The 115343-nt window shown below is 61.4% G+C and carries 107 protein-coding genes and 1 riboswitch (1 of these 108 running past the window's edge); of the genes, 48 read left to right on the forward strand and 59 right to left on the reverse strand.

All coding sequences use genetic code 11. The annotated features are described in order from the left end of the window. The 5 genes from FQ746_RS02775 to FQ746_RS02795 all read left to right on the forward strand — a co-directional run. Positions 1–198, forward strand: a 198-nt coding sequence (locus FQ746_RS02775) for an acyl-CoA dehydrogenase family protein (RefSeq protein WP_260853859.1), incomplete at its 5' end; no start/stop codon positions are given. Continuing rightward, positions 195–977 carry an SDR family NAD(P)-dependent oxidoreductase gene (locus FQ746_RS02780; protein WP_144107332.1) on the forward strand — a complete coding sequence of 261 codons (783 nt, stop codon included), beginning with the start codon at positions 195–197 and terminating at the stop codon, positions 975–977. The genes FQ746_RS02775 and FQ746_RS02780, both read left to right, overlap by 4 nt. Further along, positions 974–2029 (forward strand): phosphotransferase family protein, encoded by a 1056-nt coding sequence (locus FQ746_RS02785; protein ID WP_144107334.1) that lies wholly within the window; start codon positions 974–976, stop codon positions 2027–2029. Before FQ746_RS02780 ends, FQ746_RS02785 begins: the two co-directional genes overlap by 4 nt. Positions 2030–2063: 34 nt before the next feature. Next, a complete protein-coding gene (locus FQ746_RS02790) occupies positions 2064–2771 on the forward strand; it encodes a CoA transferase subunit A (protein WP_144107336.1) in 708 nt (235 codons plus the stop codon). Positions 2772–2773: 2 nt separating this feature from the next. Beyond that, positions 2774–3415: a 3-oxoacid CoA-transferase subunit B gene (locus FQ746_RS02795; protein ID WP_144107338.1), complete on the forward strand. Its 642-nt coding sequence runs from the start codon at positions 2774–2776 to the stop codon at positions 3413–3415. A gap of 275 nt (positions 3416–3690) precedes the next feature. On the opposite strand, the gene FQ746_RS02800 is transcribed toward FQ746_RS02795, so the two are convergent. Then, positions 3691–4458, reverse strand: a complete 768-nt coding sequence (locus FQ746_RS02800) for a sulfite exporter TauE/SafE family protein (protein WP_144107340.1) — start codon at positions 4456–4458, stop codon at positions 3691–3693. A 90-nt stretch (positions 4459–4548) separates the two neighbouring features. Here FQ746_RS02800 and FQ746_RS02805 point away from each other — a divergent pair, with 90 nt between their 5' ends. After that, a complete protein-coding gene (locus tag FQ746_RS02805) occupies positions 4549–5430 on the forward strand; it encodes a LysR family transcriptional regulator (RefSeq protein WP_144107342.1) in 882 nt (293 codons plus the stop codon). A 19-nt stretch (positions 5431–5449) separates the two neighbouring features. Here FQ746_RS02805 and FQ746_RS02810 read toward each other — a convergent pair whose 3' ends face one another. Continuing rightward, positions 5450–6082, reverse strand: a complete 633-nt coding sequence (locus tag FQ746_RS02810) for a LysE family translocator (RefSeq protein ID WP_144107344.1) — start codon at positions 6080–6082, stop codon at positions 5450–5452. A gap of 20 nt (positions 6083–6102) precedes the next feature. After that, positions 6103–6186, reverse strand: a riboswitch (ZMP/ZTP riboswitch). 70 nt (positions 6187–6256) lie between these two features. On the opposite strand from FQ746_RS02810, the gene FQ746_RS02815 reads away from it, so the two are divergent. Beyond that, the gene (locus FQ746_RS02815) at positions 6257–6700 is read left to right on the forward strand and encodes a hypothetical protein (protein WP_144107346.1); all 444 of its coding nucleotides are present in this window, start codon (positions 6257–6259) and stop codon (positions 6698–6700) included. 72 nt (positions 6701–6772) lie between these two features. Here the strand turns inward: FQ746_RS02815 and FQ746_RS02820 are convergent, their stop codons facing one another. The 9 genes from FQ746_RS02820 to FQ746_RS02860 all read right to left on the reverse strand — a co-directional run bounded on the left by FQ746_RS02820 (position 6773) and on the right by FQ746_RS02860 (position 15903). After that, entirely contained in the window at positions 6773–7867 is a 1095-nt protein-coding gene (locus FQ746_RS02820; RefSeq protein WP_144107348.1) for a GntR family transcriptional regulator, read from the reverse strand. 19 nt (positions 7868–7886) lie between these two features. Then, the gene (locus FQ746_RS02825; protein WP_144107593.1) at positions 7887–9038 is read right to left on the reverse strand and encodes a PotD/PotF family extracellular solute-binding protein; all 1152 of its coding nucleotides are present in this window, start codon (positions 9036–9038) and stop codon (positions 7887–7889) included. A gap of 125 nt (positions 9039–9163) precedes the next feature. Further along, a complete protein-coding gene (locus FQ746_RS02830; RefSeq protein ID WP_144107350.1) occupies positions 9164–10222 on the reverse strand; it encodes a CobW family GTP-binding protein in 1059 nt (352 codons plus the stop codon). Continuing rightward, entirely contained in the window at positions 10219–10596 is a 378-nt protein-coding gene (locus tag FQ746_RS02835) for a hypothetical protein (protein ID WP_260853860.1), read from the reverse strand. Before FQ746_RS02835 ends, FQ746_RS02830 begins: the two co-directional genes overlap by 4 nt. A 33-nt stretch (positions 10597–10629) precedes the next feature. After that, on the reverse strand, positions 10630–11388 hold the full coding sequence (locus FQ746_RS02840; RefSeq protein ID WP_144107352.1) for an SDR family NAD(P)-dependent oxidoreductase: 759 nt from the start codon (positions 11386–11388) through the stop codon (positions 10630–10632). A 50-nt stretch (positions 11389–11438) separates the two neighbouring features. Beyond that, a complete protein-coding gene (locus tag FQ746_RS02845; protein ID WP_144107354.1) occupies positions 11439–12212 on the reverse strand; it encodes an SDR family NAD(P)-dependent oxidoreductase in 774 nt (257 codons plus the stop codon). Between the two features lie 28 nt (positions 12213–12240). After that, positions 12241–13578 (reverse strand): MFS transporter, encoded by a 1338-nt coding sequence (locus FQ746_RS02850; RefSeq protein WP_144107356.1) that lies wholly within the window; start codon positions 13576–13578, stop codon positions 12241–12243. A gap of 51 nt (positions 13579–13629) precedes the next feature. Further along, entirely contained in the window at positions 13630–14517 is an 888-nt protein-coding gene (locus tag FQ746_RS02855) for a polysaccharide deacetylase family protein (protein WP_144107358.1), read from the reverse strand. Between the two features lie 18 nt (positions 14518–14535). Next, positions 14536–15903 carry an amidase gene (locus tag FQ746_RS02860; protein WP_144107359.1) on the reverse strand — a complete coding sequence of 456 codons (1368 nt, stop codon included), beginning with the start codon at positions 15901–15903 and terminating at the stop codon, positions 14536–14538. A 239-nt stretch (positions 15904–16142) separates the two neighbouring features. Between FQ746_RS02860 and FQ746_RS02865 the strand changes: the two genes are divergently transcribed. Next, entirely contained in the window at positions 16143–17657 is a 1515-nt protein-coding gene (locus FQ746_RS02865; protein WP_144107361.1) for an acetyl-CoA hydrolase/transferase family protein, read from the forward strand. A 9-nt stretch (positions 17658–17666) separates the two neighbouring features. Here the strand turns inward: FQ746_RS02865 and FQ746_RS02870 are convergent, their stop codons facing one another. Continuing rightward, on the reverse strand, positions 17667–19085 hold the full coding sequence (locus FQ746_RS02870; protein WP_144107363.1) for an MBL fold metallo-hydrolase: 1419 nt from the start codon (positions 19083–19085) through the stop codon (positions 17667–17669). 13 nt (positions 19086–19098) lie between these two features. Beyond that, complete coding sequence (locus FQ746_RS02875; RefSeq protein ID WP_186310617.1) at positions 19099–22215, reverse strand: TIR domain-containing protein; 3117 nt, start codon at positions 22213–22215, stop codon at positions 19099–19101. Positions 22216–22601: 386 nt separating this feature from the next. Here FQ746_RS02875 and FQ746_RS34670 point away from each other — a divergent pair, with 386 nt between their 5' ends. Beyond that, positions 22602–22769, forward strand: a complete 168-nt coding sequence (locus FQ746_RS34670; RefSeq protein WP_186310618.1) for a hypothetical protein — start codon at positions 22602–22604, stop codon at positions 22767–22769. A 113-nt stretch (positions 22770–22882) separates the two neighbouring features. Then, the gene (locus FQ746_RS02880; RefSeq protein WP_186310619.1) at positions 22883–24121 is read left to right on the forward strand and encodes a radical SAM protein; all 1239 of its coding nucleotides are present in this window, start codon (positions 22883–22885) and stop codon (positions 24119–24121) included. Positions 24122–24141: 20 nt separating this feature from the next. Here FQ746_RS02880 and FQ746_RS02885 read toward each other — a convergent pair whose 3' ends face one another. The 6 genes from FQ746_RS02885 to FQ746_RS02910 form a co-directional block, all read right to left on the reverse strand. Then, a complete protein-coding gene (locus FQ746_RS02885) occupies positions 24142–24750 on the reverse strand; it encodes a 2OG-Fe(II) oxygenase (RefSeq protein ID WP_144107369.1) in 609 nt (202 codons plus the stop codon). A gap of 20 nt (positions 24751–24770) precedes the next feature. Then, positions 24771–25256, reverse strand: a complete 486-nt coding sequence (locus tag FQ746_RS02890) for a VOC family protein (RefSeq protein WP_144107371.1) — start codon at positions 25254–25256, stop codon at positions 24771–24773. A 38-nt stretch (positions 25257–25294) separates the two neighbouring features. Next, a complete protein-coding gene (locus tag FQ746_RS02895) occupies positions 25295–26731 on the reverse strand; it encodes a GMC oxidoreductase (RefSeq protein ID WP_144107373.1) in 1437 nt (478 codons plus the stop codon). Positions 26732–26907: 176 nt separating this feature from the next. After that, positions 26908–28491, reverse strand: a complete 1584-nt coding sequence (locus FQ746_RS02900) for an efflux transporter outer membrane subunit (protein WP_260853861.1) — start codon at positions 28489–28491, stop codon at positions 26908–26910. Then, the gene (locus FQ746_RS02905) at positions 28481–30010 is read right to left on the reverse strand and encodes a DHA2 family efflux MFS transporter permease subunit (RefSeq protein WP_144107375.1); all 1530 of its coding nucleotides are present in this window, start codon (positions 30008–30010) and stop codon (positions 28481–28483) included. Before FQ746_RS02905 ends, FQ746_RS02900 begins: the two co-directional genes overlap by 11 nt. A gap of 1 nt (position 30011) precedes the next feature. Further along, complete coding sequence (locus FQ746_RS02910; RefSeq protein ID WP_144107377.1) at positions 30012–31112, reverse strand: HlyD family secretion protein; 1101 nt, start codon at positions 31110–31112, stop codon at positions 30012–30014. Positions 31113–31225: 113 nt separating this feature from the next. On the opposite strand from FQ746_RS02910, the gene FQ746_RS02915 reads away from it, so the two are divergent. Continuing rightward, positions 31226–31942: a TetR/AcrR family transcriptional regulator gene (locus FQ746_RS02915; protein WP_144107379.1), complete on the forward strand. Its 717-nt coding sequence runs from the start codon at positions 31226–31228 to the stop codon at positions 31940–31942. A gap of 324 nt (positions 31943–32266) precedes the next feature. On the opposite strand, the gene FQ746_RS35090 is transcribed toward FQ746_RS02915, so the two are convergent. Next, positions 32267–32611, reverse strand: coding sequence for a hypothetical protein (locus tag FQ746_RS35090; protein ID WP_260853862.1), 345 nt, complete (start codon positions 32609–32611; stop codon positions 32267–32269). A 9-nt stretch (positions 32612–32620) separates the two neighbouring features. Between FQ746_RS35090 and FQ746_RS02920 the strand changes: the two genes are divergently transcribed. The 3 genes from FQ746_RS02920 to FQ746_RS02930 all read left to right on the forward strand — a co-directional run bounded on the left by FQ746_RS02920 (position 32621) and on the right by FQ746_RS02930 (position 34847). After that, positions 32621–33343 carry an ATP-grasp fold amidoligase family protein gene (locus tag FQ746_RS02920; RefSeq protein ID WP_260853863.1) on the forward strand — a complete coding sequence of 241 codons (723 nt, stop codon included), beginning with the start codon at positions 32621–32623 and terminating at the stop codon, positions 33341–33343. A 176-nt stretch (positions 33344–33519) separates the two neighbouring features. Further along, positions 33520–34125, forward strand: coding sequence for a DUF6875 domain-containing protein (locus FQ746_RS02925; RefSeq protein ID WP_144107383.1), 606 nt, complete (start codon positions 33520–33522; stop codon positions 34123–34125). Continuing rightward, entirely contained in the window at positions 34122–34847 is a 726-nt protein-coding gene (locus FQ746_RS02930; RefSeq protein WP_144107385.1) for an MBL fold metallo-hydrolase, read from the forward strand. Before FQ746_RS02925 ends, FQ746_RS02930 begins: the two co-directional genes overlap by 4 nt. Before the next feature lie 49 nt (positions 34848–34896). Here FQ746_RS02930 and FQ746_RS02935 read toward each other — a convergent pair whose 3' ends face one another. From FQ746_RS02935 to FQ746_RS02950, 4 genes are all read right to left on the reverse strand, one after another. Next, positions 34897–35691 (reverse strand): ABC transporter substrate-binding protein, encoded by a 795-nt coding sequence (locus tag FQ746_RS02935; RefSeq protein WP_144107387.1) that lies wholly within the window; start codon positions 35689–35691, stop codon positions 34897–34899. A 90-nt stretch (positions 35692–35781) separates the two neighbouring features. Then, the gene (locus FQ746_RS02940; RefSeq protein WP_144107389.1) at positions 35782–37230 is read right to left on the reverse strand and encodes an NAD(P)/FAD-dependent oxidoreductase; all 1449 of its coding nucleotides are present in this window, start codon (positions 37228–37230) and stop codon (positions 35782–35784) included. Then, positions 37227–37520, reverse strand: a complete 294-nt coding sequence (locus FQ746_RS02945) for a (2Fe-2S)-binding protein (protein WP_144107391.1) — start codon at positions 37518–37520, stop codon at positions 37227–37229. Before FQ746_RS02945 ends, FQ746_RS02940 begins: the two co-directional genes overlap by 4 nt. Continuing rightward, positions 37513–38637 carry an NAD(P)/FAD-dependent oxidoreductase gene (locus FQ746_RS02950; RefSeq protein WP_144107393.1) on the reverse strand — a complete coding sequence of 375 codons (1125 nt, stop codon included), beginning with the start codon at positions 38635–38637 and terminating at the stop codon, positions 37513–37515. The genes FQ746_RS02945 and FQ746_RS02950 overlap by 8 nt, the downstream gene beginning before the upstream one ends. 150 nt (positions 38638–38787) lie before the next feature. Between FQ746_RS02950 and FQ746_RS02955 the strand changes: the two genes are divergently transcribed. Then, positions 38788–39693 (forward strand): LysR substrate-binding domain-containing protein, encoded by a 906-nt coding sequence (locus FQ746_RS02955; protein WP_144107395.1) that lies wholly within the window; start codon positions 38788–38790, stop codon positions 39691–39693. 150 nt (positions 39694–39843) lie between these two features. Beyond that, positions 39844–40644, forward strand: a complete 801-nt coding sequence (locus tag FQ746_RS02960; RefSeq protein WP_144107397.1) for a PhzF family phenazine biosynthesis protein — start codon at positions 39844–39846, stop codon at positions 40642–40644. Between the two features lie 22 nt (positions 40645–40666). Here the strand turns inward: FQ746_RS02960 and FQ746_RS02965 are convergent, their stop codons facing one another. The 3 genes from FQ746_RS02965 to FQ746_RS02975 form a co-directional block, all read right to left on the reverse strand. Next, complete coding sequence (locus FQ746_RS02965; RefSeq protein WP_144107399.1) at positions 40667–41923, reverse strand: MFS transporter; 1257 nt, start codon at positions 41921–41923, stop codon at positions 40667–40669. A gap of 96 nt (positions 41924–42019) precedes the next feature. Continuing rightward, entirely contained in the window at positions 42020–42454 is a 435-nt protein-coding gene (locus FQ746_RS02970) for a zinc-finger-containing protein (protein WP_144107401.1), read from the reverse strand. A gap of 65 nt (positions 42455–42519) precedes the next feature. Next, positions 42520–43449, reverse strand: a complete 930-nt coding sequence (locus tag FQ746_RS02975) for a LysR family transcriptional regulator (protein WP_144107403.1) — start codon at positions 43447–43449, stop codon at positions 42520–42522. Between the two features lie 287 nt (positions 43450–43736). On the opposite strand from FQ746_RS02975, the gene FQ746_RS02980 reads away from it, so the two are divergent. From FQ746_RS02980 to FQ746_RS03000, 5 genes are all read left to right on the forward strand, one after another. After that, positions 43737–44477: an SDR family NAD(P)-dependent oxidoreductase gene (locus FQ746_RS02980; protein ID WP_144107405.1), complete on the forward strand. Its 741-nt coding sequence runs from the start codon at positions 43737–43739 to the stop codon at positions 44475–44477. 46 nt (positions 44478–44523) lie between these two features. Then, on the forward strand, positions 44524–45408 hold the full coding sequence (locus FQ746_RS02985; protein ID WP_144107407.1) for an amidohydrolase family protein: 885 nt from the start codon (positions 44524–44526) through the stop codon (positions 45406–45408). A 24-nt stretch (positions 45409–45432) separates the two neighbouring features. Beyond that, positions 45433–46443 (forward strand): Gfo/Idh/MocA family protein, encoded by a 1011-nt coding sequence (locus tag FQ746_RS02990; RefSeq protein WP_144107409.1) that lies wholly within the window; start codon positions 45433–45435, stop codon positions 46441–46443. A gap of 108 nt (positions 46444–46551) precedes the next feature. Then, positions 46552–47898, forward strand: coding sequence for an MFS transporter (locus FQ746_RS02995; RefSeq protein WP_144107411.1), 1347 nt, complete (start codon positions 46552–46554; stop codon positions 47896–47898). Between the two features lie 57 nt (positions 47899–47955). Further along, a complete protein-coding gene (locus FQ746_RS03000; protein ID WP_144107413.1) occupies positions 47956–48834 on the forward strand; it encodes a glyoxalase/bleomycin resistance/dioxygenase family protein in 879 nt (292 codons plus the stop codon). A gap of 13 nt (positions 48835–48847) precedes the next feature. On the opposite strand, the gene FQ746_RS03005 is transcribed toward FQ746_RS03000, so the two are convergent. Continuing rightward, positions 48848–49576, reverse strand: coding sequence for an alpha/beta hydrolase (locus FQ746_RS03005; RefSeq protein WP_260853864.1), 729 nt, complete (start codon positions 49574–49576; stop codon positions 48848–48850). A 467-nt stretch (positions 49577–50043) separates the two neighbouring features. Between FQ746_RS03005 and FQ746_RS03010 the strand changes: the two genes are divergently transcribed. From FQ746_RS03010 to FQ746_RS03035, 6 genes are all read left to right on the forward strand, one after another. Next, positions 50044–50445 carry a thioesterase family protein gene (locus FQ746_RS03010; RefSeq protein ID WP_144107417.1) on the forward strand — a complete coding sequence of 134 codons (402 nt, stop codon included), beginning with the start codon at positions 50044–50046 and terminating at the stop codon, positions 50443–50445. A 38-nt stretch (positions 50446–50483) separates the two neighbouring features. Further along, complete coding sequence (locus tag FQ746_RS03015) at positions 50484–51830, forward strand: phenylacetate--CoA ligase family protein (RefSeq protein ID WP_144107419.1); 1347 nt, start codon at positions 50484–50486, stop codon at positions 51828–51830. After that, positions 51827–52591 carry an enoyl-CoA hydratase/isomerase family protein gene (locus tag FQ746_RS03020; RefSeq protein WP_144107421.1) on the forward strand — a complete coding sequence of 255 codons (765 nt, stop codon included), beginning with the start codon at positions 51827–51829 and terminating at the stop codon, positions 52589–52591. The genes FQ746_RS03015 and FQ746_RS03020 overlap by 4 nt, the downstream gene beginning before the upstream one ends. Next, complete coding sequence (locus tag FQ746_RS03025; protein ID WP_144107423.1) at positions 52588–53304, forward strand: HAD family hydrolase; 717 nt, start codon at positions 52588–52590, stop codon at positions 53302–53304. Before FQ746_RS03020 ends, FQ746_RS03025 begins: the two co-directional genes overlap by 4 nt. Continuing rightward, positions 53301–54440: a branched-chain amino acid ABC transporter substrate-binding protein gene (locus tag FQ746_RS03030; protein ID WP_144107425.1), complete on the forward strand. Its 1140-nt coding sequence runs from the start codon at positions 53301–53303 to the stop codon at positions 54438–54440. The genes FQ746_RS03025 and FQ746_RS03030 overlap by 4 nt, the downstream gene beginning before the upstream one ends. 82 nt (positions 54441–54522) lie before the next feature. Next, positions 54523–56256: a sigma-54 interaction domain-containing protein gene (locus tag FQ746_RS03035; protein WP_260853865.1), complete on the forward strand. Its 1734-nt coding sequence runs from the start codon at positions 54523–54525 to the stop codon at positions 56254–56256. A 43-nt stretch (positions 56257–56299) separates the two neighbouring features. Here FQ746_RS03035 and FQ746_RS03040 read toward each other — a convergent pair whose 3' ends face one another. Together FQ746_RS03040 and FQ746_RS34675 are read right to left on the reverse strand one after the other, a co-directional pair. Beyond that, complete coding sequence (locus FQ746_RS03040) at positions 56300–57079, reverse strand: helix-turn-helix domain-containing protein (RefSeq protein ID WP_144107429.1); 780 nt, start codon at positions 57077–57079, stop codon at positions 56300–56302. 36 nt (positions 57080–57115) lie between these two features. Beyond that, positions 57116–57466, reverse strand: coding sequence for a hypothetical protein (locus tag FQ746_RS34675; RefSeq protein ID WP_186310628.1), 351 nt, complete (start codon positions 57464–57466; stop codon positions 57116–57118). Here FQ746_RS34675 and FQ746_RS03045 point away from each other — a divergent pair. Continuing rightward, entirely contained in the window at positions 57441–60788 is a 3348-nt protein-coding gene (locus FQ746_RS03045; protein ID WP_260853866.1) for a molybdopterin-dependent oxidoreductase, read from the forward strand. The genes FQ746_RS34675 and FQ746_RS03045 overlap by 26 nt on opposite strands. A 58-nt stretch (positions 60789–60846) precedes the next feature. Here FQ746_RS03045 and FQ746_RS03050 read toward each other — a convergent pair whose 3' ends face one another. Next, positions 60847–62220 carry a solute carrier family 23 protein gene (locus FQ746_RS03050; protein WP_144107595.1) on the reverse strand — a complete coding sequence of 458 codons (1374 nt, stop codon included), beginning with the start codon at positions 62218–62220 and terminating at the stop codon, positions 60847–60849. Between the two features lie 258 nt (positions 62221–62478). On the opposite strand from FQ746_RS03050, the gene mdeB reads away from it, so the two are divergent. Further along, positions 62479–65202, forward strand: a complete 2724-nt coding sequence (gene mdeB / locus FQ746_RS03055) for an alpha-ketoglutarate dehydrogenase (RefSeq protein ID WP_144107433.1) — start codon at positions 62479–62481, stop codon at positions 65200–65202. Between the two features lie 113 nt (positions 65203–65315). On the opposite strand, the gene FQ746_RS03060 is transcribed toward mdeB, so the two are convergent. Next, entirely contained in the window at positions 65316–65999 is a 684-nt protein-coding gene (locus FQ746_RS03060) for a nitroreductase (RefSeq protein ID WP_144107435.1), read from the reverse strand. Between the two features lie 27 nt (positions 66000–66026). Beyond that, positions 66027–67715: an AMP-binding protein gene (locus tag FQ746_RS03065; protein WP_144107437.1), complete on the reverse strand. Its 1689-nt coding sequence runs from the start codon at positions 67713–67715 to the stop codon at positions 66027–66029. A 315-nt stretch (positions 67716–68030) separates the two neighbouring features. On the opposite strand from FQ746_RS03065, the gene FQ746_RS03070 reads away from it, so the two are divergent. Next, entirely contained in the window at positions 68031–68714 is a 684-nt protein-coding gene (locus FQ746_RS03070; protein ID WP_144107439.1) for a TetR/AcrR family transcriptional regulator, read from the forward strand. A gap of 76 nt (positions 68715–68790) precedes the next feature. Here FQ746_RS03070 and FQ746_RS03075 read toward each other — a convergent pair whose 3' ends face one another. Continuing rightward, positions 68791–69798, reverse strand: coding sequence for a LacI family DNA-binding transcriptional regulator (locus FQ746_RS03075; protein WP_144107441.1), 1008 nt, complete (start codon positions 69796–69798; stop codon positions 68791–68793). A 371-nt stretch (positions 69799–70169) separates the two neighbouring features. On the opposite strand from FQ746_RS03075, the gene FQ746_RS03080 reads away from it, so the two are divergent. The 4 genes from FQ746_RS03080 to FQ746_RS03095 are packed head-to-tail and all read left to right on the forward strand — an operon-like array spanning position 70170 to position 75356. After that, entirely contained in the window at positions 70170–70895 is a 726-nt protein-coding gene (locus FQ746_RS03080; protein WP_144107443.1) for a gluconate 2-dehydrogenase subunit 3 family protein, read from the forward strand. Between the two features lie 43 nt (positions 70896–70938). Further along, the gene (locus tag FQ746_RS03085; protein ID WP_144107445.1) at positions 70939–72711 is read left to right on the forward strand and encodes a GMC family oxidoreductase; all 1773 of its coding nucleotides are present in this window, start codon (positions 70939–70941) and stop codon (positions 72709–72711) included. Between the two features lie 6 nt (positions 72712–72717). Beyond that, positions 72718–74019: a c-type cytochrome gene (locus tag FQ746_RS03090; RefSeq protein WP_144107447.1), complete on the forward strand. Its 1302-nt coding sequence runs from the start codon at positions 72718–72720 to the stop codon at positions 74017–74019. 17 nt (positions 74020–74036) lie between these two features. Then, positions 74037–75356 carry a carbohydrate porin gene (locus tag FQ746_RS03095; protein WP_144107449.1) on the forward strand — a complete coding sequence of 440 codons (1320 nt, stop codon included), beginning with the start codon at positions 74037–74039 and terminating at the stop codon, positions 75354–75356. Between the two features lie 14 nt (positions 75357–75370). Here the strand turns inward: FQ746_RS03095 and FQ746_RS03100 are convergent, their stop codons facing one another. Continuing rightward, positions 75371–75820 carry a winged helix-turn-helix transcriptional regulator gene (locus FQ746_RS03100; RefSeq protein WP_144107451.1) on the reverse strand — a complete coding sequence of 150 codons (450 nt, stop codon included), beginning with the start codon at positions 75818–75820 and terminating at the stop codon, positions 75371–75373. Between the two features lie 60 nt (positions 75821–75880). On the opposite strand from FQ746_RS03100, the gene FQ746_RS03105 reads away from it, so the two are divergent. Together FQ746_RS03105 and FQ746_RS03110 are read left to right on the forward strand one after the other, a co-directional pair. After that, a complete protein-coding gene (locus FQ746_RS03105) occupies positions 75881–76699 on the forward strand; it encodes an SDR family oxidoreductase (RefSeq protein WP_260853867.1) in 819 nt (272 codons plus the stop codon). A 59-nt stretch (positions 76700–76758) separates the two neighbouring features. Next, positions 76759–77280, forward strand: a complete 522-nt coding sequence (locus FQ746_RS03110) for a DUF4232 domain-containing protein (protein ID WP_260853879.1) — start codon at positions 76759–76761, stop codon at positions 77278–77280. Positions 77281–77323: 43 nt separating this feature from the next. Here the strand turns inward: FQ746_RS03110 and FQ746_RS03115 are convergent, their stop codons facing one another. After that, on the reverse strand, positions 77324–77797 hold the full coding sequence (locus tag FQ746_RS03115; protein WP_144107455.1) for a hypothetical protein: 474 nt from the start codon (positions 77795–77797) through the stop codon (positions 77324–77326). 913 nt (positions 77798–78710) lie between these two features. On the opposite strand from FQ746_RS03115, the gene FQ746_RS03120 reads away from it, so the two are divergent. Further along, positions 78711–79880 carry a porin gene (locus FQ746_RS03120; protein WP_144107457.1) on the forward strand — a complete coding sequence of 390 codons (1170 nt, stop codon included), beginning with the start codon at positions 78711–78713 and terminating at the stop codon, positions 79878–79880. Between the two features lie 77 nt (positions 79881–79957). Here FQ746_RS03120 and FQ746_RS03125 read toward each other — a convergent pair whose 3' ends face one another. Beyond that, the gene (locus FQ746_RS03125) at positions 79958–80887 is read right to left on the reverse strand and encodes a LysR family transcriptional regulator (RefSeq protein ID WP_144107459.1); all 930 of its coding nucleotides are present in this window, start codon (positions 80885–80887) and stop codon (positions 79958–79960) included. A 132-nt stretch (positions 80888–81019) separates the two neighbouring features. On the opposite strand from FQ746_RS03125, the gene FQ746_RS03130 reads away from it, so the two are divergent. The 3 genes from FQ746_RS03130 (at position 81020) to FQ746_RS03140 (ending at position 84566) form a co-directional block, all read left to right on the forward strand. Then, positions 81020–82435, forward strand: coding sequence for an MmgE/PrpD family protein (locus tag FQ746_RS03130; RefSeq protein WP_144107460.1), 1416 nt, complete (start codon positions 81020–81022; stop codon positions 82433–82435). Between the two features lie 9 nt (positions 82436–82444). After that, positions 82445–83809, forward strand: a complete 1365-nt coding sequence (locus tag FQ746_RS03135; protein WP_144107461.1) for an MFS transporter — start codon at positions 82445–82447, stop codon at positions 83807–83809. A 190-nt stretch (positions 83810–83999) separates the two neighbouring features. Next, complete coding sequence (locus FQ746_RS03140; RefSeq protein ID WP_144107462.1) at positions 84000–84566, forward strand: FUSC family protein; 567 nt, start codon at positions 84000–84002, stop codon at positions 84564–84566. Here FQ746_RS03140 and FQ746_RS03145 read toward each other — a convergent pair. The 8 genes from FQ746_RS03145 to FQ746_RS03180 form a co-directional block, all read right to left on the reverse strand. Continuing rightward, positions 84548–85300 carry an ABC transporter ATP-binding protein gene (locus tag FQ746_RS03145; protein WP_144107463.1) on the reverse strand — a complete coding sequence of 251 codons (753 nt, stop codon included), beginning with the start codon at positions 85298–85300 and terminating at the stop codon, positions 84548–84550. The genes FQ746_RS03140 and FQ746_RS03145 overlap by 19 nt on opposite strands. Then, positions 85297–86175, reverse strand: a complete 879-nt coding sequence (locus FQ746_RS03150) for an ABC transporter ATP-binding protein (protein ID WP_144107464.1) — start codon at positions 86173–86175, stop codon at positions 85297–85299. Before FQ746_RS03150 ends, FQ746_RS03145 begins: the two co-directional genes overlap by 4 nt. A gap of 1 nt (position 86176) precedes the next feature. Continuing rightward, positions 86177–87091, reverse strand: a complete 915-nt coding sequence (nikC, locus tag FQ746_RS03155; protein ID WP_144107465.1) for a nickel transporter permease — start codon at positions 87089–87091, stop codon at positions 86177–86179. A 64-nt stretch (positions 87092–87155) separates the two neighbouring features. Continuing rightward, positions 87156–88196: an ABC transporter permease gene (locus FQ746_RS03160; protein WP_409932360.1), complete on the reverse strand. Its 1041-nt coding sequence runs from the start codon at positions 88194–88196 to the stop codon at positions 87156–87158. 81 nt (positions 88197–88277) lie between these two features. Continuing rightward, positions 88278–89885 carry an ABC transporter substrate-binding protein gene (locus tag FQ746_RS03165; protein WP_144107467.1) on the reverse strand — a complete coding sequence of 536 codons (1608 nt, stop codon included), beginning with the start codon at positions 89883–89885 and terminating at the stop codon, positions 88278–88280. A gap of 63 nt (positions 89886–89948) precedes the next feature. Next, a complete protein-coding gene (gene ddpX, locus FQ746_RS03170; protein ID WP_144107468.1) occupies positions 89949–90512 on the reverse strand; it encodes a D-alanyl-D-alanine dipeptidase in 564 nt (187 codons plus the stop codon). Positions 90513–90809: 297 nt separating this feature from the next. Further along, the gene (locus FQ746_RS03175) at positions 90810–92987 is read right to left on the reverse strand and encodes a TonB-dependent receptor (RefSeq protein WP_260853868.1); all 2178 of its coding nucleotides are present in this window, start codon (positions 92985–92987) and stop codon (positions 90810–90812) included. Between the two features lie 598 nt (positions 92988–93585). Beyond that, positions 93586–93948: a winged helix-turn-helix transcriptional regulator gene (locus FQ746_RS03180; protein WP_144107470.1), complete on the reverse strand. Its 363-nt coding sequence runs from the start codon at positions 93946–93948 to the stop codon at positions 93586–93588. A 133-nt stretch (positions 93949–94081) separates the two neighbouring features. Between FQ746_RS03180 and FQ746_RS03185 the strand changes: the two genes are divergently transcribed. After that, positions 94082–94717 (forward strand): glutathione S-transferase N-terminal domain-containing protein, encoded by a 636-nt coding sequence (locus FQ746_RS03185; protein ID WP_144107471.1) that lies wholly within the window; start codon positions 94082–94084, stop codon positions 94715–94717. A gap of 70 nt (positions 94718–94787) precedes the next feature. Here FQ746_RS03185 and FQ746_RS03190 read toward each other — a convergent pair whose 3' ends face one another. The 3 genes from FQ746_RS03190 to FQ746_RS03200 are packed head-to-tail and all read right to left on the reverse strand — an operon-like array spanning position 94788 to position 97019. Then, complete coding sequence (locus FQ746_RS03190) at positions 94788–95342, reverse strand: TetR/AcrR family transcriptional regulator (protein WP_144107472.1); 555 nt, start codon at positions 95340–95342, stop codon at positions 94788–94790. Positions 95343–95376: 34 nt separating this feature from the next. Further along, a complete protein-coding gene (locus FQ746_RS03195; protein ID WP_144107473.1) occupies positions 95377–96093 on the reverse strand; it encodes a GNAT family N-acetyltransferase in 717 nt (238 codons plus the stop codon). 44 nt (positions 96094–96137) lie between these two features. Next, complete coding sequence (locus FQ746_RS03200) at positions 96138–97019, reverse strand: NmrA family NAD(P)-binding protein (RefSeq protein WP_144107474.1); 882 nt, start codon at positions 97017–97019, stop codon at positions 96138–96140. A gap of 241 nt (positions 97020–97260) precedes the next feature. Here FQ746_RS03200 and FQ746_RS03205 point away from each other — a divergent pair, with 241 nt between their 5' ends. Both FQ746_RS03205 and FQ746_RS03210 read left to right on the forward strand, forming a co-directional pair. Beyond that, the gene (locus tag FQ746_RS03205; protein WP_144107475.1) at positions 97261–98265 is read left to right on the forward strand and encodes an alpha/beta fold hydrolase; all 1005 of its coding nucleotides are present in this window, start codon (positions 97261–97263) and stop codon (positions 98263–98265) included. A gap of 62 nt (positions 98266–98327) precedes the next feature. Next, positions 98328–99320 carry an alpha/beta fold hydrolase gene (locus FQ746_RS03210; protein ID WP_144107476.1) on the forward strand — a complete coding sequence of 331 codons (993 nt, stop codon included), beginning with the start codon at positions 98328–98330 and terminating at the stop codon, positions 99318–99320. A 47-nt stretch (positions 99321–99367) separates the two neighbouring features. On the opposite strand, the gene FQ746_RS03215 is transcribed toward FQ746_RS03210, so the two are convergent. The 3 genes from FQ746_RS03215 to FQ746_RS03225 all read right to left on the reverse strand — a co-directional run bounded on the left by FQ746_RS03215 (position 99368) and on the right by FQ746_RS03225 (position 103002). Then, positions 99368–100531 (reverse strand): M20 aminoacylase family protein, encoded by a 1164-nt coding sequence (locus tag FQ746_RS03215; RefSeq protein ID WP_144107477.1) that lies wholly within the window; start codon positions 100529–100531, stop codon positions 99368–99370. A gap of 31 nt (positions 100532–100562) precedes the next feature. Then, positions 100563–101792 (reverse strand): diaminopropionate ammonia-lyase, encoded by a 1230-nt coding sequence (locus FQ746_RS03220; RefSeq protein ID WP_144107478.1) that lies wholly within the window; start codon positions 101790–101792, stop codon positions 100563–100565. Positions 101793–101862: 70 nt separating this feature from the next. Further along, on the reverse strand, positions 101863–103002 hold the full coding sequence (locus tag FQ746_RS03225) for a branched-chain amino acid ABC transporter substrate-binding protein (RefSeq protein WP_144107479.1): 1140 nt from the start codon (positions 103000–103002) through the stop codon (positions 101863–101865). Between the two features lie 182 nt (positions 103003–103184). Here FQ746_RS03225 and FQ746_RS03230 point away from each other — a divergent pair, with 182 nt between their 5' ends. From FQ746_RS03230 to FQ746_RS03245, 4 genes are all read left to right on the forward strand, one after another. Continuing rightward, on the forward strand, positions 103185–103682 hold the full coding sequence (locus tag FQ746_RS03230) for an Lrp/AsnC family transcriptional regulator (protein ID WP_144107480.1): 498 nt from the start codon (positions 103185–103187) through the stop codon (positions 103680–103682). Between the two features lie 535 nt (positions 103683–104217). Further along, entirely contained in the window at positions 104218–104763 is a 546-nt protein-coding gene (locus FQ746_RS03235; RefSeq protein WP_144107481.1) for a hypothetical protein, read from the forward strand. A 54-nt stretch (positions 104764–104817) separates the two neighbouring features. Beyond that, a complete protein-coding gene (locus FQ746_RS03240) occupies positions 104818–105948 on the forward strand; it encodes a porin (protein ID WP_144107482.1) in 1131 nt (376 codons plus the stop codon). A 139-nt stretch (positions 105949–106087) separates the two neighbouring features. Beyond that, on the forward strand, positions 106088–108265 hold the full coding sequence (locus FQ746_RS03245) for a TonB-dependent siderophore receptor (RefSeq protein ID WP_144107483.1): 2178 nt from the start codon (positions 106088–106090) through the stop codon (positions 108263–108265). Between the two features lie 39 nt (positions 108266–108304). On the opposite strand, the gene FQ746_RS03250 is transcribed toward FQ746_RS03245, so the two are convergent. From FQ746_RS03250 to FQ746_RS03265, 4 genes are all read right to left on the reverse strand, one after another. Beyond that, on the reverse strand, positions 108305–109030 hold the full coding sequence (locus tag FQ746_RS03250; RefSeq protein WP_144107597.1) for a MipA/OmpV family protein: 726 nt from the start codon (positions 109028–109030) through the stop codon (positions 108305–108307). A 71-nt stretch (positions 109031–109101) separates the two neighbouring features. Further along, positions 109102–109983, reverse strand: a complete 882-nt coding sequence (locus tag FQ746_RS03255) for an alpha/beta hydrolase (protein WP_144107484.1) — start codon at positions 109981–109983, stop codon at positions 109102–109104. A 1-nt stretch (position 109984) separates the two neighbouring features. Beyond that, positions 109985–110782 (reverse strand): DUF4118 domain-containing protein, encoded by a 798-nt coding sequence (locus tag FQ746_RS03260; RefSeq protein ID WP_144107485.1) that lies wholly within the window; start codon positions 110780–110782, stop codon positions 109985–109987. A gap of 430 nt (positions 110783–111212) precedes the next feature. Beyond that, a complete protein-coding gene (locus FQ746_RS03265) occupies positions 111213–111713 on the reverse strand; it encodes a response regulator receiver protein (RefSeq protein WP_144107486.1) in 501 nt (166 codons plus the stop codon). Positions 111714–112156: 443 nt separating this feature from the next. Between FQ746_RS03265 and FQ746_RS03270 the strand changes: the two genes are divergently transcribed. Further along, complete coding sequence (locus tag FQ746_RS03270; protein ID WP_144107487.1) at positions 112157–112636, forward strand: histidine kinase; 480 nt, start codon at positions 112157–112159, stop codon at positions 112634–112636. Between the two features lie 2 nt (positions 112637–112638). Here FQ746_RS03270 and FQ746_RS03275 read toward each other — a convergent pair whose 3' ends face one another. The 4 genes from FQ746_RS03275 to FQ746_RS03290 form a co-directional block, all read right to left on the reverse strand. Next, positions 112639–114159, reverse strand: a complete 1521-nt coding sequence (locus tag FQ746_RS03275; protein ID WP_144107488.1) for a sensor histidine kinase — start codon at positions 114157–114159, stop codon at positions 112639–112641. A 102-nt stretch (positions 114160–114261) separates the two neighbouring features. Beyond that, complete coding sequence (locus tag FQ746_RS03280) at positions 114262–114618, reverse strand: response regulator (protein WP_144107489.1); 357 nt, start codon at positions 114616–114618, stop codon at positions 114262–114264. Positions 114619–114717: 99 nt separating this feature from the next. Beyond that, positions 114718–115083, reverse strand: a complete 366-nt coding sequence (locus FQ746_RS03285) for a response regulator (RefSeq protein WP_144107490.1) — start codon at positions 115081–115083, stop codon at positions 114718–114720. Between the two features lie 15 nt (positions 115084–115098). Then, positions 115099–115343 carry the 3' end of an RAD55 family ATPase gene (locus tag FQ746_RS03290; RefSeq protein ID WP_144107491.1) on the reverse strand. It continues 1204 nt past the right edge of the window, so only the last 245 of its 1449 coding nucleotides appear in the window; the start codon falls outside the window, past its right edge — the gene reads right to left on this strand; it ends in the stop codon at positions 115099–115101.

Below are 115343 nucleotides of genomic sequence, written 5' to 3' on the forward strand. Positions count from 1 at the left end.
AAGGTCGTGTGTTCGGAGGCGCTGTGGCGGGTGGTCGATCGCAGCGTCCAGGTGCTCGGCGGACGCGGCGTGACCGGCGAATCGATGGCGATGCGCATTTTCATGGACATGCGCGCGTTTCGCATTTACGACGGCCCGAGCGAGGTGCACCGCTGGAGCATGGCGCGCAAGCTGCTCGATGCGAGGGGACACGCATGAACGCCGCGGACATTCTCTCGGTCTTCCGCCTCGACGGACAACTCGCGCTCGTGACCGGCGCATCGAGCGGACTGGGTCGGCGCGCTGCCACGACGCTGGCCGCAGCCGGCGCGCGCGTGATCGTCACCGCGCGCGACACGGGCCGGTTGCGCGACGTGGTCGAGGACATCGCGCAAAGCGGGGGTGAAGCGTTTCCCCATGCGCTGAACGTCGATGACGGCGCAAGCGTCAAGGCGCTGTTCGCCGAACTCGAAGCCGGCGTCGGTCTTCCCGGCATCGTGATCAACAATGCGGGCGTGAGCGTGCATAAGCCGCTTCTCGAACACGACGAAGCCGACTGGGATCAGGTCATGAACACCAATCTCAAGGGCGCCTGGCTCGTCGCGACCGAGGCCGCGCGTCGGCTGGTCGCGGCGGGCAGGCCCGGCTCGATCGTCAACGTGGCATCGATCCTCGGGCAGCGGGTTACCGGCGGCGTCGCGGCCTATGCAATCTCGAAGGCGGCGCTATTGCAGGCCACCCGGACGATGGCACTCGAACTGGCGCGCTACGACATTCGCGTCAATGCGCTGCTGCCGGGCTACGTCGTCACCGATCTGAACCGCGAATTTCTGGCGAGCGCCGCCGGCGACAAGCTGCGTCTGCGCATTCCGAGCCGGCGCTTCGGCGTCCCCGGCGATCTCGACGGTCCGCTCCTGCTGCTGGCCTCGGACGCTGGGCGCGGTATGTCGGGCTCGCTCGTCGCCGTCGATGGCGGCCACCTCGTGAGTGCGCTATGACGACCGCCCTGTCCATCACTGGCGAGTCGCCAAGCTTCGATCTGCGCGCACTCGCGGCGACGCTGCGAGCGCAAGGCGTCGGTGCGCCCGATACGGTGTCGCTGAAACCGTTGAGCGGCGGCCAGTCCAATCCAACCTTCCGGATCGAAGGCGCCGCCGTTCCCTGTGTGCTTCGCAAACGGCCAGGCGGACAGCTGCAACCGTCGGCGCACGCAATCGACCGTGAATATCGCGTGATGAAAGCGCTCGAGGGAAGTGGCGTGCCGGTGCCCGGAATGATCGGCTACTTCGATGACGAAAGCATCGTCGGGACGCCGTTCTATCTGATGGAGTATGTGGATGGCCGCGTGCTGGTCGACCAGTCGCTGCCGGGCATGACGCCGGTCGAGCGACGCGAGATCTACCTCGAGATGAACCGGGTGATGGCGGCGCTGCACGATGTCGATATCGTCGCGAGCGGTCTGGCCGACTTCGGCAAGTCGGGCAACTACTTCGCGCGCCAGATTGGCCGCTGGTCAAGGCAATGTCGTGAAGCGACGCTGCCCGTGAGCGCGGACATGCTGCGCCTGATGGACTGGTTGCCAGAGCAGGTGCCCGGCGACGACGAGACTACGCTGGTCCACGGCGATTACCGGCTCGACAATCTCGTCTTTCATCCGCACGAACCGCGCGTGATCGCGGTGCTCGACTGGGAGCTGTCCACGCTGGGGCACCCCGCCGCGGACTTCGCGTATCACTGCATGAGCTGGCGAATTCCGGCGGATTTATGGCGCGGTATTGCCGGGCTGGATCTGTCCGGATTGGGGATACCCGAGGAGGCGGAATACATCGGCCGATACGAAACGGCGACCGGCCGCTCCGTGCGGGAGCATTGGGAGTTCTACCTCGCGTACAACCTGTTCCGGATGGCCGCGATTCTGCACGGTATCGGCGAGCGGGCTCACCAGGGCAACGCCGCCGCGGCGGATGCCGTCGCGACGGCGGCGAAAGCGGCGCCGCTCGCCGCAATTGGCTGGCAGTGCGCGCAAACATTCGAAAAGACGCGCCGGTAAACCGGCAGCGTCGGCCAACCAGGAGACGAAGATCATGGGCAAGGTGTATCGGGACGCGAGTGACGCGTTCGAAGGACTGGTCCGCGACGATCAGTTGCTGGCCGTCGGGGGCTTCGGCCTTTGCGGCATCCCCGAGATGTTGATCGACGGCCTCGTTGCCAAAGGCGTTCGCGGTCTCACCGTGATTTCCAACAATGCCGGTGTCGACGGATTCGGCCTCGGCAAGCTGCTGGAAACGAGGCAGATCCGGAAAATGATTTCGAGCTACGTCGGCGAAAACAGGGAGTTCGAACGGCAATACCTGGAAGGCGAACTCGAACTGGAGTTCGCGCCTCAGGGCACGCTTGCCGAGCGGCTGCGCGCGGGCGGCGCGGGCATTCCCGCGTTCTTCACGAAGACCGGTGTCGGCACCGTGGTGTCGCAGGGAAAAGAGGTGCGCGACTTCGACGGCGAGGACTATGTGATGGAGCGCGCGCTGGTGCCGGAGGTGTCGCTCGTCAAGGCATGGAAGGCGGATCGCGCCGGCAATCTGGTGTTCCGGCGCACCGCGCGAAACTTCAACCCGGCGGTGGCGATGGCCGGAAAAACGACCGTTGCCGAGGTCGAGGAGCTGGTCGAATGCGGCGCGCTCGATCCCGACGAAATTCATCTGCCGGGCATTTACGTGCATCGGATCGTCGTCAATGCACACCCGGAGAAACGTATTGAACGGCGCACGACCCGTGCGCGCACAGGAGACTGATCATGGCATGGCTTCACCCGCAGATGGCCATGCGCGCCGCGCAGGAGTTGCAGGACGGCTACTACGTCAACCTGGGTATCGGACTGCCGACCCTGGTGGCCAATTACGCGTCGGCGCACGAGGATGTCTGGTTCCACAGTGAAAACGGCATGATCGGAATCGGCCCCTATCCCGACGAAGCCCAGGTCGATGCGGATGTGATCAATGCCGGCAAGGAAACCGTCACGACGATTGCGGGCACCAGCATCGTCGGCTCGCATGACAGCTTCGCGATGGTCCGGGGCGGCAAGATCGATCTGTCGATTCTTGGCGCGCTGCAGGTGAGCGCGATCGGCGATCTGGCGAACTGGATGATTCCGGGAAAGCGGGTGAAGGGCATGGGCGGCGCGATGGATCTCGTCGCCGGCGTGCGAAGAGTCGTCGTACTCATGGAGCACGTGGTCACGACCGGAGAGGGCGCATGGGAATGGAAGATTCTGCCGTCGTGCACGCTGCCGCTGACCGGCGTCGGCGTGGTCGACCGGATCATTACGGACCTCGGTGTGATCGATGTCACCGCGCACGGCCTGCGCGTGGTCGAACTTGCCGAAGGGGTAACGCCCGAGGAAATGAATGCGAAGACCGGCGCGCCGTTGCTGTGGTGAACGGAGGCGAGTCGGTGAGACGGATAAAGTCGGTGCGGCCTAAACGCAACTAACTGTCAGTCGGAATAGCGCCGACCCATCACCGGGCAAACGCCGGAATCACGCACGACGCCGGGAGCCGGCAGCAGGGAGGTCGTTTCCGCATCTCACCGATTGCGGTTGCTCGCCCCGCTACCGCGGCCAACGCCACCATAACCGTACCGCCAGACTCAGCAGAATCCCGAGCGCTCCTATTGTTTCCAGCAAGGCGCCAAGCATGATGTCTCCTCCATCCATCAGCGCTGCAACAACACCGGCCCATACGTCTTCACGAAGAACGCCAGCGTGATGCAGGAAGTAGCCAGAAGCGTGATTGCACGGATGACTTCCGGCGGCGCCCGTCGTCCGATTCGCGCCCCGACGTATCCGCCAATGATTGCGCCGGCCAGCATGATCAGCGTCTCGGGCCAGCGCACCGCGTTCGCCGCGCTGAACGCGATCACCGCAACGACATTCGCCGCGCTGACCAGAAGCGTACGCGGCGCATTGAGGTGCTTCAGATCGCAGCGGTCGAGCAGGCCCCACATCGCAATCATCATGATGCCGACCGCGCCACCGAAGTAGCCACCATAGACGCCGAGCGCGAATTGAACCGCCAGTACCAGGTGCGCGGGAATCTGCCAGCGTCTGCGCAACGCCTCGCCGATGCGTCGCCCGAAGCCGAGCGCGAGAGACGCGACGAGAAGCAGCCATGGCAGTACGAACGTGAACGCTGCGGACGACGTCCGTAGCAGCAACATCGCGCCGACCAGGCCGCCGGCCAGAGTCGTGAGCAGCAGTGCGCGAAGCGACACGGCGCCGACCGGGCGCAGTCCGTCGCGATAGGCCCACGCGCTTGCCAGTCCGCCCGGGAACAGCGCGACCGTGCTGGACGCATTCGCCTGAACCGGAGGCACGCCCACTGCGATCAGTGCCGGCAGGCTGACAAACGAACCGCCGCCCGCGAGCGCGTTCATCGCGCCGGCCGTGATTCCAGCGAGGAAAATCAACACGGATAAGTTCATGCAGGCGATCTTATTCGCCGCCGCACGGCCTCACAATCTGGAAATTCAAGGTGGTAGACTTCGGAAATTCCGAAACCAGGGTAACCGGCCATGCGCTTCGATCTCACAGATTTGCGGCTGTTTCTGAGCGTCGTCGAATGCGGAAGCCTGACGCAGGGGGCGCGTGCGATGCATCTCGCGCTGGCCTCGGTCAGTGAACGCATGGCGAGCATGGAAGCGGCATTGGGCGCGTCGTTGCTCGAACGGAACCGGCGTGGGGTGAAGACGACCGCCGCGGGCGACGCGCTGGTCCGTCATGCCCGCACGATTCTCGGCCAGGTCGAAATGATGCGCGGGGATCTGCGGACCTACGCAACAGGCCTGAAAGGGCGCATCCGGCTCCTGACGAACAGCGCCGCGATGGCGGCATTCCTGCCGCCCGAGCTATGCCGGTTTCTGGCGGCGCATCGCGACCTGTCGATCGATCTGGACGAGCTGCCCAGTGCCGGGATCGTCCAGACTCTGATGGACCGGCGCGCAGACCTGGGCGTCGTCGCGGATGTCACCGATCTCGGCACACTGCAGACCTACCCGATAGCCACCGATCAGCTCGTCGCGGTCACCAGCCGGACGCATCGCTTCGCGCGACAGTCGAGTGTGGCGTTCGCCGATATCCTCGACGAGCCGATAGTGGGCGTGGCAGACGCGGCGCTCGAAATCCACCTTGCGGAACGAGCTGCGCGCCTCGGACGGCAACTCGACTATCGCATCCAGGTGCGCAACACCGACCACGTGGCCATGCTGATCGAAGCCGGCGTCGGCATCTCGATTCTGTCGGATGGACTGGCCAGAACATTGCGTCGCGACCTGGCTGTCGTTCCGCTCTCGGAAGCGTGGGCGACGCGGCGCCTTTATCTCTGTGCGCGCGACTTCGCCGCGTTGACTCCGCATGCCGCCCTGCTCGCGCAGCAACTGCAGGCGTGCACGTCGTAGACGAACGGGACGCGACTCGCTATCTTCTCGATTCAAACGCCATGCGGACAGCGAGACCCGCCAGCACGGTTCCCATCAGCCAGCGTTGCACCAGCAGCCACAAAGGGCGTCCGGACAGAAACGCCGAGATCGATCCGGCCATCATCGCAATCAGCGCGTTCACTGCAAGGCTGATTGCAATCTGCACGCTGCCGAGCGCCAACGATTGCGTCAGCAAGCTGCCATGTCCCGGCGTAATGAATTGCGGTAGCAGCGACAGATACATGACCGCGATTTTCGGATTCGCCAGGTTCGTGATGAACCCCATGCTAAAGAGCTTTCGGGGCGTATCGACGGGAAGATCGCGCACGGCGAACGCGGAGCGCCCGCCAGGCTTCACCGCTTGCCACGCGAGAAAGAGCAGATACAAAGCGCCGCCAAAACGCAGCGTGTCGTAGGCGTACGGTATGGCAAACAGAAATGCCGTTATGCCGAATGCCGCGCAGAGCATGTAGAACACGAAGCCGAGCGCAACGCCGCCCAGCGAAATGAGGCCGGCGCGTCTGCCCTGGCAGATTGAACGTGAGATCAGATAGATCATGTTCGGTCCCGGCGTTAGTACCATTCCCAACGCGACGAGACCGAACATCAACAGATTCGCAAAATCAGGCATAACCGTCTCCAGAGACAAGCAGGTAATGCCCAGGCGCGCGGCGAATCGACACCTCATGCTCCCCGATAGTGGTCTATCTGTCTGCGCCAGTCACATGAGAGCAATGATTATTGCACGGACGAACAAGGATGTCGTTCGCGTATAGTGGCGCTTTCATTCGTCGGGATGAGATCGATGTTGACCTATGCAATTCAGAAAGCAGGCTACGACTATGACCAGCTCGATTCGCAGGGGAGTACGGATTTTGCTGGCTTTATCCGCGCGCTGGAAAACTTTCCATGGGCCGCGCAGCTGGCTTTATGGAACGAAACACAGGACGGTCCGCTGCCCGCGCTAGTACTGAAGAACGAAGAAGATCAGCGCGAATTGTGGATCAGCGTGCTTGGTACCGAACTGGGCGAGAGTTTCCAGTTGAACGCCGTATCGATGCAGGAGAAGAAAGGTCTGTTCGGCTTCGGTAAGCCCAAAATGGACCGCACTGTGACGACCTTCAACGTGGAGGGGCGCAGCAAGGTCGATCGACTGTGCGAGTTGTTATGCAGCCGCGAGTATGCGCTGCTCGACGAGGAAGTCACGCGTCTCGACCAACTGTCGCGCGATCTCGACGAGGATAGTTAGTCCGGTTGCGGGACGCCAGCGTGGCTCATAGCAGGTAATGGCCGAACGGGCTGCGACCTCTATATCGAACCATCAGGCAATCCGCTGCATGAAGCCAGGCAGATCCGGTTCCGGCAATACTGCCAGCACCTTCAGACGTTGCAGCGTGCGCTTCTGCCCGGCTTGCAGATGAACCCGCAAGGCGTCGGCTGCCGCATTCGCATCGCCGTCCAGCAGGTGCTTGAGCACGGTCCGGTGTTCGATCAGCGTGGCCGTATCGGGATGCAGATCGAACGCGTTATAGAACGCGTAATTGACCGTCAACGGCATATGAGCATGCCCGATGGTCTCGAGCAGTTTCCTGTTCGGCGCACGACCCAGGCAGTCGATATGCAGGCTGTTCTCTAGCCGCTGCAATGCATCCGGGTCCACCCGTTCGGGTTCCGCTATCGCGCGCTCCACTTCGCTGTAGGCCTCGCTCAGCGCATCGTGCGAGAGCAGCGGCGCACTCGCGGCCAATGCGGCCGGTTCGAGCAGCAGGCGCAGTTCGTAGTCGTGCCGGACCGCGCGCGCGGTCAGCGGGCCGCACATCCAGTGCGAATAAGCCGATTTCTCGACGAGTCCCAGATCGCGCAAGCGGCTCAGCGCTTCGCGCACCGCGCCGCGGCTCACGCCAAACGTCTCGGCCGCTTCGGATTCGTCGATACGGAAATGACCGAACGCAATGCCGATCGACACCGTCGCTTCGAGATCGTGATAGATGCGTTCGCTAATGGATGGCAGCGCGAGCGGCGCGGGCGTTTCGTCGAAGCCGAGCGTGGCTTCCGAGAGCGGTACGCGCAGCGGCTGCGGATCGGCACCGTCGGGAGCGTTGGGACCGGCCACCAGATAGCCGCGTCCTTCGAACGTGCGTAACAGGCCGCCTTCGTGCAGCAACTCGAAGGCCTTTCTGACCGGCACGCGACTCGTGCCGAAGATTCGCGCAACCGGCCCTTCGAGCAGGACCAGTCCGGCTGCGATCCGGCCGCGCAAGATCGCGTCTTTCAACTGATCGTGAATCAGCCGGTAACGCAGACGCGTCTCGCCTTCGACAGCGGTTACTTCGCTATGGGAGCCATCGGCCTCGCGGGTCGCCGCATCGGTGGCGGAAGCGCCCGGCGCTGAGGTGAGCCCTGCACGTCTTGTCATCGTTGGATCAAGTAGGTCGTCACGCGCGCATGAATTCGGCCCAGCGGCGCACCAGATAATTATGTTCGTCCATCACGGAGTCCCACACCGCGATGCGGCCCATGCGTGCCACGTAGCTGCCACCGTCGCGGCGTTGACCGGCGGCCACGAGATGCGCGCTGACGGGGCCCGGCAATTCGTCCGCCGCGGCCTTGCCATCGTACCAGTAAGCCCACTCGGCATTGCTCAGATAGTCGCGCGAGCGTTCCTGATTGGCGATATAGAAGCCTTGCCGGGCCATCGTCGCACCGGCCCAGCCGTCGAGCCACCAGTTCAGATAGTCGTACGCGGCGTCGAGTACGCGGCCGCTGGTCGCACGTGACAAGGACAGGCCGCCGAACCACGCACGATAACCTTCGCGCGGACTCGCGAGCCGGAATTTGAGGCCGGCCTTTTCCAGTTCGACGGTCGCGGGCGACCAGATGCTCTGAATCGCCACCTTGCTGGAGATCATCAGTTGCGCGGCTTCGGCGAAACTCGACCAGAAGCCCGCGAAATGGCCACGCCGTTTGTAATCGATCAGCGTGGCGATCAAGGCGTCGATTTCCTCGATGCTCAGATTGCCGATATCCGCGAACTGCATCAGGCCGCTTGCTTCGACAGCGAGCGCGGCGTCGATCGCGCCGATCGCGGCGTCGGCCTGCAAGGCGACGCGTCCGGCGAGTTCGGGCGCGAGCAGCCAGGACCAGCTTTCGCCACGCTCGATCAGCGAGGCGGGCAGCGTGTCGTCGAGATACACGAAGCTGTCCGCATTGTGAGTGAGCGGCAACATGCTGATACGCTCGCTGGGCCGGCGGCCGAGCGAGTTATCCGGCTGCACGTACAGGCGGTCGACCGGTACCGAGCCCGCACCCGTGCAGGTGCGTTTGCCGAGCCGTCCGGCACGCGGCAGCGAATTGATCTCGTCCCAGCGAGCGATGCGTGCGAGGTCGATGGGTTGCAGTGCGTGCGCCGGCCACAGGCAGTCGATGCTGTGAAACCACTGGTCGTAGAGATCGTAGCTTTGCGGATGCATCACGCCATTGCGTTGCACGGCGGAGCCATCTTCGACGATGTAACGCAGTTTGATACCGAGGTCGCGCTCCGCCTGCTCGCGAATGTGGTCCTGCAAGGTCACCGACGTGCCGAGCACGCGCAGTTCGATCTTGCCGCGATGGACGGCGGGTGCTTCGGGAGAGGTGCGCACTGGCTTGGGCGGGTCGAAGTAGTGGGGTGGGTCACGCACGAACGCGAGCGGCGAACACGAGGGGCGAACAGTCAGGCCGCCTCTTGCAGTGCCGCGCAAAAGCGCCTGTACGACGTGTCGATTGCATGAGCCTCGATACCTTCCGTAATGAAGACCAGCCGCGAGACGTGGGGTTCATGCGAGTCGTCGGGCCATGCGTCGAGGTGCAGCACGGGATGAACCAGATGCTGTACCGCGTGCAATACGGCGGGACGGTCCGAGCCTTCGAGCGAGAGCAGCCCTTTCACGCGCAAAATCTTATCACCGTGACGGTTCAGCAGCAGCGTGAACCACAGCGTGAAGACCTGCCAGTCGATGGGCGTGTCGATGGTCAGGCACGCGGAGGTGATCGAATCGGATCGGGTTGACGTTTCGCTTCGATGCGAAAGTCGTGTGCCGCCGCCTTCGCGCAGACGCAACGATCCCGCGCCGAGTCGGGTGACACTTTCAACGGCGTCGGGCACGTGACGAGCGGGTGTGAACAGCAGGTCACGCAACGCGTCCGCCGTCGCGGCTCGCGTCACGATTTCCGCCAGCGGGTTCAACGCGGTCAATACAACGCGTAAAGCGTCGACCTGCTCCGTGTCGGTCAGATCGGTTTTGCTGATCACGATACGGTCCGTCGCACTGATCTGCGCGAGCCACTCGGGATAGCGCTCGCGTTGCAGGCCGGCATTCACCGCATCGACAACGGTCACGGTCACGTTCAACGCATAGTGACTGCGTATCACCGGATCGGCGAGCAGCGTCGCGATGATCGGCGCGGGTGTCGCGAGACCGGTCGTCTCGATCACCACGCGCGAAAACGCAGGCACGTCCCCGCGTGCGCGCTTCGAGAACAGCTCGGCCAGCGCTTCCTTTAGCTCACCGCGTATCGAGCAGCATACGCAGCCGTTATCGAGCAACACGGTTTGAGCATCGACCTCGCCCATCAGCAGATGATCGAGTCCGATCTCGCCGAATTCGTTGACGAGCACGGCGGTGTCGCGCGCGGCTTCGCCGGTCAATACGTCGGCGAGCAGTGTGGATTTGCCGCTGCCCAGAAAGCCGGTTACGAGCGTGACGGGCAGGATGTCGTAGGCGAGGCTCATACGGGCTCCGGTTGTGACGTCACGGCGGCATCGACGGCGGCATCGACCACGACATCGGCATTGGCTTCGGTTTGAGCGAACATGGTCAGCGGATCGAGCGGACGGCCGAGCATGCGCTCCGCGGTTTTCCACACCTGCGCGAAATCGCCGACCATTTCGCTGGCGCCGGTCGGCGACGACAACATGAACGATTGCCCGTGAAAGTCGTCCAGACGCAAGCGCAGCGGAACGAGAATGCGATTCGCCAGCGCGGCTTGCAACAGACGCTGACGGCGCGTATTCGGCGCGCTGCCGGCGCCGGTCGTAGAAGACACGGGCGCAGTGGTATTCGACCAGTGATTGCCGCCGCCCAGCAGGCCGCACATTCCGCACATGATGCTTCTCCAGAGAGAGCCGACGAACGCCGCTCAGGGCATCACGTCGCCGGAATTCGGGCCGAGCGTCTGGCCGACGAAGAGGTTGCCGCCAGGGTCCGAAGCCAGCAGCAGCGCGGTAGGCGCCACTTCTTCCGCGCGGCCGAAGCGTCGCAACGGCAATTCGGCCGACTTCGCCGCTTTCCAGGCCGCACTGATGCCATCGACCAGCGCGGTTTCGATCGGTCCCGGTGCGATGGCGTTCACCAGTACATTGTCCGGAGCGACTTCGAGCGCAAGCGATTTGGTGAAGCCGATTACGCCGGCCTTCGCCGCGGAGTAGTGCGAAAGCTCCGCGCCGCCCTTGATGCCGAGTTGCGACGCCACGTTGATGACGCGGCCCCAGCGTTGCGCGATCATCGACGGTAACGCGCGGCGCGTACAGAGAAACACGCTGCGCAGATCGACGCGCATCATCTCGTCCCACATGTCGGTGGTGAGGTCGACGCAGCGCGCCTGCGTCAGCATGCCCGCGTTATTGACCAGAATATCGATGCCGCCGAGCGCCTCTACGCACTGATCGACGATACGGTTGGCGTCCGCTTCGACACCGACATCCGCCTGCACCGTATGGACCGTCGCGCCCAGCTTGCGGCAGACATCGGCCTGCTGGTTCAGACGCGCTACATCGCGGTCTGCCAGTACGAGTTGTGCGCCCGCCGACGCATACGCGAGTGCAATCGCGGCGCCAATGCCGCTCGCCGCGCCCGTGATGACGGCGCGGCGGCCGTCGAGTGAAAATGTGCTGCTCATGATCCGGTTCTCCTTGATGCTCTATAGCGCTCTATCCCGTTCCAGGCGGCTCAACCCGGCCAGCGCACCGTCAGGCCGCCGTCCGCGATGATCGCCTGCCCGGTGATGTACGACGCGTCTTCGCTCGTCAGGAAGCGGATGAGCGTGGCGATTTCCGATGGGCGTCCCACCCGCTGCAAGGGAATGCCGCGCGCCGCTTCGAGCAGGCCTTCCGGGCCGAGCGAATTCACGGCATCGAGCGATTGCGGCGTTTCGATCAGTCCGGGAATCACCGCGTTGCAGCGAATCCTGCGCGGCGCGAGTTCCATCGCGACCGCACGGCAAAGACCCGGCACACCCGCTTTCGCCGCCGAGTAATGCGTGTGATTTTCCCAGCCGTACACGCCACCCGCAATCGACGACACCGCGACCATCGCGCCGCCGTCGGACATATGTCGTGCGGCCGAGCGGAAGGTGCGCATCACGCCTGACAGATCGACATCGATCATCTCGAACCATTGCTCGTCGCGCATCTCGGTGAGCGGGGCCGCGCGCAGCAGACCTGCATTGGCGACCGCGAAATCGATGCGCCCGAAGCGCGCCAGCGCGGCCGCGGCGAATGCGTCGACCTGCTCGGCGGAACGTACGTCGACGGGATGCATCACGCACTGGCCGCCCGCATCGGCCACGAGTCGTTCGGTTTCGTGCGGGTCGTGCGGATCGCCGGGAAAGTAGCCGCCGACGACGGCGACGCCGGTCTGCGCGTACGCGAGCGCCAGCGCCTGGCCGATGCCGCTTGCCGCGCCGGTGATCAGCGCGACCTGGGTGGAGTGAGATTCGCTCATGGCTTGTCTGCTTGATAAGGACGAGGGATTAATGAATACGTTCCGGGTTGACGTGCTTCGCGAAAAAGATCAGCACGCCGGACAGGAAGCAGGGCAGCGCGCCGAACCACAGTGCCGCATGCAGCCAGTCCACGCCGTGATTCAGCATCGAGGTCACGCCGACACCTGCGAGGATCGCGCCGACCGGACCCATTGCGTGAACGATCGAGCTACCGGTGCCGCGAATCGCCGTGGGATAGCTCTCGCCGATGAAGAACAGCGCCGCCGAATACGGTCCGATCAGGAAGAACAGACCCAGGCTGTACAACGCGACCACCACCGCATAGCTGCTCGGTCCGAGCAACATGCCGGCGAATGCGAGGCCGCCGCACATCCAGCCGATCGCGAGCGTGTTGCGACGGCCGATCTTGTCGCCGATCCAGCCGTGGCTCAGATAGCCGCAGTAGCCGATCACATTCGAAAGCACCAGAATCAGCAGCGAGTTTTCGAACGAGACGTTGTGCACGCGGGTCAGCACCGTGGTGCCGAGCACGCTGAACACCTGGATTGCCGACCAGTTCAGCAGGATGCCGCCGCCGAGCACGAGCGTCGCGCGCAACGCGTCGCCGCGAAACGCTTCACGCAGCCCGGCGCGGGCGTGCTGTTCGTAGTCGACGCGGTGTTCGCTGGCGAGTGCGCGTGCGTCCGTGTCCTGGCCGCCTTCGCGCAGTTGCTTGATGCGTTTGTGCAGCAGGAATTGCGGGCTTTCTTTCAGACGCCGCGTCATGAAGAAGATCACGATGGCGGGAAACGTCGCGAAAATAAAGCAGCCTTGCCAGCCGATGCGCGGCAGCAGCAGCGCGGTCAGACCCGACGCGATCAGCGCGCCGATCGGCCAGCCACCTTGCACGAGACTGTAGATGAAGCCCTTGTTGCGGTTCAGGCGCGGATCGTCGGCAGCCGAGTACAACTCGTTCAGATACGTCGCGTTGACGGTTTCCTCGGCGTAACCGAGACCCGACAGCGAACGGATCAGCACCAGCGGCCACTGGCCCATCGCACCGCCGAGCACTGTAAGACCCGAGCACAGCGCCGCGCCGGCGACCGTCCACAGCAAGGCGGCCTTGCGTCCCACGCGGTCGAGCAAAGGGCCGATGCCGAAAGCGATGATTGCCGTGCCGATCGCCACGAAAGTCGCGATCTCGGCCTGGGTGGCGGCGTCCCAGTTGTAGTGCTTGCCGATTTCCGGCAGCAGCGTGCCGAACAGAATGAAGTCGTACACCGCGAACACCCACGCAAAAAACGCGACCACCGTCGCGCGCTTCACGTCGACCGGGAGGATCTTTTCGAGCTTGAAGCCGGCGCTGGTCAAGGGACTTACTTTCATCTCAATGCTCCGATAAGGACGCTACACGTAGCGCTGTGAACCGTTCTGGATTCAGGTTGGTTTGACGCGGGGCTGACGGCGCAGGAAGTCGTCGGCGATTTCATCGCAGGTGCAGAAGCGCACGCCGTCGTGCGCCTTGAAATGCGCGATAAGCCGTTCGAGCATCAGCAGCACCTGGGGACGGCCGGAGACGTCGGGGTGAATGGTGATCGGAAACACCGCGTAGTCGTGCTCGCGATACACCCAGTCGAACTGGTCGCGCCACATGGTCTCGATCTCGCGCGGATTCACGAAGCCGTGACTGTTCGGGGCTTTCTTGATGAACATCATCGGCGGCAGGTCGTCGAGGTACCAGTTCGCCGGAATTTCGACGAGGTCGGTTTCCGCGCCCCGCACGAGCGGTTTCATCCACGTGTCGGGGTGCTTGCTGTAGTCGATCTTCGTCCAGCTGTCGCCGACCCGCACGTAGTACGGGTGGAAGTCGTTGTGCATCAGACTGTGGTCGTACTTGATCCCCTTTTTGACGAGCAGTTCGTTCGACACGTTGCTGAATTCCCACCACGGCGCGACATAGCCGGTCGGACGGCGTCCCGACAGTTGCGTGACGAGTTCGATGCTGCGATCGAGCACGGCCTCTTCCTGCTCGGGCGTCATCGCAATCGGGTTTTCGTGGCTGTAACCGTGAATGCCGATTTCGTGTCCGGCATCCGCGACCGCTTTCATCTGCTCGGGAAACGTCTCGATCGAATGACCCGGAATGAACCAGGTGGTCTTGAGTTTCTCGCGTTCGAACAGCTTCAACAGACGCATCGAACCCACCTCGCCCGCGAACAGGCCGCGCGAGATGTCGTCCGGCGAGTCTTCGCCGCCGTACGAGCCGAGCCAGCCGGCCACCGCGTCGACGTCGATACCGAAGGTGATCAGGATTTCCTTGGCCATGTCTACTTCCTCCTTGTTTCAGATTTCAGAACTGCAGCTTGCGTGGTGCTGCACGGACAACGCGGTGCGCAGCAACGCGTCGTCGTCGTTTTGCGCGCGCATCAGCTGCACGCTGGTGGGCAGGCCATCGGCGTCTGTGCGCGAGGGCAACGCGACGGCCGGCGTGTCGAGAAAACTGCCGGGCATCGTCATCGACAGGGTTTGCAGATTGATGCGCGCAAACAGTTCGGGGTCCGCTTCGAGCGGCGCCCGCACGGGCGCGACGTGCGGCACGGTGGGCGCAATCAGCGTGGCGTCGGCGAGTTCGTTGCGAAACGACGCGATCATCTCGAGACGTTGTGCGCGCAGAAACGCGCGGCGTTCGGCAGGTACGGTGCGGCTCGCTTCCAGACGCGTGCGCACCCGTTGATCTATCTGGGCTGCTTCGGGCGAATCGAGCAACGCGCGGTGCAGGTCGAACGCTTCGAGCCCGCCGAACCAGCCGTGCGTCCGGATCAGTTCATGCACGCGGTCGAGCGTCGGGAAGCGGCGCGCCTCGACTTGCGCACCCGCTTCGCGCAGACGGTCGACCAGCGCGCGCAGGTGCAGCAGCACAGGCTCGCTGACGGCGTGCCGTTCGCTGAACGCAGGGTCGATGACGAAGCGCTGGCCCTTGAGCGAGGCCGGCATGATCGGCGCGGGCAGGGTGTTGCCGCGCACGGCCGAGTCGAAGGCGATGCAATCGGCGACGCTCCGGGCGAGCGGGCCGATGGTGTCGAGCGTGGGGGACAGCGGGAAGCTGCCGTCTTTCGGATAGCGCGTGGTGCTCGCGCGATAACCGACGATGCCGTTGAACGCAGCGGGTATGCGGACCGAGCCGCCGGTGTCGGTACCGATGGCGAGCGGCACGACGCCGGCCGCCACCGCGACCGCCGCGCCCGACGAGGAGCCGCCGGGCACGCGCGAGCCGCCGTCGAGCGCTCGGTTGACCGGGGTGCCGAAATGCGGATTGAGGCCGAGGCCCGAATAGGCGAATTCGGAGAGATTGGTCTTGCCGATGCAGATCATGCCGGCCCGGGCGGCACTCGCAACCAGGCGGGCGTCGGCATGCGCTACGGCATGCTTCGCGATAACCGCCGACCCAGCCGTGGTGACCGTGCCGGCGATATCGAACAGGTCTTTCCATGCGACCGGCACGCCGTCGAGCGGGCTCAGCGGCGTGCCGTTTTTCCAGCGCGCGGCCGACGCCGCAGCCTCCGCACGTGCACGCTCAGGCGTCAGAACAATGAATGCTGCGGGGGTATCGGCAGCGCGCGCGAGTGCGGTTTCCACCACGCTGACGGGATCGGTGCGGCCGCGCGCGTAGTCGTTCGAGAGACCGAGGGCGGTCGGAATGTCTGCTGGCATCTGCGGGTCATCCGGTTCACTGTTCGTTTAAATGTATGTCGTCGACAAAGTACGTTTGTATTGAACGGGGACAAAATAACTGGCGATATAAGGGATTTCCCTGGGGCGATCCTTGATGATTCTGGAAAGCTCACTTCCAGACGAGCCGCTTAATTCATGTGACGGAAGGTCATATAGTTGGCGCGACAAAACAGTCCGGTCGCACCGTCGAGCCGGAAACGACAAGGAGAGACCGGTTCATGTACGCAGATCGCATTCGTTGCGCCGCTTTGCGCGAGAAGATCACCTCGGCCGCCGAGGCGGCGCTTCTGATTAAGGACGGCATGCGCGTCGGCGCGAGCGGTTTTACGCGGGCGGGTGACGCCAAAGCGGTGCCGCTCGCACTTGCCGAGCGGGTGCGGGAGCGAGGCGAATCGCTGCAGATCACGCTGATGACCGGCGCGTCGCTCGGCCACGACGTGGATCGCAAGCTGACCGAGGCGCACGTGCTGGCACGGCGCCTGCCGTTCCAGGTCGACAAGACCTTGCGCGATGCGATCAACCGTGGCGAGGTGATGTTCGTCGACCAGCATCTGTCGGAAACGGTCGAGATGCTCCGCGCGAACCAGCTGGGCAAGCTCGACCTTGCGATCGTCGAAGCCGTCGCGATTACCGAAACGGGCGGCATCGTGCCGACGACCTCCGTCGGCAATTCAGCGAGCTTCGCGATTCTTGCCGAGCAGGTCATCGTCGAAATCAATCTGGCGCAGCCGCTCAGCCTGGAAGGCTTGCACGACATCTGGATTCCGGGGCGGCGTCCGCATCGCGAGCCGTTGCCGATCCTGGGTCCGCAAGACCGGGTCGGCACGCCGGCGATACAGATTGCGCCGGAGAAGATCGCGGCCATCGTGATCACGAACGTGCCCGACAGTTCGTCCACGGTCTTGCCTGCCGATGCCGGAACGCAATCGATTGCGGGCCACCTGATCGAATTCTTCGAGCACGAAGTGGCGCAAGGACGCATGCCGAAGCGGCTGCCGCCGCTGCAGGCGGGTATCGGCACGATTGCCAATGCGGTGCTGGCGGGTTTCGTCGATTCGCCGTTCGACGCGTTCGAAATCTACTCGGAAGTGTTGCAGGACTCGACCTTCGACCTGATGGACGCCGGCAAGGTGACGTTCGCATCGGGTGCGTCGATTACCTTGTCGGCGGCGCGGCAGGCGCAGGTGTTCGGTGAACTCGAACGCTACCGCGACCGGCTGGTGTTGCGTCCGCAGGAAGTGAGCAATCATCCGGAAGTGATTCGCCGGCTCGGTCTGATCGCGTTGAACACTGCGCTGGAGTTCGATATCTACGGCAACGTGAATTCAACGCACGTAGGCGGCACGCACATGATGAACGGCATTGGCGGTTCGGGCGACTTCGCGCGCAATGCGTCGTGCGCAATTTTCGCGACCAAGTCGACGGCGAAAGACGGTCGTATTTCGAGTGTCGTTCCAATGGTGCCGCATTGCGACCATAACGAACACGATGTCGATGTCGTCGTCACGGAGCAGGGGCTGGCCGATCTACGCGGACTCGCGCCGAGAGAGCGGGCGACAGCGATCATCGAGCATTGTGCCCACCCGTTGTATCGCGATTTGCTGCGTGATTATTACCGTGACGCGCTGAAGAGCGGTGGGCAGACACCGCATCGGCTGGATCAGGCATTCGCGTGGCATTCGCGTTTGATGGAGACGGGTTCGATGTTGCTGCCGGATGAAATGCTTTTGTGAACGTGTTCTCTAACGCGGCGATGGATCCAGCCTTGCTTTATGAGTTTCGACGCCGGACGCGACGCGCCCGCATTCACGTTCGACTTCGGCATCGATATGAGCGGCAAACAGCCGTTCGAAGTCGAAACCTAGCCAGAGCGGATCGACCACCTGTGACTCACTCGTCGGCGTCCACGCATGGATGCCCTTCGAGCCGGTCGCATAGAGCCGATGCGCGAAACGGTACAAGCCACTGCTATACGTGTAGTTCGGGCTGCTGCGCGCTTCGATCAGATCGCAAAGCGCCGATGCCGCGATGCGCGCGCGCATTCCGAACGCGAGCGGCGCGGAGCGCTTGATGACCAAGGCCCGTGAAAAGTCGATCGACCAGCTTGCCGGCCCGTCCGGAAACACCACGTCGAGCCGATAAACGACGCCTAGCTGCCGGTATTCCCACGCAATGCGCCGCTGTTCGATCGAGCGTGCAAGGGCGGGAAGCAGCGTGGCATCCATAAACATTTCGATGGTGGCGCGCATGGCGGGAATCGAACAGTCTCGCGGATTCGCATCGCGTAGCTCCGCGATGGGTCCGGTCGGGTCGAATGCCGTGTCGGCCGAATCGTCTTCGATCATCCGGACGAACGCGGAGGACTGCGCCCGGAGATGCAGAACGCCGTACTCGGACTCGATGATATCGCCCGGCTGGGGTGAGACGACGCACGTCTCTTCGAGCATCGAGCGCACATCGCGCGCGAACATCTCGCGCGTAGCCGGGAACACAAAGCGATTGAGCCACGCGCCTTCGCCTGCGTATTTGTATCCGCAGGCATGGGGAACCACGGCACGCGGTGCGACGAGCCGTACGTTGGAAAGAAGCGCGGCGTAGCGCGCGAACGGAAACGAAGTTCTGTCGTTCAAGAGAACTTCGCCTTCCAGTAGAGGTTGCCATGGTGCAAACAGGACGTCGAAAGGCCCTAGCTTCGCGGTAATTTCGCAGGCCATGGCGCCGTCGATGTTCGTGTCCACCGCGTTCCACACGGTGGCGGTCGAGTCGCGCAGCACCAGGCCGAATTCCTTGACGCAGGCTTTTGACGGTGTCGCGGTGAGCGTGAGACTGCCGAAGGTGACGCTTTCGTAGCTCGCAAGCGTCCTGCAACGATCGAATCCGAGCCGTGCGACCGTCTGTTCGACGAGCGCGTCTTCGGCCGGTATCAGCACGGTGCAGTGACGGTTAAGCTTCGCTAGCGTGCGAACATCGAAATGATCCAGATGCCGGTGCGAGATCACGAGAATGTCGAACCGCGGAAGTCTGCTCCAATCCACGTCGCGCCGCGGGCACATGACCGACGTGCGCTCGTAATGAGGATCCACGAAGACGGGATCCATCAGGACCGTTGGGCCTTGCGTTTCGAAAAGCAGGGACGCATGGCCGGCGATGTGGATTTTCATCCTGGGCCTGCGGCTACTGGAGTCGTTCGATGATGGCGTCGAGGGCTTCTTTCCCCGAGCGCGGCCTCAAGGTGTCGGCGAACCAAGCGAGGATGTCGGTCGTATACAACTGGAACTGCGTGAGTTTCTGGATGAGTGCGATTTCGGATTGCCCTGCCGGACAATCCGGATCGTTCGACAAGGCAGCGCGGGCACGTCTGAGCTCCCCAGCCCAATAGATGCCGTAAGCCCGCCGGACTTCGAAGTCGCCGATCGGAAGCGGCCCTACCACGAGCGCCATGATGCGTTGCATGAGGTTCTTTCCCTGACCCATACTCGTTTGCCACATGTACAGCAGTTCGGTCATGCAATTTATCGAGCGGAGGTATTCGTCACTGAGAACGACGATCGTATGTTCGGAGGCACCGATCTGCCGCATGAATTCGTCGATCGAATCGCCGGCATGCATCTGGTTGACGTCGCGTATTGGCCAGAAATCGGCGGGCGCCTCACGCATCAACTGATCGACTGCGGCGATACTTTCCTGCGTCCATCGATACGACACGTAGACCTTCGGTCGGGGGAAGACTGATTCCAGCAGCTTCATCGCAACGCCGCTCTTATCGACTGCGCGCAAGGCCTTGAGACGACGCTCCAGGCGCTTGCGCGTACCGGCGCCAAACGATTCCAGCGAAGCGACCGCGTAAGCCTCTTTCGCAAGCGCCAGATAGCTGGCGTCGCTGCAGCACGCGAGCCCGGCCAGCGCGAGTGCGTGGGCGCCCAGCGCTTCGACGTTCGTGCTGCAACGGCCCAGATATAGCTCGGCGCGAAGCCGGGCTCGCTCGAATGCACGTCGTGCTTTGTCAGGCCGCTTGTCGCCGAGATGACTCGTGCCGAGCAGGTTATCGACTGTCCAGTCGTTACTGTCTGCCGTATCTGCATCGGGCAGGATCGCAAGGGATTCTTTCCCTTGCGGCAACCGGGCAAGGGCAATCTCTGCGCGTACGCGGAGGTACTGGATGTCCGGAAACCGCAATTCCCTGACGAGGTTCCACGCTTCTTCAGCGGCAACCTGTGCATCCTCCAGTCTGCCAGCAGCGAGCAGTATGTCGGCGTATCCCCGCGTGCAATAGGCAACGCCTGCCAGGTCACCTATCTTCTCGTTAATGGCCCTGGCTTGACGCACGAAATCCATCGCGTCATCCAGATGATCGAGCGCTGCGGCGTGCCAGGCGCGCTCGGCTAGATGGAGCGCACGCAATCGGGCGTTCCGATTGTTTCTCGACAATTCGAGAGCGGTCTCGATCTGTATTCCAGCCCGCTTCATGTCGCCCATGGCCGAATAAATGAGCGCGAAATCGAGCGTCGCGCTTTCAATCAGGCTGGCGTCGGCAGAGTCCATTGCAAGCGCATACGCGCGCCGTTGGCTCTCGAGCGATTCGGCAAGAAAGCCTAGTTCGAACTCGCACCCCACGATGTTATGCAGGGCGAACGCTCTGCGATATTTGTCATCGGGGAGTGCGGAGGCGAGCTTCTTCTCAAAGTCGCGTGCGGCCTTTAGCGTTTCTTGGGTGACTCCGCGGTATAGGCCGAACCGGATCAGGCGCCCTGTCGATTCCAGTCGTTCTTCTTCACTCGCGCCGATGCGCGACAGCATCGCGTCGATTTCCGTCTGAATCTGGAAGGCCTCGACGACTTCGCCCATGCACCAGAGTGCATCCGCGCGGTAATGCAATGCCCGGGCTGTCACCCGGAGATCGCCGGGTTCGGCGCTCAGCCATCGCGCCAGTTCTGCAAGGCGCAGATAGAAGCCGTGGTGAGTCAGGAAGGGGGCGATTCTTTCCAGAACGGCGAGCGCCTCCGCCCGAGCGCCGCTTTGCAGATACAGCTTGAATTGGGCAAATTGCGGCTGCAAGTCGCCCTCCGTGCGGCATGCTTCGGTCGGCAATTCCTTTTGCGCGAAGTACCCGGCGGCATGGTGGCGTAATTGCACGACCCGATCGGCCTGCAGCACGCCCAGCGCATAGTCGCGGTCGATCTTGTGAAGATGGAAAAGACCCAGATCGAGCGCAATGAGGTGCGACTCCAATAATGGTCTCAACACATCGGCCGCGCGCAGGCCGGACGGCCATTTCTCGAGTAAAAAGTCGATTGCCTCCATCGGAACGGGTTCTTCGTAAGCGGAGACCGCCTGCATCACCAACTGCTGGTCGGGTGAGAGGCGGCGGAACGCTTCGCCGACCACCAGGTTCAGCAACGACTCGCACTCCGTCGGAACCTGCCCGGACTCGACAGCACGTTCCAGTTGTTCTGTCAGTCTTTCTACATCTAGGAGTGGATCGTTCCTCAGCATGCTGAAGAAGCGCTCGATGGCGAGCGGATAGCCGTGGGTGACCGAAAGCACACGCTCGAGCAACGCTTGTGGCGCCCTTTTCAAACCGAAACGGGCGTCCTGGTCCATGTTGCGTAGCAGCTTTTCGCCATGAGGCGAACCAAGGCCGTCGGCAAGCGCAAGCAGCCTGTAACCCGGCAAACTGAAGCGCTTCAACACATCGGGCAACCGCGTCGTCGTTAATATCACCTTGAACGGGTGCGGCTTGCCGGACGCGACGAAGGCGAGAAAATCGGTGGTCTGAAGGTCGGTCTGGCGGGACTTCTCCTCGACGACGTGTTCGAACTTGTCGATCACGATCAGACAAGGCATGTCGTCGAGATCTGCAGCGAGCTCGGTCAGAACGGCGCCGACAGTCGGAACGCTATCGCCCAGCGGTGCGTCGATGTCGCGCTGACGACTGCCCCCCAGTTCGGCAACCAGTCGATCCCGAATCGTCGTGAAGATGGTCGAGTTGGTGGTTTCCGCGTCCACGTAAATCAACAGCCTGCCGCGTTCGCTGCCGTCGACCGTCGCGTCGTTCATGCGGCGCAGCGCGCGCCCGACGAGCGCGCTTTTGCCTACGCCGTGGCGCCCGTGCAAGGCGAGGATGCACCCGCAGTCGTCTTCCAGAAACTGGATAACGTTCTTCGTTTCTTCGATGCGGTCGGTGAAATAGGCGGGTACCTTCAATTGGGGGTAATGCACGTGAAGCGGCTTTTTGGTGCGCTGACCGCGTTTGCTGGAAGAACGGTCGTTATGCGTCGCATCTTCGCGCATTGAAGTCTCCTCTCTTGACGCCCTGATTAACGCTGCGATTGCTGTCGTCGAACGCCGGTCGTTCCACTTCATTCACCCTCGGCTTATCGTGCAGCGCTATTGCCCTGCAATACAGGAGCAAATACGGCGCGAGTGCGTTGAGCGAGGTTTTGTCGCGTATGGACAGATCGAACAGCGGATACTCGCTTAGCGCTTGCGGGGGCGGCACGTCGGTTTCATCAACCTCATCCGGCGATGCCGCGCTCCCTGATTTGTAGCATAGCTAATAGAAGGTTCAAGCTTTCTTCAAAACCTCCGAAGTAATGTTGCTGCCGCACCAGACTCGTTCGGGGCGTGAAAAACGCCCGGACCGACCCATTATCGTGACTGCACAAAGAGGAGTCGAAATGAAAAACGTCAACGCAGCGAGACCCGACGTCATGAAAATCGTTGCAAACGCCAGGGCCGCGTTCGAGCAGGGAAAATTGAAAACGTATGGCCCACTGCGGGCAGCCGGAACGGGATATGGCTATTCCACATCGATGGTGTCGTGGGGGCCGATGATGCGCAAGTAAAGTAAAGCTGGCCCGTAGAACGCGTCACTCGCTTTTTGAAAAGGCGGGTGACGCGCGCGGGCATCGGCATGCGGCTTCCGGCCCAACCCGGTCGACCAGCACGCGGAGAGACCATGTTGATTCAACGATCGGTTTCAGAAGAGCAACCGTCTACGGGTGGCGCCCTCGCCCCTGTCGAGATGGTCGTGCTGCAAGGCACGTCGTTTTGCAATCTCAATTGCTCTTACTGTTATTTGAGCGAGGCGTCCCGCAAGAACACTGCGAAGATGGAAATCGCCACCCTCAGGACGCTTTTCGAGCGCATTCTTTATAGCGGTCATCTCGGCGAATCTCTACGTGTCAGCTGGCATTCGGGCGAACCGTTCGTGTTGAAGCCCGCTTATTATCGCGAAGCAATCGGGACGATTCTCGCCATACGAGACGCGGCACTCGGACCGAACTTCGACATCCAGTTCGACTTCCAGACCAACGGCACGCTAATCGACCAGCGTTGGTGCGACTTCCTCAAAGAGTTCGAGGACATCGTCAGCATCGGCATCAGTTGCGACGGGCCGGCCTACCTGCACGATGCGCATCGGCGAAGCTGGACCCACAAGCCGACGCACGAGCGCACGCTGGCGGGCATGGAACTGATGCGTCGCAACGGACTTCAGTTCGACGCGATTGCGGTCGTATCGCGCGACGGCTTCGAGCATCCCGAAGCGCTGGTGGAGTTTTTCGCGACGTTCGCCGGCAGCATCCGCGACTTTCATTTCAACCTGCACGATGAACTCGACCTGATCTCCTGCGAGGCGGACTCCGTCGACGAATTCGCCGAACGCTATCGTCACTTCCTGTTCAGGATGCTGGCGGCTTATGCCCGCTGCGAACAGAATGGCCAGCATCTGAACATCCGCAACTTCGCAAGCTTCTATGAGCGCGTCTTCTCGACGCGAAATGACAAACCGCTTTACGACGCACGCAATATGAGCAGGCCGTTCAGAACACTAAACGTGATGTCCAATGGCGACGTGTCCACGTTCTATGCGGGTCTCACCGGCGACGAATGCGGCGATCTTTACGGAGACGGCCGAGGCTTTGTATTGGGCAATCTGCTGCGCACGAGCCTGGACGACATTGCCGGGTCGCCGAAGCTTCAGCGCGTGGCCGCGGATTTCGAGTCGAGCCATGCCGCGTGCGAGCGGGACTGCAGCTATTACGACATGTGCGCCGGCGGCTATAACCTGGTGAAGTTCAAGCGCCACGGTGTATTCGACGTCACGCAAACGCCGGAGTGTTTCGTCCACGTGAAGACGTTCACCGACGCGTTACTGGACGACATGAATAAGGGCGGCGCGCAGCGCTTCTTCTAGCTGAGTTTTATGGACGGCCTTCAGCAACGCATGAAGCAGGAAGTCAACGCGACTACGGCTTCGCCTTGCGACAACGGTGGACGCTCGTGTAGTACGGCGGCGCCGCGGCCGAAGACCAGTGAACCCGTTTGCGTCGCAATGACGAGCGCGAGTGCCCGGGCTTGTTCCGGGCCGTCCGAATAGACGTTCAGCAGCAAACCGGTCGACGTAGTCACGTGCATCGGCCGTTGCGTATGCAGATAGAGAATGACCGTGAATTCACATACGTCGGCGCGATCGCGATGTGCGCTCAGAAAATCGCCGGTCTCATAGTAGGTAAAGCAACTCGCTGTTTCGCTGCAAGCCAGTGGGCTATCGAACACGCGCGCCAGCATGGACCCCAGTGCATCGGACGTCAGAAATGCACGCGCGCATGGACCGAGCGGCGCAATTCGGGCCTGGTAGGAAACCTCCTGATTACCGTCTGCACGTAATGCCTCGTTCTTCGAGGCCTCGGCTTCCCGCTGGAGCGAATCGAGCGCGTCTGCGCGAAGCGCATCGGGCAAGCAGGCAAAGCCGTATTGCTCGATGCTCGTACGCAAAGCCGGCAGGCTCCGCTCAGGCATGTCCGCGATGAAACCGATGTTCATGGGTGCGGGTCTCCTGCGATTCACGCACCAGGCGCGATGCTCGCATGCGATGTTCGCCCGAGGTCCGTCTCATCGAATGCACGAAGCGTCGCGGAAAATTCCAGTTGAAGACCATTGGGGTCCTGGAAAAAAAACGCTAGCGACGTGCGAAGATCGATGATATCCGAGACGTCTACGCCTTTTTCCGCAAATTGAGCACGCTTTGCTTTCAGCGCGTCCACGGAGGATTCCCGAAAAGCGTAGTGATACATGCCAGCCGGTACGCCGAGTGCCTGGTTGATTCCTGTGTCATACGCGGAGGAAATACCATCCACGCCAGTGCATTGCATGAAGACGATGTACTGTTGCGCGCCGACATCGAATGAGATCTGCCGCAGCGTGCCACCTTCATTGATATGCAGAAGTTCCTCGGCTACGCGAGGGAAACCGAGCACGCCCTCGTAGAACGCAATCGTCCTTTCCATATCGTGCGTGGAAACGCCAATGTGAGAGAACCCGTTGGTCATGGAATACCTCGGCGGTCGAAAAGAAGCGAACGACCAATTCACTGTAGCATGTCGCGCTTCGCTTCAGGAGCGATCAGTTCGCGTAAATGCGCAGCGAGCCGCAATGCGAGCGCCACGATCGTGAACGTGGGGTTAGCCCAACTCGCTGTTGGAAAGACACTGCTGCCGGCCACGAACAGGTTGTCGATATCGTGTACGCGGCAACTGGAGTCGACGACACCGCGTTCCCTGTCATTCGTCATGCGCGTCGTGCCGATGTGGTGGCTCGTATACGTGACGGCTTTCCGGTTCGCGAAGTAGGGCGGCTCGATACGCTCGTGCTGCACACCCATACGCTTTAACTGCGTGGCGAGCAGCGCGCCGGTTCTTTGTGCGCTGTACTCGTCGAGTTTTCCGAGTTTCCAGTTCAGTCGCGCCCGGAGCATGCCGAGGCGGTCACGGGCTTTGCCAAGCGTGATGCGGCTGTCGGGATCGGGCGCCTGCTCCATGAAGACCCCCAGCCGCGCCATCGGCCCGGATCCGGTGGGAGGAAGGTAGAAATGCGCACGTGCATTCAGTATGCGTTCCTCGATCTGGCGAGCCGGCGGCACACCGAACGCGAGAATGAAAGGGTGCTGTGCCACGTCTATACCTTTCCGGGTCGCGCATTCGTACCAATCGTCGTCGATGGGTGGAACGCTCGCTAACTCCGCGTGGGGATGCTCCATGAAAAAGCGCCCGACATTGTCGTGCGCATTGCCGATGCCGTAGCTGACCTGGCTCCTGCAGTTAAGCAGGATACGCGGTGTCTCGATGCCACCGCACGCGATCACCACGAAGTCGGCTGAGATTCGGCCTTCGCGGCCATCGGTTGAGCGCACGACGAGTTCGCGCACCTGCGAGTGACTCGAGTCCAGCCGGATATCCACGACGCTGGCATGACACAGTACATGGACTTGCGCAGCGGTCATTGCGCGGATGGTGCTCGACTCTCCGAACCTCGCGGTGGGGAGGCCGAAGCGCCACAGCGACAGAACTGTCTCCAGCGGATCGAGGCGCGGCGCAGCCACGCCGATACGCGACAGCGTGCCGGCCGCGTCGAACACTGCATTGTTCAGATTAAGCAGATGGGCCGCGTCCGCGTAGTACGGCGCCAGCGTCTCTGTACCGAAGGGCCAGCCGCTATGCTCTACCCACGGACGCTCGGCGAAGTCGAGTGGATCGAATGGTGTACACCATCCGGACCAGAGATGCGAAGAACCGCCGAGACGCCGCGCGCGAGTGTCGACGAGCGAATAGTCGATGCCGATGGATTCGCCTTCGTAAAGGCGGGCGGTTTCGGGGTCGTCCTCCAGGCCGCCGCTCTCGATGACGAGCACGTCGGCGTACCGCGAGAGTGCCAGCGCGAGCGTAGCGCCGGCCGGGCCGCTTCCAATGACCGCCACCTGGGCGCTGCGCGTCAGGGGTACGCTTTCGTCTCTCGCGTCGTCGAGCATGGCCACTCCTGCATCGTGAACGCCGCCGTGGTGAGCACCTGGTTCGCCGCTACAGAAGTGTCACGCGGGTCTGACCACCGATGACCTTACCAGATTCAGCCGTAAGCCGAATCTGCAGACATGACTGCGGCGCCCCTCGCCGACGGATGCCGTATCGGACGCATGATGATTTGACCTCACGGCGCGGCGCTACTCACCTGCACATTCGCGACATTGGCGACATCCGCGACATCGGCGACATCCCACCCGCCGCCGAGCGCCTTATACAGCGCCACCAGATTGGTGGTCACGGTCGCCGTGCTATCCGCAAGCTGCTCTTCGTTGCTGAGCAAGGTCTTCTGCGCCGTCAGCACGTCGAGATAATTGGAAATCCCCTGCACGTAGCGCTTGTTCGCGATCTCGAGCGCACGGCGTGACGCCTTCACACTTTCATCCAGACGATCCCGGCGACGCTGTTCCGCGGCATAGCCGGTCATCGCATCGTCGACGTCCCTGAACGCCGACAGCACCGTCTTGCGGTAGTTGATCGCGGCTTCCTGCTGCTGCGCCTCTCTCAACGCGAGCGTCGCGCGAAGCTGGCCGCCTTCGAATAGCGGGATCGACAGGCTCGGGCCGGCGCTATAACTGCGCGCGCCCCAACTGCCGAGATTGGTGAATTGGGTTGCCTGAATTGCGACGCTGCCCGACAGCGTGATCTTCGGGAAAAAGTCGGCCTTTGCCGCACCGATGTTGGCCGTGGCCGCATGCAGTTGCGCTTCCGCCTCGCGGATGTCGGGCCGCCGTTGCGCCAGCTCGGACGGCAACCCCACCGGCACACGCGGCGGCACGACGGGCGCCGCCGACTGCGCGGTGAGCCGCGCGGCGAGCACCTGCGGATACTCGCCAAGAAGCAACCCGATCGCGTTGATGTATTGCGCCTGCTGCTGCTCGCTCTGCGGAATCTGCGCCGCGGTGGAGGCCGCTTCGCTCTGCGCATTGGCCACGTCGAGGTCGGTCGCGAGGCCGTGCCGCGCACGGTCCTGCGTCAACTGCACGGTGCGTTGCGCGTACGCCAGGTTCTCTTTGGTGATTCGCAGCTTCTCCTGAGTGCCACGCAAATTCAGGTAGTCGCGCGCCACTTCTGCCGCCGTCGACAGCACGACGTCGTGCCGCGCGTCTTCCTGTGCTTGCGCCGTGGCGCCCGCGTTCTCGGCGGTGCGTCGTACACGGCCCCACAGGTCGAGCTCCCACGAGGCGTCGAAACCGTACTGATAGAGGTTGAACGGCGGCAACGCGCTCGACGAAGCGCTCTGCGTCGGGATGCCGCCTTGCCGCCCGCCGAGGCCGTTGGTACCGGTGCCCGCCGTCGAGCTTCCCGTGCCGCCTAGCAGGCCGATGACACCGTCGGCGCTCTGCAACTCGCGCGTATAGGACGCGTTGCCGTTGAGCGTCGGGAATTCTGCGGCCTTCGCTTGTCCCAGTTGCGCGCGCGATTCGGCCAGCCGCGCGGCCGCGACCTGGATGTCGAGGTTATTGCGGATCGCCTGCGTGACCAGGCCGGTCAGCAGCGGGTCGCCAAAACTGTCCCACCACCGTGGGTCGACCGCCCCCCCGACGACGACCGAGGCCGTCGGCGACGACGGCGCGCTCCCGCTCCATTGATCCGGCGCGGGCATGGCGGGACGCTTGAAATCCGGGCCCATCGTGCAGGCGGACAGACCCAGGGAGAGCCCCGCGCCGACCATGCATACCCGCGCAAGCAGTCGATAATCAGTGCGCATTGATCTGGGCTCCCTTGGTCAGCTTGGGTAAGAAGATGCAAATCGGGCAGAGCACGAGCGCAATACAGCCGAGCATGATGAACACGTCGAGATAACTCATGACGGAGGCCTGTTGTTCGACCGTTGAAGCGATCGAACCGAGCGAGGTGACGAAGCCGTTGTAGGGCGTGATATGTTCGGCGAGCCGCGCGTGATGGAACTGTTCGCGCTGCGCCAGCTCGGTGGTGACGAGCGAGACGCCGAAGCTGCCGCCGAGATTGCGCATCATGTTGATCAACGCCGACGCGTTGTTGTTCTCTTTCGGCGGGATGCCGACGAACTGCACGGCCGACAACGGGATGAACAGGAAGGGCAGCCAGATGACCTGGTAAAGCCGCGATAGCGAGACGTCCCAGAACCCGATGTTCAGGTTCAGACCGGATGCGTGAAAGAGCGCGATGCCAGTACCCGCAAGCGACATCAGAACCAGCCATTTCGGCTGGAATACCCGCCCCGTCACAATGCCCGCAATGGGCATGAAGAACAGCGTGACGAGTCCACCCAGGCCGAGCGTCAGACCGGCGTTGGTCGCGTCGTAGCCGAGCAGCGCCTGGGTGAACTGCGGCAATATCTGCGTCGTGCTGTTGATGATGAAACCGAACGCAAACATCACCGTGCAACTGATGGCGAAGGCACTCGATTTGAACAGTCGCAGGTTCACGATGGGTTGCTCGACCCACAGCTCCCAGAACACGAGAATGAGCAGCGACACCGCGGAAATGCCGGCCAGCCAGCAGATGAACGGCGACGAGAAACCATCCTCGCGCTCGAATTTGTCGAGCACGATCTGCAGGCAGCCGAAGCCCACCGCAACCAGCACGAAGCCGAAGTAGTCGATGCGCAAGCCCTTGGCGAGCAGCGTGCGCCGTTCCTCCTTCACGAGCTTGCTGTCGCTCACGAACAGGCCGGTCAGCACGAGCGAGAGCAGACCGACCGGGAAGTTGATCAGGAACACCCAGTGCCACGAATAGTTTTCGGTAATCCAGCCGCCCAGCATCGGACCGATAGCGGGCGCCGTCACCACCGTGAGACCGTATAACGCGAAGGCCATCGCGCGTTTTTCTGGCGTGAACGTATCGGCGAAGATGCTTTGTTCGACGGGCGCCAGTCCACCGCCGCCCAGACCCTGGAGGACGCGGAAGAGGATCATCATCGGCAGGGACGTTGCGAACCCGCAGGCCACCGAGCTGATGGTGAAGATGAACACGCAGATCATGTAGAAGCGTTTGCGGCCCACCACGTTGGCGAGCCAGCCGCTGATAGGCAGCACGATGGCATTGCTCACCAGATAGCTGGTCGTGATGTAGGTGCTCTGATCCTGGCTCGCTCCGAGGCCGCCGGCGATGTGTCTGAGCGCGACGTTCGCAATGGTCGTGTCGAGCACTTCCATGAAAGTCGCAATCGACACGATCACCGCAATCAGCCACGGGTTATAAGGTCCGGCCGCCGACCTGGGAAGTGACGCGTGAGTGGCGCTCATGTCATTGCACGGTGACGCGCGGGGTCACGGAGAGACCGGGCGCGAGCGGTAACCGGCGCCAGTCGTCGCCATCGAAGACGATTTTCACGGGCAGTCGCTGGACCACTTTCACGTAATTGCCGGTGGCGTTTTCGGCAGGCAGGCTGCTGAACACCGAGCCCGTGCCGCGCTGCAGACTTTCGACGTGCGCGTGCAGTGGTTTGTCGGGATACGCGTCGACGCTGATCTCGACCGGCTGACCGACCTGCATGTGGATCAACTGCGTTTCCTTGAAGTTGGCCGTCACCCACATGTCGTCGGGGACGACTGCGACGAGCGCCTGGCCCGGCGTGACGTAGTTGCCCAGGTTGACGGTTCGTCGCGTGATCTTGCCGGCTTGAGGCGCGAGCACTTCGGTGTAACTCAACTGCAGCTTCGCGTTGTCGACATCGGCGTGCATCTGACGCACGGAAGCTTCGGCTGCATCGATCTTCGTGCGTTGCGAAACGATCTGCGCCTGAGCGGCCCTGACGGCTTCCTTCGCACTGTCGAGGCGCGCGAGCGAGCTTCTGGCGGTGGCCTGACTCTGATCGAGTTGCTGACGAGTGATGGCGGCCGGGTCCGAGCCGGTGTAGCGGGCCAGGTCCTGCTTCGCCTGCACCAGGTCGGCGTCGTTCACTCGCACCTGCGCCTGTTGCTGCGCGAGGTTGGCGATCTGCACGTCGAGATCGGCGCGCGCCTGCGCCACCTGTGCGATGGCGTTCGCTTCCTGCGCCTGTGACTGTTCGAGCTTGACCTGATAGTCGCGCGGATCGATCCGCAGAATCGGCTGGCCCTGGTCGACATGCTGATTGTCGGCGACCAGCAAGGCGATGACACGCCCATTGATTTGCGATGCAATCTGGCTCTGGTTGCTGTCGATGAACGCGTCGTCCGTACTTTCGTAGTGGCGGGTGTGCAGCCAGTAGAGCACGCCCGCGACGATCACGACGATGAGTAACGCAGCGCCGATCAGCAGGTTCAGGCGCTTGCGTCCCGGGCTCACGGGCGTGGCGTCGGGTTCGTTGTGTTCGGCATCCTGCTTCTCCGACGACGTGTCCACGTCACTTTCGCTGCCTGCCATCGATTTCTCCAGAAGACTCGGTTCGCGGCATCATACAATAGAACGAAACGGTACCGTTCTATTAATTCAAAAAGACTGTGCTAATTTAGCGGTCATTTTTTACGGCAGGCTGTATGACAAAACGCATCTTCAAGGGCAGCGACAGCGACCCGGCGGTTTTCTCCCTCAAGATGCGGTTTTGTCCGCGTAAGGGTCGGCCCTCCGCTTCGATGGCGGGCGAGGTCGACGAGCGGATTCTGGATGCGGCGACTGCGGTGTTTCTCGAACACGGTTTTGCGGGCGCGTCGCTGGAGCGGATCGCCGACCAGGCGTCGGCCAGCAAGGCCACGCTATACAGCCGCTTTGCGAACAAGGAAGCACTTTTTTCAGCGGTGGTGAAACGCTCGGTGGAGCGGAGTCTGCGAATCATCGAGGAAACGGGGCGCTCGGATTCGCTGGTGGAGAACCTGACTTTCGCGAGCCGGACTCTGGTGACCCGGCTGTTGAGCGATGAGGTCGTGGGTTTGACTCGCATGGTCGTGGCGGCGGCGCCGCGTTTTCCGGCGCTGGCCGAACTCACGCATGAAGCGGGGCGCTTGCGCGCGATCGAAGCAGTCACGGCCGTGATTGCCGACCATTCGGTACAGACGCGCGATGCGCAGACGGCAGCGGCGAAGAAGCGCGGCGCCCGCGTGCTGGCCACGCAGATTCTGGATTCAATCGTTGCGCCGTTGTTAATGAAGGCGATGCTTGGACACGATCTCGATGGCGTGCGCGGCGAGATACGCCCTCACATCCATCAGACGCTGGCGATTTTCGATGCGGCGAAAGCGTTCGAGCCGTTTTTGTGAGGTTGAAGGGGTTAGCGACTGATGCACTATTGGTAATCAGCAGCAAGAACTCATAAATCATCAGAGCAAACACAATTGCTCGTCAACCCTCTCCTTACACCAGATTACGGGTGCCGCAAAGGCAATTCATACGCTGCAACGCCGGGCGACGTCGAGAATAGTGCCAACAGTTCAAGACTTTCGGACACACCAGGTTATGCACCAGATTGATCCTCTATGCTTCACTGCAACATGAAACCGAATAGATGCATGCGCGCGGGAATGACCAATACCGGATGCGGTCGGAGGGCCGACTAGTCCGCATCTGGCGAATCTTCCGGCCGATCAGCGTGATTCGAATTCATACTTTTCGAGCAGCGAGGATTTCGAATGAGTACGCCAGATGAACTCCGCAAGAGCATCCAGCCCGATTCGTGGCGGCCGCTCTACGCTTTCAGAAAGCCGAGCGTCGCGCCCGGTACACCCGCGGACCGTTCGCCTGCCGTCGCGCACGACGACGCCTTCAAGCAACGCTTCGACCGGCTTCGCACGCACTTGCTTCACGGCATCAAGCAGTTCCTTCCCGATTCGGTATTCCTCTTTTTTTCGCATCGCAGAAGAGTGGGACGTTTCCCTCGTCTGCTGAAGCCTCAGACCTTCAACGAAATCATCCTCGATCGTTGTCTGCATCCGGACCCCGTGTGGACCATCCTGGCCGACAAGCTCGCAGTGCGCGACTATGTGAAAGCCCGGGTCGGCGAGCAATACCTTGTGCCGTTGATCGCGGTCCCTGAGGTGTTCACACGACAGGTCTTCGACGCGCTGCCCACCGCGTTCGTCATGAAAGCAAATCATGGTTGCGCTTTCGTGAAGGTAGTCCGGAACAAGGCCGATGAGTCTTTCGAGGAATTGAAGAAACTCGCAGATCAGTGGCTGGCAACCGACTTCTATCTCGCATCCCGCGAGCGCCACTATCGCGCGATCAAACCCCGACTGTACTTCGAGAAGCTACTGGTCGAGCAAAGCGGAAAAATTCCCGACGACTTCAAGATGAATATTTTCGGGGACGTGAATGGTGTGCCGAACATTCTGACCGGCGTGGTCTCCGACCGCTTTGGCAGCCCACGACACGATTTCTACGACACCGGCTGGAACCGGCTAAACATCGCGCTGGGCGATTATCCGTGCAGCACGGTAGCGGCGCCGCGATTGCCCAACTGGGACGAACTCGTGCGCGTCGCCTCTCGACTGTCCGAAGGACTTGGCTACGTCCGCGTGGATCTTTACGCCTGCGATGGCCAGATCTTTTTCGGGGAGTTGACGTTCACGCCCGGGGCGGGCGTTTCACCGTTGCCCGAGCGCTATGACCGCGAATGGGGGCGGTTGATCAGGGAAATGCCTGCCGCAACGCCAGCGGGTTGATTCGCTCGCAGGCAGTCTGACTTGAAGAAATGGTCCGGAATACCGGCTCGCGGTGACAGCGGGCGGGACACCTCCGCGCCGTCGTTCTGTCTCGCATCCGTCACGCCACGCCCACGCGCTGCGTTGTTGCGCAAGCGACTTCACTCAATCAAATTCAGCGACTGTCGAGGTCGATTATGGCTACCCGCCTTTCAGATTCTGAGCGCCTGTCGTTCGAAGAGGCCTCGCTCGAGGAGTCCTTCGCCAAGGTCATCGAATGGATCGAGCGTTTTCTTTGCGCGCCCAATACCGAACTCGGCCGGCTGGGTGACGTCTGTCCATTCGCGAGAACGGCGATACTCAAGCGCGCCATCGCGTTCTACCGCAACCATTCCGACACGGTTGCAGGCCTCGCCGCCGACATGGAGTGGCATCTCGACGAGTTTCTCCAGGGCGGCGGCCTGCAGGATCTCTATCACTGCCGGATCGTCGTGCCCGGCGGTATAGCTAACGCCGCGCGCGCCGTAGAAGTCGTGCAGAAGCAACTCAAGCCCGCGTTCATAGAACGTCACGTGATGATTGGTCAGTTCTTTCCAGATTGCGAAGAACCGGGATTATGGAGCCAGACATTCCGGCCTTTGCAGGCGCCCATTCCCTTGCTGGCGATTCGCAATATGGTGCCGACCGATATCGCCTTTCTATACGGCAACGACGCCTATGTTCGCGCGTACCTGGAGAAATTCGGCAAACGCGGTAGCATTGCCCTTCAGCAATACGAGACGGCGATGGAGGCACGCTTATGAAGTCATCGAAACTGGAAACCTTTGCCGGGCAGGTTGTGCGCAACAGCATCTTTATCGACAAACTGGACTTGAGCTTTTCCCAGTTCTTTATCAAGTCACCGGCCGGCGGCGTGCTTTGCATCGAGACGGGAATGCGGGGCGACTTTCCTCTGCTGAAAGAGAACCTGCACTCAGCGAACATCGAGATCGAATCGGTGAGTCATGTCATCGTGCCTCATTTCGAGGCCGACGAAATGGGCGCATTGCCGGATTTCATCGCGCACAACAAGAACCTGACCGCGTACGCGCACCCCATCTGCTCACATGCGCTCGCCGACGTTTTTTCCGTGAAGGCCAAGCCGCTGAAAGACGAAGTGGCCGTTACGATCGGCGGCGAGTCGATCGTGCCTATCTTCACGAAGCACGTTCACCAATGGGATTCTCTGGTCGTCTACGTGCCACGCTTCAAGGCGCTTTTCTCATCTGACATTTTCATGCGTTACGGCGCCGTCGACGTAGACTCGGGCAACGCGTTGCAGGATATCATCGCGTCGATCGAGCATTCCGGTTATCTGCCGTCGCTCGATCACCTGTTCTCCGCTTTGAAAAAAATCAGGAAATACGATATCGACTGGATTTTTCCGATGCACGGGCCGGCCATTCAAGAGCAACCCGCGCAACTGATCGACGGTCTGATCGAGTATTGCGCGCGCAACCGTCTCGGAGAAACGGTTGCGCTCTGAACAGTGGTGAAGCTTCCCGATGGCGGCCGCTGGCGTGCCGCTCGTCTGCTCATTTTCCGTACATGTCGAAATCGAAGTACTTTGCTTCGATCTTGCGATACGTCCCGTCCTGCAGAATGCCCGCAATCGCGCCATTCAGTGCGTCGCGCAACTCCGGATTGGCTTTGCGTACGCCGGCCGCATCGCCATTGCCCATGATCTTCGGGTCGTACACGACGTCGCCGGCAAACGCGAAGTCTTTACCACGCGGTGTGGCGAGGAAACCGAGCTTGCCTTGCACCGCGTCCATCAGCACGCCGTCGATACGACCGCCGACGAGATCGGCATACGCCTGTTCATAGTCGGGATAGGAGACGATCTGTACGCCTGCCGGCGCCCATTTCTCGTGCGCATAGGTTTCCTGCACGGTGCCTTGCTGGACCGCGATACGCTTGCCCGTAAGCTGGGCCGCGTCGGGCTGCAAGTGGGCGCTTTGCCGTGCGATCAGACGCGTCTGATTGCGATACAGCCGATCGGTGAAGTCGATCTGTTCGCGCCGCTTCGCCGTGGCCGCCATCGACGACAGAATCACGTCGAACTTGCGCGCCTGCAGCCCGGGAATGAGACCATCGAAGCTGCTCTGTACCCACACGCATCTGGCCTTCAACCGCTCGCACAACGCATTGCCAAGGTCGATGTCGAAACCCTGCGGGCTGCCGTCTTTCGCAATCGATTCGAACGGCGGATAGGTCGGATCGACGCCAACGCGAATCGTGCTCCATTCCTTGGCCACTGCGAAGTGGCTTGTCGCCATCAACGCCAGCGCGGAGGCGCAGAGAAGGGTCCTGAGGGGTGAGGTCGTCATGGGAATTCCGTATCGGTGTAAGTAGAGTGGGTCGGGTGGTTTCAATGCCTGCCTGAATCTGGCGTCGCTCTGGCGTCGCTCAACGGTCGTTCAACTCGGAAACTCGCCGCGCGCAAAGTCTTCGTCGAGCGGGATCGACTCGGCAAGCTGTTCGACCGTGACCGGCTTGATCGGCGCGCGGATGCGGTAATAGCCGATTTCGTCGACACGCCGCGACTGTACTTCTGCGATCAGTTCGCCGACGGTCGTGCCACACCACCGGCCCTGGCATGGCCCCATACCGCAGCGCGAAAACGCCTTCATCTGATTCGGACCCTGACAGCCGAGCGCCGCAATGCGTCGGATCTCGCCCGCGTCGACTTCTTCGCAGCGGCACACCGTCACGTCGTCGGCAGGTCGGCGTAGCGCGGCGGGCGGCGTATAGAGCGCATCGAGCAGCGGGCGCACGGCCAGATGACGATTCAGCGCGCGCCGCGCGTGTTGGCTCCGCGCCTCGTGTGTGCTCGCGTCGAGCGCACCCAATGCCTTCGCGATATCGAGCGCCGCCAGCGTGCCGGCATGTGCGGCGGCTTGCGCACCACCGATGCCCGCACCGTCGCCGGCAATCCAGACCTTGTCGACGCTGCTTCTACCATTGGCATCGGTATGCGGACGCCAGCATGCCGATTGCTCATCCCATTCATGTTCGCAGCCGAGCGAGCGGGGCAGTTGAGTCGAGGGAATCACGCCCTGGTGCAGCAGCACGAGCGACGTATCGAGCGAGTGAGCGGCGCCGCGGCGATCCACGAAGCTCACACGTTGCACGCGGTCGTCGCCCTCGATCGAAAGCGCGCTCGCGCCACGATGAATGGGAATGCCGGCACGTTGCACCGCGCGCATCATGCGCAAACCCTTCAGCAGATAATCGGCGCCGCGCAGTGCGGGCAAGACATGCGGCAGTGCTGCGCGCCATGCATCGCGCGGCGTAGTGTCGACAATGGCCTGCACGCTGCGCCCCGCTTTCAGCAGTTGCGACGCAAACAGCCAGAGCAGTGGCCCGCTGCCCACGAGCACGGCGTCTCGTGAGGGCGCGAGTCCCGCTGACTTGACGAGCGTCTGCGCCGCGCCCACCCCCAGTACACCCGGCAAGGTCCAGCCGCGCACCGGCCACGGCCGTTCCTGCGCGCCGGTCGCGATCAGCACCGCGCGCGCTTCGACTTCGAGCGTGCCGGCGCCGTCCTCGGGCCGACCGCCGCGCGAGAGCATTGCGATGGCCTGCGCGCCCTCGAATGCGATCTGCCAGACGACGCAGCGCGCCAGATGCTTCGCGCCGCTCTGGTCGAAGCGCCCGATCAAACCGCGACCGGCGGCGTAGTCTTCGCCGAGTACGTTGGAGTCGGCGAGCGGCGAGTGGCTCGCATTGCGATAGATCTGGCCGCCGGGCGTTTCGCCTTCGTCCGCGACCAGCACACTCAAACCCGCCGCGCGCGCTTCGATTGCCGCGGACATGCCCGCAGGCCCCGCGCCGACGATCAACAGGTCGCATGTCAGTGCGCTCATGCGAGCCTCGCCTTGCCGGCCATCGAGCGCACGCGCATGCCTTCGTGGACGCGGGTCATGCACGCCTGCACATTGGGCACATCGTCGATCTCGACGAGGCAGTCGAAGCACACGCCCATCATGCAGAACGGCCCGCGTTGGGCACCGCTCACCGGCGTCGTGCGACAGGCCAGCGCGCCGCTTGCCAGCAGCGCTGCGGCGACTGAATAATGCATCGGCACTTCATGGGCCGCGCCGTCGATATCGATGCGGACCGTGCCGCCCGGCTTCACTGCAATGGCTTCAAACATGGTGTGCATCGGTGGGATTGGAAAAACGCGTCGCGACGAAGGGTTGCAGGATCGCAGGCCGCGTGCCGCCGGCGATCCATGGCGCGATCACATCCGTATGCGCCGCGGCGAGCGTCACGCCGCTGTGGCAGATCGCGAGGAAAGCGCCGGGATGGCTACGCGATTCCTCGTACACGGGTAAACCGTCTGGCGTCATGATGCGCAGCGCGCCCCATGCGCGCACGATGCGGGCATGCGCAAGCAGCGGAAACGCGGTGCGCGCGCGCCGTGCGATGTCGGCCATCACGCTGCGCGTCTGGCCGTCGTCGAACCCGACGTCTTCGGCGGAATCGCCGAGCAACACCGAGCCTTCCGGCGTCTGGCGCACGACGAGTGTCGGGTAGTCGAGAAACGGCGCGAGCCGTTCGGTCACCATGATCTGGCCGCGTAACGGCGAGATGGGAGCGTGCATGCCGACCATCGGCGCTAGCCGCGCGTTGTCGAGACCTGCCGCGAGCACGACCCGCTGCGCGACGAGCGTGCCGGTCGCCGTGATAACTTCGAAGCCGTCGTTATGGGTGCCGATCTCGCGGACTTCATTACGAGGGAGATAGGTGCCGCCATGCTGCTGGAACGCCTGCTGCATCGCGCGCAACGTGTGAAGCGGACTCGCGTGGCCGTCGTGCGGCGAGTAAAGGCCGCCCGCCAGCGCGGCGGATGCCGAGGGAATGCGCGCTTTCAACGCGGCCGGGTCCAGGACCTCGTACGTAAGCGACGGGTCTTGCGCCCGGATCGATTCGAGCAGTTGCTGCGCCGCATCCCGTTCCTCGCGGGTCTCGCATAGCTCGATTCCACCAGGCCGTTCGAAGCCCGGATTCACACCGGTTTCGCGCTGCAATTGAGCGGCAAAGCTGCTCCAGCGCTGCGACGATTCGCGCGACCACTGCGCATACGGCAGACATCGGCCGCCTTTGCCCTGAACCCAGACGAGTCCGAAATTGCCGCGCGCGGCGCGATGCGCCCCATCCGCACCATCGCAGACGGCCACGCGCTTGCCGGCGCGCGCGAGTCCATAGGCGATCGCCATGCCGACGAGTCCCCCGCCCGCGACCACGATGTCGAAACGAGGTGCGCTCATAAGGCGGAGTCCACCTTGCCGCCGATGTTAATTACCGAAAAATCGGTCGCGCGCGGCATTTTTGGCTTGAATTTGGGCATGGCCAGCAGCTTGACTGCCGAAAAATCCGGCGTCAAATGCCGATTCATGCGTCATCTATAATCCAATGTTATGGATATATCTGAACTCAAAATCCGTCAGGTCGAAGCGTTTCGTGCCGTCATGCTGCGTCACACGGTGACGGGCGCGGCCGAGTCGCTGCACATTTCGCAGCCGGCCGTGAGCCGTCTGATCGCCGATCTCGAAGATCGCGTCGGCTTTGCGCTCTTCAGGCGGCAGCACGGTCGACTCGCACCGACCGCCGAAGCGGTCGTGCTGTTTGAAGAAGTGGAGCGCGCGTTCGTCGGACTCGACCGGATTGCGCAGGCCGCCCAGCAGATTCGCGCGATGCGGCGCGGCTCGCTGCGCGTGGCGGGCTCGCCGGCAGTCGCACTCGATCTCCTGCCAGCGGTCATCGCGCGTTTCGTCGAGCGCCACGCGGGGGTCGAAGTCAGTCTGCTTGCCCATAGCGCGACCACCGTGGTGGAGAAGGTCGCGTCGGGTCAGTGTCACATCGGAGTCATCGCGGAACCCATCCCGCATCCGGCCGTGAAGAGCGAGCGGCTCGCGCATGCCGACATGCGCTGCATCGTGCCGCGTGGGCACAAGCTGGCGAGGAAACCGTCGCTGCGTCCTGCCGACCTCGACGGCGAGCGTTTCATTTCGTTTCCGCAAAGCTTCGACGCGCGCAGCGCGATCGACCGGGTGTTCGTGGAGGCCGGCGTGACGCGCGATCTGCTGATCGAAGCGCAGCTTTCGCAGACCATCGTGGCGCTGGTTGCGAATGGCGCGGGCGTCGCGCTGATCGACCCGGTGACGGCGTCCTATGCCCGTGAGCGCGTGGTGGTGAAGCCCTTCGTGCCCGCTGTCGCCGATCATTTTTATATCGTGACCAACGTTTCGCAGCCGCAGCCGGCCGTGTCCGAGGCTTTCTGCAAGGACATACGGAGTGCCTTTGCCAGGATCGTGACGGGGTGAAGTCAGCGGCGCCCGGCAAGCGCCGGGTCGATTTTGGTGTAGAGCCTTACCATCTGTACCTGTCCGGCAGCTTCGCGTCCTGATATCGTCGCTGCCGAAAGTCACTCCCGCTCAAGCCGATCCACTTCCCGCTTCGACCAGGTACCGATCATGAAACTGCCGATCTATCAGATCGACGCATTCACCGACAAAGTGTTCAGTGGCAACTACGCCGCCGTCGTTCCGCTCGAGCGCTGGTTGCCCGATAGTCTGATGCAGTCCATCGCCGCGGAAAACAACCTCTCCGAAACGGCATTCTTCGTGGTCGCTGCCGACGGTGCGTTCGACATCCGCTGGTTCTCTCCGCTGACGGAGATCGCTTTTTGTGGGCATGCTACGCTCGCCAGCGCCCATGTGATTTTCGGGCAACGCGAGGATCTCGACGTCATCGAGTTCGTTGCCAGGGCGGTTGGCCGGCTTGCGGTTCGACGCACGCAGGACGGTCTGATCGAGATGAGCTTTCCGCAGAGGCACTCGGAGACGCTTGTCGAAATACCGCGCAATCTGATCGACGGACTGTCGATACAGCCCGAGGCAGTGTTGATCAACCAGCAGGCGTACGTCGCCATCTATGCGACCGAGCAGGACGTACGTGCCGTGGTACCCGATCTGGATCTGCTGGCAGCACTCGGACCGCTCGATGTCGTCGTGACCGCGCCTGGCGACGCGCACGATTTCGTGTCGCGCTATTTCTGGCCGGCTAATGGCGGAGATGAAGATCCGGTGACAGGGTCCATTCATGCGGCGTTGGCGCCACTGTGGGCGGAGCGATTGAACAAGCCGGAACTCGTGGCGATGCAGGTGTCCCGCCGCAGCGGCTTGTTGCATTGCCGGGTACAGGATGATCGGGTGTATGTCTCCGGTCAGGCCGTTCAGTATCTCGAGGGGATGATCGACGTTCCAGACGCGTGAGGGCGTCAGGCATTCGAAACACTCAACGCAGTAGCGCCGACGAATCCACATCGCCCAGCTTCGCCAGTTCGTCATGCCGCGTATCGAAGATTTGCCGCGCCTGTCTGCCGAACCCAACCCAGATAGCCAGCGAGACGAGCGACAGCGCGCCGAGCACAATGAAAGCAAAGGAATATCCATAGTGCTGCGCGAGCCAGCCGCCAAGCAGCGGGCTCATGCAGGCGCCCGCCGCCTGCACGGCCTGAACGGCACCCTGTCCGAGATTCACCCGCCCGCTGCCATGAAGCAGATGCACGACGAGGGAAGGCACGACCACGCTCTGCAAGCCGGCACCTATTCCATCGAAAATCTGCACCGGCAGGATGCCCCATGTCGATCCGATCCATGCGGCGGCAATCGCGCGTAGCGGTAGCGTGACGAGTGTCACGAGGATGATCCACCAGAAGCCCCAGCGGCGGGTCGCGCGACTTGCGCAGGCGGCTGCGATGAGCATGACGATCTGGGAGATGACGATGTTGGCGGCAGTGATCTGACTCGCGTCGGCACGATGGGTCGACGACACCGCGAGGCTATACAACGGAAGCATCGCGGAGTTGCCGAGGTTGAACATCGCGAGCGCCACGGCGAGCACGAGCAACGGGCGGTTGCGAAGCAGAATGCGCATGCTGTCTGCGCGGGAGTCCGATGTATCGTCGGGCGCTTTTTTGATCATCCCGCGGGCAACAGCAGGATGCACCGAGGGACCGGGGATGCAGTACGCGGACACGATGCACGCCACGCCGACCAGCGCGCTCATGCCAAAGATATAGGGAATGCCAAACCACATGCCGAAACAGCCGGACACCACGGCGGCAACCAGGTTACCCGCGTGATTCGCGACCTGGTTACGGCCGAACTGACGGTCGAAGTTGTGACGGCCGACGATGCCGAGCGTCAGTCCCGCCAACGCCGGACCCATCGTCGCGCCACCGGCGGCAGTGGCAATCTGCGACAACGTGACTGCCCAGAAACCGTGTGCAAACAGAACGATGCCCGCGGCAACGACGGTCAGCGCACTTGCGCCGGCAATCACACTGCGACGATGCGAGGTTGCATCCACGAGCGCACCGGCCGGCGTCGTGACGAGCACGCTGACAATGCCGCCGATGGTGAGTACGGTGCCGATCGTGTCCGGCGTCCAGCTCTGCGCCTGTAGATAGATGCCGAGGAACGGCCCGACGCCCGCCTGCACGTCGGCGGCGAAGAAACTCACGATCAGCAGCGGGAGGGTTGGGTTCAAATTGTTTTTCGTGTCTGAGCCAGTCCTGGAAGCGGTAGCAATGCGCGGGCCTGCATGCGTGTGCAAGGCCGGCAAGAGCGTGGCTTCGTTGACTGGCTAGCGTCGTTGCGCGATGAACGCTTCCACGTGCTGGATCGCCTTTTCGCACTGATCCAGAGACAGCTGGTGAATCGTGGCCGGCACCGGGTCGAAGGCCAACTCGGCGGCGACCCAGCGGATGGCTTTGCCGCGCGCCTCGAAAGCATTCACGCCATCGCGCCTGACCTTCCCGGCGACCAGCGGCTCGAGCGCGTCGTGCAGACGGCTCTTCGCGTCGCGTAGCGAAGCGTCAGCGAGCCGCCCGAGCGGCAGATTGCGCGTGCTCCGGGCATGCGTGCCGATCCACGCCTGGCATGCCACGCAGATCCACAGAACGCCGTGATCCTCGCGATACGGATAGCCCGCTTCACCATATCGGCTCAGCGTGGCGCGAGCGCCGCAGTAATCGCACAGCGGTTGCGGTAACGCTTTGATTGGACGACCCACTCTCACCGGGCGCTCCTTTTTTTCAATGACGGTATCAGCCGGTATTATCGTCTAGCGCCGGCGGCACGAGCTCATTTCCGGCCCGCTCGCGCCGCAGTCCGAAAGCTCCCCACCTGCCGCCCCAACTGTTCCGCGCGGCGATACACCGCCTCCATCAGCAGCATTGCGCCTCGGGAAGGCGGCGAGAACTTCGAGTACACGAACGTCGAAATCATTTCGAGTTCCTCGACGAGCGGCCGCACAGTGCAACCGACACTGCCCGCCGCGAACTCGTCGACGATAGCCAGTCCCAAACCACCTTGCACCAACGCCAGCGCCTGGTCGGCGCGCGTGACGTCGACCACCGAGGTGAGTTCGACGTCGGCCTGCTGGCATGCCCTGACGATGACCGTGCCAAAAGGAATGTCACGCCTGAACAGGATCATCGGTTCGGAGCGCAGATCGGCGAGTGCAATGCTCTCTTTCGCGGCAAGAGGATGATTCGCGGGCAGCGCGCACACCATTTGGCCACGCATGAATGGCACCACTTCGAGATGTTCGTGTTCGATCGGCATCGACGTCACTGCGATGTCGACCGCCTTGCTCAGCACCTCGAGCGGCATGTCGGACATGAGTGTCGTATGCCAGTCGATCCTGAGCTTCGGCATGCCGTGTTTCAGTTCGACGATGGCGGGTGCCACGATCGACGGCCCCAGCGAAGGGCTGCAAGAGATCCGCAGCAGGCTCGCCGGACCGAGCGCGAGCGCGCGGGCGAATTCGTCGACGCGCAACGCGGACTGATAGACCTGCTCGACCTCGCGAAACAGCGCCTGCGCTTCGGCGGTCGGTGTCAGCCGGCCCTTCGAGCGTTCGAACAGACGCAGGCCCAGCGTGGTTTCGGTATGCGAGACGAGCTTGCTGACTGCGGGTTGTGAGACATACAGCATCTTCGAGGCAGCGTTGATCGAGCCCGTCAGCATCACCGCGCGAAACACTTCCATTTGCCGCAGCTTGAAGCGCATTCAAGGCCTCCCGGATGCCATTCCAGACGATTAACCAAAAGTTATAGGATAGCTGAAACTTGGCATACGACAACGGGACGATTACTCCCTAGTATCTCCATCAAGCAGGGCGATGAATGCAAGGCGCCCGACAAGACAAGGAGACAGCATGAACCCCATCTGCCGGCCGGGCGCACGTCGCCAGCGCTACACCGCATTGCCCGTTCCGCCTGTTATCCCGTCTTTCATCCGCTAAATCCCTGAATCCTCGAATCCCTGAATCCTCGAATCGAAAAGGAAGCTTCGCCATGAACCACACACTCGATGGTCAGGTCGCGATCGTCACGGGCGCGGCCCGTGGCATCGGCCTGGGTATTGCCCGTGAACTGAAGAGCGCGGGCGCGCGTGTCGCGATCTGGGACCTGGACGTCAAGGAATTCGATGCGAAGCTGGCAGGCTTCGAAGCCGATCATCTGCAGGCGGTGGACGTGTCTTCGTATGAGGCCGTGGAGCGCGCGTTCGCGACGACCGTCGATGCGTTGGGCCACGCGGACATTCTCGTCAACAACGCGGGCATCAACGGCCCGGTTGCGCCGAGTTGGGAGTATCCCGTCGCGACCTGGCAGCGCGTGCTGGCGGTGGATCTGAACAGCGTGTTCTATTGCTGCCGGGTCGCCATCCCGCACATGCGTGCACGGGGAGGCGGGCGCATTCTCAATGTCGCATCGATTGCCGGCAAGGAGGGCGTGCAGTACATCTCCGCGTATTCGGCGGCGAAAGGGGGCGTCATCGCGTTTACGAAGTCTGCCGCAAAAGAACTCGCGCGCGACAACGTGCTGATCAATTGCATCGCGCCCGCCATGGTGGAAACCGAATTGATGAAGGAGATGTCCGAGGCGCACATCGACGCCAGCAAGGCGAAGATTCCGATGGGCCGGCTGCTGCAGATCGAGGAAGTCGGCAGGATGGTGAGCTGGATAGTGAGCCCCGCGTGCAGCTTTACAACCGGCTTCACGTTCGACCTGACCGGCGGGAGGGCCACGTATTGAAGCCCGCAGCCATCGTGGCGCCTGAAACGAACCGGACGGTGCATCCATGAGCGTATTCGACGAAGACAGGATCGATTGCCACTGTCACGCGTTCGACCCGGGTCGCTTTCCGTATCGCGACGACACCGCGTATCGCCCGGCCCAGCAGGAAGTTGGCACGTCCGCGCAACTGATCCGCGTGATGGACGCGTATGGCGTGCGCCACGCGCTTCTGGTTGGCCCGACGAGCGGCTACCGGACCGACAACCGCTGCCTGCTCGACGCGCTGCAAACTTACCCGGAGCGCTTTCGCGGCATTGCCGTGGTCGATAACCACATCCGCCGGGACGAACTGGCTGTGCTGCGCGAGGCCGGCGTGATCGGCGTGGCGTTCAACCCGGCGATGGAAGGGGTCGACCTGGTGTTGAGCGCAGGCGAGCTGTTCGCCGCGCTCGCGGATCTGGAGATGATCGCGCAGGTGCAGGTCGCGGGCGATCAGATGGCCGTTCTTGGCCCGTGGCTCGCGCGGCAACCGGCCACGCTACTGGTCGATCACTGCGGCCGGCCGCAGACTGCGGCGGGGCTTGGGCAAGCGGGCTTTCAGGCGCTGCTGCGTCTCGCCGATACCGGTCGGGCCACCGTGAAACTGTCCGGCTGGCAGAAGTATTCGCAGGCACCCCATCCGTACGAAGACACCTGGCCCTACGTCCACGAGCTGTTGCGCACGTTCGGTCCGCGGCATTGCGTGTGGGGATCGGACTGGCCGTTCCTGCGTGCACCCGAACGTCTCGACTATGGGCCACTGCTGGCGCTGTTCGAACAGATGGTGCCCGACGCCGACGTGCGCCGGCAGATTCAATGGGAAACGCCGCGCCGGCTTTTCGGCTTCGCTTCTTCTGCGGACACCGCCAATACGGCAAACACGGCGCATGGCGAATCCGTCGCCTCCTGATCTTCTTACTGGACCTTGAAAACCATGGACACACTTAAACCGCTTCGCTTTGGCGTACTCGGCGCCGCGAAAATTGCGCGTTCGTTTATCGCGGGCGTCGGCCCTTCGCCCCTCGTCGAGGTCGTGGCCGTCGCGAGTCGCGATCTGGCCAAGGGCAAACAGTTCGCGGACGAAACCGGCGTGCCGCGCGCGCATGGTTCGTATGAAGCCTTGATCGACGATCCGGATGTGGACGCCGTCTACGTGCCGCTGCCGAACACCTTGCACGCCGAATGGGTCATCAAGGCGTTGAATGCGGGCAAGCATGTTCTCTGCGAAAAACCGATCGCCATATCGCAGGCCGACACGCTCGCCATGTTCGACGCTGCGCGCCGCAATCGACGCTTCCTGGCAGAAGCGTATCCGTATCGCGCGCAGCAACAGACACTCGCAGTGCGCCGGCTCCTCGACGAAGGCGCGATCGGCCGCGTGCAAACGGTGTTCGCGTGCTTCGGTGTCAAGTTCGCCGACCCGTCCAATATCCGGCTCGACCCGGAGCGCGGCGGCGGCGCGTTGCTCGACGCGGGCAGCTATGCGACGAACATGGTCCGCATGGTGGCAGGCGAAAAGCCGACGCGGGTGAACGCGATCGCGCGCTGGGCCGAAACGAAGGTCGATCTCACCGTGATCGCCAGTCTCGAGTTTCCGGGCGGCGTGCTGGGTCAGATTTCCTGCAGCTTCAATACGGCCTATCACCGGCATGCGTTGATCGCGGGCACCGACGGCATGATCGAAACGACCTTCCTGAATAGCCCGCCGGATGCCGGGCCACCCGACATCCACGTGCGTCGCGGTATTCCGGCGACGACGCCGCGCGAAACGATCACGCTACCCGGCGGCAGCGGGTTTCTGGCCGAAGCGGAGAATTTTGCCCGTGCCGTGGCGCTGGGTCCTGAGCAATGGACCGGCAGCACCGAGCAGGAGTCGATCGACACCATTGCGACGCTCGAAGCGATCGCGCGCAGCATCCGTTCGGGCAACTGGGAAAACGTGTAGCCCATTGCTCTATCAGTCCCATCCGGAGATCCCACGATCCGAAGATCGGGACCGCAGCCCTAACAGACGCATCGAAGACGTCTGCCTCGTTCGATACTGGAGACAAGCATGAAAACTGACGCAACGCTGGCGACGCCCGGAGACCTCTCTCTCGCGTCGGCGCGCCGATCGCGGACACGCTTCACGATTCTCGCGTTACTCGCGATCGGCACGGTCATCAACTATCTGGACCGCACGGTACTCGGCATCGCGGCGCCGAGCCTGAGTAAGGATTTAGGTCTGTCGGCAGGTGTGATGGGCATCGTCTTCTCCGCATTCTCGTGGACGTACACGCTTTCGCAGATACCCGCGGGCCTACTGCTCGACCGGATCGGCGCAAGAAAGACGTATTTTCTTGCGGTTGCAAGCTGGTCGATTTTCATCATGCTCAACGGGCTGTCAGGCGGCCTGCTGTCGTTGCTGATTTATCGCCTGGGATTGGGTGTGGCGGAGTCGCCCTGTTTCTCGGCGAATAGCCGTGTGGTGGGCCACTGGTTTCCGCAGCGCGAGCGTGCGCGCGCGACCAGCGTCTATCAGGTCGGGCAATACGTCGGTCTCGCGGTGTTCAGCCCGCTGCTGTTCTGGATCATCGCGACATTCGGCTGGCGCGCGATGTTCGTGATCGTTGGCGCGGTGGGACTCGTGTTTGCGCTCGTCTGGTGGCTACGCTATCACGAGCCCCACGAGTCGCGGACGATGAACGATGCCGAGCGCGATCATATCGGCGCGGGCGGTGGCCTTTCCAGCGCCGTCGATGCGCAGCGGCCGTTCTCCTGGCACGACGTGCGCAGCCTGCTGCGCCGCCGCGAGATCTGGGGCGCCGCAATCGGGCAGTTCGCCGGCAACTCGACGGTCGTTTTCTTTCTCACGTGGTTTCCAACCTACCTCGTGACCGAGCGGCATATGGCGTGGCTGAAGATCGGCTTCTTTGCGATTCTGCCGTTTCTCGGCGCCTCGGTCGGCGTTCTATTCGGTGGCTGGCTGTCGGATTTTCTGCTACGTCGAACCGGACGCATCAACCTGGCGCGCAAACTGCCCATCATCAGTGGCTTGCTGCTTTCGTCGTGTATCGTCGCGGCCATCTATGTGCATAGCGATGCCGCCGTGATCGCGGTCCTCTCGCTGGCTTTCTTCGGCCAGGGCATGGGCGGTCTTGGCTGGTCGATCATTCCCGACATCGCGCCCAAGCGGTTGATGGGGCTGACTGGCGGCATCTTCAACTTCACGGCTAACATTGCGGGTATCGTCACGCCGATCGTGATCGGCACCATCGTCGCGATTACGGGTTCGTTCTATTGGGGGCTTATGTTCATCGGGGCGGTGGCGGTTCTGGGCGCGGCGTCGTATATCTTTATCCTCGGCGATATCAAGCGGATCGAATTACCCGAGACACGGTCGACGGCAAGTATGCCGTGAGCGCCGCGCGGATGAGGTATCGTTGATCGATTGCGTCCATTCATACAGGGCAGACAGATGAAGCGTTCCGACTACGCACTTGAAGACATCGGCAATCTCATGTTGCTGGAGCACGTCAACCTTACGATTCCCGACCAGCGGCTCGCTACTGCGTTTTACGTCAGCGGACTCGGCTTGACGCGCGATCCATTTCTGATGACAGGCGTCACCAATATGTGGATCAACGTCGGCCGCTCGCAGATTCACCTGCCGCACGGCGACGCCCAGCGCCTGCGGGGGCATGTCGGGCTGATCGTGGGCGGCCGCGCGTCGCTGATCGCGCGCCTGCGCGCCGTGAACCCCTGGCTGGAGGGGACACGATTCGGCTGGACCGAGCGGGACGATCGCGTGGAAGTGGTCTGTCCGTGGGGAAATCGCTACGACTGTCTTGATCCCGAAGCGCGCGCCGCGAGCGATCCGTGGTCGGACATCGACCTCGGCATCGCCTATGTGCAACTCGATGTGCCGGTTGGTTGCGCGGCTTCGATTGCCGGGTTCTATCGGGAGATATTCGAGGCGCCGGCCAACGTACATGAGCGCAAGGGTGCGGTGCAGGCAGCGATTGCGGTGGGCCGGCATCAACGGCTCGTCTACGCGGAAACGCCTGCAGCGAGCCCGACCTACGACGGACATCATATCCAGATCTATGTGTCCGACTTTTCCGGGCCTTATGAGCGGCTCGCCGCGCGCGGCCTGAGTTATGGCGAGGAGCCTCACCAATACCGGTTCGCCGAGCTCGTCGATCCGGCGAGTGGAACAGCTTGCTTCACGCTCGAGCACGAGGTCCGCAGTTTGCGGCACCCTCTGTACGCGAGGTCACTGGTGAACCGGAATCCGGACGTGACCAACCGCAATTACAGAGGAGTCGGCGAAGCGTTCGGCGGGGCGTTGGGCTGAGTGTCACGCGGTATCAGGTAGAAGCAATGCCGCGCATCCACGCGTCGATCTCGTCGACGACCTGCTCGTCGATACCCCAGTAGCCATGCGGCGACATGGAACTGCAACTGTTGGAGGACTTCATGACGCCCCCGCGCACGAACTTGACGGTTGCAGCGGAGTTGGGCATGGCACGCGCGATCGCGTCGGCCATCGAAGGCGGCGCGACCCAGCAGGCGTCGTTGCGATTCGCGAGCACCAATGCGGGAACATGCACGTCGCCGGGATGCGCATCGAACACGGTCTCACGAGATTTGCCGAGAATCGAAACGGATTCGGTGAGCACCACACCGGCCAGTTCACGAGGGCGCGCGTGCGCCGCTGCATTCATCGCCGCGATGGATCCCTGGCTCGTGCCCATCACCCATATCGGCAAACCGGAAAGCGAGCGCGCGAACGTCAGAATCTCCTGGGTGTCGGCTGCGTACGCGGCACTGCTGCGTTCTCCACGTAAAGAGCGGTGACCGGTCGCGTCGACGATGACGACGCCGTAGCCGCGTCGTGCCCACGACTCGCGCGTCCTGACGACGAAATTGTCGCCATGCGCGATGGTCCCGTCGCGCTCGATATCGATCTCGCCACTCCCACCTGGAAACATGACGATGACGCCGCGGGTAGCCGTCTTCACACCATAGACGAGCACGCGCTGGTACTCGCCGCCGGCGAGCGGCAAATCCCGTACGCTGGCAGTGCTGGCGCCCACGACATCTGCTGGATTCGAAACGTTGTCCTGTACACGCTGTTCGTGCGCATGCGTACTTGCGCCGTAAAACGACAAGCATGCCGCGACTGCGGCGATCGTGCGAAAACAAAAACCCGTTTGACTCAACCGCATTGATACCCCCACGTAATCCACGCAATAAAACAGTAAACGCGCGTTCTTTCCGGCACGAGCCAACGCAGCATAGGGCAACGACGGGTAGGCGTCTAATATGTTTATCAGGCCCTGTCCATACTTGATAGATATGGATTCGGAAAGTTGAACCGACGCGTCGAAGCGTTCGCGGCACCCGTTAAAAATCTTAACGCCCGTAAAATATCCGAACGTTCTGTTCGTTTACACCCGACTGCGTTCCTAACTTCCATCACCATCCAAACCCTTGCCCAGCCGGCCTCCTCGAGATTGGCACAGGCCTTGCCTTAAAGCCTCCGTCACACAACGGAGGACACATGCTGAAACCCGGTATCACCGAGACACTCGCCATGCGGGTGCTCGACACGCACCTTGCTTCCACCTTTGCGGAAGCCGACGGCGAAGGCTATCCCGACCTGCTGTCCACGCCCGCGATGCTCGGGCTGATGGAACGCGCCTGCGCAAAAGCCATGCGTTCCGCGCTCGTCGCGGGCCACCTCTCGGTCGGTGTGAAGACGGAGATCGCTCACCTGCAGCCGACTTCGCCAGGCGTCACCGTCGAAGCGCGAGCGACGCTGCAATCGATTGAAGGCGCGCTGTACTGGTTCGATGTCGTGGCGAGCGATCCAGCAGGATCGATCGGCACCGCACGGCATGCGAGAGCCATCGTGAACCGCGAGCAGATCGAACAGCGCGCCGCACAACGACGCGCGGTGTAGCGCTTCATCTTCAACCGATTTCCCCTAAAGGCCAGTGCATGAATTTTGATTCGACGCGTCCTTCCCCGGCGGTCTATTTCGACGAGGAATTCGAAACGCTGCCACTCCCCAAGGTACGGCGCGTGCAGGACGAATTGTGGTCGACGCAATGGGACTATGTCCGTTCGATGTCCGCGTTCTACCGCACGAAGCTGTCGCACTGGATCGATCGCGAAATCACGCTCGATTCGCTGGTCGATTTGCCGTTCACCGAAAAAGACGAGCTACGCATCAGTCAGGAAAACGACTCGCCGTTCGGCGACTACGCGGCCTGCGGCGAAGCGTCGGTGGCGCGGCTGCATCGCACCTCGGGCACGACCGGCCGTCCGCTGATTCTGGCGAACAGCCGGCGCGACGCGCAGTGGGTCGCACAGGCCGGTGCGCGTTCGATGTGGGCAGCCGGCTTGCGTCCCACCGATCGGGTCGTGCATTGCCTGAACTACTGCATGTGGACCGGCGGCTTCACCGACCACACGATTCTCGAAGCGACCGGCGCAACCGTGATTCCGTTCGGTGTCGGCAATACGCGGCTCCTGATCGACTCGATCCTGAACCTCGGCATCAACGCGATTTCCTGCACGCCTTCCTATCCCGGTCTGATCGAACAGGTGTTGCGGGAACTGGACGGTGTCGGTCCGCGCGATCTCAAGCTCGACCTCGGGCTCTTCGGTGGCGAAGCGGGCCTCGACAATCCCGATCTGCGTTCGGCGATGGAAGACAAATGGGGCTTCAAGGTCCGCAACGCGAACTTCGGTCTGTCCGAAGTGCTCAGCATTCTGGGCGGACAGACGGACTGGACTAATGACCTGCTGTTCCACGCCAGCGACGTCGTGTTCGCCGAGATCATCGACCCCGCGACGCTCGAACGCCAGCCGCTCGTCACCGGCGCAGTCGGCGAACTCGTTTGCACCCATCTTCGCAAGGAGTGCCAGCCGCTGATCCGCTATCGCACGCGTGACGTCATTACCGTGACCGCGACCGAGGCCGGTCCGGATGGCCGCACCGCGTGGCGATTTCGCGTGACGGGCCGCACCGACGACATGTTCAACGTGCGCGGCATCAACGTGTTTCCGAGCGCGGTTCGCGTGGCGGTCGAATCGTTGCCGCAATTCAGCTCGGGCATGTTCAGGATCGTCCTCAAAGGCGACGGTCCGTACGACCGGATCGTGATGCGCGTCGAGGCTGCGAATGGTTTGCCCGAATCGGCCTGGCAAGACGCCGTGAATGCGATCGAAGCGGCCGTGCGCGCGAGAGTGGGATCGACCGCCACGGTCACGATGGTGCCGTTCGAACATTTCCCCCGCACCGAAGGCAAAACCCGCTGGATCGACAAGGAGCCTGCATGAGCTACGCAACGGTGGTGAATCAGGGCGCGGTCAGTGTCGTCACGTTGAAGCGTCCAGAACGGCTCAACGCGATCAGCGGCGAGTTGCTCGAAGACCTGCATCGCACGCTGGAACAGGCGAACCACGACACCTCGACCAGCGTGATCGTGTTCACCGGCGAAGGCCGGGCCTTCTGCGCCGGCGACGACCTCAAGGAGTTCGACCGTCAAAGCGAAAGCGACGCGAGCATTCGCGAGCATATCGAGCGGATTCAGCGCATAACGCGCGACCTGATGTTCAACGACAAGCCCGTCATCGGCGCGATTCACGGCTTTGCAGTGGGCGGCGGCTTCGAGTGGCTGATGAACTGCGATCTCGTCGTCGCGGCGGACGACCTGGTGTGCTTTTTTCCGGAAATGGAGTGGGGCCAGTTCGTGACGGGCGGCGTGACGCACCTGTTGCCCAACGTGGTCGGGTATCAACGCGCGATGGAACTGTGGCTGCTCGGCGAGCGGCAATCCGCGACGCAACTGCTCGCGTGCGGCATCGTCAACCGTGTCGTGCCTCACGCCCGGATGCTCGACACGGCGCTCGATCTCGCGCAACGGGTGGCCAGCCGGTCGAACCTCTCCGTGTCGATGCTCAAGCGCCTCGTCAATCAGCAGATGTCGAGCGTGCTGGCAGACAGTCTCGACCTCGAAACGCGCGCTGCGATCACCGCGTTCAAAAGTCCCGACGCGGCGCTGCGCGTGCGCGGATTCACCACGAGAAAATCATCATGAACATTCAGGCTTTGACGTTCGACTATTTCGGCACGCTGGTCGATGTCGACCAGGGCGGGACACGTGGTATGGAAGCCGTCCTCGCGCAACTGGGGATCGACACCGGCCAGAAGGCGGACAGCCTCTACCTCGACTGGGACATCCGCTGTGTGCGCCTGTATCGGGGTGGGGCATACCGGCGCTACCGCAGCGTCGCGCAGGATGCCCTGCAAGCCTGCATCGACGCACTGGCGCCGGGCGCGATGAACGTGCGAAACGCGGGCGATGCGGCCGATCTTTTCCTGACCCACCTGGTTGAATCGTCGCCGGCGCATCCCGACGCGATCGACTTTCTGGAGTGGGCGAGCGCGCGCTATCCGCTCATGCCCATCACCAACATGGATAGCGATCTCTGGCAGCGCAGTCAGCTGACCCGCTATTTCGAACACGTTACGACCGCCGAGATGGCCAAAGCCTACAAGCCGTCGCAGACGATTTTCGCGCTCGCGCTCGACCGCCTGGGCTTGCCCGCTTCGGACGTCCTGCATTGCTCGCTGGCGAGCTGGGCCGACATCGACGGTGCGAAGCCGCTGGGGATGCCCGTCGCGTGGATCAACCGCGGCAACGACACGCTCGGCACCTGGCAGCCGCGCCCGGACTTTACCTTTACCAACCTGTCGCCCGTGCGGGACACCCTTCAATCGCTGACTATCCACCTCGCGGAATCGAAATGAAAAGTGCTCTCTCGCTGATTGCAACCGTAGCGCTATCCGGCCTCGGCGTTGCATGGACCGCGCCCAGCGTCGCCGATACGGTCGTCAAGATCGGCCATGCCGGGCCGTTGACCGGCAGTCAGGCGCAAAGCGGCAAGGACGACGAGCGCGGTGTCCAACTCGCGATCAACGAACTGAACGCGCGCAAGATGGTCATCGACGGCCAGCCGGTGACGTTCCAGCTGATCTCCGCCGACGACCAGGCCGATCCGAAAGTCGGCGTGAACGTTGCGCAGCAACTGATCGACGCCGGAGTCGTGGCGGTTATCGGACACTACAACTCGGGCGTCAGCATTCCTGCCGCACGCGTCTACAACGACGCGCACGTCGTGATGATTACCGGCGCATCGTCGAACCCGGCTTTGACCGCGCTCGGTTTTCCGTATGTCTTCCGCCTCGCGACCAACGATAACGAAATGGGTGTGAGGATGGCCGACTATGCAGCGAAGACGCTGAAGGTAAAACGGGTTGCGGTGGTGGACGATCGCACCGCCTATGGCTCGGGCGTTGCCGATGTGTTCATCAAACAGGCAACCAAAGACGGCTTGACGGTCGTGGCGCGCGAGTACGGCACGGATAAAAGCACCGATTTCAAGGGCATCCTGACTCACGTAAAAGCGGCCAATCCGCAAGTCGTCTTTTACGGTGGCTACTACGCTCAGGCCGCCTTTCTCGCGCGCCAGATGAACGACCTGGGCATGAAGGCGGCGCTGGTGGGCGGTGACGGCATCTGTTCGCCCGAGTTCGCCACGCTCTCGAACAATGCGCTCGATGGCAGGATGTTTTGTGCGCAGGGCGGCGAGCCGCTCGACAGTCTGCCGGCAGGGAAGGCTTTCCGCGAAAAATTCAGGAGCACCTTCAACGCGGAAGTCGACACCTATTCCCCCGCGTTTTATGCCGCGACGCTGCTGGTCGCGGACGCGATGCAGAAAGCCAATTCGACCTCGGCGCCGGTCTTTTCGAAAGTGATGAGCGACGCGAGTTTCAGCAGCATGCTGGGTCCGGTCAAGTTCGATCCGCAAGGCGATTGGGTGCATGCGCCCGTGACCGTCTATCGTCTGACCAGAAGCAAGCTCGAACCGCTGGCGGCGCAATAAGCGGGGTCGTCAACCGCGACGGTCTTTTTTGCACCGGGTAGTCTTGGCAATGGGCAACGACATCGCGAGACCGAACGTGAAAATGGACAGTGGTGAACCGGGTGCGGAGATGACGGCGCTGCTGGCCGCGCTGACGGACCCGGCGTGGCAACAGGCGTGCAGTCGCCAGGCGTCGCGCCCGGGAATCCGCGTGCGCGTGGTGGGAACCGACGGCGCGGCGCTGGACGGTGGAGCGCCGCTAGCCGCGTCGGCTCGTGGCATGATCAACCAGCTTGGCAATGACGACACGTTGGTCGCCACTACCTCCGGCGCCGCAGCAACGACGCTCACGTGCGGCTCACAGCGGATCGTACTGCTGGTGAGTTCGGACAATGTGCTCGCAGCAGGCACGCTCGCGATGACCTGCAGCCTCTTGCAAACGGTGCTCGAGGTGATCGTTCAGCGGCATCTCGAACTTGCGTTGCATCAGTGTCTGATCGAAGAACAGAAGGCGATCATCGATCATATCGGCGACGGACTGATGGTTCTGTCGCACGGTGGCATCGTGCGTCACGCGAACACGGTTGCCGGGCGCATTCTCGGTATCGATCCGGTCGAGGCAATCGGGCAACCGCTGGGAAAGTTGATCGACTTCGCACCGATTATCGGGCCGATCTTTTCGACCGGCGTGGGATATGTCGATCGTGAATTGATCATCGACTCGCCAGCCCGTCATCTTCACTTATTGGACACCGCCATTCCCGTGACCAATGCCAGCGGACGGGTCGTGTCGGTCGTCAACACGTTTCGCGAGTTCAAACGCATGCGCAAGATCGTCGGCAAATATGCGGGCAATCACGCGCGCTACACGTTCGACAGTATCGTCGGCCATAGCACGGGCCTGCTCGATGCGATTGCAGCCGCCCGCAAGGCGGCGCGCGGCTCGGCCAATATCCTGTTGAGTGGAGAGAGTGGGGTCGGCAAGGAGCTGTTCGCGCAGGCGATTCATAACGCGAGCGAGCGGCACGCGCATCCGTTTATCGCAATCAACTGCGCGGCGCTGCCGCGCGATCTGATCGAAGGCGAACTGTTCGGTCATGCACCAGGTAGTTTCACTGGCGCGACTCGCGACGGCCGGCCGGGAAAATTCGAATCCGCGGATGGCGGGACGGTGTTTCTCGACGAGATATCAGAGTTGCCGTTCGATGTTCAGGCCAAATTACTGCGCGTGCTCCAGGAGCGCGAGGTCACGCGGCTGGGCGACACGCGCGGCATTCAGATCGACGTGCGGATCGTGTGTGCGAGCAACCGGGACCTTCAGGAGATGGTTCGCGCGAAGTCGTTCCGCGAAGATCTGTTCTATCGCTGCAACGTGATCGACATTGCCATTCCCCCGTTGCGGCAACGTCCGGACGATATCCCCGTGCTGGCAGGTTTCTTCGTTGCCAAATACGCGGCGCTGCTCGACAAGGCGATCTACGGCATGACGCCGCGCGCCATCAGGCAGATGTCCTCGTATGGCTGGCCGGGCAATGTGCGGGAGCTCGAAAACTTCGTCGAGAGAATGGTCAATCTGAGCGAGGATGGACAGATCGACGATGTGAGCTCGCTGTTTCGCGATGCGTCGACTTCGGAGAGGGCGGCTCACGGCACGCATCAGAAGGACGCCGCACCGGTTCTATCGTTGGGAGAAGCTGAGCGGCGGGCGATCGAAACCGCACTCAATGTATGCAACTTCAACATGACTCGTTGCGCGACGATGCTGGCGGTGTCGAAGCCTGCGCTATATGCGAAGCTCAAGCGGCATGGGATTCGCTTGCAGAGGGGGGTGATTTGAGTGAGGGCTTGATAGAGCTGCCTGCGCCGCGCCACGCGTCAACTCAATCGCCGGCCATGATTCCCGCTGCAAAGCGCGACGGCGTCGTCCCGGTCGCCGAGCGAAAGCCGGCCACGAATGCTGAAGGCGCGGCGTAGCCCAGCGTCGCGGCGACCTGCTTGACAGACAAGCCCGCCAGAATCAGCGCGGTGGTCTGCAGCACCAGTAGTTGCCTGCGCCATTCACGAAAACCTTGCCCGACCTCCGTGCGAAAGATCCGGTTCAACGTGCGCTCGCTCGCGCCCAGTTCTTCGCCCCAGTCCCTGAGCGTGCGGACGTCAGCCGGTTGATTGACCAGCCTGAACGCGATCGGCCGGGCGCGCCGGTCTTGCGGAAGCCGCACACCTTCGATCAGCAAACGCACTGCATCCACAAGCGGCCCGTCTTGCAAGGGCGACGGGAGCGCGCTCGCGCCCGCGTCGTTGCCGCTGCCATCGCCGACGCCCAAAGGCGCGCGACCGATCATTGCATGAGCGCGGGAAGCATCGTCGGGGACGCATAGCGTCTTTAGCGAAGAGTCGGTGATCGATGTCACGGTGTGCAGGCAGGCAGCGGGAATATATGCTGCAAAGCGCTGCGGCACGACGAGGCATCGTTCCTGAACGAAGACCGTGATTGCACCTTCCACCGGCTGCAGCCATTGCGCAAAGCCATGCGCATGCCAGCCGATCACCGTGCCATCCTCGAGCCTCTCGTCGAGCAGGATGCGCGGATCCTGCTCGCTCGGATTGACATCCCGCGAGGCGGATTCGATCACCTTCGGTTTGCGCCAGTCCGTGTGCATTATTCAACCTTGCGAAAGATCGCCCGACCTTTCGTGTCAGTGCTGTTCAAACGAGCCGAGTATAGATGAGCCGGAATTGCCCGGTGGCGACACGCTGTCCTGTGCATTCGATAGTTGGCGGGTTCTCGACATTCGCAACGGTTGCCGCCCGATGAGCGTGCTCACAGAATAGCGGACAGGCCTGTCCGGACAGAAGCCTGCGCTCGCCCGGATCATCCGGAGTTGCCACGAATCCGCCACCGGATTTTGCCAGCGGAATTCGCCAACTGAGCGCGCCACCGTATGTTCATCAGGAGTTTCGATGTCAGTCACACGCACGCCTGGATTCTGCGCGCTTTGCAAGTCCCGCTGCGGATCGGTGATGGTTACGGAAAACGGAAGATTCATCGCGCAGGAACCCAATCCCGATCATCCCACGGGTGCTGCATTGTGCGTAAAGGGACGCGCGGCACCAGAGATCGTGTACCGGCCGGAGCGCCAGTTGTATCCGCTGATGCGCACGCGACCCAAAGGCGACCCCGACCCGGGCTGGGTGCGCATCGGCTGGGACGAGGCGCTCGATCGCACTGCCGAAGCGATGAGCCGGATCAGAACGGAGTCGGGCGCGGAAGCCGTCGCCTTCAGCTGGACCACGCCAAGCGGCACGCCGATCTCGGACAACATCCATTGGATCGAGCGCTTCACGCATGGCTTCGGCACGCCGAACACCGCGTACGGCGTCGAGGTGTGCAACTGGCACAAGGACTTTGCGCACGCCTACACCTTCGGACGCTCGGTGGCCTCGCCGGACTTCGAGAATACGGGATGCGTAGTGCTGTGGGGACACAACCCGAGTGCGACCTGGCTCGATCACGCCACCGCAACCGGCTCGGCCGTCCAGCGCGGCGCGAAGCTCATCGTGGTCGACCCGCGTCGCGCCGGGTTTGCATCGCGTGCAGACCAATGGCTGCGTGTGCGGCCCGGGTCGGACGGCGCGCTGGCTCTCGGTCTTGCGCGCGAGATGATTTCGCGCGGCTGGTTCGACGAAGCCTTCATGACGAAGTGGAGCAACGGGCCACTGCTGGTGCGCACCGACACGATGCGCTTTCTGCGCGCCGACGAGCTCGAAGCACCCCTATCTAGCGGTGCAGAGGGCGAGAGGCTCGTCGCTCGCGCGGCCGACGGGACCATGATCGGCTATCGGCTTGCCGACAAAAGTTATTCCCAAGACCTGGCGCCGGTGCTCAGGCAGGTCGTAAACGTCCCGCTGCGTGCGGGCGGCACGGTAACGTGCAAAAGCGCTTTCGAGTTATACCGGGAGCTTTGCGAGGCTTACACGCCCGAGCGGGTCGCAGAACTCTGCTGGATTCGGCCGGAACAGATCAGCGCGTCAGCCCGCCTGCTCTATGAAGCACGTCCTGTTTGCTACTACGTTTGGACCGGCACCGGTCAGCATACCAACGCGACGCAGACCGACCGTGCCATTGCCACGCTCATGGCGCTCACGGGCAGCTTCGATGCGCCGGGTGGCAACGTAGAGTTTACCAAGCCGGGTGCGAACGGGGTGTCTGGCGCATCGCTACTAAGCGAGGCGCAGCGCGCCAAGTGCATCGAACTGGCGCATTCATCAGTGGGACCGGGCCGTAATGCATGGGTGAGCTCAGACTCGCTGTATCGGGCAATACTCGATGGCTCGCCATATCAGATTCGCGGCATGCTCGGCTTTGGCCGTAATTTTCTGGTCACGCATGGCAACGCTGGACGCGGCACGGAAGCCTTCAAAAAGCTGGAGTTCTACGCGCACGCCGACGTCGTGATGTCGCCAACCGCGACCATGGCGGATATTTTTCTGCCGGTCAACACGCCTTGGGAGCGGGACGCGCTGCGCATCGGATTCGAGGGGAGCCAGCGAGCCGAAAGCCGCGTGCAATTCCGCCAGGCCGCCATCGAAAGCCGTGGTGAAGCGCGCCCGGATGCCGACATCGTGTTCGATCTCGCAAGGCGGCTGGGCATGAGCGATCTGTTCTGGAATGGAGATATCGAAGCGGGCATGAATTACATGCTCGAGCCGCTGGGTTTGAATGTCGAAGCATTGCGCGGCACGCCGAACGGTATCGACCTGGGCCTCGCCGTGCGCTATCACAAGTATCGCGAGACGGGCTTCAAGACGCACACGGGAAAGATCGAAGTGTTCTCCGAAGTGCTGCGCGACGCAGGAGAGGCACCGTTGCCCGAATTCGTCGAGCCGGCCATGTCGCCCATGCGGCCCGGCAACGATGACTTTCCGCTGGTGCTTACCTCGGCGAAGGTCGTGCAGTTCTGCCATAGCCAACATCGGGATATTCCTTCGCTGCGCAAACGCTCGCCCGAGCCGGAAGTCCGGCTCCATCCCGACACGGCCAGCGAGCGTGGCATCGAAGATAATGCGCTGGTCGAGTTGCGCACGCATCTGGGCGCCGTGCGCATGCGCGCGAAGCTGGAGGCGTCGCTCGATCCGCGCGTGGTCTGGGCGCAATACGGATGGTGGTCCGGTGACAGCACCCTCGGCATGCCGGCAGACAACCCGTTCGCCGACAGCGGTGCCAATGTGAATCGTCTGATTTCGGATGAAGCGACCGATCCCATCAGCGGCTCGGTCGGGCACCGGTCGTATTTGTGCGAGGTGACGCCGGTCGTCATCGGTAACCCGCACGCGTGGACGGGCTGGCGCGACTTCGTCATCGAGGCGAGTACGCTGGCCGCCGAGGGCATCATGTCGTTCGTGCTGCATCCCGCAGATGGCAGGCCGCTCGCGCCGTTTCTCGGCGGCCAGCACGTCAATGTCCGTGCCACGCGTCCCGATGGGCGCCGTGAGGTGCGCTGCTATTCGCTGTCGGGAGCAGATAACGGCAGGTCGTATCGCATCTCCGTCAAGCTAACACGCGACGCCGGTGGCAACCCGGGACGTATGTCCGCGCTGCTGCATGGTTTCATTGTGGGTGGACGTGTCGAGTTGCAGGCGCCCAGGGGCGCATTCCATCTGCCGGTCGTGAGCGGCGCGCCCGACCTTGCGCGGCCTGTCGTGCTGGTCGCGGGCGGTATCGGCATTACGCCGCTTATCGCAATGCTTCATCAATTGCATGCGCAGCGCAGCGAGACGCCGGTGCGGCTCGTCTACGGCATACGCTCTGGCAAAGACCATGCTTTCCGCGACGAAATCGCCGTGCTGCGTGAAGCGATGCCTCATCTGGAGGTCGTTACTTTCTACAGCGGAGCCGTCGACGACGACCGGCTCGCTCACTCATTCGATCACGAAGGTCGTATTTCCGTCGAAGCATTGCTGAAAGGCCGCGGATGCGAGCAGGACTTCTTCCTGTGCGGTCCATCGGCGCTGATCGAATCGCTGACCGATGCATTGCGTAATGCCGGGGTGGCCAACGAGTGCATCCATCTCGAAGCGTTTGGGCCGTCGAGCCGGCGCAGCTCGGGCGGTCACCAGGTGCAGTCCGTGCACCTGTCGCGCAGCGGCAAGTCGTTCTTGTGGCAGCCGTCGGACGGCAGCCTGCTCGATCAGATGGAGCGGACAGGCGGCGAATTCCCGAGCGGTTGTCGCTCCGGACAGTGCGAAAGCTGCGCGATGAACGTGGTCGAAGGCGAGGTGTTGCATCCGGAAGGGTCGGCCCCGGTCGCGACGGGGCGTTGTCTGCCATGCGTCGCGATTCCGCTTTCCGCGCTGACGCTCGAAGCCTGAACTACAAAAGGCGCTGTTCGAAAGCCGCGCCTTTCATACATCGCATAGCGTATCGAACTCAGCGTTTGTCTACGGTGGCCCCGGCTTCGAATGCCGGAACATTTTCATGAAGCTGCACATGAGCCGTCGCTGGTTCGCCGCGTCCCGCCAGCAACTGAACGATGCCATTCAATGCGATGCCGCAGAACGTCGCGGTGCCGATTCCGCCGAGCGAAAACCCGAAGAAGGACAGGGTGAAGTCGCCGGTGCCCAGGATGAACACGGTCGCGGCAATCAGCAGGTTACGGTTCGAAGCAAGGTCGACCTTGTGAGCGATCCAGATGCGAACGCCGGCTACGGCGATGAGACCGAACACTACGATCGACACACCGCTCATGACGGCGGCGGGAATGGTGGTAATGATCGCGCCGAATTTGGGTGAGAAGCCGATCAGCGTCGCGACGAGGGCGGCGACCACGAACGTAAGCGACGAATAGATCTTTGAAACCGCCATGACGCCGATATTCTCTGCATAAGTCGTGACGCCGGTTCCGCCGACCGAGCCGGACAACATGGTCGCAAGTCCGTCGCCGAGAAACGCGCGTCCCGCGTACCGGTCGAGACTCCTGCCGGTGATAGCGCCAACGGCTTTCACGTGGCCGAGATTTTCCGCGACGAGGATGATGGCGATGGGTGCCATCATGAACGCGGCATGCGGCGTGAACGTCGGCGCTGCAAAATGGGGGAGACCTATCCAGTGGGCGCTGGCAACCGCGGAGAAATCGATGGGCGGGCCCCACGCGAGTCCATTCGTGACCAGCGCATAAAGGGCGTAGGCCGCGACCACACCGAACAGCAGCATGAGTCGCTGCGCCAAACCGCGTGCCCGCACCGACACGGCAGTGATGAGCACGATGGTGACGAACGCGAACGCGCCTTCGAAAAAGCTGTGATTGGCGCCTTTTACGGCGACGCCTGCAAGGTTGAGGCCGAGCACGGAGACGACCGCACCGGTGACCACGGGTGGCATCACACGCTCGATCCATGTCGTGCCGACTGACATCACGATCAACCCGATCAACGCATAGATTGCCCCGCACACGATAATGCCGCCCAGCGCCACCGGCAGCGACGGATTGTGTCCGTGCCCCGTGTAACCCGTTACCGCGACCACCGCACCGATAAAGGCGAAACTGGAACCAAGATAGCTCGGCACACGGCCGCCCACCGCGATGAAAAACACCAGTGTGCCGATGCCGGACATCAGGATCGCGACGTTGGGATCGAATCCCATGATGAGCGGGGCGATGACGGTCGCACCGAACATGGCGACAACGTGCTGCATGCCGATCGCAATGGTTTGGGGCCACGGCAGCCGTTCATCGGTGGCGATCGGCCGGTCTGGTAACGGGTGATCGATGCGTTCCCATTTCGGGAAGTAATTGCTGGACATCACGTGTCTCCTGCATCTGGCTAAAGGGGCACCGCGGCGCGTCGACGGCCGGACGGTGTGGGCCGACCCAATGTAAGAAGCCAAATTGCGGGTCACAATCGCGAAGCATGTCGAGTTTGCGACAGATTCGGCAAGCAATCTCGCAGGGCGTTGCTTGCGTGAACGGGATGCGGTGAATCCGCCTCCGCTCCCAAGGACCAGTATGATGAGGCACTGCGTGGTGTTCGCCGCAAGCGACTTTTCGTGTGGAGTAATGGCATGACTGATCTTTCCAGTGGCCTTCTCAAACTGCTGAATCTGCAGCCACAGCCCAATGACACCGATCCCCAGGAAACCGCCGAATGGCTGGAAGCGCTGGATGCGGTCGTCGCGCATGTCGGGCGCGAGCGCGCGCAGTTCCTGTTCGACCGGCTGGCGAGCCATGCGTTGACGCTCGGTGTCGAATCGGCCCGTACCAATGTCACGCCCTACCAGAACACGATCGGCTTCGAGCAGCAGCCGCGCTATCCGGGCAACCTCGAACTGGAAGAGCGCCTCGCCGCTGCACTGCGCTGGAACGCGCTGGCCATGGTCGTGCGCGCCAACAAGGCCTACGGCGAACTCGGTGGTCATATCGCGAGTTATGCGTCGGCGGCCGATCTGTTCGAAGTCGGCTTCAATCATTTCTTTCGTGCATCGGCACCCGGCGGCGAGGCGGGCACCGGCGACCTGGTGTACTTCCAGCCGCATTCGTCGCCCGGCGTGTATGCCCGGGCCTACCTCGAAGGGTTTCTGTCGGAAGAGAATCTGCGCAACTATCGGCGAGAGATCGGCGGCCCGGGACTGTGTTCGTATCCGCATCCATGGCTGATGCCGGACTTCTGGCAGTTTCCGACCGGCTCGATGGGTATTGGTCCGATCAACGCGATCTACCAGGCGCGCTTCATGAGGTACCTCTCGAACCGCGGACTCGTGCAAACGGAAGGCCGCAAGGTGTGGGGCTTTTTCGGCGATGGCGAGATGGACGAGCCGGAGTCGACCGGTGCGCTCTCGCTGGCCGCCCGCGAAGGGCTCGACAACCTGGTGTTCGTGATCAACTGCAACCTGCAGCGCCTCGACGGGCCGGTGCGTAGCAACGGCCGCATCATCGACGAACTGGAAGCGCACTTCACCGGCGCCGGCTGGAATGTGATCAAGGTCGTCTGGGGCTCGGACTGGGACGCGCTGTTTGCGCGCGATCGCACCGGCGCGTTGCTGCGCGCGTTCGCGCAAACGGTCGACGGGCAGTTCCAGACGTTCTCCGCCAACGACGGCGCCTATAACCGCGAACGTTTCTTCGGACAGAACCCGGAACTCGCGGCGCTGGCGGCCGGGTTGAGCGACGACGATATCGACCGCCTGCGCCGCGGCGGTCACGACGTGCGCAAGCTGCACGCGGCCTATGCCAAAGCGCTCGGCCATCGCGGTCAGCCCACCGTGGTGCTCGCGAAGACGATGAAGGGCTTCGGCATGGGCACCTCGGGGCAAGGCCGCATGACCACGCATCAGCAGAAGAAACTGGGCTTCGACGACCTGAAAGCGTTTCGCGACCGCTTCTGCCTGCCGCTTACCGATGCGGACGTCGAGCAGGTGAAGTTCTATAAGCCCGCGGACGACAGCCCCGAAATGCAATATCTGCACAGTCGCCGGGCCGCGCTCGGTGGCTATCTGCCCAGAAGACGGCAGGTGGCTTCACAGGGGCTGACGGTCCCGCCGCTGTCGTCATGGGGGCAATTCGCGCTCGAAGCGAACGGCCGTGAGATGTCGACGACCATGGCGCTCGTGCGCATGCTGACGGCGCTTCTCAAGGACGCCGGAATTGGATCGCGTGTGGTGCCCATCGTCGCCGACGAGGCGCGCACCTTCGGTATGGCGAACATGTTCCGGCAGGTCGGGATCTATTCGCCGCTCGGGCAGTTGTACGAGCCGGAAGATCTCGGCTCGATGCTGTATTACCGTGAGGACACGAAGGGCCAGATTCTGGAAGAAGGCATTTCGGAGGCAGGGGCGCTGTCGTCGTGGGTGGCGGCCGCCACGTCGTACAGCGTGCACGACCTGCCGATGCTGCCGTTCTACATCTACTACTCGATGTTCGGCTTCCAGCGCGTTGGCGATCTGATCTGGGCGGCGGCCGACCAGCGGGCGCGCGGGTTCCTGATCGGGGCGACCTCGGGCAAGACGACGCTCGGCGGCGAAGGGCTGCAGCATCAGGACGGCACGAGCCACCTTGCGGCATCGACGATTCCCAATTGCCGCGCCTACGATCCGGCGTTCGCGTACGAGCTTGCTGCCATCGTCGATGAAGGCATGCGCGAGATGGTCGAGCAGCAGCACGATGTGTTCTATTACGTCACCGTGATGAACGAGAACTACGCGCAACCTTCGGCTCCAGCGGGTGATGCGCAGGCGTTGCGCGAGGGCATCCTGAGAGGCATTTATCCGCTTGCCTTGCAGGCCCGCGAGAACGGGACGGACAGATTGCAACTGCTTGGCGCGGGTGCGATTCTCGGCGAGGTGATTGCCGCGCAGCAGATGCTGCGCGATGACTGGCAGATCGAAGCGGGTGTATGGAGCGTCACGAGCTTCACCGAATTGCAGCGTGACGGTATGGCGTGCGAGAGAAACGCGCGGCTTGGCGCACCCGGCGACGCGGCGTACGTCACGCAGGTTCTCGGCGCGACGGAGGGTCCGGTAATCGCGGCGACCGATTATGTTCGGGCCGTGCCGGAACTGATTCGCGCGTATGTACCGCGTCGTTATGTGACACTCGGCACGGATGGGTTCGGACGCAGCGATACGCGTCAGGCGTTGCGCGAGTTTTTCGAGGTGGACCGCAAGTCGATTGTCATTGCAGCGCTGAAGGCGCTGGTCGATGAGGGGGACATCGAGGCGAAGGTGCTCGAGGAAGCGCGCCGCAAGTATTTCGGCGGCGCGTCGGCGGGCAAGGCTTCGTGGACGTGCTGAAGCGGGCGGTTTGTCTTCGCCGCATCGCTCATCGCGAAGATGATGGCGTTCTTGCGAGCGTGGTCCGGATTACCGGCACCGTGTTCACATCGGGCGCCAGTCGTCAACCCGCTTCAATTTTCGTGGAAAACCGCAAACTCACGGGCCGGCACCCGTTCGGTCCGAAGGCTGTTTTCGATAGCCGAGCAGTCTTCATAGCCGACTGCCATGCCGGACAGAATGATCCGCTCTTCCGGGATACCGAGAATCTCGTGCACGATACCGCCGTATTCGCACCACGCCTGCTGCGGGCATGACGCGAGTCCGATCGCTTGCGCCGCGATCATCACGTTCTGCATGAACATGCCGCTGTCGAGCCAGGACCCTGCCAGCAGATAGCGATCCATCGTGAAGAACAGTCCCACCGGCGCGCCGAAGAAGGTGAAATTCCTGAGCATGGCCTCGTTTCTCGCGACGGTGTCGCCGCGGGCAATCCCGTACAACGCGTACAGATCGAAACCGACCTTGCGGCGGCGCGCCAGGTGAGTGTCGGTTAGCGTCGGCGGCATATACGCGTACTCGTCGCAACGTCGGCCTTCGCGAGCGGCCTCGAGTACGGCATGTGACAGCCTCGTTTTGGCCGCACCGGATACGACATGTACCTGCCACGGCTGGATGTTCGTGCCCGACGGCGCGCGAGCGGCGGTATCGAGCAGCGTCTCGATGGTCGCCCGCGGAACCTCCCTGTCGACGAACCGCCTGACCGAGCGGCGTTGGGAAATAGCTTCGAGTGCGAGCCTCGCGGAAATTCCATTCATGGTTCGATCGCGCGGTGAGAGGAAAAATCAATCGACAGTAGAACGCGCGGCCGTGTCGGATAACGCCTGCTTTCTTGCTTCGCGCAGCACGAAGCGTTGCACTTTTCCACTCGGCGTTTTTGGCAGCGCGTCGACGAAATGCACTCGACGGGGATACGCATGCGCCGCATAACGCGTCTTTACCCACTGCTGAATGTCTGCTTCCATCTCCGTCGAATTTGCGGAAAGCCGACGCAGTACGACGTAGGCTTCCAGCACTTCACCGCGGATTTTGTCGGGCACCGCGATAACCGCGCATTCGGCGACTGATGAATGCGCCGCAATCACGGACTCGACTTCGAATGGACCGATCCGGTAACCGGCCATGATGATGACGTCGTCCTCCCGCGACGAGAAAAAGAAGTATCCATCATCGTCGACACGACCCAGATCACCTGACAGATACCACTTGCCGCCGCCGGCAAATCGCTCCGCGCTTTTGGCGGGGTCGCCCTGATATCCCGCAAACCACGCCAGCGGACTCTCCTGCAGGTCGAAGGCCACGCGCCCGACTTCGCCGGTAGTGGCCAGAACGTCTTCATCGCGTTGCAACACGACGGCTTTCCATCCGGGCTGTGCGACGCCCATCGATCCGGCTTTAACAGGTCCGGCAACCCGTTTGTCGTGATGGTTGTTCACGAGCATGCCGGCTTCCGTTTGACCGTAGTGGTCGAACACCTGCACGCCGAGCGCATCGATCGCCCATTCGTTGACGTCGGGTGTCAGTGGTTCGCCCGCGCTGGATGCGCAGCGCAACGCCAGGCCGGCGGGCGGACGCTGGGGGGAACAGAGCAGGGACCTGTAGACCGTCGGCGCGGCGGCGAAGTTGGTGACCTGCTTCCCGGCGAGTACCCGATAAGTAAAGCCCGCGTCGAAGCCGGCCTTTAGCAGAACGCTGTGGACGCCGGTGCAAAGCGACGCGACGATGCCGAAATACAGCCCGTATGCCCAGCCTGGATCCGCAGCGCACCAGTAGACGTCGTCCTGAGCGAGACCGATGCCGAACTCTGCGTACGCGTGGAAAGCGGCGATCGCACGGATCGGTACGACGACGCCTTTCGGGCGACCGGTGGTGCCCGATGTGTAGATGTGGATGAAGGGGGCATCTCCGCCCAGAATGGCTGCAGGTACATGAGCGGTCTCGGTGTCCAGCACGGACTCGAAGCCGAGTGCCGCTGGGAAGTCGTGATCGCCCGCGTTTTCGCCAATCACGATGATCTGGCGCGCGGGCGTGTCCGGCGTCTGTTCCTCTGTGCGCAGCTTCGGCAGTTGCGAGACATCGCAGACAACCGCTTTCGCCTCGCTACCCAGCAGCCGCAGGGCGATTGCCGGCGTGGCGAACGCAGTGAAAAGGGGCACGTGAACCGCACCCAGTCGCCAGATACCCATCAACGCGACCAGAAACTCGCGACTCTTGCCTGCGAGCGTTGCCACACGATCGCCCGCGCCGATGCCCAGCGCCGCGAGACCGGCCGCGAATGCTTCGGAGTCGCGCTTGAGATCGCCGTAAGTCACTCGTTCGGTTTCAAACTCCGCGTTCACGATCTCGTACGCGACGCTTGCCGGGTCGTGACGGTCGCAAAGCAGCCACGCAAGGCTGGTCGTAGGGTCGCCATACTGTGCGCGCAGGGCGGAAATTCTTTCAGCAACGCTTACGTCGGCAGCACTGAGGTCCACATCTGTCTCCTGAAGTATTTTAGAAAAACGGTGGCGACCGCGTGAAGCGTTCGATATCGTTTAAGTAGAATTATTGTTCGGTTAAGGATATGAATCTTGTACTGCCCTGTCAAGCAGGCCGCTGTCAGTGTTAGTACCAGCACGTCATGGTAGATGTATCGCCCGGTCGCCTCGCGAGCCCGCGCAAGCCTCATGCAATAATGAGTGCCGCGGGGCGGCGGTCCGTTGTGTGTTGTTAGCCGCTCGTTGCTCAGTATCTGGCCGTTGCCCATGAAAAGCCTGGCGAAAGTGTGCCGATGAAGACCATGGATTGAAATGGAAGAACTCCCTACCGCCTCACGTGTGCGCTTACGACGTCGGGGGCCGGACAAGCATCCGCTGATTCTCTCCGCTGCCCGTAATCTGGTGGCCGAATCCGGATTCCGCGATGCGCAGATGTCATCGGTCGCCGATGCGGCAGGAATCGCCATTGGAACGCTCTACCGCTACTTTCCATCGAAGACCGATCTGATGGTCGAGGTCGTCAAGACGACTGCGCAGCGGGAAGTCGAGGTTGTCGCAGGCGTTGCGATGCAGGACGGCAGCGCGCGCGAGCGACTCGGCGCGGCGGCGTGGACCTTTGCGAACCGGGCACTTCGTGGTGGCCGGCTCGCCTATGCGCTGGTAGCCGAGCCCGTCGAGCCTGAAGTCGAGGCAGCCCGCCTCACGTATCACCGGGCACTCGCCCGTGTTTTTCGTACACTCATCGAGCAGGGCGTGACGGCTGGAGAGTTTCCCGCACAGGACGCCGGCTCGGCGGCGGATTGTATTGTCGGCTGTCTGTTCGAAGGACTCATGGCGCCGCTGACCAGTGACGTTCAGGGCGGCGCGGCGATGACGGCACACGCCACCGCCATCATCACTTTCTGCCTGCGCGGGGTGTCCGGAAGCGTCGAGGCGTATCGACCCGCCGACGCGGGGTCACCTGCTCGTCCCACACAGGCTCGCCGCCGTAAATAGAACAGTGGTTCGTTTAATAATCGGCGCGATCAGGGCGGTTGGAGCACCACACTAAAAAAGAACGACACAGGCGGTATCACCGGCGGCCGACGCGCGGCGCGACCGAGCGGCGCAGTACGAGCGAAACGGGCATGAGTATCTTGCGCACGACGGGCGGTGATTCAAATGCCAGCATGCGCAGCGACGTGACGGCCTCGCGGGCCGCATCGTCGGTGTTCTGCCGGATCGTCGACAGGGAGATCGTTTCGCTGGCGGCTTCTTCGATATCGTCGAAGCCGATGATCGATACATCTTCCGGAACGCGATATCCGAGGCCATGCAACCGGTCCATCGCGCCCATGGCGACCGCGTCGTTCGCAGCGAATAGGGCAGTCGGCTTCGTGGTACCGGCCATCAACGCCTCGGCGCCAAGGCGTCCGGTCACGCGGTCATGGGCGCCGAGATAAACATTCGGCTTCAGGCCCGCTGCAAGCATGGCTTCTTTATAGGCTGTGGTGCGTTCTTTGGCCGCGATCTCTTCGCTGCCGCCAATGTGTGCGATGCGGCGATGACCCAACGCGATGAGATGTTCGACGGCCTGTTTGACACCGCTTTCGTTATCGACATCGACCGTCGCGACGTGTTTTTCCGCGCCGCCCCGACCGAGAAAGACGCAGGGCAGTTGTTGGGCGATCTGTCCCATTGCGCGGGTTTTGCGCGGCGTGCCGATAAAAATGGCACCCCCCATGCGGATGCGTAGCAATCGGGACGCTTCGGCCGTCGCAGCGCGGTCGTCGGTGGCACGCAGGGAGATAACCGATTCGAAGCCGCTTCGTTCGAGCGCCTGATCGACCGAGATTGCCATCTGCAGATGGAATGGATTGAGCGGTTCACCCACGACGATGCCAACGGTACTGGACTGCGCCGAGACGAGCATTTGCGCAGCAATGTTAGGCCGGTAACCGAGCGATTCAGCAGCGGCTTTTACCCGGGCACGCATGTCCGGGTTGACGCCGGGGTCGCCTCTTAGCGCACGCGAGACGTGAGAGGTCGAGGTTCCCGCCGCCTGAGCGACATCTTTCAACGTGGCAAAGCGTGTTTCCACGGCGCCTCCTGGTGCTTCCCTGACGTGGATTCAGCGTGGCGCGAGATCGCAGCTCGTCAGAACCACGCTGTCTAAAAAACTTTGGATCATAACCGGAAACAGGCACATTACGAGCATGAAAGGAATGCGGCAAATTGACATCGAGCGAAAGTGTTATTAAGCTTCGGCTGCGCTGGATGCCGTTCGATCGGCACGACGCGGAACAATCAGCCCGGCTAAGTCGGGCCATTTTTTCGAAATTGTATGGGAACGTTCCCGGTTTTTCGATAGCTTGACGATCGCAGGATTGCGCAGAAAAGCACATCTCTTGTCGATTAAAACCGGGAGCGTTCCCGGGAATTAAAAAGCTGTCCCCTTGTACGAGAGAAGCGATGAAACGACGTGCTGTCATCAAAGCAGGACTTGCATTAATCGTCACCACGACCGCTGCGTCCATCTACCGGCCGGCGGGCGCCGCGGTTCGCGCATTCGTCGGCGGAGCGAAGTGGATTGCGAAAGAAATTGCCCCGCCCACGCCGGTCGATCCGAAGGTGCGGGTTTTTCTGAGCGAGCGGGAAGTCCAGCAGGTGACGGCCATTTTCGACCGGCTGATTCCGGCCGACGATCTGAGCATCAGCGCGTCCGAAGCCGGCTGCGTCGTATTCCTCGATTATCAGTTGGCTGGCGACTACGGCAAGGCCGAGTGGAAATATCTGAGCGGGCCGTTTCATCCCGGCACACCGCAGCAGGGCAGTCAAAGTTCTCTGACGCCGGCGCAGCTCTACCGCAAGGGGCTCGCGGAGATCGACGCCTATACGCGCAAGTCTCTTGGCAAGCCGTTCGAAGCGTTATCAGCGGATCAGCAGGATCACTTCCTCGAACAGATGGAAGCCGGCAAGGTTCCGCTCACGACGGCGTCTTCGGACTCCCTGTTCAAACAGTTCCTGACGAACGTGCAGGAAGGCTTTCTGGCAGATCCCATTTACGGCGGCAATAAAGACATGGTCGGCTGGAAGATGATTGGTTTCCCGGGCGCGCGCTACGACTATCGCGACTATGTCCAGATGAAGGGCAAGCGTATCGATATCCAGCCTGTCAGTATCGTCGGCCGCCTGTGAACCCGGTCTATCAGAACAAACTCACTACACGGAATTTCGCGGGATGAATTACACAAGACCGAAAGCCGACGCGGTCATCGTCGGCATGGGCTGGGCAGGTTCCCTGATGGCAGAAGAGCTGACGCGCGCAGGTCTGAACGTCGTTGCCATCGAACGCTTCTCGTGGGAAACCGTGCAATCGAGTTTTTCGCCGAACATCGTCGCCGACGAACTGCGTTATGGCATACGCCGTGGTGCATTACGCAAGCCCAGCGAGCTGACCAATACGTTTCGCAACAACCGTAGTCAGACGGCGCTCCCGGGGCGCGACTGGAGCATCTGGGTGACCGGCAATAGCGTCGGCGGTGCGGGCAAGCACTGGGCGGCGAACGCATGGCGCTACAACCCGTCCGACTTCCAGATGGCGACTCGCGTCAGGCAGCGCTATCCGAAGATGAAACTTGCGGACGGGCTGATTCTGCAGGATTGGGGCGTCACGTACGACGAGCTCGAGCCGCACTTCGACCGCTGGGAGAAGATTGCCGGGGTGGGCGGTAAGGCGGGTGTGCTCAACGGCAAGGTGCAGGCGGGCGGTAACCCGTTCGAGGGCAACCGGACCAGCGAATATCCGACGCCGCCGCTCGTACGTTCGCACTGGAACGACATTTTCCACAAGACCACCGAGAAGATGGGCTATCACCCGTTTCCCATCCCGGCTGGAACGGCGGGTGCGGCCTATACGAATCCGCTCGGCATCAACATGGCGCCGTGTACGTATTGCGGGTTCTGCGGTTTCTATGGCTGCGGTAACTGGTCCAAGTCGTCGCCGAATGCCTGCGTCATTCCTGCGTTGATGACGCGACCCAACTTCACGCTGCTCACCGAATGCATGGTATTGCGCGCCGAGAAATCGGCCGACGGCAAGACCGCAACGGGCGTGACGTTCCAGGATTCCGATGGCAACACGGGATTCCAGCCGGCAGACATCGTCGTCTTCGCCGCGTTCCAGATGGACAACGTGCGTCTGTTGCTCCTGTCGAAGATGGGCAAACCGTACGACCCCGTCACGCGTACCGGCGTGGTGGGCCGCGCCTACAACTTCCAGACGATGTCGATGGGCTTTCTCTACTTCCAGAATGAGTGGATGAATCCGTTTATCTCGACGGGCGCACTCTCGACGCAGATCGACGATTTCAACGGCGATAACTTCGACCATACGAACCTCGGTTTCCTGGGCGGCGCCGGCATTCAGGCGCTCTCCGATCAGGCCACGCCGATCAGCATGACGGACCGGCTGCCTGCCGGCACGAAGCAGTGGGGCTCGAAATGGAAGCACGCTTTCAAGGAGAGCTTTCAGAACTACGCGAAGATTCAGGGGCAAGGCACTTCGTACTCGCACGCCGAGTCCTATCTGTCGCTCGATCCCACGTACAAGGATAAATACGGTCAGCCGCTGTTGCAGATCACGTTCGATTACAACGAAAACGATCGGCGCATGGCGCGTTTCGTTCGCGACCGTATCGATGAGATTTCACGCGCCAGCGGTGCGAAATCGTGGGAAGCCGTGGCTTTCCCGGACGAGCCCAATTCGCCTTTCCGTGCGTATGACAGTGGCCACACCATCGGCGGCGCCGTGATGGGCCTCGACCCGGCGACCTCGGTACTCAACCGTTACCAGCAGCACTGGGACGTACACAACCTGTTCGTGATCGGCGCCTCGGCCTATCCGAACAATGCAGGCTACAACCCGACCGGGACCTTGTCTGCCCTGACCTTGTGGACCGCAAAGGCCATTGTCAACGACTACCTGCATCAACCCGGTTCGCTGGTTCGATAAATAGCCATGAATAAATCGATCAAAACAATTGGCGCGACAGTGATCGGCCTGGCTGTCGCCGGCGCGGTGGTGTACGCCGCGGGCGTGGAATACGACCTGAACCGTCCCGCGCGGATGGAGTCGGCAATGGCGCCCGAGGGTACCGTCGAAGCGCAGATCGCGCGCGGCAAGTACGTGGCATTTGCCGCGGACTGCGCGGCGTGCCACACCAGCAAAGGCGGCGGCGCACCTTTTGCGGGCGGCTATTCACTTGAGACGCCGTTCGGCACGATCCTCTCGTCGAACATCACGTCCGATAAAGAGACCGGAATCGGCAACTGGTCGCTGGAACAGTTCGACCGTGCGGTGCGTCACGGCAAGGGCTCGCATGGATACCTCTATCCGGCCATGCCATATACGGCCTACGCATCGATGTCCGATGGGGACATCCGCGATTTATGGGCTTATGTGAAGACGATTGCACCGGTCTCGCATCCGGTCGTCGAGAACCAGTTGCCGTTTCCCTACAATCAGCGCTGGTTGCTGGGCGGCTGGAATGCGCTGTTCTTCCACGCACAGCCCTTCAAGGCCGATGACACCAAAAGCGTCGAATATAACCGTGGTGCGTATCTGGTCGAAGGAGCAGGTCACTGCGCGGCCTGTCATACCGGCAAGAACTTCCTTGGCGGCGATTCGTCCGCGTTTCTGCAAGGGGGCTCGCTGTCCGGCTGGTATGCGCCGGACCTGACGCCGAACCCGCATGTCGGTCTCGGCACCTGGAGCATCGACGACATCGTCGGCTATCTGCAAACCGGTTCGAATGAGAAGACCGTGTCGTCGGGTCCTATGACAGAAGCGATCGAGAACTCCACACAACATCTGAACCCGTCGGACCTGCGTGCAATTGCGGTATTCCTGAAAGGACAGAAGCCCTCTCCGTCCGTACCGCCTTCGACGCTATCGGCCGACGACGAGTCGATGCAACTGGGAAAACGGGTCTTCGAAAGCCAGTGTATTGCGTGTCACGCGTCGAACGGCACCGGCGTGCGCCGCATGATTCCCGCTTTGGCCGGCAACGCCGCGGTCAATTCGAATGACCCGGCTTCGCTGCTTCAGGTCGTGCTTAAAGGCGAGGAAGCACCGATGACAGCAGGCAATCCGACCGCAGCCGGCATGCCGCGTTTCGACTGGAAATTGTCCGATGACGAGATTGCTTCGGTCCTGACCTACGTTCGCAATTCCTGGGGCAATGGGGCGCCGGCGGTGTCGGCAAAATCAGTTGCGACGGTTCGTGCATCGGAAGGCGCAAAAGCATGGCTGGGTAAGTAAGGAAAAAAATCGGGGCTATGAAAATCCAATATAAAAGCATCGCGCTAATTGCGTCCACCTTGTGCTGTTCTTCGCTTGCCTGCACGGCGTCCGCCGAGACGCTGCTCGACGGGTTGCGCACGAGTCCGCATCTGCTCGGAGACTGGGACGGCGAGCGCGGCGCGCTGGCGCAAAAAGGCATCGACTTCGACCTGAGCTATACCAACGAAGCGGCTCACAACGTCAAAGGCGGCGACCAACGTCTGACGCGAGCCGCACAGCAGGTTGCCGTGGGCGTCACCGCGGACCTCGACAAGTTGTGGGGAATCCACAATACGTCGTTTCACTTCGTGATGACGGATCGTTTCGGCCGCAGCGTCGACGCCGATGCGCATCTGGGCACCAGCCAGCAAACGCAGGAAATCTACGGTCGCAATCAGACCGTCTGGCTTACCAAGCTCACACTCGACCGCACGTTCTTCGACAACCGGCTGTTGCTTTCAGTGGGTCGCGACAGCGAAGGTGCCGCATTCGATTACACCGATTGCAACTTCATGACGCTGGCATTGTGCGGCCCACAGGTTCCGAACCTCTATGGCAACTACTTCATGAGTTGGCCCGGCAGTGTGTGGATGGGGCGCGCAAAGCTGCAAACGAGCGGGCAGACCTATTTACAGACGGGCGTGTACCAGCAGAGTCCGAGGTATTACGACAGCGGCTGGGAGCGCAGCAATGCGTGGGCGCCGACGAGTCCCGGCGGTACCAATGGGGTCGTCGTCCCGCTTGAATTCGGCTGGACCCCAAAGATCGGCGGACAACCGGGCGCGTATCGACTGGGCTTCGTGTATAACACCGGCGGTCAGCCTGACATCCTGACGGACATCAACGGAAACCGGCGTGCGGTAACCGGCCTCGCGGGCATGGAGTCGACGAAGAGCTACTCCGGATACTTTTCGGTGACGCAGAAGCTGACGGGCGAGGGCGATGCGGGTTGGACCGTCAATCTGCGCCTGCTGGCAGGCGACAAGCAGACTTCGGTTCTCGACCGCCAGATGACGCTCGGCTTCGAGTATGCCGAGCCGTTCAAGCGGGTAGGTGACCGGTTCGGAGTCGGCGTAGCCATGACCCACACCAGCAGCCGGGAGGCAATGTATCAGGCTGAATACAACACGCTCCACCCAGGCGACGTGACGTACGTCGGGAATGGATACGAGACGGCGTATGAGGTTTTCTATAGCTGGAACGTGATTCCATCCATCAGTCTGCAACCGGATCTGCAATACATCTCGCATCCGGGTGGCACGACGAAGAACAGCAATGTCTTTATTGTTGGGCTGAAGACGACCGTTCAGTTCTAATCAGGTTGTCCGATTCAGGACTTCGATGTGGCCTCCTGAAGCGGCGGGTCGAAGTCCCGCCGCGCCTTTTCTACCGCATCGAGATTGTTGGCGGCCCACACCCATACTCCGCAAAACGCGGCGCCCAATGTAATGCCCAAGTCGGTGAGCCGGTATTCGACCTTAGGTGGGACCACGGGATAGACCGTGCGGATGATCAGACCGTCACGCTCCATCGCGCGAAGCGTCTGGGTGAGCATCTTCTGGCTGATCCCTTCAACCCGCTCGGCCAGCCGGCTGAAACGGAGCGGCGACGTTTCCGCGAGTACGTCGAGAATCAGCATCGTCCATTTATCCGCAATGCGGCCGATCAGGTCCCGCACTAACGACGCGATTCGTGGATCGAGATCGACGGGCGGCGTGAGGCTCGCGTAGTACTGCGCGGCGGCAATCTGTTCCTTGGTGAATTCGGGGATTCGCTCCATGTTCACACTCTCCTTTTGGTGCGTATCAAACTTTCCGGTGCCTTCTTCCCTTCAGGAAGTATGCCGGTCAAACTGCGCGCACGCTCAAAAAATTTGGAGTTGATCATGAAGATGACTGGCAGAACCGTATTGATTACAGGCGGCACTAGCGGGATTGGCCTTGAGTTGGCGCGGCAACTTATTGCCCGGAGCAACACGGTGATCGTGACGGGTCGCAATCCTGAAAGACTGAAAGCGGCACAGCAGATCGTGCCGGGACTTCACGCATTTCAGAGCGATGTCACTAATCCGGACGATATCGAGTCCTTGTACAACACCCTGTCGGAGCAGTTTCCTGCGTTAGATACGTTGGTGAATAACGCGGGAGCGATGCGCAATATAAAACTGGACCGGCGCTACCAATTGAGTGATCTGACCGCGGAAGTCGATGGAAATCTGAAGGGGCCCATGTGGATGGTCCAGACCTTTCTGCCCTTGCTTCTGAAGCAGAAAGACAGCCTCATTGTGAACGTCTCGTCTGGCCTCGCGTTCATTCCTTTTCCAGCGGCTCCTGTCTATAGTGCGTCGAAGGCCGCGCTTCACGCCTATACGCAGTGCCTGCGCGCGCAACTTGAGGGCAGCTGTGTGTCGGTCGTCGAACTGGCACCTCCGGGCACCGAGACGCCGCTCTTTCGCGGCGAATTCGCCGAAGAGATGAAAGGCGAGAAGGGCATGAGTGTCGGCGTGCTCGCGAAGCGCGCTATCGCGAGTATCGAAGCCGGGAAATCCGAAATCCGGCCTGGCGTGAGCAATGTGCTAAAAATAGCTAGCCGCGTTGCTCCGCACTTCATGCTGCGGCAAATGGTCAAACTCGGACGGCCAAAACCCTCTGGTGTTTGAAAAGGATTGCAGTCGCGAGTTGGCCGACGTGCAGTCAATCGAAAAAAGAAGGGAACGTGATGCAGAGATTCGCGCTGCTGGTTGTGATGCTGCTCGGCAGTCAGTCAATTTCGTTTGCGGCTGCACCGGTCGCACCACCCGTGTGCCGCGCGTCCCAACTGCGCCTGTCGCTGGACGGACGTGACGGAGAGTTCAACGGCATGTCGCATTCGGGGGTGGAGCTTTCGATCCGGAACGTGGGACCGGACTGCAGGTTGTCCGCGCTGCCGACCATCCAGTTCCGGGATGCGAAAGGTCGGGTACTTGCGGCCGCGCGACGTCCTCCCGCAGGTATGCATCCCGGGCCGGTCATGGTGCCGGTACGCCTGGGTGGCGGGCATCGTGGGGTGATCGATTTGCGCTGGGTCTCGGGTCCGGTTTTTCCTGGAAGCCGCAGCGTGCGTGCTGCAACCGTCGTGATACGGATCGGGACTGGAACCCTACGTGCACCTTTGGCTGCGGAGCTTTACGGCGCAACGGGTCAGCCGGTCGCGTTCGAGCAACAACCGTTGCATGCGGTAGAGGGAATGGCGGCTGACTGAACGTGTTGGGGTGTTCGAAGTTCCAGCCGCTATCTTGATCGTCCTATTTCGCGGCACCCACGAGCTGGAAGGCATCGTATTTCGGATCGATAGGGGTGTGGGGCATATGCGTCAACGCTTCTTCGACGAGTGGCTCACATGCACCGTAGTCCGAGCCTACGCTGTCGCTATGTGCCTGCGGAAAGTTAATCGATTCGACCTTGCCGCCCCAACGGTCGATGGTCGCGGTCATGCTGCACTTGCCGGCACCGCCCACCTTCAGATCGAGTACGAGCACATTCAGATCCAGTGCGGCATCGGAGTTCGAGAAATTCCACTGCGCCGTCATGCGGTCGGCCGGACCACCCGCGCTGACCAGCTTCATCGTCTTATCCGGTACGCCGACAGCCTGCACGAGATCGAGAACGTTCGAGCCGACCAGCGCGCCGGAATCCCTGCGGGCTTCGTGTGTGCGATAGGCGGCGCAGCCGGTGAGCGACACGATCGATACGAGACAAACAAGGGATGTCATACGCATGTAAGGGTTCCTTTGAAGATTGGGACACGCGGGGTGCGGTTGACGGGACAAACGCAAGCCGGGGTCGCAAATGCCGTGCCGCACCAAAACGAGGAAGTAGGTATTGCGCGTAGGCAGTGAATAGGGCCGGGTACGTCGGTGGGAATCAGCGGAGTATGAGCGGCTGCATGACGCCATCAGTAAGCGCATAGGGCGGTTTGGGCAAGCACGCGTGAGGTGACTGGCTCATTTATCAGGCGGTCGAACTCGGCGCCATTTTCGTCGACTGCATGCCAGAGCAGACACGGTACGTTGCGCGATGTGAGGAACATCTTTTCAAAATGCACCAATGCGTTACGGCTTTCATCGAGTAAGCGAACTCCTTACTGGATGTTTCGCTGAGCATTCGATTTGTTTGAAGACGCGTGATAGATTTTATCTGCCTGACTACGCGATCGGAGCCGGAAAGCAGGCGTTGAAAACTGCGTCGGAAAGTCTTTCGAATTTATCAAAGTCGATTGTCGGAGTTCTTTCAAAAGACGCCGACTCGAACGGCCCGCCAGATGAATAATGAAAGGTGACCGTCGAGATAAGTTGCAAGTACAGCGACAATGATGAACTCGAACCCGCCGCCAGACCGTCAGTCGGCAATCGAGATGAAGATTACTGCGGTCCGTCCCCCTGTTTCGCCGAAAGCGGAATCAATATGGGATTCAACTTATCTGTATCACCATATATTTCTTGATGAATATTTACCGGGGGATTACGCAGAGAAAAAGTTTGTGGTCCATCGGCAACAGCCCACCGGCGATAGCAGCGGGAATGAGTGGCGTGCTCATTAGATTTTGATATTGTCTCGACACTCCTGGCTGTCTGAAAAGGCCCGCGCTGAACCAGGAAGTCAGGACGTCAACTAATAATCGGAGATCAATTCATGAAAAAGTCGCTCCTCGCTTTCGCGGCGCTGAGTACTTTCGCCGGTATCGCCCATGCTCAGAGCAACGTGACTCTTTACGGGATCATTGACGAGGGTGTCAACGTCATTACAAATTCAGGTGGGAAGCATCTCTACAATCTTTCGAGCGGAGAACTTCAGGGTTCACGCTGGGGCGTGCGCGGTACCGAAGATCTCGGCGGCGGTCTGAAGGCAATCTTCGATCTGGAAAACGGCTTCGACGTGAATAGCGGCAAGCTCGGTCAAGGCGGCCTGATGTTCGGCCGGCAGGCTTTCGTTGGTCTGTCGAGTCAGTTCGGGGCGGTCACTCTTGGTCGGCAATACGACTCGGTGGTCGACTACCTGGGTCCGCTGGAAGTCGGCGATCAGTGGGGTGGTTATATCGCCGCTCACCCGGGAGACCTGGACAACTTCAACAACGCGTACCGCACCAACAACACGGTCAAGTACACCAGCGCGAACTATAACGGCCTGACTTTTGGCGGCACCTACAGCTTCGGCGGAATCGCGGGCAATCTCACATCCAACCAGATCTGGTCGTTGGGTGCGAGCTATAACAACGGTCCTCTTATTCTCGGCGCAGCGTATTTGAATGCACGCACTCCTTCTGCTTCGGGTGGGCTGTTCAATAACGGCGGTACGGTCGCAACGGCTTCGACGGCAGTCACGACATCGATCTACAGCGGCTTCGCTTCGGCGAATACTTATCAGGTGATCGGCGGCGGCGGCGCGTACACCTTCGGTGCGGCAACGATCGGTGCGACGTACTCGAATATCCGCTTCGACGATCTCGGCGCAACTTCCGCCTCGCCGTTCAAGGGGCAATCGGTATCGTTCAACAACGCGGAAGTCAACTTCAAGTATCAGTTGACCCCGGCCTTCCTGGTTGGCGTCGCGTACGATTACACGCGCGGTGCGCAGATCAACGGTGCTTCGCGCGCCCAGTATCACCAGGGTGCGGTGGGCGTCGATTACTTCCTGTCCAAGCGTACCGATGTCTATGTGACGGGGGTGTACCAGCATGCACTCGGCGATACGTTGAATGCAGCGGGTCAGACTGTCGATGCAACGGCTAACATCAATCAGCTGAGCCCGTCGTCGAATCAGAACCAGTTCACCGCTCGTATTGGGATTCGCACGAAGTTCTGACTTTTGGGTTAGTCAAGGCAGGTCAGGGGCGCCGTTATCGTTTGTCGAACGGCGCCTTTTCTTTTGATAGCGGACCTCTAGCCGGGCTCACGCAATACTGTCGGATCAAACGGCGCCATCCGGCGCAGCGCGAGGCGGAAGTCTCGCGCAATCGGCGAAAGCGCCACATCTCGCCGGCGAATCAGACCGATAGTTCGCGCCACCGTCGGCCCGACCAGCGGCCGGATCGCAATACGGCTATTCGCATCGCGCGGCACCGCGCAGCGCGGAATGATGGAAATGCCCAGACCGGCTTCCACCAGTCCGAGCGAGGTGGTCAGATGCTCGATCTCGATCAGCCGGTCGGGACGCCAGTCGATATCTCTGAGCGCGGCGTCGAGCATGCGACGATTACCGCTCGACGTCCCCGAGACGATTAGCGGCCACGGACGCAATTCCGGCCAGCTCACATGCGCGTTTGCGGCGAGCGGGTGATCGGCGGGACACGCGAGGACGTAAGGATCGACAAGCAATTCGTCGAGGGCGAGTTCCGGTGAGTCGTTCACGAGGAACGCGATACCGAACTCGGCATCGCCATTCGTGACACGTTGCACGACCGTCGCGAGGTCTGCTTCGATGAGCCTGAGCCGGACCTCGGGCCGCCGCCTGTGATAACTGCCGACGATTTTCGGCAACATGAACTTGGCTACCGTCGGAATGCACGCGATGGTCAGTTGCCCCGTCCGGATTCGCGTCGCCGCGCTAACGACCTCGAGTGCCGCCTCGAGATCGCGCAGCACAGCTTGCGCGCGCGGCAATAACAGGTCTCCGGAAGCGGTGAGCGCGACACTGCGCGTGGTGCGCTCGAACAGCATCACATCGAGCGAGTCTTCGAGCCGCTTGATGCGTCGCGTCAATGCCGACGCAGACACGCTCAGTTCAATCGCGGCGTCGTTGAACGACACATGTGATGCGACGGCCACGAATGCCCGCAACAGGTCGAGATCGACACTGGCAAAACGGCTCATCGGCGCTCCTCCCACTCTTGCACATGCCGCAATAATAATGACCCGGCGTGCAATTCACAAACGCACCGCAACTGGGGATACTGGGCGCACAGCGAAGTCATCAAAAATCAGTCATAGAACGTGGGGAGACCGATGAACCAGCACAAAGACGTAGGCGCTAACCCTTATACGGGCGCCATGGCCGCATTCGTCGCGGACTTGCAGTACGAAGCGATTCCGGCCGAAGTGCTGGCGCGTATCAAGCTGTTGATTCTCGACTCACTCGGCTGCGCGCTGTTCGGCGCAGGCTTGCCATGGAGTCGCATTCTTGCGGACACGCTGCAGCAGGTCGATTCGACACCGGGCTCGCAGGCGTGGGGCATGCCGCTGCGTTTGTCGGCGCCGCATGCCGCGCTGTTGAATGGCACGCTAATCCAGAGTTTCGAACTCGACGACGTGCATCGCGTCGGCGTCCTGCACGTGGGGGCGGTGACGTTGCCGGCCGTGCTCGCGGTTGCCGAACTGCTCTCCCCGGGTTCGCCGATGACGGGTCGCGAATTCCTGCGCGCCTGCGTGGCCGGTTATGAAGTAGGTCCGCGCGTCGGCATGTGCATGGGACCAGAGCATATCGCTCAAGGCTGGCATTCGGGTGCAACGGTCGGCGTGTTTTCGGCGGCAGCGGGCGCAGCCGCCGCGTTGCGTCTCGACACCCAGCAGACGGTGCACGCGCTGGGCATCGGCGGCACGCAGGCGTCGGGGCTGATGGCCGCGCAGTTCGGCGCAATGGTCAAACGCATGCACGCGGGCCGCGCCGCGCAAAGCGGCTTATACGGCGCGCTGCTGGCCAGAAACGGCTTCACCGGTATCGTCGACGTATTCGAAAACCCGTACGGCGGTTTTTGCAGCACGTTCTCGCGCTCGACAGACCGCTTCGATCTGGGCCAACTCGTCGACGGACTCGGCGAGCGCTTCGAGACGATGCGAATTGCGCTCAAATTCTATTCGTGCGTGGGCAGCAACCACACCACACTCGACGCGATTCGCGCCATGCAGGCAAGACATCCTTTCGGCGCGGACGATATCGAACGCATCGTCGTGCATGGCTCGCGCGTGACAGTCGATCACGTGGGCTGGAAATACGTGCCGCAAGGTTTGACGTCGGCGCAGCTGAATCTGCCCTATTGTGTGGCCACGTTGCTGCTGGAAGGCGATGTATTCGTCGACCAGTTCAGCGAAGAGAAGGTGGCGGACCCGCAACGTATGGCGTTGGCCGATCGCGTACAGGTGGTGGAAGATCCGGCGATCACGGCACGCGGCTCGCTGTTGCGCCACATGGTGCGCGTCGAGGTCATGCTACGCGACGGCACGCGGCTCGAAGAGACCGTGGAGTCGCAGCGCGGCAGCGAGCATGCCTTTGCAAGCGAAGCGGATATCGTCGGAAAGATGCGCAAGCTGGCCGGGCATCGCATCGACGCAACGCAGATTGCGCGCATCGTGGACTGGGTCATGCACGCCGAAGACCAGACCGACGCCAGCGAACTCGCGCGACTTCTTGCGCTCGCCGCCTGAGGAGGTCACGTGGCCGCTACCGCGCACACCGTCAGCCCCTCCATTACGTCCGCCGCACGGCGCGAGCGGTTACGTTCGATTATCGGCGGCAGCGCCGGCAACGTCATCGAGTGGTACGACTTTCTCGCGTATTCGATCTTTTCCATTTACTTCAGCAAGGCGTTCTTCCCCGGCGGCAATCAGACTGCGCAATTGCTGAACGCGGCAGCGGTGGCGGCTATCGGCTACGTGGTGCGGCCGCTTGGAAGCTGGGCTATCGGCGCGCTCGCGGACCGGCGCGGACGGCGCGTCGCGTTGAGCGTCTCGGTTGCGATGATGAGCGTCGGCTCGCTGATCATCGCGCTGACGCCGACCTACGCGACGATCGGCGTGGCAGCACCCGCGGTGCTGATATGCGCGCGTCTGCTGCAAGGCTTCAGCATGGGCGGGGAAGCCGGCACGAGCGCGACCTATCTGAGCGAAATGGCGCCGACCGGGCGACGCGGATTCTTCGTCGGCTTCGTTCAGGTGACGGTGGTAATGGGCCAGCTTCTGGCGCTCGCGCTGATGCTCGTCCTGCAACGGTTCGTGCTGACTTCCACCCAGCTGGAACAGTGGGGATGGCGGATTCCGTTTGCGATCGGCGGTGCACTGGCCGTGTTCGCGCTCTATCTGCGACGTGGCATTGCGGAGACCGATGCGTTCGAACGCGAAGGCGTGATTGGATCGGGCCTCGAGCCGGATGGTGCTTCTCCGGCGGCGACGCAGCGCGGCAGTCTGCTGGAGCTATTGATCCAGCACCGGCGCCAGACGCTCTGGACGATCGGCATCAGCATCGGCGGAACCGTTGCGTTCTACACGTTCACGATCTATCTGCAGAAGTTCATGGTCAACAGCACGGGCTTCAGCCGCGATACCGCAACGCTGATCGCTACGTCAGCGCTCGTCATTTACATGGGTTTCCAGCCGCTCTTCGGCCTGCTGTCCGACCTGATCGGAAGACGGCCGGTCATGATGATCTTCGGCGTAGGCGGCACGTTCCTCACCGTGCCGCTCATGCACGCGCTTGGCACGACCCATAGCGCGTTCACCGCGTTCGCACTGAACCTGGCGGCACTGGCTATCCTGAGCGGCTTTTCTTCGATCCACTGGCTCGTGAAGTCGGAGCTTTTTCCTGCCAGGGTTCGTGCCCTCGGGGTCGGCTTGCCGTTTGCAATCGTGTCGTCGGTGATGGGTGGCACGACCGAGTACCTCGCTTTGCGCTTCAAGCATGAAGGTCACGAATCGTGGTTCTTCTATTACGTCAGCGTCTGCGCCGCGATATCGCTCATCACGTATGTACTCATGCCGGAGACGCGGCACCGCTCGGTGATCGACGAGGAAGCGCGTCGTTGAAAACCGGCGCAGGCACCGCCGCGGAAGAACTAACATCCCGGTATCTATGACCCAGAGTCATAGGATCGCAACACACCTTATCCGGCGGATCCGAGCTGCGTACACTCCTTGTCAAAGCACTGCGCCACGGGCTGTTCCCAGCAGCGGCAACACACCGTGAGTGGCCTCTGTTCGACAAGGAGTGATCTGGATGAAGCCCGCGGCACATTCAACGGTAATGCCGACGGCAACGTCGCGTGAGGGCCCATACGGGGTGGCTGGCCGCGAGTCTGAACGCCTGACCGCGGTTGTCTTCGCAATACGCTGCGCGGCGGCCGCGGCGCTCAGCTATCAGCTATCCCGTTTCTTCCAGCTGGATGAGCCGGTCTGGGCAGCGATGTCGGCTTTGATCGTCTCGCAGGCACGGTTCGGTGAAACGCAGTTGCTGTCGAAAGGTCGCATTCTCGGCTCCCTGTTCGGCATTGCCGTCAGCGTTGCAGTGCATGCGAGCGCTCTGGTCGTTCACGTTCCTGTCGTTATCCAGATGGCTATCGCGGTCGGCATATGCGCTGTTCTTACCCAGAAGCTGGCGACGTTGCGGGTCGCCGTCTGGACCTGTCCGGTGGTACTGCTTGCGTCCACCTCCTCGTCTGCGGTGATGGCGATCGCGTTGAACCGTGGCGCGGAAATCATCTCGGGCGTTCTGGTAGGTCTCGCCATGCATTGGCTGTCCGACCGGATACCGTATCGACGAGGCAGTCAGGTTCCGCGCCGATAGCCCGTGGTCGCTAGTAACAGGCTGCGGGTGTACTCATGCTCGACCTGTTGCGCGCGAATGGATGCGATATCGCACTGCTCGAGAATCTCGCCATTGCGCATGACCGCGACGCGCGAACAGAGAAACCCGACCACGGCGAAGTTATGGCTGACGAGCATCATCGTCAGATTGCGTTCCCGATGAAGCCGTCGCAGAAGGTTCAGAATCTCGGCCTGCACGGACACATCGAGCGCCGAGGTCGGCTCATCGAGCAGCAGCACGCGCGGCTCGAGAATCAGTGCCCGTGCGATCGAAACCCGCTGTCGCTGCCCCCCGGACAACTGATGCGGATAGCGGAAGCGATAGGCCGGACCCAGTCCGACTTCGTGCAACGCATCGACGATGCGGCCGTCCTGCCGGTCGATACCGTTGATCGTCAACGGCTCGCGCAAGGTCTGATCGACGGTGAAGCGCGGGTGCAGCGAGCCGTACGGATCCTGAAACACCATCTGCACCTCGCGTCGAAACGAGCGGACGATCTTCTCTCCAGGAACATGCGAGCCGATTCTCATCCGACCGCCGGCAACCGGTGCGAGTCCCGCCAACGCACGCAAAATGGTCGACTTGCCTGAACCCGATTCGCCCACCAACCCGAAAACTTCTCCTTCGCCGACCTGAAAGCTCGCGTCGCGCACGGCGTCGACGTAGCCGGTCTTTGTTTTGAAGCGGACTGTGAGGGCATCGACATCGATCATGTCGCGGTCCCTGTTGGTTGAACGAGCCAGGCCGCGTCGCGCTCGAGCACGGGCAGCTCATCGGGTGGGTCGACAAGGGGCGGATTCGCCGCGAGCAGGCCGCGCGTATAAGGATGCTGCGCGTGAATGAGATCGCGTGCCGCACAGGTTTCCACCACGCGCCCGGCGTACATGACGACGACGCGATCGCAGAACGACATCACGAGCGGCAGGTCATGGCTGATAAAAATAAGTCCTGTGTCGTGCTTTTCGATCATCTCGTCGAGCGTGCCGAGCACCTGCATCGAGACCAGTACGTCGAGCGCGCTGGTCGGCTCGTCGGCGACGAGAAGTCGTGGTCCCGAAGACACCATCATCGCGATCATCACGCGCTGTCCCATGCCGCCCGACAACTCGTGCGGATAGGTGTCGGCCACCCGCTCGGGATCGCGGATATGTACGGCCGCCAGCGCCGCGACGATTTTCTCGCGCATCTCGCGCCGGCCCAGCTTCGGGCCATGCAGCCCGAACGCTTCGCGCATCTGCTGCGCGACGGTCATGACTGGGTTCAGCGAGTATTTGGGGTCCTGCAGGATCATGCCCATCTGCCGTCCGCACAGTTGCCGGCGCTTGCGTGCCGACATAGCCAGCAGATCCTGGCCGTCGAACTTCATCGTCTTCGCCTGGTATTGCGCGGCAGGCGGCAGCAGGCCGAGCAGCGCGCGCCCGGTCAGCGATTTCCCCGAGCCGGATTCGCCGACGATGCCAAGCCGCTCGCCGCGATGAAGCACCAGCGAGAGGCCGCGTACGGCTGCGATCAGTTCGCCGTCGTGACCGCGAAAGCCGATCCGCAGGTCGTCGATCTCACACAGGGGTTGGCTCGTATCGGCTTGCATGTCAGTTTCCATGGCGCGGATCGAAGACGTCGCGCAGACCGTCGCCCAGCAGATTGAAGGCGAGACTCACCAGCAGAATGGCAATGCCCGGGATGGTCGCCACCCACCACGAATCGAGCAGCACGTTGCGGCCCGACGCGACCATGTACCCCCACTCGGGGCTTGGCGGTTGCGCGCCGAGACCGAGAAACCCGAGACCCGCAACGGTGAGAATGATGCCCGCCATATCGAGCGTCGCACGCACGATCACCGACGACGAACACAGCGGCACGATATAGCGCAGCAGGATCCGCCTCTGCGAGGCACCCTGCAGCCGCGCGACGTGAATGAAATCGGCCTGCACGAGCCGCAAGGTCTCTGCCCGCGCAAGACGCGCGTAGGGCGGCCACGCCGTAATCGAAATCGCGATCACCGCATTGATCACGCCCGGTCCCAGTGCTGCCGCAAACGCGAGCGCCAACACGATTTTCGGAAACGCGAGCGCCACGTCGGTGATGCGCATCAGCGCGTTATCGATCCAGCCACCAGAAAAACCGGCAGCGGTACCGATGAGAAGACCCACTGGGACCACGATCACGACGACCAGAATCGCAATCGACAGCGTGAGCCGCGAGCCGTCGATCAGCCGGGAGAGGATGTCGCGGCCGAGCTGGTCGGTGCCGAACCAGTGCGATGGCGAACCGGGGGGCAGAAGGCGGTCGGAGAGAACCTGTTGCAGAGGATCGTGTGGCGCGATCAGCGGGCCGATTGCCGCGACGACGATCAGCACGACGAGAATCGCCAGGCCGAACACGGAGAGCGGATTGCCCGCGAAGCGTCGCCAGCGCCGGTAGGCGAGCCCGAACGCGGCCTGTTTGCGCGACGCCGGTGTGTCGGTGAGCAGCCAGTCTTTCCATCGTCGGGGCGGGGCATTCATCGGCCGGTCCTGCGTTTGCTTTTGATGGATGGAAGGGCGGCGCACGGAATAGACAGGCTGAAATTCATCGCGCGCGCGGATCGAAGACACGATAGAGCGCGTCCGTCAGCAGATTGAGCGCGATGAACGTGACGCCGATGACGAGTGTGCTGCCGAGCACCGCGTTCATATCGGCATTGAGCAGCGCGCCAGTCAGATACGAGCCGATGCCGGGCCACGCGAAGACGATTTCGGTCAGTACCGAACCTTCGAGCAGGTAGCTGTACGTGAGCGCGATGATGGTCAACAGCGGGACGGCGATATTGCCGAACGCGTGACGCCAGATCACACGTCGCTCGGAGAGGCCTTTTGCGCGTGCCGTCGTGATGTACTCCTGGTTCAGCTGTTCGAGCATGAACGACCGCGTCATCCGGCTGAGATAGGCGACCGAGTAGTAGCCGAGAATCGCCGCCGGCAGGGCGATATGGGAGAACGCATTGAAAAACACGTCCCATTCGCCCGCGATGAGCGAGTCGACCAGCAGGCTCCCCGTATGCGTGTCGACCATACCGTCGAACATGGGATCGACGCGGCCTGGGCCTGCGACCCAGTGCAGCTTCGCGTAGAACAGCAGCAGTCCCATCAGTCCGAGCCAGAACACCGGCACCGAACTGCCGACGAGCCCGATAAAGCGGGCGACGTGATCGACCCAGCGGTTGTGGCGCACGGCGGCCACGACGCCCAGCGGCACGCCGATCAGCACGCCGATGACGGTCGCCAGCGTCGCGAGTTCGAGCGTCGCCGGGAACACGCGCTGAATGTCTTCGATGACCGGGTGCGCCGTGAGCAGCGACATGCCGAAGTTGCCATGCAATACATCGCGCACGTAGATCAGGAACTGCGCGGAGAGCGGCCTGTCGAGCCCGAGTTGCACGCGTGCTGCCGCGTAGGCCGTCGCCGAAGCCCGATCGCCGAGAATCGCCAGTACCGGGTCGATCGGGATCTTGCGTCCGATCACGAACGTCACCGCGAGCAAGCCGGTGAAGGTGATCACGAGCGTGAAGATCCAGCGCACGAGACGCAGGAGCCAGCGGGCACTGGCACTGTCAGCCGACAGCGCGCGCATGCGCCCGAGAGTCGTGAGAGGAGTCGACATGATGAATTTCCCGCCGAAGGCAGAACCGCAACGGTTTCGCCTTCGCCTGCGTTACTGCTTCTTAAGGTCGCGATACGACACGAGGTCGTTGATCGGACCCACTTCGAGTCCCGTCACGCCCGGCCGCGCGGCGACTTGCGAAACCTGCTGGAACATGATCACGAAGGGGGAGTTAGCCAGCACCTGCTTCTGCATCGTCTGATACAGTTCGGCGCGCTTCGCGGTCGACGATTCGGCAAGCGCCGTGTTGGTCTCCTTCGTCAGATCGGGGATGTCCCACGAGTTGCGCCAGGCGAGCATCTTGTAGGCGGATTTATCGGAGTTGTCCGGATTCCACGTGAAGCCCTGCGCATTGCTGTGCGGGTCGATGTAGTCGGCCGACCATTCGCCGATATAGATGTCGTGCGAGCGCGAACGATACTTGGCGAGTGTCTGCTTGTTGTCGCCCGGGATCATCTGAACCTTGATACCGGCCTGGGCGAGATTGGCCTGCACGGCCTCGGCAATTTCGCCGTACGGGTAGCCGTTGCGCACATCCATCGTCACGGAGAAGCCATTTGGAAGCCCGGCTTTTGCCAGCAATGCTTTGGCTTTGGCGACGTTCTGCTGGTAGGGGTTCGTGTTCAGTGCGCCGAGAAAGCCTTCGGGAAGGAAGGTTTCGTGCACCTTGTAGGTGGTCTTCGCGACATTGCTCTGAATGCCGTTGTAGTCGATCAGCCACTTCATGGCCTGCTGGACGTCCGGTTTGGCCAGATTCGGATTCTTGACGTTCAGGCCGAGGTAGAGCAGCGTCGCCTGCGGCACGGCGCTCACGCGCGCCTTGCCGGACTTCGTCAATGCGACAAGATCGTCCGGGCTCAGGTTGCGCGCCACGTCGACATCGCCGTTCTCGAGCAGCAGGCGCTGGCTCGATGCTTCCGGCACGTGACGCAACACGATGCGCTTCATGGCAAGCGGTACGCGATAGCCGTCGAAACGCTGCAGCACGATGCTGTCGTTGGCCGTCCACTTCACCAGCTTGTAGGCGCCGGAACCCGCCTCGTTGGTGCGCAGCCAGTCGTTGCCGAAGTCATTGCCTTTCTGGTGAGAAAGCAGCAACTGCCTGTCTACTACCGATGCAGGCCACGCGCCGAGCACGTTCAGCACGAACGTCGGCGCGTATTTCTGGTCCGTCGTCACACTGACCGTCGTGTCGTCGATCTTCTTCACGTTATTGAGCACGTTCTCTCTGGTAAGGCCGATACCCTGCAGCACCGCAGCCGCCCCTTTGTCGAGCAGGACCGTGCGCTGGATCGACCAGGCGACGTCGTCGGCGCTCAACGGGTTGCCCGAGTGGAACTTGAGGCCGGAGTGAATCTTGAACGTGAAAGTGAGTCCGTCGGGACTGACGCTCCAGGATTGCGCGACATCGCCGTTGAACTTCGAGGGGTCTTTCAGATCGACGCGCACCAGCCGGTCGTAGGTATTCGCCACGTATTCTTCGGGCACCAGCTCGTAGACTTCGCCGGGATCGAGCGTCGTGAATTCGTCGAGGAAGGTCGCCATGACGAACATGTCTTTGGGCGTCGCCGCGGCGGCAGGACCGGCCATCGTGAACGTCAGGGTCGAGGCGGCGACGATCGCTGCTGCCGCCAGCGCATTGCGCAGTACCAGTTTCATACTCGCTCCATAAGGAATGGGGAGAGACTGCCGGGGAACAAGGAATGAGAATATCGGAAGCTGCTACATGAGGCGTAACGGGCCGCTGTCGGCGTTGTCGATCAGAGGCAGCGCCTGCGAGCCTGGCAACTCGTAATGCCACCATTCGCTCGCAATGTGCGTGAAACCGGCGGCGTACATGATGCCGAGCAGTAATAGACGGTTGCGCTGCACGTGCCCGGGCAGGCCGGGATGGAAGTGCTCGGAGTCGATCGTCATGGCGTCGAAGCCGGTGCCCATGTCGAGTTCGTTGCCATCGGCATCGAGCAGCGTCAGGTCGATTGCGGTGCCGCGGCTATGGTTGGAACCGCGACCAGGCTCGGCAACGTAGGTGGAATCCGGCAGGAAGTCCCACAACGCCTGCTGTGCCTGCGGTGGACGGTAGGCGTCGAAGATGCGCAGCGTCAGACCGGCGTTGCGGGCAATCGTGACCGCCTTGCGTAAAGCGGATTCGGCGGGTTCGAGCAACAGGCAGTGCGCCGTTCTGTAGATAGGCTTGCCGGTCAGGTTGCGATCGGTGGCGTAGACAAGGTCGATGTCGACGCCGTGCGTGGCGGGCGTGATTTCAATCAGTCGCGGTTCTGTCATGGAGGGCGCGGGGGATATCCATTCAATGAAAGACGGTGGCGCGCGAAGCGGTTCGATTCGGCCGGGCCTTTCGACCTGTCCGATTCTCGTCAACCAAAAAAAGACATGCCAGCCCCGTCACGCTGACTCGCAGTCGGGCACTGCAGCGCAGCGTCACTGAAGCGTATCGAAGTATAAACAGGAACGCGAGGACCGCGTCGTGGCGATGCCTCGCGTTCTTTTGCTGTCAGCACCCCGTACCTCACCGATTTTGCTTGTCGAGTGGGCGGGAACGGGGTCGGCAGCGGCTAGCTGCAATCAGAAATCGACCTGCGCCGAAACCAGCACCGTGCGCGGCGACGCATTCGTGACGTAGGTGCCTTGCTGGATCCAGTAGCGGCTGCCGAACAGATTCTCGATGTTCGCGCGCAACACGACGTCCTTGCTGGCGACCCGCGTGGTGTAGCGCAGACCGACGTCGTAACGCGTCCATGCCGGCAGACGCAGGGCGTCGCTCGAATCGTAGTATTGCGCGCCCGTGTGGATCATCCGGCCGTTGACGCTCAGGCCCGGTACCCATGGCAGGTCGTAATCCGCGCCGAGGTTGAAGGCGAATTTCGGCACGCCGCCCGGGTCGTTGCCGTCCTGCGTGCCGCCCGCGGTGCCCGACACCTTCGGATCGTAGAACGTCGCGCTCGCCATCAGACGCAGGCCACGATAGACCTCGCCGTAACCGGAAAGCTCGAGGCCGCGCACGCGGGTGCGGCCGTTATAGCCATACACGTTGGTCGTCGGATCGGTGACGGCGTTCGGTTGCGCGATCTGGAAGACCGACACCGAGGTCAGCACGCGGCCCCAGTCCGCCTTGACGCCTGCTTCGTACTGGTTCGACTTGTACGGTGCGAAGGCCTGTCCGGCGTTCGCGGTGCCGAAGGGCGCCGTGCTGCCGTTCGTGAGACCCGAGGTGAAGTTGCCGTACACGGAAATGTTCGACCAGGGCTTCACGACGATGCCGGCCAGCGGCGTGATCGCCTGCTGGTCGATGGTGCTCGACTGGGCGCCGGTGATCGGATCGTAATTGTCCTGCCCGATCGTCTGACGACGGAAGCCGCCCGTGATCAGCAGCCGGTCGTTGAAGAACGACATTGTGTCGATGACCTGCTGGCTGTTCAGCCGCGTCTGGCTGCTGCGGCCCATGTCCCCACGCGAGACGTCGACCGGCGCGAGCGGAGTCGGTGTGTACAGATTCGACGGCACCGTATCCGTATTCAGCGCGTAGAAGTAGCCGATTTCCTGGTTCAGGCTCGTCACGCCGGTGACCAGCGTGTGCTTGACACCGAAGGTATCGAAGTGGAAACGCAAGCCCGCGTCTACGGTCTTCGTACGCGTGTACTGGTCATAGTAGCCGTTGGCCACGTCGAACGCGCCTGCGTTGTTCATGTCTCCCGCGTACGGGAAGTTCTGTGCCGAGGTGCCGTAGTGTTCGCCCGCGGCGCCATAGACGGTCACGTACTGGTTGATGTCGTACTCGGCGCGCGTCATCACGGCCGTGTCGCGCAGCTTCAGCTTCGTGCCGGGGTACAGATTGTTGTAGGCGGACGGCACGGCAGGCACCGAGGTCGCCGTACCGAAGCCGATCTGCGAGCGGATCTCGTCGCTATTCTCCGAGACGTTGTACGCATCGAACGACCAGCGCAACTGCTTGCCGCGGTAGTCGAGCCCGATGGAGCTGTCGCCCTGCAACTGGTTGCCGTGCGCGATACCGGTCTGGCCGTCCTTGATTTCGCCGTTGAAGCGGATGCCCCACTGGCCTTCGTCGCCGAAGCGCCGGCCGATGTCCGCGTCCATGCCGAATTGTCCTTTCGACTGGTACAGAGCGGTGAGTCGCGTGAGTGGCGTATCGTCCGCGCGCTTGGTGACGATGTTGATCGCGCCGCCGACGCTACCGCCCGGACCCATGCCGTACTCGAGCGAGCCCGGACCCTGCAGCACTTCCACGCGTTCCAGCAGATTGACCGGCACCCGCGCGGCCGACACCATGCCGTACAGACCGTTCAGCGCGACGTCGGTTGCCTGCACGTCGAAGCCGCGAATCTGGAACACGTCGCCGAAGCCACCGCCGCTCTGCTCCGTGCGCACCGACGCGTTATTGATCACGATGTCGCCGATGGTGCGAGCCTGCGTGTCGTCGATCATCTGCTCGGTGTAATTGGTCGTGCTGAACGGCTGGTTCATTACGTTCGACGTACCGAGCACACCGACGCTGCCGCCTCGCGCGACCTGTCCGCCCGCATACGGTGCGGGCAGATCGCCGGGCGCTGCCGTTGCCTTGACGACCACGGCGGGCAATGCCTTGTCGGCGGATGGGGCGGAGGCTGTTCCCGACGCGGCGGCCTGCGTGGCGTCGCTGCCTGTCGCGGTCTGGGCATAAGCGCTGGCCTGCATCGCGGCGGCGGCAACGAGACCGACGAAGAGGCGGTCGACGGCAGAGTACACGGCAGTGCGCCGGCAGAGTTTCTGGTGTGCTTGTTGTTCGGACATAAAACCTTGATCTGATCGGAGCGGAATGGCGAAACCAGGCATTTGCAAATATCCGTTGTGCGAATGCGAATTGTTCGCAATTGTAAGGGTCTCGATTAATTGGGCGGCATAAAATTTAGGTCTTTGTAAAGATTTGTTGTGGCAATGCGACGCGCGTGCAGAGCGGCGGGCGGTCGGGACAGGCTTGCTGCTGCTGGCTTGGCGGTGAATTTGGGGCGGGGTAGGCAGAGTCTGACGGCTATGAACGTCACGCCGAGAGCATGCACGATTTCCGGAAGAAAGAAGGTCACGACGTAGATAACCGCGACGATGCCGCAGTACGCGAAACCTGGCAGCCAGACAAGTGGATTGCACAGAGTCTGCCAGGCTTTGCGATGAGCCGACGACGACCTGCCGCGCTGCTCTGGTGACCGACTCGCTGGGTCAGCCGCCGGTGACGTTCATCACCGGACAGTCGTCGTCATCGTCGAATAATCATCGGATTGCCGTGCGGCTTGGGATCACGCATCGGTTTTAGGCTGTTTCGTGAGCGGGCCGGTACGACGCCGGCCATTTAAATTTCTTCAGCAGGCTCCAGGTCCGATTGACGGGACACGAAAAGGGGGCGGCCCTTGAGCCAGAGGCCGAAGTCGCGCATGACTTCGACAACTGGCTTGAGCCGTTCACCGTCGTCTGTGAGTCGATACTCCACTTTGACGGGGACCTCTGCAAAGACCGCCCGCTGGATCAGACCGGCTTGTTCTAGCGCCCGCAAATCGAGCGTCAACATGCGCTGCGATATACCTGGCACATCACGACGAAGTTCATTAAAGCGTTTCGGACCGTCCACCAGATAAGACACCAGAAGCAAGCGCCATCGACCGCCTAGCAGACGCATTGCTTCTTCAATCGAACATCCCGTTGCAGTCTGTTTCATTGCTCAATCACCGGTATATTTTTTGTACCTATATCACAAACTTCTGCCTTCTTCTTTTTCCAGGCTTTGCACGCGATACTCCCTCGGCGTTGCTCGTAAGTTGAGCCGGTCTAATCATCGAGGGAAAAACTGCATGAAGCTTTATCACGCGCCCGGAAGCTGTTCACAGGCAATCTGCATCGTACTGCAAGAGACAGGGTTGAATGCCGAGATCGTCACGGTCGACGCGCGCCGGCATTTATTGCCAGACCGTACGAGCTTCTACGAGGTGTCCGATCTTGGTTATGTTCCGCTATTACAACTGGAGGACGGCACGTTTCTACGTGAGGGTACTGTTATCGCGCAGTACCTTGCGGACAAGTCTCCCGAATCACAACTAGCGCCCGCTCATGGTTCGATCGAGCGTTACAGGCTGCTTGAATGGCTCAACTTCCTGAGCACGGAGATTCATAAGGGCTTCATTCCGCTGCTTTATGCGGTGGCTGCAGGAAAGTGGGTCGATACAGCCGGGCCAAAGCTTCAAAGCAGATTTGGCTGGATTGACAGTCAACTGGCAGGCAAGCGGTTTCTGATGGGGGACAACTTCACGATTGCCGATGCCTACCTTTTCGCATTGACAGGCTGGGGCACCGCTTCATGGATGAAATCGGTCTACAACGCGAATATCGATCTCAGTGCGTACCTTCACGTGCGGGAGTGGTATGAGCTGGTCAGGGAGAGACCTGCTGTTCAGCAAGTCTTGCAGGAAGATGGTTTGCTGGCACTGTGAAGTCACGTACACCGCGTGAGATACGCGCGGTGCGCTGGAGATTAGGGTGTAACTTCGTGCCCGCGCGACCTCAATCGTACATCTTGAGTACTGCCGCAAGTGCTCCTCCGATTATCCGGTCCGACAGAACCGGGTCCTTCACTGCGCGAGCGAGCGCGATCGAGCCGACCCAGGTGCTGAAAATCATCACCGCTCTTTCCTGAGCGTCATCCGCCTCGGGCAACGACTGTGCGAGCAGATCGATGATTCCGCTGACTCGTTGAGTGAATACTTCGCGGGTTGCATCGGGAGCGCGTGCTACATCGTTGACCAACGCTGAAATTGGACACCCTCGACCGAGGTTGTTCCGATGACTCGTCGACACATAGGTGCTTGCCGCGCGCTGCGGTTCCGTTCTGAGCGCGTCCTGAATATGCTCGATGTCCCGCAGCGCGAGGATAAAAGCCTCCGTCACGAGCGCATCGCGAGATTCGAAATGCTTGTAGAAGCCGCCGACGGTTAGACCGGCTTCATTCATGATGTCGCCGACGCTAATTCCGTCGATACCGCGCTCGCGGAAACGGCGTGCCGCGACCTCACCGATCCGTTGGTGCGTGGCCTGTTTATCAGCTTGTGAGTGTCCCATTTTTTTTCCGAAGATGCGTTGTCCCGCGATTCGATCAGCTCGCGTTAGCCGACGACGTCACGATGGCCGTTAAATGCAGGGTTCTGGAAACACGAAAGCCGATTTCCCGATACAGTCGAACGGCGCCCACATTGCTGATGAACACATGAAGAAACGGTATCTTGTTGCGTTCCTGAATGGTTGCCGACAGATGCTCCATCAGCAGCCGACCCAGTCCCCGACCACGCCACTCCGGGTGCGTGCACACGGCGCTGATTTCGACGTATTGGCCGGCAGTCATTCTTTCGCCCGCCATCGCTACCAGCTCGCCGCGCTCCCTGATACCGAAGAAGTGGCCCAGTTCGTTCGTGCGGGCGCTGAATGGTCCAGGTTCGGCGAGCCCGGCGAGCCGGAGCATATCAGCAGCGTTGTCGACGCCGAGTCGCACGATCCGCCGATCGGACGACTCGGCAAATCCGCGGGTAGCAACCATCTGGTTTGCCACTGCTTCGCGCACTATGTCGAAGCCGGGCGGCAAGTCCGGTTTCTCCTCCGTGAAGAACGAAAGACGCTGCGCTGGCTGAAGCATCGCTGCAACCTGTGAGACGCTCTGCGCATCGTAATGTTGCGCGGCCCCGAACGGTGCAAATTCCGGGTGATACCGGGCCGCGCCTGCGCGGCGCTCTACAAAGGCTTCAGGCGCCTCGGTCAGCGCGATCCATACGGGATTCACCAGATATTCTTCAGTTGCCACTTCACTGGAGGACTGCATGACAAGCTCCTGTTGTATTCGTCTTCCTGGCCAGGAAACGGTGTTCAGGCGAACAGCGCCGCGTGATTCCTGATGAATGTTTTGACCGTCATCGGCGCAGTACCGGTCAATTCCTCAATGAAAGAATTGGTGCCTGCAAAGATGCCTGTCTGGTAATCGACTGCAACCGACAGCAGATGCTGCGCGAAGGTGTCGCTAAATTTTGCATCGGTGGCGAGGCGCTGTCTGAACATGTCGAGATCGACAGGTTGATAGGTCACCGTTCTTCCGAGTGCCTCGCTCATCTCTGCCGCGATCTCATGGTGGTTCATCTCGACCGGCCCGTACAGCGAATAGACCTTGCCTGCATGCGGTACCGGATTGCGGAGGATGGCGGCAATCACGCGACCCTGATCTTCGGCTGCGATCGGCGCGTGCCGCCCATCGCCAAACGGAAGGCGCAACACGCCGTCCTTCTTGATGCTCGCAACCTGGCCCGGATAGGTCAGCCATTGCGCGAAGAACGTGGGGCGAAGATGCGTGACCGGCGTACCGGCCCAGTCGAAGACCCGCTCCGAGATCCAGTGGTCTCGCGCGGCATGACTTTTCGCTTCACGACGGGCCGAAATTTGCGACATGTTCACGATGGATTCGATCCCGGTCTCGCGGGCCGCTTGTGCGAAGGAAGCGCTGGCCGCGATACCGCCTGCCTCGATCGGATAAACGAAATACGCCGATGAGATGCCCTGAAGCGCGCGTGAGACATCGTCGATATCGGAGAGATCGCCAATCAGCACCTCGACGCCTTGCGCGCGCAGTCGTTCTGAGCGGGCATCTTCGCGTCGTACCAGGGTCCGAACCTGTTCGCCCGCAGCCAGAAGGGCCGTTGTCGCGGCTCCGCCCGTGTCGCCCGTCGCGCCTGCGATAAAGAATTGTCGTGAAGTCATGTGTAAGCTCCGCTCAGTTCACTGAATGGGACGGTAATGAATGCACCGTCACCGGATGTGAAGTGGAGTGTAGTCGTAATCCTGAGCGAGGATTGATGAGGAATCTCGTACCAGTCTTTTGCAGAATGCGGCTCTCGACGCGGGAGGTTAGCCCGTTAAGCTGCGTTTGCGAACCCACGCTGCAAATGCAATCGAAGCCCCCGTTTTTCGCAACGACCGCCTCCCGGAGAATGCTCCTGCCATGATCGCCCGTACCTTCGCTTCATCCCGTCATTCCACCCGCTATTGGGAGGCCGGTCCTGCCGATGGGCCGCTGATGATCTTCCTCCACGGCTGGCCCGGCATCGGTCTGATGTGGCGCGCTCAGATCGAAGCGTTCGCGAAGGAAGGTTGGCGCTGCGTTGCGCCGGACATGCGCGGCTACGGGGGATCGTCGGCGCCCGTCGCGCCCGATGCCTATGCGCTCGAGGAGATCGTCCACGACATGGTCGAGCTTCATGACCATCTGGGCGCGAGTCCGGCAATCTGGATCGGCCATGATCTGGGAAGCCCGGTGGCCGCGGCGCTTGCTGCACATGACCCGAAGCGCAGTCGCGGGGTCGTGCTCGTCTCCGTTCCGTATATGCCCGGGAGCTTCGGGTTGCGCAGCCTGTTGCCTCTGGTCGACCGGACGCTGTATCCCGCTGAGAATTATCCCGACGGGCAATGGGACTATTACCGCTTCTACCTGACGCATTTCGATCAGACTGTGACTGACTTCAATGCAGACATCGCGTCTTCACTGGCGGCGATTTACCGCTCTGGAGACGCGCAGTCCGTGGACCATGTTTATCGTTCCGCGCAGGTCTCGGGCAATGGCGGCTGGTTCGGTGCGGCACATCGTGCGCCGGCTGTAGCGCCGGACGCGGCGCTCTGGCCACCGGCCGATTTCGACGCGCTGGTCGATACCTTCCGTGTCAATGGTTTCCGGCCGGGTAACGCCTGGTATCTGAACGACGATGCCAATTACACGTACGCTCAAAGTGCTCCCGATGGTGGTCGGCTGAGCCAGCCCGTGCTGTTCGTGAATGGCGAATTCGATGGAATTTGCGACATCACCCGTAGCGCGCTCGGCGAGCCCATGCGAAACGCCTGCGCGGATCTGTCTGTAATAACGCTGGGCGCGGGCCACTGGTTACCGCTTGAAAACAAGGCTGAACTCGTCCAGGTCATGCGCGCCTGGCTCGAAGAAAAAGGGCTGTCGTAACCATTACGGACGTATGCTGACCCGCATACGGTCTTCGACGTCGACTAAAGGAGTGACATGTAATGAGTGCCTCGAATACCAATGACCTATCCGCAGATTCCAGGGATGGCATCAAACACTACGACATTGCGACCAACGGCATTACCCTGCATGTCACGGAGCAAGGGGAGGGGCCAGCCGTGCTGTTCTGCCACGGTTTTCCCGACACGTCCTACACGTGGCGTCAGCAGATGAAGGCCATTGCGGCTGCCGGATATCGAGCCATTGCGCCGGATATGCGCGGCTACGGTCGCAGTTCCGCACCGGCCGATGCAAACCTGTACACGCCGTTGCACACGGCTGGCGACCTGGTGGGTCTGCTCGATGCGCTAGACATTCCCCGCGCCGTCCTTGTCGGTCATGACTGGGGGGCGACGCATGCGTGGAACGCGGCGCTGATGCGCCCGGACAGATTCGCAGCGGTCTTCTGCCTCAGCGTCCCTTACGTGCCGCGCGGCGACGTCAGTGTTTTCGACAGAATGCGCACGGCCGGACTCGAAGACAGGTTCTATATGTTCGAGCAGATCCGGGCCGACGCCGACGACATCTGGGCCGACGCCGCGGTGACCATTCCCGGCATTCTGTACTGGGCATCGAGCAGCGCTCCAGCCGGCCAGCAGTGGAGTCCAATGGACCCCGCGCGAAGCCTTCATCGCGCGGCAGCTGGCGCATTGCCCTCGTGGGCTGCACCGGATTACGTCGCGCATAACATCGCGGAATTCCAGCGGACAGGGTTTCACGGCGGATTGAACTATTACCGTGCGGCAGAGCCCTATTTTGCTTTGTCCGGCCCCTGGAAAGGCGCGAAGATCGTCCAGCCGGCGTTTTTTATATGGGGCAAGTCGGACGGCCTCAGAGAGCTGTATCCGATTGGACTCGACGACCTTCGCGTTGGTTTGCCAGGCCTCGTGGGAAGGCTCGAACTCGATAACGTAGGACATTGGGTGCAGCATGAAGCCGCCGCAGCCGTTAGCGACGAGCTACTGAAGTTCCTGCGTACCGTCGATCACGCATAGCGGCCCGTTCATTGCAACGAGCCACCTGAGCGGACTGATTGCAGGCGTCATCGCACCGGTAATTCGAGCCGCGCTATTTCTGCGAAGTAGCTGGCGCCGACGCAGAGAATGTCGTCGTTGAAATCGTAGCTCTCGTTATGTAATGGGGTGCCTCCCTGGCCGCTCTCCATCCCATTGCCGATAAAGATAAAATTTCCCGGGACGATCTGAAGAAACGCGCCGAAGTCCTCCGACACCATCATTGGCTGGACATTCGCGTCGACGTTGTGCGCTCCGGCAACGTTGGAAGCGGCCGTGACGGCAAGATCGACGAGAGCCGGCGTGTTCACCGTAGGGACGAATTCGCGGGTGTATTCAAAGTCACACTCCACGCCGTGCGTCCGGCAGATTCCTTCGCTGATTTCTCTCATGCGGGTTTCGAGCAGCTTCTGGACTTCCGGCAGGTAGCTCCGCGTGTCGCCCTTGATGACGACGTTCGACGGAATCACGTTGCGCAAACCGTCCGTGACCAGTTCGGTGCAGGAGATAACCGCAGAGAGACTCGGGTCGAGATTGCGCGAAACAATGGTCTGCAAGGCCAGAACGATTTGCGACGCGATGACGATCGGATCGATGCCCATATGCGGTCGCGCCGCGTGGGTGCCTTTCGCCTTGATATGAATGACGAAGTTGTCCTCGCTTGCCATGATGCCGTTGGCGCGGGTGGCGAAACGTCCGACCGGCAAGCCGGGCATATTGTGAGCGCCAAAGATGGCTTCCACCGGAAACCGCTCGAATAGTCCATCGGCAATCATCGCCTTCGCACCGCGACCGTGCTCTTCCGCGGGTTGAAAGATGAACCGGATGGTCCCGTCGAAGTCGCGTCGCTCGGCGAGCAGCCTCGCAGCGCCCAGAACCATCGCCATATGCCCGTCATGGCCACATGCATGCATCTTGCCCTTCGTGCATGACGCGTAGGCCCTGCCTGGCGCGTTCTCCGAGATATTAAGCGCGTCCATGTCGGCGCGAAGACCGATCGCCCGTGTGCCGTTACCCACTTTGAGATTAGCTACGAGTCCGGTGCCGCCGATGTTGCGATGAACTTCGAGGCCGAGCGTTCGGAGAATCTTCGCAACATAGTCGGACGTCTGGATTTCTTCGAAGCCGGTCTCCGGATTTCGATGCAGTTGTTGGCGCCAACCCTTCAGTTGCTCCTGCAATGACATTTCCATGATGTTCTCCCTGGCCTTTGCCATTGGTGCTTTAGTGTTCTAACGCCTTCGTCCATTCGCGCTGCCGCGCGAGGACCGATTCTGCAGACTCGCCGACCAGGTCGCGATACACGGTCGGTGCCGTCGCTCCCTCGGTGCCGATGACGAGGATCTGAGAATCGGGACCGAGTCCCGCAGCAGTGGCTAGTTCTGGGTTGCGCATCAACACGGTCAACCCCGCGACACCCGCGGCACCCGATTCACCCACGACGAGCGGCACGTCGTGCCGAGTCCCGGTGGAGAGCGTGCGCATCGCGTCGATGGCGTCGTCATCGTCGATGGTCATGAACTGGTCGATGCAGCGCTCCAGAATTTTCCAGGCGAGCGGCGAGGCCTCGCCACAAGCGAGCCCCGCCATCACCGAGTCGACTGTGCCGGTCGCAGTAGTGGCATAGCCAACCATGGCGCTCTGGTAGAGGCAGTCTGCCTGTTGCGGCTCGACGACGATAAATTGCGGACGCTTTGCGCCATAGTGTTCCCAGAAATAGCTTGCGACGCCTGCAGCGAGACCACCGACGCCACCCTGAAGGAATACATGGCTAACAGGTGAGTCCGAAGTATTGCTGTCGAGCTGGGCGATGGTTTCGCCGGAAATCACGCCATAGCCTTGCATGACATCGCGGGGAATGGTTTCGTAACCCTCGTACGACGTGTCGGAGACCACGTGCCAGCCGTTCTCATTCGCGAGCTTTGCCGCATACGCGACCGACTCGTCGTAACCGCCTGGGATACGGATGATTCTTGCGCCGTACCGGGCGATTGCATGCTCGCGTTCGATGCTGACGTTGGCATGCAGGACAATCACACACTGGCAACCGATATCCCGCGCAGCCGCAGCGAGCGATTTACCGTGGTTTCCATCGGTCGCGCTGATCACCGTCACATTGGCCAGTAGCGGGGCAAATTTCCCTTCGATCAGCTCGCGTGGATTCAGGTCGTGCGTGTACCATTGCCGCAGCAGGAGACGCATGAGTGCAATGGGTGCACCAAGGGCCTTGAAGCTGCCAAGCGGGGAGCGGAACGATTCGTCCTTGAGCCTGAGGCTTGCCACGCCTAACGCAGCGGCCATGTCGGGCAGTGACCACAGCGGCGTGGGCGAGCGGCAGATCTGGTCCCAACTGGATAGCCACACGCCGCTTTCGTCTGCTGCGCTTTTGTTCAGAATGGCTCGCAGCGCCTCAGGGTAGGTAGCCCGCGTCGAGCGGGGATTGGTTAAAAGCATCGGGATAACTCCGTCATACACCGAAGCGAAAGCCTCGCGTTTAAACAGGAACGGCTGATGTTGGCCTCGACTATTTCCGTACCACGGACTTGTCTATCCATTCGCCGTTCGCGAACTGGCGCACTGTAATTGCGCCATTGCGTATATCTCCGGCCTGGTCGAACTGGATTGGACCCGTCACGCCGTCGAGCTTGATCGACTGCAGTTTCGCAAGGTACACCTTCGGATCCGTTGAATCGGCGGCTTGCATCGCAGCCGCTATCGTCATGACGGCGTCGTAGGCATACGGCGCATACAACTGGACCGGCGCGTTGAACCGCTTCTCATACTGGTTGAAAAATGCCTGGCCCTTTGGCATCTGCGACGCAGGGACGCCAGCCAGGGTGCAATACATATCGCTGGACATCGCCGTGCCCGCGAGCTTGATGAACTGCGGTGTGCATGCCTCGTCGCCCGCGATGAACTTCACGTCGAGACTAAGTCTACGCATCTGTTGCGCGAATGCGGCCGCCTGGGTGTCGCCGCCAGTAAAAGCTATGCCGTCCGGCCTACGACTCTTGATGCTCGTCAGAATGGCCATCCAGTTAGTCGTCTTGTCCGTTCCGAACTCGCGGTCGATGACAGTGCCTCCGTTTGCTTTGACGGCCTTTTCTATCTCATCGGCCAGGCCCTGTCCGTAAGCAGTGCGGTCGTCCACTATGACGACGTTGCGGGCCTTCAGGTCATGCACGAGATACGCTCCCATTACCGACCCTTGTCGGACGTCGTTGGCGACCATCCGGAAGACGCTCTTCAAACCTTGTTGGGTCAACAACGGATTGGTCGCCGACTCGGTAATCATCGGGATGCCGGCGTTCGCATAAATGGTGGATGCGGGTATCGATGTACCCGAGTTGGCATGTCCAACCACCCCCGCCACCTGATCATCGACCAGCTTCTGGGCAACCGTCACCGCAGTCTTGGGGTCGGCAGCGTCGTCCTGCGAATCCAGAGCGAAGGTGATGGACTGTCCGCCAATTTGCAACTTCCGTGCATTCAAGTCTTCGATTGCAAGGCGCACGCCATTCTCGTCTTCCTTCCCGAGATGCGCGAGCTCTCCAGTCAGTGGGGAAGCCTGACCAATTTTCACCGTCGTATCTGCCAACGCTATGGTCGAAGAGGCGATGACCGAGACAACGAGAAGAGTTTGAGAAAGCTTTCTGATTTTCATGGCTGGAGAGTATGGCTAAGAGAGTTTTAATCCATCGTCGATGCGTCGAGAAGGTCAGCGTCTGCCAGGCTGGACGAGGCTTGCAGCGCTGCAGGACATAAATCACGCTTGACACAGAGATTTTATTGCGGGACAAAGTTGATAATTTATTTATAAACGCGTCTATTTCGAGAAAAATTCTCATGGCCACGATCTCGCGCAATATTGAACTCGACGACTTCGACGTGAAGATTCTTGCCATCGTCCAGCGGGACAATCAAACGCCCCATCGGGAGATAGGCCAGCAAATCAACCTGTCGGTACCATCGGTCGCGCGTCGTTTGCAGAAGCTCAGGAGCACAGGGGTGATTGCGGCGGACCGGAGCGTGCTGAACCCGAACGCGCTCGGCGCCCGGGTCACGATCATCACGCATGTCCAGGCAGAAAATGAAGCAATCGAGTTGCTCGATGCAATGAAGGCAAGATTTGAAGCATGCGAGCAGGTCCAGCAGTGTTATTACGTAACGGGCGACGTGGACTTCATCTTGATTTTCTGTACGCGCGACATGGACGAATACACTTCGCTGACAAGGTCGCTATTCTTTGCTGAGGGGAACGTCAAAAGCTTCCGTACCTATGTCGCCATGGAGCGAGTGAAGTCGACGCTCAATGTTCCAGTGGGTTCGAAAGGGATGGTTTAGGAAGTCCCGGGTTACCGACGTACATCACAACGCCGCTGGCTCTGCAAGGTTAGCCGGCGCGAATCTGCTCGACGAACACAACCACAACTTCCACGTAGCAGGTCCGCCTGAGGCGAGCCGGGCGCTTCCTGGCGTGCCGGTACCGGGGCGTTTGCTTTCTCTTCGTTAAGCCATCTGATTTGTTTATCGACTCCAGGCAAGTTGGTCGACGCCGCGTGCCATTGCAAAACGCGATATTCGTAGATGAGCCGTGCTGGATAAGGCTCCACGATTTCAAAACGCCTGCTTTTCGATCGTCTTTAGTCGAAAGACCCGCTTTTTAGACAGGCGCTTAAGGTTAAACCCGGATTATCAGCCCAAGGTCCATTTGGGCTACTTTCACGTTCAGTTGTCGAGGGCTGACAGTATCCGGGAGCACCAGCTCACAAACGAAAAATCAAAACGATTCTGGCTGGTGGAACCCGACAGCGCGGCTCGTGCAAATAAGAAAAATGCACACGCTTAATCATCTACTACATCGAAGGAGACTGAATTCATGAACAACAACATTAGCGCCAGTACCCGGGATCTCGACGCCGGTGGCCGGAGTGGCGAGAAGGGGCACCCTGACGCGGCCACGATTTTCCGCGTCGGCGCGCAGGCGGGTCTCACAGGCGCCATCGTTATCTGGATTTATGAGGCGGTGGTTTGGGTCGGCGTGCAACACCTCATGCCGATGGGCGGCATACCGCGCAATGCGACGGGGCTCGTGTTCGGCAAAGCGTTTCAGGAATCAATTGGAATCTGGGCCTATGTATTGGGCACTGTCATCCATTTCACTTTTGCTATCGCGTGGGGTGTTGCATTCGCAGCGATCTGGCCGTCGCTACGCAAGCGCGGATATGAAGCCACCTTGGTCGCGTTGTTCTATGCGATCCTGGCGTGGATCGTGATGCACGTGGCTATTTCTATTTCTTCCAGCAACCACCCGAACTACTTCGATCCTAATGTGATCATCGGTGGCTTCATGTCTCACTTCTGTTTTACGATTCCGCTCGCTCTGGTCGTGAAGAAAAAACTCGCCGCATATAGTCCGCGATGAATGTCCAGATGTATCTGGAGTAGATAAAAAATAATAGAAGCAGGAGGAGAAATCATGCCGTTGAATCACCCTAAAAAAGTACTATTCCTGATTGTGGTGTTGTGTGGTATTGCAGCGCCGTTCCCTGGGTACGCCCAGTCGTCCGTCACGCTCTACGGGATACTCGACACTTTCGTGGGGTATCAGTCCGCGCAGAGCGGCGGATCTCACAAGTCGCTCACTGTACTGGGCAACAACGGGGAATTGACCAGTCGTTGGGGTATCAAGGGCGCCGAGGATATCGGCAATGGCTACAAGGTCACGTTCGACCTCGAGAACGGATTCGATCCCGGAACTGGAAATGTGCAGAACGCTTATCGCTTCTTTGACCGGCAGGCGTGGGTGGGTGTAACTGGTGCGTTTGGTGAACTTCGGTTCGGCCGCCAGAACACACCGATGTTCGCGTGGAGCGGAAATATGGATGCTTTCAGCGCCGCCACGTACGGTTCCGGTTATAACAATTTCGCTAACTGGCTCGCTCGTGTCGATAACGACCTGGCCTATATCTCGCCAAAATTCTTCGGGACGAACATCGAGGCACACTACTCGGTAGGCGGCAAGCCTGGAACGCTTGCGGGTAATGCGGTGTACCAGTTCGGTATGCAAAGCGTTCAAGGACCGGCTTACATCGCTCTGGCGTACCTGAATGCGGCAAACCAGACGAATACCGTGCGCGTGCAGGAAATCATGGCCGGTGGAAATGTGGACTACGGCCGCGGCAAGGTCTACTTGGGTTATTTCCGGGCCAACGATGTGATTTCTGCCACGACCGGTAACGCGCTGAGCAATCCGGCAGGCAAGTACGATCCGTCGGTCGGCCCCGTCGGCAATATGCCGGGACAATGGCACAGTACCTATTCGCTGTCGGCCGATTACCGGTTCAGCCCGTTTTTCAGCGCGGGTCTGGGCTACGCGTTTATCAAGGATAGTTCGGCTCTCGGGAACAACGCGCAGCAGTTTAGTGGCATCGTCAATTACGATCTGTCAAAGGCGACACGTCTTTATGGTGTTGTCTCGAGGCTGAATAATTCGCATGGCGCACAGTACAAGATGGCAGGCGCCAGCATCACCACCGGGTCGTTTCTTACGCCGGATAAGGGCGCCAATGAGACTGGCGTGCAAGTGGGGATACGGCATCTGTTCTGACGTACCGGCCGGCCTCCGAAGGGCTTGGCGAAAGCCGTTGAAAAATTGCAGTTTACAAAAGCCTGAACAGACTGCAAAATTGCGCGCTTCACGAATACGAATCATTCGTATTTGAAAGAAGATCGACAACGGAAAAAGAATGAATCCAGCATTGCCGGGCGTCAGGAAGCACGGTGGATGGGCTTTGCGGCCCGCCGCCCTCGCAACATTCCTGCTCTTCGCCACCAGCCAGTCCACATGGGCGCAGCAAAACGAGATCGACCCTTCGGCCTCCGCCACTCCAAAGAGCGAAGCGGCGCTCCCGTCGATTTCCGTCAGCAGCTCCGCTGCGAACGATGAGGTTCAGCAGTTGCACCGCGACGTCAGCGCGGGCGCGCTCGGCAACCGCACTCAACTGGATACGCCTTATTCGACCACCGTCGTGACCGGCGAGGAACTGGCAGACCGGCAAGCCAAAAAACTCGGCGACGTGTTTGCGCAGGACGCGTCCGTGTCGGATAACAGCAATCCGTACAACGCGTGGGCGAGTTACATCACCGTGCGCGGCATGCAACTCGACTGGCAGAACGGCTACCGGATCGACGGCCAGCCATTCAACTCTTATGGCATTACCTTGCCTTACGAGCAGCTGGAAAGCGTCCAACTGTTAAAGGGCCTGTCGGGTTTCATGTACGGATTCGGCGCGCCGGGCGGTGTCGTGAACTACGTCACCAAGAAGCCGCCTGCCGGCGACAAACAGATTGCCAGCGTCGACGTGGGTTATGCATCGACCGGCGTGTGGTCGGAGCATCTCGACCTGGGCGGCCGTGTCGGGCCGGACAACATGTTTGGCTACCGCTTCAATGCGACCCACGAGGAAGGCAAGACCTACAACGACGGCAATGTACGGCGCGATTCGTTCTCGCTGTCCGCCGATGCGCGCCTGACCCGCGACCTCACCGCGACGTTCGGCGCGTTATACCAGGAGCGCCACTCGTCGGGCATCACGACGGCTCTGTCGACTGCGCAATACACCGGCTCGTCGTTACCGGCACTACTGAGCGGGGGCAGCAGCACGCTCGTTACGCCCGACCAGCATCTGAATACGAACCTGCAACTTTATACCGCGGGATTGCGCTACAACCTGAATCAGGACTGGACGGTTTCCGCGAGCTATAGCTTCAGCAAGTCCACGCGCTACCGTAACGAAAGCACGTTCTATCTGCTCGATCCCGCCGGCGATTACAACGACTATCGATTCGAAGGCAAGGAAGGGCATCAGCTGGGCGCGTGGCAGGTGATGGCCGAAGGGCTCGTGAAAACCGGACCCTTGCAGCATCAACTCGTCTTCGGCGCGGCTTATCAGAAGCAGACCAACGACGACACGGCGAACAGCTACTACGCGCAGATAGGCACGGGCAATATCTATCAGCCGAACGTCAATCGCTACGACAGCTCAGGCTTTTATACCTATCGCAATGCGGACATCACGCAGAAGGCCGTGTTTGCGAGCGATACGATTGCGATTACCGATCGCTGGTCCGTGCTCGGCGGCGTGCGCTACACGAACTACGAACAGCACGGCTACGGCGTCGATGGCTCGACGACCTCGTCGTACTCGCAGAACGGCGTCGTCACGCCGAGCGTCGCGCTCATGTTCAAGCTCATGCCGGGTACGACTCTTTACGCGAGCTATGTCGAATCGCTCGAAGCAGGGACTGTCGTCGGCACCACGTACGCGAACGCGGGCGCTATCCTCAACCCGCTGCGCAGCAAGCAATACGAAGTCGGGGTGAAGAGCCAGCACGAGCGATGGAACGCGACGGCGGCACTGTTTCGCATCGAACGCGGCGCGCAGTATGCCAACAGCGACAACGTCTTTGTCGAAGACGGCGAGTCGATATTCGAAGGAGCGGAAGCGGGCGGCGATGTTCGCATCGGCCGCGACTGGACAGTCGGCGCAGACCTGATGTGGATCGCAACGCACTACCAGAAGGGATCGACCTACGACGGCAACCGGGTGGCCGGCGCGCCGGGCTTCGTCGCGGCGGCCCATGTGAACTATGCGGTGCCGGCGGTTCCAGGGCTCACGCTGGGTGCAGGCGCCAAGTTCACGGGCAACACCAATCTGCGGCCTGCCGGCGATCTGAACGTGCCGGGCTACACGGTCTTCAACCTCGGCGCGACCTATACGACTCGTGTCGCAGGACACACCGTCGGCGTGCGCGCGGCAATCGACAATCTGACCAATCGCCGCTACTGGGAATTCCAGTACGCCGATTACATCCAGCCCGGGGAGCCGCGCACTGTTTCGGTCAACGCGCGACTCGAGTTCTGAGGCGCGGGGCATGGCGAGGCCTTGGGTCGCTTCGCTTCGCTAGAAACGATACGCGACGCAGGCCATGCCATTGAGGTCGAGTCGGCGTTCGGTGACCGGACTGCCTGCCGCGTACCGTTCGAGGCGTCCGACCACCGCCCCGACATTCGCCGACCAGTGCGGCGTGATTTCATAAGTCGCGTTCACGTTGAAATGGACGTCCCGCAACCCGGAGCCGGTGGCATACCCCGGTAATTGCGACGCGGCGCTTTCCTGTTGAGATACACCGAAAAAGGTGCGGGTGTAGGCACCGTTGACCCAGGTAAGACCCGGGCCAACGGAGATCAGGAGTTTGCCGATCGGCGCCGATACGAAGAAATCGATCATTGCCGTCATGCCTTGACCAGTCCCGCCGATGTCCTGATAGACCGCCGCCGCGCCCGTAAAAGCCCACCACGTGTAGTCGGCGAAGAGTCGCAACTTGGGTCCGTAGTGAACGTCCGGTAAGCCCTTGAGCCGCACATCGTCGGACGACGATCTCGACTGGAAATCGAAGCTCAGCGACGCGCCGACGTGATAGTTCTCACCGTGTAGTGCATTGACGCCCAGCACGTCGGGCCCCTGAGAAAAAACGAGGTCTTTCCACGAGATGTCCTGCACTGGAAAGGGCAGGACCTGGAGTCGCGAAGAACCGGGAAATTTCGGGAAGATGTACAACCCCGGGCCGACCGACATTTTCCAGTCGCTATCGGTTTGCGGCTCCGCGGCAATCGCCAGATTGGTCATCGCTGTCAAACCGCACACGATGCTCGCTGCAAGCGCGACGCAGCGATAGCCGATCGATGTCGTCGCACCCATCAAGCTTTCTCCGCTAGCGTGGCCAGCTGCCTGAGACGACGTGCCAGCGCGCGTGACACGACCGGCCTCGGGTTATTGCCTGCCGATGAAGCTGCCGCGCTTTCGCGCAGGAACAGAGAGCATTCGCGCGCGACCACCTCGCGTTCGTTATCCGATGTGATCATGTGATACGAGTCGTCGAGCCAGATGGTTCGTAGAAAGGATGAACCTATCTTCGACTCGACGAGATGGGCGTTATGGGGACTCGACGTTTCATCATCGATAGCGTGAATGATGAGGCAATCTGTTCCAATACTTTTCAGGTTCTTGCGCACGGAGGCGGCGAGTCGGCTCGCTTCGTGCAACGCGGGCATCGCGATAGACGCCGGTCCCACCTCGCTGATTTCGTTTTTCTGCATCGCGCGTGCGATTTTCGAGCGCAAGGCTTCGTTGCGCAGACCGTAAGGCTCGTGCTCGCGATAGCGATAGCGCGAACGCATTGGCGTGTAGTAGGCGTAGTCGAGCAGAAATCTGTACCAGGGAATGGCCCAGCCGTCGTAACGGAGCGTGATCGAAAGAAGCAGCAGTGCGCGCGCGGCCGGCCTCTGCTGGGCGAGCGCGGCAGCGAGCGTCGCGCCCATGGACAGGCCGCATACGGAGACGTGACGATACTGTGTGGCGAGCGCATCGAACTGGGCCACCGCCGCGTCGATCCAATGTTCCATCGGTGCATGTCCCGTCCCCGCACTGTAGCCGCTCAACTCCGGGCTATGGATCGCGAAACCCTCCTCGGCAAGAAAGCGGGCAAGGAACCGCAATTCCAGCGGCGAACTCGATAAACCGTGCAGCAGCAGGACAACATGGTCGCTGTTCTCACCGGTCGAAAATTGACGCTTATCCATGTCAGTCTGCTACCCGGAGAATAAGAAACTCGCCCGAAGGCGTCGTGAACCGGTCGCATACACAGTCGACGGGGCGCCAGTCCTGCCCGGCCGAAAGAAACCGCATGCGATGGTGTCCAGGTATCAGACGCTCGCAGGCTCGCGCCAGGTCTTCGTGATGCACTTTGGAATGCATGGCGCCGAAGGCAATACCCGCGCCAAACGAGTCGTCGTCGATCATGCCGCTCGGTGTCGCGGCTGCCGCTGCCGCGATGAAACTGCCCGGCGGCATGCTGTTCGTTGGATCGAGTGCCCGGATGAGAATCAGTGAGCGGTTGTGCTGCGCGATGTAATGCAGCATGCGATGCATTGCGTCCGTCGCGCGCCGCTCGAGAAGACGCTCGTTGTCGTGCCGCAGCAGCATCTCATAGCGCGACTGGGACACCGCGGTCAGCAGTTGGGCGCGATACTGCGCGCGTCTGAGCCGCTCCACCAGCGTGAGCATGATGATCGTGATGAGCGGATACGACACCACCAGCCGCACGTCCGACTGATCGATGATGTCGAGTCGACCATAGGGCGGCACGAACAGGTAATCTGCGATGCAAAGGCCGGCCAGCATCACGCAGATCGACGGCGCAAGGCCGCAGTAATATTCGACCAGGATCGCGGCAATGAGAAACGCCGTTCCCGGCATGATGGGACCGAGCAAGGGGTGCAACGCCGTTCGAATGACGGCAGCAGTAAGAAGTGCCGCCGTCGCAATGAGCCATCGGTTCCGGCCACGCGGTGCCCACCGTCGGGAATTCCTGACTTCCATTTTTTTTATTGCGAAAATGACTTTCGCTTTGCCGAGCGTGGTTAGATAAATTACAGCGCGTTACTTTAGTGCGCCGGGCAGAGCCTGTCGATGAAAAATTTCGCGGAGTAATTGCGCGCGGCGGTGGTGCCGTGGCGTGGGGGTGTGATACGCAGATCGGGACGTATTGCAGCCATTTTTAGCAAAGCGCCCCACCCAGGCGGTGCTACGGTCAGGCATCCCCGTTGACGGAGAGAGCGATTCACGGCAGGCTCCGGGCAACCTTGGTTGTTGAGGCATTCGGCCTGTGCCGGCTCGACAGTTAAAGCGCGCTGATCTTCCATCATTGCGCTCAAGGTTATAGCGCTTCCGCGTGGGTGATGCCTGCACTCTAAGTGCACTCACTTTTTGTTCACTGCTGAGATCGTAGGCTTCTGCCGAGTCCAATCGCTTATAAGCCCGCGTATTGGGCAGAAGGGCAAGCGCCCTCGTCCAGCGCAACATGAACCGGGCGGCGCGGCGTGCGTCGATCGAGCATATCGGCAAGCCTTCCTACCTGACACGGTGCCCAGCACATCCCATCGAAGCCGGTTTCGCGTGCCTTTCTGGTCGCCGCCTGAGATGCCGGGTTTGCTAACGCAATCAGCAGGGTCCGCGCGAACGCAGGGTTTATCGAGGCGGCCTTGATAAAATCCACCACATCCGGGCTGGCCAGACGTGTATCGACAAGAAGCGCCGCCGGCCGCCAGTAGCCAAGTATCAGTTCAACGGAGTGCGGGTCGGAATAATGAATGGCCCCGAAATCTTCTCTCTCGAGCCGGGAAACAATCATTTCTCCAGTAGCAGGGTCGGGATGCAGGACGATAACAAGTCGCGCCGATCCGTCGGGTGGCACTGGCTTGACGTTCCATAGGGCGATATCTTCCAGCTCGTCGTAATGGCTTGGATGCATTTGATCCCCCTTCATGCGGCGACGTACGCACCGCTTCAGCGCGCTTCTGTACAGCGCGCGCCATTTTGGTTCTCTCAGGTCCCAGCGTCTTTCATCGCGCTGATGTCAAGTGAATTTGACGCTGTTAACCTCGACTGTCAACGATTCGGGGACAGGGAATTTCCCTCTCTTGCTTGGAATCGATGAAACGCTAAGCGACCGTGTCACCAGGGGTTCGATGCTATGGCGGTCCAACCTCGACGGGCGTTCCGTCATGGCCAATAGTCCCCATGCTCTTGACGTGCGCGGCGACATTGGCGAGCGCCCAGAAACAAAATAACGCTGTGTTAAGCTCGCCGTAAATTCGTTTGAGTCTTCTCGGGACCTTGTGTTTTCTCCATGAGAAGAGCCTTCTTCTACAAATACAAATGACGAGAGACATCGGGTAATCCCGATGCAGAGACATGGCCAGACGTTTACCGACCGAAAATGAATCGGAATTCGCCCTTTGGACCTTTGCGCGCAGTCGTCCTGCGAAAATAAACCGGCGTGTGCTCGTAATCCATCTGGACCGGAACGTGGGTGAGTCTATTGCCACGCTCCTGAGGGTGAAAGGCATGCTAGCGTCATTCGCTGGAGGTATCAGGGAGGCTGCTGTGACTCTCGACATATGGGCTCCCGCAATCATCCTGCTCGATACCCGGGTGGATGACCAGAGTTATGCATTTGCCAAACGCTGTCGCGAACATGAGAACACGTCGAATGTTCTCCTCGTCGCAATGAGTAACTTCGCTCCGCGCGAATCTATTGAAGATCTGAAGGCCGCTGGTTTCGACGGACATTTTCGACGTCCATGCGAAACATGGCGAATCATCGATGTGCTGAGTACATTCCTTCAATACGACGCTGTTGCCGACCCTGCCCGGGGAAAGATGCCGCGGTGAATCTAGCCGGCGGAGGCTAGCGCGAGCGTGACCGTAAAGGTCGCTCCGCACCCCGGGCCATCGCTCGCCACGTCGATGGAACCGCCATGCAGGCCGACAATGTGTTTCGCCAGCCAGAGCCCCAGGCCGAGCCCGCCCACGCGGCCGCTCGATTGCGGCCCGATCTGCTGAAATCGGTCGAATACCAGCGACAATGCGTCGGGCGCTATACCTCGGCCCGTGTCACGCACACGCATCTCCGCACAATCCTGTGTGGCCTTAACCGATATCTCGACGTCGCCGGCGTCGGTGAACTTGACGGCATTGGCCAGCAGATTCCATATCACCTGCTTGATCCGGCTTTCGTCCGCCATCACGAGGCACGGCGAGATATCGACAGCCTGCAACTGTAGACCCTTGTGCTGCGCGAGCTTACGCACATCTTCGGCAACGATCGCGGCGAGCGCACCGAGGTCCACGGGTTGCAGCTTGACCGACAGTTTTCCGGTCGCGATTGCGCCGCTATCGAGCAGATCGTCGACCATGTGCGACAGCTGTCGTCCGTTACGACGGATGGCTTCGCCGGCCCGCACCACATTCGCCGGGTCCATCGCAAGTTTCAGCAGCTCTGCCCAGGAGACGATGGCGTTCAGCGGCGATCGAAGTTCGTGGCTTACCGCTGCAATGAACTGGTCCATCGTGCGCGCGACCGCCTCGCTGCGCTCGCGCGCCGAACGTTCTGAATTCGCCAGAGCGTCCAGCTCGATTTCGTGCTGCTTGCGCGAGGTCAGGTCCAGCGTAAAACCCGTTACCGATCGCATCGTTCCGTCTTTGTTGAACCGGCAGATGCCGTGGACCAGAACCCAGTGACATCCGTCGGGGGATTGCCGCTCGCACTCGAAGGACCGCTGACCGCCATGCGCGCCGGGATTTGCTTCGATCCTGTCGGGCAGACCGTCGAGCAACCACTCGCGGGTCACGTCTGCAGATCGGGACACGCCGAGATGAAGCAGACACGGCTCGTTACACCGGACGCTGCCCGTTGCGACCTCCAGTCGCCAGACGCCGAGGCCTGCAAGGGCAAGCGTCGCGTCGAGCTCAGCGTCGCCGGTATCGTTTGTCTGCCGTGTCGGACCATCGATCACCGATTGCACCGGGGTCAAGGCGGCAAGCTCGCGTGCCGTGACGTCGTCGTAACGCAAGGTGATAAGTCGCGGCTCCAGCCCTCTGGCGGGAATGACAGAAGCGAATACCTGCCAGTCGCGCGGTCGCTGACAGCTACCACCCTCCGTATCTGCCTCGTGATCAAGACGGATGACGCTGGACCGACAGTGCTCCCCGCCACGCAGCTCGCTCGAGATCGAGCGAACGAGTTCCTCGTGCCGCGGGTCGAGATCTGCCCAACTCATGGTTTTGCCGGGCGAATGGTCACGGCGCGTGTCGAAGAGCGAGCGCCACGCGCGGTTCGCTGCAACAGGGACGAGATCGCCGTCGAGCACGAGGTAGGGTTCGGCCAGAAGCTCGAAGAGTCCGGTGTCTGCCATCACCGTACTCCCCTTGGTGTCGCCGCACGCAGGTCGGCTTGACGCGGCCGGCGGATGCAAGCGGCAGGGGTCGAAACGGGCGGTATGAGAGGCATAGCGCTGTCAGCCCTGAATCAGATTTTCGATGGTGGCAAGAAAAACTTCCAGGCGTGCCGGCTTGCGGAGGACCGAGTCCCATAAACGCTCGTCGACCGGCGTACCCACATGCGCCGAAGTGTGTAGCGCGATCGGGATGCCTGCCCATTGCGCGTGCTGCCGGATCGACCTGCAAAGATCCTCCCCGTTCATTCCGGGCATCATCAGATCGGTAATAACCAGGTCGGGCCTGCGGCGACTCAACTGTTCGAGCGCTTCCCGCCCGTCACGGGCCCGGTCCACGCTGTAGCCGACATATTCGAGCGCGAAACTCCACGCCTCGAGCAGCTCGGGTTCGTCGTCAACAAGAAGGATAAGCGTCATGGACTGCCCGAAGCCAGTGCGTTAATCGATGCCGGGCTCGCCCGCCATATTCCTGAAAGACCCACCGCCGACCTCTCGCGATACTGTCAGCGTCCCCGATCAGCGGATCGGGTCTGTATTTTCGTCGACGAGCTGAACAAGTCGGGCTGGCGCATAAGGCTTCCGCAGTATTGCCGTGAAGAGATGCTGTTCGTGCAGGGCGACCGGATCAGAAACCGAACTGCACAGGATGATAGGCAGGTGACTGAATGCGACGCTCTCCCGCAATGTCCGAGCAAGCTCCAGACCTGGCATGACCGGCATCATGAGGTCGGTGATGACGAGTGCCGGATGCACCCGGTCGACGATCTCCAGCGCCTGCCTGCCATTGGCGGCGGCATGGACGGAGTGTCCTTCGCTCTCCAGCAGGAACGTCAGGAAATCCGTGACGAGCGACTCGTCATCGACGACCACCAGCGTAGCCATGCGCCCGGCCCGCGCTTACCGGCCGTCCGCCTTGCGCCCGCTCACCGAACCGGTGGCGTCGCCCGGCATCGTGCCAGTCACATGCAGGCCGACACCCGCACCGGCCATGGCTACTTCTGCAACTGATGTATCGAACAGACTGTCCCGGACCTTCAGTACGGAAAGGGTACGTCGCAACGTGCCGTCCAGCATGGCGTGCTGCATGCCGAAGACGTTATCGATCTGGCTCAGGATTTCGGGTGATGGATTGGTGACCCAGG

The sequence above is a fragment of the Paraburkholderia sp. BCC1886 genome, assembly GCF_900996245.1.
In the GTDB taxonomy this organism is placed as follows: Bacteria; Pseudomonadota; Gammaproteobacteria; order Burkholderiales; family Burkholderiaceae; genus Paraburkholderia.

Bases quoted from the DNA above. Each gene is read 5' to 3' on its own strand.
- FQ746_RS03245 (WP_144107483.1), top strand. From the start codon at position 106,088: ATGAATCCAGCATTGCCGGGCGTCAGGAAGCACGGTGGATGGGCTTTG.
- FQ746_RS02915 (WP_144107379.1), top strand. From the start codon at position 31,226: ATGACAAAACGCATCTTCAAGGGCAGCGACAGCGACCCGGCGGTTTTC.
- FQ746_RS34670 (WP_186310618.1), top strand. From the start codon at position 22,602: ATGAAAAACGTCAACGCAGCGAGACCCGACGTCATGAAAATCGTTGCA.
- FQ746_RS03210 (WP_144107476.1), top strand. From the start codon at position 98,328: ATGAGTGCCTCGAATACCAATGACCTATCCGCAGATTCCAGGGATGGC.
- FQ746_RS03230 (WP_144107480.1), top strand. From the start codon at position 103,185: ATGGCCACGATCTCGCGCAATATTGAACTCGACGACTTCGACGTGAAG.
- FQ746_RS03145 (WP_144107463.1), bottom strand. From the start codon at position 85,300: ATGATCGATGTCGATGCCCTCACAGTCCGCTTCAAAACAAAGACCGGC.
- FQ746_RS03120 (WP_144107457.1), top strand. From the start codon at position 78,711: ATGAAAAAGTCGCTCCTCGCTTTCGCGGCGCTGAGTACTTTCGCCGGT.
- FQ746_RS03180 (WP_144107470.1), bottom strand. From the start codon at position 93,948: ATGAAACAGACTGCAACGGGATGTTCGATTGAAGAAGCAATGCGTCTG.
- FQ746_RS03050 (WP_144107595.1), bottom strand. From the start codon at position 62,220: ATGTCCAGCAATTACTTCCCGAAATGGGAACGCATCGATCACCCGTTA.
- FQ746_RS03265 (WP_144107486.1), bottom strand. From the start codon at position 111,713: ATGCATCCAAGCCATTACGACGAGCTGGAAGATATCGCCCTATGGAAC.
- FQ746_RS02830 (WP_144107350.1), bottom strand. From the start codon at position 10,222: ATGAGCCTCGCCTACGACATCCTGCCCGTCACGCTCGTAACCGGCTTT.
- FQ746_RS02960 (WP_144107397.1), top strand. From the start codon at position 39,844: ATGAAACTGCCGATCTATCAGATCGACGCATTCACCGACAAAGTGTTC.
- FQ746_RS03280 (WP_144107489.1), bottom strand. From the start codon at position 114,618: ATGACGCTTATCCTTCTTGTTGACGACGAACCCGAGCTGCTCGAGGCG.
- FQ746_RS02990 (WP_144107409.1), top strand. From the start codon at position 45,433: ATGGACACACTTAAACCGCTTCGCTTTGGCGTACTCGGCGCCGCGAAA.
- FQ746_RS02900 (WP_260853861.1), bottom strand. From the start codon at position 28,491: ATGCGCACTGATTATCGACTGCTTGCGCGGGTATGCATGGTCGGCGCG.
- FQ746_RS03035 (WP_260853865.1), top strand. From the start codon at position 54,523: ATGGACAGTGGTGAACCGGGTGCGGAGATGACGGCGCTGCTGGCCGCG.
- FQ746_RS03045 (WP_260853866.1), top strand. From the start codon at position 57,441: ATGGTTACGGAAAACGGAAGATTCATCGCGCAGGAACCCAATCCCGAT.
- FQ746_RS02910 (WP_144107377.1), bottom strand. From the start codon at position 31,112: ATGGCAGGCAGCGAAAGTGACGTGGACACGTCGTCGGAGAAGCAGGAT.
- FQ746_RS03140 (WP_144107462.1), top strand. From the start codon at position 84,000: ATGAAGCCCGCGGCACATTCAACGGTAATGCCGACGGCAACGTCGCGT.
- FQ746_RS02840 (WP_144107352.1), bottom strand. From the start codon at position 11,388: ATGAGCAGCACATTTTCACTCGACGGCCGCCGCGCCGTCATCACGGGC.
- FQ746_RS03160 (WP_409932360.1), bottom strand. From the start codon at position 88,196: ATGCGCGCGCTGTCGGCTGACAGTGCCAGTGCCCGCTGGCTCCTGCGT.
- FQ746_RS02795 (WP_144107338.1), top strand. From the start codon at position 2,774: ATGGCATGGCTTCACCCGCAGATGGCCATGCGCGCCGCGCAGGAGTTG.
- FQ746_RS02845 (WP_144107354.1), bottom strand. From the start codon at position 12,212: ATGAGCGAATCTCACTCCACCCAGGTCGCGCTGATCACCGGCGCGGCA.
- ddpX (WP_144107468.1), bottom strand. From the start codon at position 90,512: ATGACAGAACCGCGACTGATTGAAATCACGCCCGCCACGCACGGCGTC.
- FQ746_RS03200 (WP_144107474.1), bottom strand. From the start codon at position 97,019: ATGACTTCACGACAATTCTTTATCGCAGGCGCGACGGGCGACACGGGC.
- FQ746_RS03100 (WP_144107451.1), bottom strand. From the start codon at position 75,820: ATGGAGCGAATCCCCGAATTCACCAAGGAACAGATTGCCGCCGCGCAG.
- FQ746_RS03270 (WP_144107487.1), top strand. From the start codon at position 112,157: ATGGCCAGACGTTTACCGACCGAAAATGAATCGGAATTCGCCCTTTGG.
- mdeB (WP_144107433.1), top strand. From the start codon at position 62,479: ATGACTGATCTTTCCAGTGGCCTTCTCAAACTGCTGAATCTGCAGCCA.
- FQ746_RS03275 (WP_144107488.1), bottom strand. From the start codon at position 114,159: ATGGCAGACACCGGACTCTTCGAGCTTCTGGCCGAACCCTACCTCGTG.
- FQ746_RS02985 (WP_144107407.1), top strand. From the start codon at position 44,524: ATGAGCGTATTCGACGAAGACAGGATCGATTGCCACTGTCACGCGTTC.
- FQ746_RS02980 (WP_144107405.1), top strand. From the start codon at position 43,737: ATGAACCACACACTCGATGGTCAGGTCGCGATCGTCACGGGCGCGGCC.
- FQ746_RS02865 (WP_144107361.1), top strand. From the start codon at position 16,143: ATGTACGCAGATCGCATTCGTTGCGCCGCTTTGCGCGAGAAGATCACC.
- FQ746_RS03105 (WP_260853867.1), top strand. From the start codon at position 75,881: ATGCCGGTCAAACTGCGCGCACGCTCAAAAAATTTGGAGTTGATCATG.
- FQ746_RS02895 (WP_144107373.1), bottom strand. From the start codon at position 26,731: ATGCTCGACGACGCGAGAGACGAAAGCGTACCCCTGACGCGCAGCGCC.
- FQ746_RS03040 (WP_144107429.1), bottom strand. From the start codon at position 57,079: ATGCACACGGACTGGCGCAAACCGAAGGTGATCGAATCCGCCTCGCGG.
- FQ746_RS02835 (WP_260853860.1), bottom strand. From the start codon at position 10,596: ATGTGCGGAATGTGCGGCCTGCTGGGCGGCGGCAATCACTGGTCGAAT.
- FQ746_RS02935 (WP_144107387.1), bottom strand. From the start codon at position 35,691: ATGACGACCTCACCCCTCAGGACCCTTCTCTGCGCCTCCGCGCTGGCG.
- FQ746_RS02880 (WP_186310619.1), top strand. From the start codon at position 22,883: ATGTTGATTCAACGATCGGTTTCAGAAGAGCAACCGTCTACGGGTGGC.
- FQ746_RS03185 (WP_144107471.1), top strand. From the start codon at position 94,082: ATGAAGCTTTATCACGCGCCCGGAAGCTGTTCACAGGCAATCTGCATC.
- FQ746_RS02860 (WP_144107359.1), bottom strand. From the start codon at position 15,903: ATGCCAGCAGACATTCCGACCGCCCTCGGTCTCTCGAACGACTACGCG.
- FQ746_RS34675 (WP_186310628.1), bottom strand. From the start codon at position 57,466: ATGAATCTTCCGTTTTCCGTAACCATCACCGATCCGCAGCGGGACTTG.
- FQ746_RS03225 (WP_144107479.1), bottom strand. From the start codon at position 103,002: ATGAAAATCAGAAAGCTTTCTCAAACTCTTCTCGTTGTCTCGGTCATC.
- FQ746_RS02805 (WP_144107342.1), top strand. From the start codon at position 4,549: ATGCGCTTCGATCTCACAGATTTGCGGCTGTTTCTGAGCGTCGTCGAA.
- FQ746_RS02995 (WP_144107411.1), top strand. From the start codon at position 46,552: ATGAAAACTGACGCAACGCTGGCGACGCCCGGAGACCTCTCTCTCGCG.
- FQ746_RS03130 (WP_144107460.1), top strand. From the start codon at position 81,020: ATGAACCAGCACAAAGACGTAGGCGCTAACCCTTATACGGGCGCCATG.
- FQ746_RS03020 (WP_144107421.1), top strand. From the start codon at position 51,827: ATGAGCTACGCAACGGTGGTGAATCAGGGCGCGGTCAGTGTCGTCACG.
- FQ746_RS03165 (WP_144107467.1), bottom strand. From the start codon at position 89,885: ATGAAACTGGTACTGCGCAATGCGCTGGCGGCAGCAGCGATCGTCGCC.
- FQ746_RS02955 (WP_144107395.1), top strand. From the start codon at position 38,788: ATGGATATATCTGAACTCAAAATCCGTCAGGTCGAAGCGTTTCGTGCC.
- FQ746_RS03000 (WP_144107413.1), top strand. From the start codon at position 47,956: ATGAAGCGTTCCGACTACGCACTTGAAGACATCGGCAATCTCATGTTG.
- FQ746_RS02870 (WP_144107363.1), bottom strand. From the start codon at position 19,085: ATGAAAATCCACATCGCCGGCCATGCGTCCCTGCTTTTCGAAACGCAA.
- FQ746_RS02875 (WP_186310617.1), bottom strand. From the start codon at position 22,215: ATGCGCGAAGATGCGACGCATAACGACCGTTCTTCCAGCAAACGCGGT.
- FQ746_RS02855 (WP_144107358.1), bottom strand. From the start codon at position 14,517: ATGGCCAAGGAAATCCTGATCACCTTCGGTATCGACGTCGACGCGGTG.
- FQ746_RS02815 (WP_144107346.1), top strand. From the start codon at position 6,257: ATGTTGACCTATGCAATTCAGAAAGCAGGCTACGACTATGACCAGCTC.
- FQ746_RS03255 (WP_144107484.1), bottom strand. From the start codon at position 109,983: ATGGATAAGCGTCAATTTTCGACCGGTGAGAACAGCGACCATGTTGTC.
- FQ746_RS02810 (WP_144107344.1), bottom strand. From the start codon at position 6,082: ATGCCTGATTTTGCGAATCTGTTGATGTTCGGTCTCGTCGCGTTGGGA.
- FQ746_RS03085 (WP_144107445.1), top strand. From the start codon at position 70,939: ATGAATTACACAAGACCGAAAGCCGACGCGGTCATCGTCGGCATGGGC.
- FQ746_RS03195 (WP_144107473.1), bottom strand. From the start codon at position 96,093: ATGCAGTCCTCCAGTGAAGTGGCAACTGAAGAATATCTGGTGAATCCC.
- FQ746_RS03115 (WP_144107455.1), bottom strand. From the start codon at position 77,797: ATGCGTATGACATCCCTTGTTTGTCTCGTATCGATCGTGTCGCTCACC.
- FQ746_RS02780 (WP_144107332.1), top strand. From the start codon at position 195: ATGAACGCCGCGGACATTCTCTCGGTCTTCCGCCTCGACGGACAACTC.
- FQ746_RS03030 (WP_144107425.1), top strand. From the start codon at position 53,301: ATGAAAAGTGCTCTCTCGCTGATTGCAACCGTAGCGCTATCCGGCCTC.
- FQ746_RS02950 (WP_144107393.1), bottom strand. From the start codon at position 38,637: ATGAGCGCACCTCGTTTCGACATCGTGGTCGCGGGCGGGGGACTCGTC.
- FQ746_RS02850 (WP_144107356.1), bottom strand. From the start codon at position 13,578: ATGAAAGTAAGTCCCTTGACCAGCGCCGGCTTCAAGCTCGAAAAGATC.
- FQ746_RS03250 (WP_144107597.1), bottom strand. From the start codon at position 109,030: ATGACCAATCTGGCGATTGCCGCGGAGCCGCAAACCGATAGCGACTGG.
- FQ746_RS03080 (WP_144107443.1), top strand. From the start codon at position 70,170: ATGAAACGACGTGCTGTCATCAAAGCAGGACTTGCATTAATCGTCACC.
- FQ746_RS03060 (WP_144107435.1), bottom strand. From the start codon at position 65,999: ATGAATGGAATTTCCGCGAGGCTCGCACTCGAAGCTATTTCCCAACGC.
- FQ746_RS02820 (WP_144107348.1), bottom strand. From the start codon at position 7,867: ATGACAAGACGTGCAGGGCTCACCTCAGCGCCGGGCGCTTCCGCCACC.
- FQ746_RS03070 (WP_144107439.1), top strand. From the start codon at position 68,031: ATGGAAGAACTCCCTACCGCCTCACGTGTGCGCTTACGACGTCGGGGG.
- FQ746_RS03235 (WP_144107481.1), top strand. From the start codon at position 104,218: ATGAACAACAACATTAGCGCCAGTACCCGGGATCTCGACGCCGGTGGC.
- FQ746_RS02925 (WP_144107383.1), top strand. From the start codon at position 33,520: ATGGCTACCCGCCTTTCAGATTCTGAGCGCCTGTCGTTCGAAGAGGCC.
- FQ746_RS03010 (WP_144107417.1), top strand. From the start codon at position 50,044: ATGCTGAAACCCGGTATCACCGAGACACTCGCCATGCGGGTGCTCGAC.
- FQ746_RS02975 (WP_144107403.1), bottom strand. From the start codon at position 43,449: ATGCGCTTCAAGCTGCGGCAAATGGAAGTGTTTCGCGCGGTGATGCTG.
- FQ746_RS03190 (WP_144107472.1), bottom strand. From the start codon at position 95,342: ATGGGACACTCACAAGCTGATAAACAGGCCACGCACCAACGGATCGGT.
- FQ746_RS03260 (WP_144107485.1), bottom strand. From the start codon at position 110,782: ATGGAAGTCAGGAATTCCCGACGGTGGGCACCGCGTGGCCGGAACCGA.
- FQ746_RS02905 (WP_144107375.1), bottom strand. From the start codon at position 30,010: ATGAGCGCCACTCACGCGTCACTTCCCAGGTCGGCGGCCGGACCTTAT.
- FQ746_RS03285 (WP_144107490.1), bottom strand. From the start codon at position 115,083: ATGGCTACGCTGGTGGTCGTCGATGACGAGTCGCTCGTCACGGATTTC.
- FQ746_RS02885 (WP_144107369.1), bottom strand. From the start codon at position 24,750: ATGAACATCGGTTTCATCGCGGACATGCCTGAGCGGAGCCTGCCGGCT.
- FQ746_RS02940 (WP_144107389.1), bottom strand. From the start codon at position 37,230: ATGAGCGCACTGACATGCGACCTGTTGATCGTCGGCGCGGGGCCTGCG.
- FQ746_RS03025 (WP_144107423.1), top strand. From the start codon at position 52,588: ATGAACATTCAGGCTTTGACGTTCGACTATTTCGGCACGCTGGTCGAT.
- FQ746_RS03090 (WP_144107447.1), top strand. From the start codon at position 72,718: ATGAATAAATCGATCAAAACAATTGGCGCGACAGTGATCGGCCTGGCT.
- FQ746_RS03215 (WP_144107477.1), bottom strand. From the start codon at position 100,531: ATGGAAATGTCATTGCAGGAGCAACTGAAGGGTTGGCGCCAACAACTG.
- nikC (WP_144107465.1), bottom strand. From the start codon at position 87,091: ATGAATGCCCCGCCCCGACGATGGAAAGACTGGCTGCTCACCGACACA.
- FQ746_RS03150 (WP_144107464.1), bottom strand. From the start codon at position 86,175: ATGCAAGCCGATACGAGCCAACCCCTGTGTGAGATCGACGACCTGCGG.
- FQ746_RS03110 (WP_260853879.1), top strand. From the start codon at position 76,759: ATGCAGAGATTCGCGCTGCTGGTTGTGATGCTGCTCGGCAGTCAGTCA.
- FQ746_RS03125 (WP_144107459.1), bottom strand. From the start codon at position 80,887: ATGAGCCGTTTTGCCAGTGTCGATCTCGACCTGTTGCGGGCATTCGTG.
- FQ746_RS02930 (WP_144107385.1), top strand. From the start codon at position 34,122: ATGAAGTCATCGAAACTGGAAACCTTTGCCGGGCAGGTTGTGCGCAAC.
- FQ746_RS02890 (WP_144107371.1), bottom strand. From the start codon at position 25,256: ATGACCAACGGGTTCTCTCACATTGGCGTTTCCACGCACGATATGGAA.
- FQ746_RS02790 (WP_144107336.1), top strand. From the start codon at position 2,064: ATGGGCAAGGTGTATCGGGACGCGAGTGACGCGTTCGAAGGACTGGTC.
- FQ746_RS02800 (WP_144107340.1), bottom strand. From the start codon at position 4,458: ATGAACTTATCCGTGTTGATTTTCCTCGCTGGAATCACGGCCGGCGCG.
- FQ746_RS03240 (WP_144107482.1), top strand. From the start codon at position 104,818: ATGCCGTTGAATCACCCTAAAAAAGTACTATTCCTGATTGTGGTGTTG.
- FQ746_RS03205 (WP_144107475.1), top strand. From the start codon at position 97,261: ATGATCGCCCGTACCTTCGCTTCATCCCGTCATTCCACCCGCTATTGG.
- FQ746_RS02945 (WP_144107391.1), bottom strand. From the start codon at position 37,520: ATGTTTGAAGCCATTGCAGTGAAGCCGGGCGGCACGGTCCGCATCGAT.
- FQ746_RS03095 (WP_144107449.1), top strand. From the start codon at position 74,037: ATGAAAATCCAATATAAAAGCATCGCGCTAATTGCGTCCACCTTGTGC.
- FQ746_RS35090 (WP_260853862.1), bottom strand. From the start codon at position 32,611: ATGCAGACAACGATCGAGGATGATTTCGTTGAAGGTCTGAGGCTTCAG.
- FQ746_RS03015 (WP_144107419.1), top strand. From the start codon at position 50,484: ATGAATTTTGATTCGACGCGTCCTTCCCCGGCGGTCTATTTCGACGAG.
- FQ746_RS02785 (WP_144107334.1), top strand. From the start codon at position 974: ATGACGACCGCCCTGTCCATCACTGGCGAGTCGCCAAGCTTCGATCTG.
- FQ746_RS03220 (WP_144107478.1), bottom strand. From the start codon at position 101,792: ATGCTTTTAACCAATCCCCGCTCGACGCGGGCTACCTACCCTGAGGCG.